This is a genomic window from Blautia sp. MSK17_66 (genome assembly GCF_020538025.1).
Lineage (GTDB): Bacteria > Bacillota > Clostridia > Lachnospirales > Lachnospiraceae > Blautia_A.
Genome location: NZ_JAJBNQ010000005.1, coordinates 1 through 115,343, shown reverse-complemented (window position 1 = coordinate 115,343; position 115,343 = coordinate 1). Strand labels below are relative to the sequence as shown.

Sequence of the window (115,343 nt, the reverse complement as noted above, 5' to 3'; positions counted from 1 at the left end):
CCAACACATCCGTCTACTGTCTCAATTGCTTTGACAGCAGCTGCCTGAACGCCAGTATGTCCTACCATATCCGGGTTTGCAAAGTTGATGATGATCACATCATATTTATCGGACTTGATCGCATCTACCAGTTTGTCACATACTTCCGGTGCACTCATCTCTGGCTGGAGATCATAGGTGGCAACCTTTGGAGATTTCACAAGGATTCTGTCCTCACCTTTGTTCGGCTCCTCAACACCACCATTAAAGAAGAAGGTTACATGTGCATATTTCTCAGTTTCAGCAATACGAACCTGAGTCATATCATGTGCTGCAAGATACTCACCAAATGTATTCTTGAGCTGAACCTTATGGAATGCAACCAGCTTGTTCTGAATAGTTTCATCATAATCTGTGAAGCATACATAAGTCAGATCCAGTTTCTTAGCTCTCTCAAATCCCTTGAATTCATCATCACAGAATGCTCTGGTGATCTCACGGGCACGGTCAGGACGGAAGTTAAAGAATACTACAGAATCCTTGTCCTGAATAGTTGCAACTGGTTTGCCGTCTTTCTCAATAACTGTCGGAAGAACAAATTCATCTGTCTTGTCATTATCATAAGAAGTCTGGACTGCTGCAGCTGCATCTGTGCCCTTGACTCCCTCACCTGCTGTCAGTGCTTTGTATGCCAGTTCTACACGATCCCAGCGGTTATCTCTGTCCATTGCATAATAACGTCCGGAAACAACACCAATCTCACCAACACCGATTTCTTTCATCTTGGCTTCCAGCTGCTCGATAAATTCTTTACCGGATGCCGGAGGTGTGTCACGTCCGTCAAGGAAACAGTGTACATAAACTTTTGTAAGACCCTCTCTCTTGGCCATCTCAAGCAGTGCATAGAGATGAGTGTTGTGGCTGTGTACACCGCCGTCGGAAAGAAGTCCCATAAAGTGGATTGCAGAATTATTTTCTTTTGCATTCTTCATTGCTGTAAGAAGTGCTTCATTTTTGAAGAAATCTCCATCATTGATTTCTTTGGTGATTCTGGTAAGTTCCTGATATACGATGCGTCCCGCACCCATATTCATATGTCCTACCTCAGAGTTACCCATCTGTCCATCCGGCAGACCTACTGCAAGTCCACTGGCATTTCCTTTAACAAATGGATATTCCTCCATTAATTTATCCATAACAGGAGTTTTTGCTTCGTAGATTGCATTTCCCTCATGTCTGTCATTCAGACCATAACCATCCAGGATCATTAAAACGGTTGGTTTCTTGCTCATAATATTCTCCTTTATTGTATAAATTTCTCTGTATTCCTGCAGAATACATCTATGTGTTTCTTCCTATTATATAGTACCAAAAATCCAGATTTTTTCAAGGATTTTATCGGAAAATACTATCTATTCACCGTAAACACGAAGCATACTGCTGATCTTGCGTACAGACTCTCTTCCACTCAGTTCTTCCATTGCAGTACGGAAATCTCCCTCACGGACTTTCGCTGTAATTACAACAACCTCGGCACTGCCCGCTTCGCGTGCTGCTTTCTGGATGATCTGTGCCACACTGACTCCATATTTTGCAAATACTGCTGTCATCTCAGCCAGCACACCACAGCGATCCTCTACGATCAGACGCATGAAATAACGATTGTGAGTGTCTGCCATTTTCTTTACAGGGATTTCTTTGTAGCAGGTACATCCGATTCGTCCACAGCAGCCAGCACTGATATTTCTGGCAATATCAAACAGATCTCCTACAACAGCACTTGCAGTCGGCAGTTCTCCTGCTCCACGACCATAGAACATTGCGTTTTCGACTGCATCACCATTTACAAAAACAGCATTGTAAGAATCATTTACACTGGCAAGCGGATGATTACTCGGAATCAGCATCGGGCAGACATATGCCTCGATTCCATCTTCGGTATTCTTTGCCATTCCAAGAAGCTTGATATCACAGCCCATTTCTTTTGCATATTTAATATCTTTGGATGTGATCTTAGTGATTCCCTCCGTATATACATCGTCAAAAACAACTCTGGAGTTAAATGCCACAGAGGAAAGGATTGCTACCTTACGGCCAGCATCAAGACCCTCAATATCTGCAGTCGGATCTGCCTCTGCATAGCCAAGCTCTGTTGCCAGACCCAGTGCATCCTTAAATTCCATACCATCCTGGGTCATCTTAGTAAGAATAAAGTTTGTGGTTCCATTGACGATTCCCATGACTTCAGCCATATGATTGCCGGCCAGACATTCTTTGAGCGGACGGATGATCGGAATTCCACCTGCAACCGCTGCCTCAAAAAGGAAATCTACATGATGTGCTTCCGCTGCATCCAGAAGTTCCTTGCCATGGACAGCGATCAGATCCTTATTTGCAGAAACTACATGCTTTCCTGCATTCAAAGCGGATAAAATATAGGTTCTTGCCGGCTCAATGCCTCCGATCAGTTCAATCACAATATCAATCTCTGGATCATTTACAATATCATCCCAGTTGTTTGTCAGAATCTTTGGATCCTCAACCTTTGATGCTGCCTTTTCCAGATTACGCACCAGGACTTTACTGATCTCTATTTCACTTCCCAGCTTTGGAATCATTTCTTCTTTCTGGCTTTTCAGCACTTTATAAACGCCTGTTCCTACCGTACCCAGACCCAGAAGGGCTGCTCGAATCACTTTTTTTTCCATTGGAATGGACTCCTTTCTCCTCGTCCCTGTTTTCAGGGAATATTGTAACACTATTTTTTAATAGTATGGCAGAAAATGGAATTTGTCAAGCACGGACATTTGTACGCGTCAAAAAAGCCGGATATTTCTTCCCTTACGGTAAGAAATATCCGGCTTTGTAAGCTTATTGTTGATTATTTGTAGCAAACAATCTTTCCGAAGTCTGGTTTGAGGGATGCTCCACCAACAAGACCTCCGTCGATGTCAGCCATAGCAAACAGTTCTGCTGCATTTCCTGCATTTACAGATCCGCCGTACTGGATACGGATAGCTTCTGCTGTATCTGTATCATAGATCTCAGCTACGCACTCACGGATACCCTTGCAGATTTCCTGAGCCTGCTCGCTTGTAGCTGTTTTACCTGTTCCGATAGCCCAGATTGGCTCATAAGCGATAACCATAGTTTTAGCCTGGTCTGCTGTTACATTCTGAAGGCCAACTTTAACCTGCTGACGGATCCAGTCCATTGTGATTCCCTGCTCTCTCTGCTCAAGAGATTCTCCACAGCACATGATCGGTGTAATGCCATGCTCAAATGCTTTGAGGACTTTCTTGTTAACGTCTTCGTTTGTTTCTCCGAAGTAATCTCTTCTCTCAGAATGTCCAAGGATAACATATTTAACACCAGCGTCTACCAGCATAGCCGGAGCGATCTCGCCTGTGTATGCACCTTTTTCTTCGAAGTACATGTTCTCTGCTGCTACTTCAATGTTTGTTCCTTTGCATGCTTCAACAACCGGAACGATGTCGATAGCCGGAACACCGAATACTACGTCAACTTCTTCGTTAGCTACGAGTGGTTTCAGAGTTTCTACTAATTTAACTGCTTCGCTTGGAGTCATGTTCATTTTCCAGTTTCCAGCGATGATTTTCTTTCTTGCCATTTTTATTATCTCCTTTTTTATTTATAAGGAAGTTCGATGAAGTTGTACTCAAATTCACCGAACTTTGTAACTGCTCAGTACCCTCACAATTACGAGTCAAAATGTATATTTTCATTCACAAGAAACTGCGGATATGATTTCAGACACAAGGCAGATGCGGCAAAGTCGTACAAAAGCTGGTACGTCGAGCCGCATCTAACACAGTGTCTGGATTATATACGCTGTTTCTTACTTATCGTTAGCTGCTGCTACGCCCGGTAACTCCTTACCTTCCAGGAATTCCAGAGATGCTCCGCCACCTGTAGAGATGTGAGTCATCTTGTCACCATAACCAAGGATATTAACAGCTGCTGCGGAATCACCACCACCGATGATAGTTGTAGCCTCTGTTTCAGCAAGAGCTTTTGCAACTGCTTCTGTACCATGAGCAAAGTTCGGCATTTCGAAGCAACCCATCGGTCCGTTCCATACAACAGTCTTGGCATCTTTTACAGCATCGCAGAAAATCTGTTCTGTTTTTGGTCCGATGTCCATTCCTTCCCAGCCATCCGGGATGCATCCACGGTCTACAACCTGGATATTGCAGTCGTTAGAGAAATCATCTCCGATTCTGTTGTCAACAGGAAGAAGAAGTTTAACGCCTTTTTCTTCTGCTTTCTTAAGCATATCTAATGCATACTGAAGATAATCATCCTCGCAGAGGGAATTACCAATGTGTCCGCCAAGAGCTTTGGAGAATGTATAGGACATTCCACCACCGATAATCAGAGTATCAACCTTGTCAAGAAGGTTATTGATAACAGAAATCTTGCTGGAAACCTTAGCTCCGCCGAGGATAGCTACGAATGGTCTCTCCGGATTTTCTACTGCATTTCCAAGGAATGCGATTTCTTTTTCCATCAGATATCCAACTACAGCTGTATCTACATATTTGGTAACACCAACGTTGGAGCAGTGTGCTCTGTGAGCTGTACCAAATGCATCATTTACGAATACATCACAAAGGGAAGCAAGTTCTTTGCTGAACTCTTCGCCATTCTTTGTTTCTTCTGCACGGTAACGTGTATTCTCAAGAAGAATAACATCTCCGTCTTTCATATCAGCTACTGCTGCTCTTACAGTGTCATCAACAACAACCGGACTCGGAACGAATTTAACTTCCTGTCCAAGAAGCTCTGTGAGACGTTTTGCAACTGGTGCAAGAGATAATTCCGGTTTTGGTTCTCCCTTCGGTTTGCCAAGATGAGAGCAAAGAATGATCTTTCCGCCATCTGCGATCAGTTTCTTAATTGTAGGAAGAGCTGCTACCAGACGGTTCTCATCTGTGATCCTGCCGTCCTGAAGCGGTACGTTAAAGTCGCATCTTACCAGAACTCTCTGGCCTTTTACATTGATATCATCAACGGATTTTTTGTTTAATCCCATGCTAATGTTCCTCCGAATTCATAAAAAATGGGCCCGGTCCAAATCAGACCGGACCCTGACTGAGTCTATAACGTTATTGTTTGGTCACAATAACCTGCTCCATACTCTGACTTATTGGATCAATTATGCTCCAAGAAGTTTGCCAAAGTGTTTGATTGTACGAACCATCTGGCTTGTGTAGGAGTTTTCGTTGTCATACCATGAAACAACCTGTACTTCTGTTGTGCCGTTCTCAAGTGGCAGAACCATTGTCTGAGTAGCATCGAACAGAGAACCAAATCTCATACCAACGATATCGCTGGATACGATCTCATCTTCGTTGTATCCGAAGGATTCATTAGAAGCTGCTTTCATAGCTGCGTTGATCTGCTCTTTTGTAACGTTTCCTTCAACTACTGCTGTAAGGATTGTTGTAGAACCTGTTGGGGTTGGTACACGCTGAGCGGATCCGATAAGTTTACCGTTCAGTTCCGGAATAACCAGACCGATTGCTTTAGCAGCACCTGTGCTGTTCGGAACGATGTTAACTGCAGCTGCACGGGATCTTCTCAGATCACCTTTTCTCTGCGGTCCGTCAAGTGTCATCTGATCGCCTGTGTAAGCGTGGATTGTGCACATGATACCGGATTTGATCGGTGCAAGATCGTTAAGAGCCTTAGCCATTGGTGCAAGGCAGTTTGTTGTACAAGATGCTGCGGAGATGATTTTATCTTCGTTTGTAAGACCTTCATGGTTTACATTGTAAACGATTGTCTTAAGGTCGTTTCCAGCCGGAGCGGAAATAACAACGTGTTTAGCACCTGCATCGATATGAGCCTGAGCTTTGTCTTTGGAAGTATAGAAACCTGTGCACTCGAGAACTACGTCTACACCGATTTCTCCCCAAGGAAGTTCTGCAGCGTTAGCTTTTGCATAGATTTTGATTTCTTTTCCGTCAACTGTGATGGAATCTTCACCAGCTTCTACTTTGTCGCACAGTTCATATCTTCCCTGTGTTGAATCATATTTTAATAAGTGAGCCAGCATTTTCGGGGATGTAAGGTCGTTGATAGCAACGATTTCAAATCCTTCTGCTCCAAACATCTGACGGAAAGCCAGACGACCGATACGGCCAAATCCATTAATTGCAACTTTTACTGCCATGATAAATTCCTCCTATGAATTAAATGGTTGATTTATGGCGTTTGTTAAAGAAACGTCAACCTATTGCATATTGTATCGAATCTCGTACAAAAATTCAAGTGCATTTTGGAAAAAACATGATAAAAAATGTATTTAATTGGAAATCAAACCATGGCACGAACTCTTTTCTCATGCTATAATAGGTGCAGTCCATATAAAGGAGGCCAAAAAATGTCAAATCAAATCTTATGGGACTGTCATATGCACTCTTCTTTTTCTGCCGATTCTGACACATCCATGGAAGATATGATCCTGGAAGCGATCCGGCGGGGGCTTCATGGCATCTGTTTTACGGAGCATCTGGATCCGGATTACCCACCAACGCCGGATAACGAAACTTTTGAGCTGGATCTTGCCGGTTATCAGAATACGCTCTATGCACTGAGGGATAAATATCGTTCAGAACTGGAGATTCATTATGGGATCGAGCTGGGGCTCCAGCCTCATCTGGAAGCTTCTTTCAGAGAACTTCTGGAAACGGTTCCTTTTGATTTCGTGATCGGGTCTTCTCATGTAGTTCACGGGTACGATCCTTATTATAAGGAATTTTTTAAGAACCGCAGAGAATCCGAATGTTATATGGAATATTTCGAATCCATCCTGGAAAATCTGGCTGTATTTTCCGAAATGGATGTTTACGGTCACATCGACTATGTGGTAAGATATGGTCCGAATCAGAACCGAGAGTATTCTTACGGCCGATACCAGGATATCCTGGACGAGATCCTGCGAACGATCATTTCCAGGGGCTGCGGAATCGAGCTGAATACCGGTGGATTCCATTATGGACTTGGCGAACCTAATCCCTGCCGTGCGATCATTCGCCGCTACCGTCAGCTTGGCGGAGAGATCATCACGATCGGTGCTGACGCACACAGTCCGGACAAAATTTCCTACGCCTTCGACAAGGCTGCCGATATTCTTGTCGACTGTGGATTTACATATTATACTGTATTCAAAGACCGTAAGCCGGAATTTATCAAATTATGATTCCGACTTTCAGATAAGAAGTTTTTAAGGAGGAATAATCATGGCAAAAAAACGCCTTCAGAAAAAACGTGAGGCAACCAAAACTGCTGCACCAAAAACTACCACACCTGTAACAGAAGCTGTTACGACTGAGCCGGCTAAAGTTGAAACAAAAAAGGTGGAGCCAGCTAAGGTCGAAACCGCAAAGACGGAAGCACCAAAAGTTGAAACTAAGAAAGTGGAGCCTGTTAAGGTTGAGACTAAAAAGACGGAAGCACCAAAAGTTGAAACTAAAAAAGCGGAGCCAGTCAAGGTTGAGACTAAAAAGACTGACTCGCCAAAGATTGAGTCTCATAAAGAGGACACTGTCAAAGTTGAAACCACAAAGACTGACGCACCGAAAGTTTCTTCCCTGAAACCGGCTGCCGAAATCCCTGTAAGAGACGATGATGCCATCTACTGCGAGCGTCTTTCCAGACATCTCGATGAGCTGAAATGGCTCTACTGCGAGTTATATCAAGATAATCCATATGTTACCATGCATCTCAATGACCTTCTTACCGTACTCAAGAAATTCTATGATATGAGAAGCAATGACCTCAAAGAGTCCGATATCCGCCGTGCCAAAGACCCGAAATGGTACAAGCGCAATGATCTTACCGGAATGATGATGTATGTCAATGCTTTCGCAGGTACGCTCTCCAATCTGGAAAAGAAGCTGGATTATGTACAGGAATGCAATGTAAATTATCTCCATCTTATGCCTCTTCTTGAGTCCCCTAAAGGACGCAGCGATGGCGGATATGCAGTTGCTGACTTCCGTAAGGTACAGGAAGAGCTCGGAAACATGGATGATTTTGCACATCTGACTTCCGAATGCCACAAACGTGGAATCAGTGTCTGCCTGGACTTTGTTATGAACCACACTTCTGAGGATCATGAATGGGCAAAACGTGCACGCGCCGGTGAAAGAGAATATCAGGACCGCTACTTCTTCTTTGACAGCTATGATATTCCGTCTCTGTACGAGCAGACCTGCCCACAGGTATTCCCTACCACTGCACCTGGAAACTTCACCTGGCTGGATGATGTCCATAAACATGTTATGACTACATTCTACCCTTATCAGTGGGATCTGAATTATCGCAATCCGATCGTTCTCAATGAAATGATCTTTAACATGCTGTATCTTGCAAACCAGGGTGTGGACATTGTTCGTCTCGATGCCGTACCGTATATCTGGAAACAGCTTGGAACCAACTGCCGTAACCTGCCGCAGGTACACACTATCGTTCGTATGATGCGTATGATCTGCGAAATTGTCTGCCCGGGTGTCCTTCTTCTCGGAGAAGTCGTTATGGCTCCTGAAAAGGTTGTTCCATATTTCGGAACTGTAGATAAACCGGAATGCCATCTTCTCTACAACGTAACAACCATGGCGAGCACCTGGCACACCGTTGCAACCAGAGATGTTTCTCTGCTCCGCCGTCAGCTTGATATTGTTGCCGGACTTCCGAGAGATTACGTATTCCAGAACTATCTCCGCTGCCATGATGATATCGGCTGGGGTCTGGATTATGACTACCTTGAGAACTTCGGAATCCAGGAAGTTCCTCATAAGAAATATCTGAATGATTTCCTTACCGGAAAGTACCCGGATTCTTTCGCAAGAGGTGAACTGTACAATGACGATCCTCGTCTTGGCGATGCAAGACTCTGCGGTACCACCGCTTCCCTCTGCGGAATTGAACGTTTTGGATTTGAACAGAATGAAGAAGGCGTTGACCGTGCAATCCGCTATGACATCACCCTGCACGCTTTCATGCTTTCACAGTCCGGTATTCCGGTCATTTACAGCGGTGATGAGATTGCACAGCTCAACGATTACTCCTACAAGGATGATCCGGACAAATCCGCCGATTCCCGTTATCTCCACAGAGGAAACTTCCGATGGGATCTCGCCGAGAACCGTAATCGTCCGGAAACTGTTCAGGGCAAACTCTTCCCTGTACTTGACAAGCTGGAACATCTCCGTATGGAACACAGCGTATTCAACAGTGATGTACCGATCCGCACTATTGATACCTGGGATGATTCTATTCTTGCTCTCGTGCGTGAAAACGATGATGAGAAATTCATCGGTATCTATAACTTCAGTGAATTTGACAAGGTTGCATGGATCAATGAGGACGACGGCATGTACACCGACCTGATCTCCGGCCGCGAACTCGAAGCCAAAGGAGTGCAGATCCCTGCATTCGGATGCTTCTGGCTGTGCAGACGTAAGAAATAAAATACACCAGAATCTACTGTAGAATAGAAAAGGCAGGTCTGAGAATCGATACAAATTATGATTCTCAAACCTGCCTGTTTTAATCTTATGACCACATTACCTTCATAAATTTCGGGTAACATTCGTCTACAATCTTCATGATACGAATAAAAATCTCACATGCCTGTGCTCCAATACAGCAGTCATCTGATCTGACCGGCATATCGTACTCAACATTGATATCATGTTCATTATCTAATACGAATTTCAGATAACGGTATTTGTTATTGCATTCATTGATAACACGCAGCATTGCTTCTACTTTGTCTTCGGACACGTCATTAACAACACCAAACAGTCGAACTGCAACATCATTGTCATCATCCTGCGAAATAAACTGTACTCTGGCATTTGGACCATTCTTAATACCAAAACCTGCCACGATAAATGATGAACTATCACTCTCCTGAACACTGTACTTCAGTTCCTGTCTGTCCATTTCTTCTTTGATAAGTTTTGTAGCCTTATAAATCATTCCCATCACTCCTTCTGAATTGATACTTTTTTGTAACAATTGCTATTCTTTATCTGTAAATATAGTTTAACACAACGATTATGCAATTTTGTTCTTTTTTAGCTGATTATTTGCAATTTACGTAAAAAATTTCATAAGCAATAAATTTGCTTCCGCTTGTCTACTGCATTTTCGTATTATCCATTTTCTTTTGAAAGCATTTTTAATGTCCGCCCATCTTTATGTCCATTATAAAATTTTTCCAGTACCTTCTCAAAAACAGCATTTTCCGGATCTGCACAGGCAAATAAGGTCATGGAAGATTTCAGTTTCATGTCATCCGGTCTTCCCATGATCTGAGTTGCATTGTCATTGTCCAGATTTAATAATGCTTCTGAAATTTCCTGTAAATGCTTTCCCAGATATGGATCCTGCAAAAATGCCTTTGCCTCATCCAAATCCACTATGCCATAAAAATCTGAAGTATAGCTTCGTCCCAAACCTTTCAACTGCGGAAAAATATACCACATCCAATGACTTTCTTTTCTTCCATTTTTAATTTCTTTAAGAGCTTGTTCATAATCACGATACTGTGCTTCTGTAAATCTTTTTAAATTATTCATACTACTTCCTGTTCCTTTCATCAAACCTTTGACATAGGCTGCTATCTTTTGTCACAATCACAAGCTTACTATTGATTCTCTGATCAGTTTCATTCCTACATCAAAGATAATTAACCAGATAATCAATCCAAGTACAGAACCACCAATCATCCCTGGCATTCCCTTTAAAATGCCAATATACAAAGCCAGACTCATAGCATTGATTCCATAAGATTTTATCATACCGCCCACAAGCATTCCTGTCAGTCTCCACAAAAATGCTTTTAACATAGATACGCCAGATTTTATCAATGGAATAAGCGATACCGCAAACACCCCCACTACTGAAGCAACCGCAACGATTACAGAACTGATGTTGCCCAGATTATTTTTAATGTATTCTATAATCATCGTTGTAAGATACGCTGCCAACAACGCCAGTATCGGGGCTGAAATCACATTAACAGCCAGTTCTTTCATTTTGTAGACTGTGCCTTCCATGTATTCTTCCCGTTCTTTATAATTACTCGGTACTTTAAGAAAAAGACCTGTCAGGGCAGTTCCGGCGAACGGCTGAAGGAATGCCATAATCGCCAATTTCAATATATCTTCCAATATTGTTACATTTGAAAATACCGGAATATTATTCTGATATTTCAATATTTTACATACTATATCTGTAATCTGCTTTGCAAATGGCAATGTTCCCATAAGACCGCCAAATGCTGTATAAAACTCTTTATCCGACATCATTTCTCTAAAAGAAGATGCCAATAATACTATGACAATAACTGCAACAATTTTTCTGATTCCTTTGTTAATAATATTAGACATGTAAATCCAAGAACCTTTCTATACTGTCACCATTATCAGTATAACGGCTTTTCAAAATGCTGAAAATCTTTTATTCCGTTACTCCAGTCACCACCCCAGGAAAATCCGAGGTTTGTAAATACCTGGTAACAGATATCCTCATGTGTTATTACATGATCCAGCCCACTTGTTCTGTCCAGATATTGCTGTGCATTCTCATGATAACAGCTTCCATTTCCATTTCCATCATATGTCACATACGGATTCTGCTGCGAGTTGATATCAATCGCACAGCCATACGCATGATTTGAAAGTTTACTGCTCCCCGTTGCGGTTCTGTAACAAAACGCGGATGTATTATTCACTTCAATGGATGCATTGTCACTGGTGGCGCCATCTCCTGTCCAATAATTGTCAATAAGATACATACTCTGGATTTCATAATGTTCTTCATATAATGATTTAAATGCACTGAGAAAATCTTCGGCAAGCTGTGCGTTGACAATCACTTCTCCTACCTGCACATTTCCATTAAAATTATAATGCAGAACTTTCAAGTATCTGAGATCTGCCAATCCTATATCGTTATTTTCTCTGTATGATTTTCCGATAATTCTGTTGTAAACTGCATCTCCCTCTACAATTTCATACGCCTGAAAATAACTGTCCAGGCTTGACCAGCTTATCTTGGAAGCATCTACAATGCTCCCCACTTCCAGATCTGTAATTCCACTTTGTCCACTCTGTGTGATCTGTCCGTCAACTGATTCATTTTGTTCCTGATCCTCTACTGTGGTCTTTTCTATACTTTCTCTGTTTTTATCTTCTTCCTGTTTCTTCTCGAGTTCTGTGATTCTTTTCTCCAGATTATCATTGGCTTTATTCACTTCTTCGATCTGTGTTGCAATTGTCTCTATCTGCTGCTGTATGATTTCCAGAGAATTTTGGCTTTTCTGATATTCTCTTACTACCACAGTACTCATTACCGCCAGAGCAACAATGCAGATTCCCCACATAAAAATTTCCAGAATCTTTTTTTTCATTTTCACGCGCTTCCCTCTTATATTCCAAAAGCCCTGACATCTGTAATCGGAGTATCGTCCCAACTAGTTCCTGCATGAACCCCCTCGATCGTCAGGCTCAGATATTCTGTCTCATATGGGTAACTCAGTTCCACCCAAAATTCCTGATATTTATCTGGAAAATTAATTTCTGTACTGAAATCTTCCATTTGAATTCTAAGACAAGATGGTCTGTTATTTCCATAAAAATACCTGTCTGTTTTCCAGTTTCCCAGACGGAACATCAAATATTTAACCTTACAGCTTTCAGAAAAGTATCCTACAATAGATTCTCCGATTCCAGATCCTACCACACCTTCCTGCCAACTCGTCTGTATATCATCATCAAATGCATAAATAGGATCATTACTTACTTTCTCCTGTTGAATTACAGACGATGCAAGTGCAGAATTAAAAAATTTCTCATTAAATCCTTCCAGATTCACTTCACTGGCGTCTATAAGCCTGGCTGTTATTTCAGGCATCGGAGTTGGTGTAGCTGTTGGCTCAGGTGTCGGAGTTGGCGTATCCGTTGGTTCAGGTGTTGGAGTAACTACTTCTTCTTTTTCTGGCGGCATAGTTACTTCTGTGTTTGCATTATTATCTTCCTGAACTTTTTCACCGCTTTCTTCCTTCTCTGTATTTGAGACAAGTGCCTTTGCCTGCTGTTTTTCAGTCTTGTTCCCCCCATTTAATGCCATTAGGACTGAGCATACCACTACCGCCACTCCTACACATATTGCGGCAGGAACAAAAATACTGTTTCTTTTTGACGGTTCAGCAGATTCGTCATCATGTTTACTGTTATTAAACTTTTTGTTTGCATTCCCTGACTCATGTATGTTTACCTTTTTGTAAGGATCCTCATATGTCTGCCAGTTGTTATAAGAAGGCCAGGAAAACGAAGAATCTTCTTCCTCCTGAGGAATATCTGCCGATTGCTCTTCTGCGCTACCTTGTTCCTGCGGATTTTCTTCAGTACCCTCTTTTATATTTTCTTCATTTGAATTCACACTGTCATCATTATAAAATCCATCCTGATTATACGGATCTGTTTCCGGAAATTCCGGCCAGACTGCATCTGTATTTTCTTCTTTGAGTTTATTTCCGCATTGAGGACAATATGCAAATTTATCATTTACCTCGCAGCCACATATACTGCACTTTTTCATTTGAAACTCCTCTGCTGACTATATTTATTTCACGACTCAGAAAGACCTTATACCGATATCACCAATTCCGCCCTGACTCATGGTCATTACAGTTTTCTCAATTGTGGTTATCATCAGCCCAAACAGTACTGACATCAAGAGACGGGCAAAAAATTCACTTAGAATCAGATTTAGACCAATTTCCATAACCATGGCTCCTGCCACAATTCCGATAATTGAGGAAATGCAGATCATTTTTACATTGGTTGTATCATCTGTAGCTGCAAGTTTAATTCCCAGAAATCCTGCACCCAGAATAATCAGAAATACAATTCTCATAAGTGCATACAGCCAGTTATGATCCGTCCTTGCCCTTGATGACAGAAGATTTCTGCTACTGTCAGTCACCCACACTGCAGATGCCATTGCTTTCTCCAGTTCATCTACATTATCTGTTGTTACACTGATTCCACCGGTTTTTCCGGAAATATTATTCAGTAACTTTTCATCTACATATCCCAGACCTACCGTGCTGATACTGATTTTTTTCTTATTGAATTTCTTCAACGTTTTATTTAATTCAAAATTTAAAAAGCTGGTATCTGTAGCATATCCGTCCGTGAGAAGGATTACCTGGCATCCCTCATCATATGGCAGAGTTCCAGATTCCATATCTTCCATAATTTTGCTCAAAACACCTACGATCGGAGTTCCTCCTGAAGGTGACGTTGCAAAATCATCTATTCCATTGGAAATCGGATTCAGTTCACGTATACATTGAATCACATCTCCAAATGAATACACTGCAAACTGTGCATTGTCTTCACGATTAGCCAGAAGCTTCTTAATTGCCGCCACTCTTTCCTGATTTGGGTCATTATCCTGCATAGACCCAGAATTATCAATCGCAAAAATATATTTATCTGTCTGAACCATTGTAGAACCAAAGTTCAGTTCATAAATAAATTCAAAAAAAATCCCCAATACCAGAAGCATAAGAATGCAGATCCCTGAAACCAGAATTTTCTTTGAGGTGATATCCAAACCAATCACTCTGGATACAATAAAAAATGCAGATGACAAAATCAGTCCGAACACAGCAAAGTAAACTCCCATAAAAAACACAGAGTTCACATCTGTAATAAGTGTTCTGTAAATAACCTCTCCCAGAAGAAAAAAAATCACTGATGCTATGATAGAAACAATCAAAAAGATTTTTGAAAAATGCGTTTCTGTTTTTTGCTGGAGCGACGGCCTTCCACCAGTCATATTATAATTAACCGTACCAAATCCATCATTCCCGCCAAAACTTCCAGTTCCGCCAAATGGTGAACCACCAAAGTTATCCGCCCCGTTTCCATAATTATTCCCAAATGGATTTCCATTTGTATTTCCATAATCATTTCCAAAATTTCCCCAGTTCGCATTCTCTGGCTGATTCTGGAAGGAAGAAGCTGTTCCAAATCCGTTTTGTGTATCTGCCTTTTTGTTTTTTCCTAAAAGTGCCATAATATCCCCTCGTTTTGCCGTCCGTTATTCTTTCTATTCTGGTTTTACCTGTTTTTCTAAGTCCTCAACTTCTGCTTTCAAATTGTTGTATCTCTCCTCTGCAGCAGTCAGTTCTGGATTATTTTCAATGCTGTTTGATACTTTCTGCAGATTATTATTTACTTTTTTGTCTGCCACGGCCAGCCCTGCTGTACCAGCCAGGAGCAGAACACAAAGAACCAGACCCAGGATAATTCTGATTCTGCTTTTTTTCTTTTTTGTCATAACAAAGTTACCTTTCCTTTTAATTTTCAGATGTCGTTCCTTTCAGCCACAGGCTATTTCCTGCCTTATGGATTCTCAGAATCTGTTGTCTCTGTGTCATCAGAATTTGCTTCTTCTGTGTTCTCAGGATCTGTTGCCTCCCCGGATTCATCTGTGTAAAAATAATTATAGACTTCTGAAGACAGCCTCTGAATAACAACCGGCGCAGCTTCCTTATTTACATCCTGAGACATAATACATATAATATAGTCTGGTCCATGTTCATTGAATACAATTGCCACTTCATTTTCTACCCCGTCAAGATCTCCGGTCTTATTTGCAAATCCTCCTTCTTGTTCAAGTCCTTCATGGATTTTGCCTGATGTTGCCTGATTTCTGAGGTCTGCCATCATTTTGTCAGGTATATTTTCCGATGCAGAATCCCCTGCTTTTCCGTCACTTTCACTATTGTTATAAACGTTTTCCAGAAACTTTCCACAATCTGTCACAGATGTAGTGCTGCCGTCTCCAAACTGATCCTCCAGTATAGTTTCTTCATAACCATTCTCTTTTATATATTGGTTTACATACTCTATACCACCAATCTGACTCAGTATCTGATTTGCGTCTTCATTATCAGCTTTTCCAATCATTGTATGTATCGACTCCACAAATTTCTCATCTGCCTGGATAGAATCATTCTGGTTCTGAGTGTAGGCATAGGCAGCTCCCATAACATAAAGCTTCAAAAGCCCTGCCCCCTTCATCTGTGCATCGTTATACTTCTCAGGTTGTCCATTCTCCAGGTTCTTCACATATACAGACCATGTTCCTGCCTGTCCTTCTAATACTGAAGTTATTTTGTCCCGCAGTCCCGGTAATCCCTCCTGATCTTTCTGCTGAGCTTTCTGCTGCTCTTCCTCAGCTGCTTTTTTCTGTTGTTCTTGTAATTTTGAATTTAACTTTTCTTTTTCCTTTTCCAGTCCAGCTATCTCCTTATTTTTATTTTCAATCTGCTTCTGAATTTCACTTTCTGAATCTTTTTTTGCCGTCAGATCCGTCGACTGTCTTACAAAAACCTGAAGCAGAATTCCGATTCCTGTAAATGCCAGAACCAGAAAAAATATCAGGAGAATTTTTCCTATGGGCTTTCCTTTTGTTTCCGTATTCACTTTACCTTTCCCCCTTTTTCAGATTTGCCAGCACGTAGGCTGCTTCATTTGTCACACATGGAGCTGATGTTTCCTGTTTTCCATCTATTGTCAGTGCTGCCATAATGAACACTTCATCTCCATTTTCAACCAGACCGACTTCATTATATCGTGTCTGCGTAACACCATTCAGATTCAGCAGATTGCCTGCATTTGTACATGCCGGATACATTCCCTTGTTGGCAGTATCACTTGCTGATATTCTGAAGTACAGTCTTAAAAAGTTACTGTCAATTTCATCGAAATTATCCTGATAGATGGCATTCAGCATCATTGCAGCATCCCTTGCACTGATATAATTCTCCTGTGATGATGTACCATTCATAATTGCCCGCTGAAGATCTACACTGTCATATCCATATTGATAACATATCGTATTAATCTGCTCACGGGTCAGATAATCCATCAGGGAATTCCAGGCATTATTATCACTGGATGTCAGGCCTGCCACCAGCAGTTCTCTTATCGTCAGCATCTGTCCATTTTGCTGTGCTGTATATCCACCCCGTCCATTTTGAAACGTATACGAAAATCTGATGAGCGTATCCATACTGTAGCCCCCTCGGTCTATTCCCTCTGCAATCGCATACATAATTGGAATTCCAATCAATGCAGATGCCGGAAGCGGAGTATCTGCCTCTCCAATCGCATAATTGGTATAATTGGTAAGATCCATCACATAGACACCATATCTTGCTCCACTTGCATCCATCAGGCTGGTCATATAATTTCGATCCAGCCATGTACCTTCTTTCATCTGTGCTTCCTGCTCTTCATCCGTAACTGCTGAATGCCAGTCCGGTGCAGGCGTTGCGGTTGGTTCCGGCGTCGCTGTCGGCTCTGGCGTCGCTGTTGGTTCCGGTGTCGCTGTTGGTTCTGACGCTGCAGTCTGACTCGGTGCCCTGGCCTGTTTTACTGTATTTGCTGTTTTGCCGGTCTGTAACCTTTGGTTTAATAATTCGCTCCCGTTTCCACTGATAAACAGATATCCGCCAACGCCCAGCATAATACCAAGTACTATGCCAAGTATCCATCCGCTTTTTCTGTTTTTTTCCGGTTTTTGTTTTTCAGCAGGCTGCTTCGTCTTTTTTTTCTTAGAACCGTCCGCCAGATTTTTGTAGGGATCTTTTTCATAGATTTTGTCCAGTCCCACATAAGGGTTTACATAATCTATATCTTTTGGAAATTCTTTCTTTTCTGTGTTGTTTTCTTCCTTCACAGCAGTTTTTCCTCCCTGCTTCATCCGTCTTTCTATCGATTAAGTGAAATCAGCATACAGATAAGAACTACAATTGCTCCTACTATACCTGCTGCACTCAACAGGATGCCTGTCAGAACCGCAATGTTTATGTTTATATGATTATAAAAAATAAAAAACAGAACCTCTGCTGCAATTCCAGCCAAAACAAAAACACCGCTCAAAATTCCTGTAAGAAGCCATCCTGATTTATTTCTTTCGCTTCGGACAGCATAGTCCTGCTGCCACTCTTTTGGCAGTTCCTGCAGACACTGCATGATTCCGGACTGTTCCATAAGAATTTTGTTTGTACGATTCAGTTTTCGATATTCATTTACCAGCTGTTTATCCTCAAATACCTCGATTTTGTTCTGAGCTATCGCAAACAATTCCCGTAAAATACTTTCTTTTACATATTCACCATCGTATACACCATAGTCTTTCTGATTTCCATAACACAGAATAATTTCCAGTAACTGAAATGCAGTAAGTATCTTTTCTTTCTCTATTCTGGTTCTCCAGACAGCCATTGTCACACTTTCAAGAACCGACCTCTCTGTGCCTTTCAGATCCTGACGAATCTGCTCCTCCAGAAGAGCAACATTATATGTAATTTCTTTTTTTATGTTATCTCTCAGGAGCATCTCACGCTTTTCTGTCAAAGCCGACAGATATATTTTTTTTATTATATCATTATGTTCAAGAACAATTTTATTTCGAATCTGCAGGAATTCTTCTGACTGATAATTCGGATCAGCATCATATAAAGTGCCAACCACATCCAGAAATCCCCAGTTTGCTCCCAGAGGCAGAATTTTTTTCTCTTTCAAGAACAGAATATCACCTATACTCAGAGCCTCTGCTGACTCCTGTGATGTCGCTGCCATTCTCTGACGGAACAGCTTGATAACATACGCATTAAAACTTATATTCTTTGAAATAGTTTCTATTTCATGAATTTCATTTCTGCAAACCCAGCACCACGCATCCAGTGCATCTGCATTTTTGTTATTTTCTCTGATATACTTCTCACATAATTCAAAATAAATGTCTGCTGTTTTCTTTAACTGTTCTTTGTCAATCAGTTCCAGTTTTTTCGCAACACTGAAGAATTCTTTTCGCATACCTGCAAATTCTTCTTTTACTTTACTCAACAGTTCATCTTTATTATCGGAAAATTCATTGCTAAAGAGCAGCATCCACTGTTCTTCCCTGTTCAATTCATTGATAAAGAAAGATTTTTTCTGTTCCATTTCTTCCAGAACACTATAACGTCTGTAAAGCAGATTTGTTGCTGACTGATATCTTCCATTATTTTCCAAGAACTTCATTATCGAACGCAGTTTCTGCATAGTTGGACAATATTCCGGATATCCATAAAGCAGATTATTGGCTTCCGTTACCGCAACCGCACTGCATATCAGCGGAAGTTTCTTCTCATCACTGTTAGATATCCATCCTCTAAAATCTTTATAGATTTCCTCAAAAATTTCTCTTTTATATATGTTTCTGTATTTAACAACAAGATCTTTGTGAAGTGGTCTCCAGTGTTCATGTAAATAAACCTCATCTCCGGACACAGCAAGATAAGTCAACTGCCAGATTATTCCGTCGCCTATACTGATTCCGTCTTCACGGACTTTCTTTTCAAAGCACTCACGGAACAGTTTCAGATTTCGCGGATATACAGTAAATTTCCGTTCTTCCTGTTTCAGAATATCCGAAATCTGTTTTTCACTTTCTTTCTCTCCGGAAAGCAGTACATCCAGAAGATTTTCATATATTTCTTTTCTGTTTTCTTCTCTCAGTTCCGGATTTTCCAGCTGTGCCGCAAGAATGCTCATAATTGTGGCACAGTTCTGCCAGTCTCCTTTAATAAATAACTGTATATGCCAGTCTGTCAGAATTGACAAAATCTCACTTTTTACACCTTCATCTGCCCCAAGTTCTGAATTTTTGCAGATTTCCATATACAGCTTCAGGAGTGATTTTTTTTCGTACCATATAATACTGTCTTCATTCTGCAGCACATACTGGTTTGCTTCTCTGAGTTTGCTCACAACCATATCGTTCTGTATTTCCCGGCAGATCCACTGAATGCTTTCTTCCCTGCCATTACCATTCAGAATATTCTGCAGAAGAACGGTTACAATAAACGGTTTTAACTCTGACGGACACGTTTCCTGCTCTGCCAGTTCCAGAAGAGCATTCTCCAGTCTGGTATCATACTGTGGCTCCCGAATTTCCAGTTTCAATATTTCAGCTGCAACATATGTACTTCTCTCCGTCCAGCCTTCTTCGTTATAATCTAACAGATCAAATAACAGGCGGTGTCTCTTGTGGATATCAGCAAATCCATCCGTTTCCTGGCAGTGCAGATCCAGAAGAAAACTGAATTTCTCCGGTGCCTGATCCTGTTCCTCACTTTTCCCTTCATTGAACAGACTTTCATATTCTTTCTCAAACTTCTCTCTGACTTCCGGAGCATTCAGATAATTCCAGAGAAATTCTCCATACGATGTATCCAGATCTTTAGAAATCCAGCTTTCCTGCTGATCCAGATCAATAACAGAATATTCACTCAGTTTCCAGCTCTTTGTATTACATGGCTCCATAAATACAAGCTGATATCCATCCAGTACAGGAGCCGTTGGATCTTCTCTTCCACCGGTTGTTGCATTCAGCTGTTCTTCCACACATGTCGGGAGAAGTTTCATTGTTGCCACCAGTATTTCTTCTGCATAGGCATTTCCACCGCTTCTTTCCCATCCCTGGTTATACGCCCGCGGCAGAATTATAAGAACCTTATCATTCTCATGTCCTGAATAATGTGAAAGAGAAACCCTCTGAATAATACTGGAAATATATTCTACAAAAAGCTCTTTTGTAAAACCTGCTTTCTGAAAAATATCTGTTGAAATTTCCAGAGCATTACTGCGAAACAGAGAATATTCTTCGTTTGCCTCAATTTTTCCTCCGTTTCCCTGCATTCTGGATTCCTGAATTCGCTGCATAACTGAAGGATATGCCTCAAAATCCTGAATATTCAGTACATATTCCGGTGATTCCAGGAAATGTTCCTTATCATCTCCTGCAAGGATATAACTGCTTCCATATGTAAAATCTCTGCTTTCACCGCTTCCTGTGGAATGAAGGCGATAAGAACGGCACACCACTGTAATCTGCTGGTTTAATCTTCGGATTTTGAGTACTCCCCGATATGCTCCCTGTATTTCCTGCGGAACAGGACGGATATCTTCCAGAGTACTTATTTTTTCACATTCTTTTGCAACCAGCTTTGCCTGTTCCACTCTCGCAAACATATTCATGCTGATCGTCACAGTTGTACTGTCGGCATTCAGACCAGATTTTGAGAAATATCCTTCCAGGCATCTGGAATATATATGCTGACCTATCATGGCAAGTCCCTCCTATTTTTTACCTTTGTTCCAAAAATTTTTTTTTGGCAAATGTTTTTTTGGCTGATCCATTGCTTCTTTTTCTGCCCAGTTTTCTGCAAAAGTCTTTCCCCACTCATTCATGACTCCCTGTGGATCCGCATAATATTCATCACTGCAGAACTTTGGAAGGAAATTAAAATCCATCAGTAATTTAAGAATTGGTTCTTCTACACGAACTGGTCGTATCTTTGCAACATTATCCAATTTATTTCCACTTATATTTACAAAGCTTCCCAATGCAGAAAGTGATACAAAATACGGTTCCTTAAAAGTAGTTTCCAGAAACGATGTAAAACTTCCCGAAAGATGTGAAATACAGGCTCGGGTTGATTTGCTCATCGGCTCATAGTAAGATGCCTTAAGATTTGTACCTTTGACTGGTCTGAAATTTGGTGCAATTACCGGCTGGTTAAGCGGGATTCCAAGCTGCTGGTAATTTCTGCAAAGAATATCCTGCTTTGCAAGTGCCACTACACTTGGTTTTTCAATACATCCCATCTCTGCTGTGATACAGTTTATGATCGTCTGTCTCATTGACCCAAGAGTCTCATCCAGCTGTTCAATGCTTCTTCCCCCAAAATACTGTTCCGGAAGATGGTTATAGACGCCCTCCAGAGTCTCCGGATCAACCATCATGATAAATCCATTCGCTTCTTTAAACTGTGGAAGGTTAAAATCCATCAGATCATCATCATGATCCCCATGAAGCATCTCACCTCGCATATCTATCAGCCCGATAAGACACTGTTTATTCACTTCCTGAGAATTATCATCTGCAATATAATTCACACGCAGAAGATATGGATCTTTACGGTTTTCTGTTGTTGTACTTGGCAGAGTTCCTGTTCTGTTAAGAGCAAGAGCAAATTTACGGAACTCATTACTCATCTCTCCAAAATTATCGAATGACAGATGTCCCTGCGGCAGCGGATAATTTATTCCACCCAGAAGCTTATGAAGTACTGTAAGATATACCGTTTTTCCGGCAGAACTCGGTCCCATAATACTGATCAGATACATTGGCAGCTTGCCTGCCATTGAAATAATCTCATTATGACAGTATGGACAATAAAATTTGCGAATCGTACCGCTCATCTTTGTTCCATCAATTTCCAGATCCTTCACATCAATCGACTGAACAAAATCTTTTCTACATTCTTCAATGTTCTGATACTCCCCGGAAATCTTAATTGGATGAATTTCCTCATGTTCGATAACATGACTGTTTCGAAGTTCTCTCAGACTTTTGTACTCAATCTGCTTGTTTTTCTTATTATTATTTAAGACTACTATCGGCTGTGATCCGTCGAGTCTTGAATTGAACGTTTTAACTTCTTCCGGTACCATTTTTACGCATCTTTCATCCATCGCTACAGAACGCATACAATGGACACACTTAATCGGATAATATCCCATCGCTTTCTCTCCTTGTTCCTCTTATTTTCTGAACATATCTGCAAATTTTTCAAAAATTCCCCTGCTTCCGGGTTTTTCTTTCCCAACCGAGAGCATAATATTCGGTTCTCTGGACTTTAATACCGGTGGTTCCTGTAAAGCCGGAAAATAAATACCTTTATAACTGTTTTCACCGTAATTTATTTCTCCCGGTATTTCAAATTGAAATGTTTTATTTCCATATCTATATTCATAATACAGAATATTTTCCGGTATTTTTTTGTTGCTATTCATGAAAAGGGTCATTCCTGCAGGTTCCTGTAACCATCTCCATTTTACCTCCCCGGTCCCGCAGCATACTTCGCAGATATATCCCGAATCCTGATACAGGCTGGCAAGATCTTCTCTTGAAGGAGCTCTCTGATCTTCCGACAGAAAAACCAGAAAACGGATTTTTCGTATCTCCTGCATAGGAATATTGTTGTATTGAAATGCCACCTGTATACGATTATCTATACACTGTGCATACGAAAACATCCTTGGATTGTTTAGCTCATCTTCTTTGTATATCCAGATGAAATGAACTCTGGAATCATTTCCGGCAGAATCCCAGGAAAATTGAAATCTTGTAAAATCCGCCTGCATCTGTATTCCTCTTAATCCTTTCAGCGGTTTATAATTCAACTTTCTCACTCTCCTGTTCTTTTGTTATAATCTGTCCTTCTGTCATTCTGTCAGAAACCCTTACAATTTCCAGACGATCATCCAATGGGCACTCTTTAAATGCGATCTGATAGTGCCCCTCCTGCTCCCGTATTCTTCTGCACAGGTAATTGTCCCTGTTTCCCATAACATACAGTTTCTGTTCTTTGTTCTGATCTACGCTTCCGATCATACGGAGAGGATACCGCCAGTTCTGCTCCAGCTTTGTGAGCAGCTGTTCCATATCAGATGCTGCCAGATTCGTCAGATTCTTTTTCATGTAAGCTTCCCGGCTTTCAATACTTCCGGAAACAATCTTGCTGTAATTTTCCAGAAGATTTCCGCTCATAGTTCCGGTATGATTCTCATTTGACTGGAACATCCTGCACAATATTGTCTGATAATCTTTGTAAACTTCTTTTACTTTCGTCGGTACAGTGTTCTTATAGTCCTGAAACCAATGTTCTGCCTCATCCTGTGCATTTGAAATATGACCACCACCGGTATTCAGCAATAATTCTGTCTGTTGCAGACGTTTTATCTCTCGCTGCATCGCATCTTCCATCTTCTGAAAAATATCCTGCAGAAATTCTTTATTCTGACGAAACGCTCTTACATAAATACCTTCTGGTTTCATTGCCTCCTCAACCATCTTTTGTGGAAAGACTCTGAGTTCATTGATCAGCCAGGCCTCACAGCTCTTTCTCATGTCATTTATAAACTTGTTCTGTGGACTATTTATATTCAGCTTCGGTACTTTATCTATAATTTTTTCCCGGTTCTCTTCAATTTTGTCCAGACTCTCCATAGAGCCTGCCAAATGCAAAAAAAATTCTTCCAGAAATGATTTCCACCATTTCTTTAATAATTGCTCTCTCTCCTCCGAAAGAGGTTCAAAATAATATTTCTGGCAGAATTTTCTTAACATCTGCTCATACATTCTGTTATCTGCAAGCGGTATATTGCTGTAAATAGACTCTGTCAGAACTGTATAATTCTGATCATGAGCAACTTTATCCAGTTGTTCCTTCCATTCTTTCCCTTCAAAAAAAGAATGTTCCAGATTGTCGAACAGTTTCTGCTGCGGAAACAGACCATTCTGGAAGCATCTGTGAACTGCCAGCAGACGATTCAGCATCAATGATTTCACTGGTTCGCAGATGGAAACTGCTCTCGCAGAAAAGAAATATTCCTTTTCATATTCCTGAACCGGCATCATAATTGATGCCAGAGTATCTTCATTTTCACAGCTTGTATTTCTGAATACGGTAAGCATCACTATAATTTTGGCTGCCTGCTCTATGGAAATTGCCTGCCCTATTTCATTCACATCAGAAATCACACATGCCGGACAACAGCAGTCCAGAAAAGCCTTTCTGCCTTCTTCCATGATTCTTTCCATAAACTGAACAGAAAACTGAATCTGATTTCTTGTCATATCAATGTCTTCATCGCTTGTCAGAACAAAAGGACTCCATTCAATGTAACGATGTCTCTTTTTCATTTCTTCCTGCACATAAACAGCTGCCTGTGTAAAATGCTCTGCATTTTCTTTCTGTTCAAAACAGCCTTTAAGAAGGATCGGGCAGACCATCAGATGATCCATATCTACCCCAAGATAATTTGTTGATGCACATTCTATTCCTTCATAGATTTTGTGATAAATATCTTTATCTGTTATATCGGATGGATCACTGTGTATGATCCAGATGGAGCGTCTGTCTTCAACAATGCTCTGAATTTCTGATTTTAAATACTGCACTATCTGATTATCGTTGCCAACAATCCACAAAAAAACAAGTTTTCGCATAAAAACATAGTTTTTCTTACTGAATGGATGCTGTGCTTCTGCAGATTCAAGAATCAGATCTAATTTTTCTTTAACTTCTGTTCTGTTTCTTCCTGTCTGTGCATTGTTACTGCCCATGAAAGTTTCCTCCCAAATTGTTTCTGAAAACGAAGCATAACGCTGTGTTCTATGACAGCGTTATGCTTCACCGGTGTTACCTTCCGGTATTTAAAATATATTTTTTTTACTGCTGGTTATTCTCATCGCCGCCTGGCATTCCCGGATAACCTCCCTGAGTCGGCTGCTGTGGTGCCATTCCCGGATAGCCTCCCTGTACCGGCTGCTGTGGTGCCATTCCCGGATAGCCTCCCTGCACTGGCTGCTGACCCGGCATTCCCGGATAGCCTCCCTGAGTCGGCTGCTGACCCGGCATTCCCGGATAGCCTCCCTGTACCGGCTGCTGTGGTGCCATTCCCGGATAGCCTCCCTGCACTGGCTGCTGACCCGGCATTCCCGGATAGCCTCCCTGCACTGGCTGCTGATATGGATTGTAATAAATCATCTGATTTATCTGTGTATCAAATACTGGCTGTCCTGGCTGTGGATTCTCAATTGGCTGCCATGTCTGCGGATTCAGATATCTCGGTACTCTCGGTGCCTCCGGTGTATATACGATCATCTGTCCCAGCTTTGTATCAAACACCTGCTGACCCGGCTGTGGATTCTCAATTGGCTGCCATGTCTGCGGATTCAGATATCTCGGTGCCTCCGGTGTATATGCAATCATCTGTCCCAGCTTTGTATCAAACACCTGCTGACCCGGCTGTGGATTCTCAATTGGCTGCCATGTCTGCGGATTCAGATATCTCGGTGCCTCCGGTGTATATGCAATCATCTGTCCCAGCTTTGTATCAAACACCTGCTGACCCGGCTGTGGATTCTCAATTGGCTGCCATGTCTGTGGATTTAAGTATCTTGGTGGAGTTTGCGGTTCTGGTGCCGGAGTTGGTGCTGGTGATGGTGCTGGAGTTGGTGCTGGGTCCGGTTCTGGAGTTGGAACTGGGTCTGGTTCTGGTGTTGGAACTGGGTCCGGTTCTGGGTCTATGTCTATAGGAAGCATACGTTTTAATTCTTCAATGCAGCCCTGATAAAATTCAATTTTCTCAAGGAATGCCGGTCTTTCTTCCTTTCCGGCGTTGTACATCTCATTGCGAGCCTTTTCTGTCTGTTTCTCGTAGGTCTGAATATATTTTCGAATTTCCTCAATATATTCCTCCAGTGCACTCGGACTCATTTCAATACGTTTCTTAAGGTTGTCATACTGGAGTTCAATTTCTTCCTTCATATCTTTATTCAGACTTCTGCAAAAACTCTGATAAATCTGATATTCTTTATAATCCGGATGCATTTCATGGCCTTCTGTCAGTTTGACTGGAAACGGATCTGTATCTGTTTTCTTATAAGAAGTATCTCCCGTATACTTATTTACCCGGATCATATGATTCATATTTGCCATTGAGAAATATTTCGGATAATGCAATTCTTCCTCAATTGTCTCAATTCTGTCTGCCAGCTCGCTTTCTTTTTCCAGAATATCCAGGATAAGTGGAAAACGAAGCATATTTTCTTTTACGTTCTGCATTTCTCCATCTGGCTTGCCTATCATATAAGTACCACAGGTAAATAATTTTATGCCGTTTTTGTCATCCCACAGTTTTGACTTAATTTTTTCAAACTGCTCCATCTTTTCAAGAATTGTAGGAGCTGTCAGATTTGCTCTGCTCACTTTTTTTGCAACTTCTGGATTTGATCTTCTCAGGAAGAAACAGTCTGTTCTTCTGTCAATGATCTTATTTGCGTAACATTTGTCAAACAGGGCTTTGTATTTCTCATTTCTTTCTTTTGTTCTTCGACATTCATACGGATATTTCCAGGCCAACTGGATGCATGGAGACGGCAGCTGATCTCTCCATTCCGGTTTCAGATGTTTTCCGCTGGTAGTACTCTGATTTCCCATTTGTTTTTCATATTCTTTTTCCATTTCCTGAAGGTAATCATTAGAGTATAATGGATAGCCGCTTGTAATCTTGATGATATACATACGGCTTTCTTCCTTGCTCTTCTTTACCTTTATCTTGTCAAGATTTTTGGATTCAATATGCTCTTTTACTACTTTATAGATTATCGGACAGTTGCTCGGCACGGAAATCATGGAAAACTCTGCTACTTCACCTAAAATTCCGGTAGATTCTTTATACATTGGATAAGAGGATTTCAAAAGATCCTCTACGCGGTTCCTTATGTAATTTTCCAGACTTTCTCCATTTTTCAGTTTGCTGTTCATGACAGATTGCATGTTTATTGTCAGCAACGCCTGGAAGTTTTCGGATACAAAGTTAGAAATAAACCCGGAAATATCCATACCCGTCCCAATATTTGCATCAACACCATCAATATCTCTGCCTATCCATTTGCGAATATTTGTAGAAAGACTTTCCAGGAAATTATTCTCAGCCTGTACCACTGCTGCTTCAAACATATTCTTTCTGGTCTGTTCAAACTCGAGTGGATTGATCAGAATATCTGTGCCTTCATCCACTTTACTGGAATTTACTCTGATATATTCCACATTTCTGTCAAAAATATCCGGCAATTCCATTAAAATATCTGTCAGCGGTTTTAAGATATTGTTATAGTACAGTTCTAATCTGCTTTGTACAGTCTCCAATACTTCTACAATCTTCTCATTCAGGAATCCATGTTCCTCATTTCTGTACCAGGCATTTAACGCCTTCAAATATCTCTCTACAGCCTTAGTTTTACTATCCCAAGCTCCCAGATTGCTTCCTGCCGCAAAAGCCTGATTCATGTTATCCCGCAGCTCTTTTGATTTTGACTCACACTGTGTCTGCAGCTCGGAACAATATTTACGAAATCCCTCGAGCATATGATACAGACAATAATTTTGCTGTGATTTCATGTAATATCTGAGGTAAACTGGTCCTGTCTTCTTATCTTTGAGATTTCGTTTTATAAATTCTTTTAATTTTCCCTCTAAGTACGCCGGAAGATTTGCTGCCTGTGGCACAACAGATCTCTGGAACATAGCAATCCAGTTGTGGACTGCCTGATATGGGGCATTGTTTGGCCAAATATCTGCATATTTATAATTTTTTACTTCAAGAAGAGGTCTCTGAGCAGTCACATTTTTATAAAGCGTGCTTCGAATACACTCTTCCGTCATCTCAAGATCCTTAAATACACTTACATTAAACTGATTTTCTGTCGGTCTGTTTTTGAACATTCCTGCATTAAGCCGCTGAAATACTCTGGCAGCAACCAATGTTGAAATTTCAGTATATGGAATTTCTATTTTGGAGGCTCCCAGTGAGAGAAACTTGTAGCCTGCCGGATATTTTGCAGATGCAGTAAGTGTTGTAATATATCCCTGAATATTATCATACAGAGAAGCCATCGTGCTTGTGGAAGTATCGCCGCCTGCCTCGCCTGCAATATAGGCAAATACATTTTCTGCTACAGATCTTAAAATTTTGTCATAGTTGAAATTATGTCCGCCAACATCAGATGCATCCAGCAAATGACAGAAATCAAATGGGCAATCGTGCTCATTTAATTCAAAACCATTTGGAAATTTCTGATAATAGCGGTCTTCATGCTCTCCTGAATTCATCCAGTAATCCAGTTCTTTCAGACAGGAAAATCCATTGGTTCTCAAAGCCTCTTTTTTACCGCCATTCAGTTCATTCACATCTGTCATTAACAGATATCCCATAATATTTACATTTGGATTTTTGGCTTTGGCTATCTTTCTCAGAATATATGCCATATCCAGAAATGTACCTGCACCAGTTCCGCCTGAGATACCTGAAAATACATAAACCAGCAATCTCTCAATATCCGGGTTATTCTGAGTCAGAAGATCAATCTTTCCTGAAACAGAATTAATCACCTTTGCAATATTGTTCATCAGAAGCATTCTACCAATCTGGCGTATTCCACCGGCTCCTTTGGAACCTGCAACCTGATTTACATCATCATCAAACCACTGCCAGCATTCCTCACCTGCGGCTTTTGCTTTTTTGATGTCTGCGATTACATCTGGTGTTGATTTTACTGAAATATCACAGAATTCTTTTCCAAACTGATCAAAATGAGCAGTTCCATAAGTGGCTGCCTGACCACTGTTGTCTGTATCGATTTCCAAATATCCAATATTTTTTGGCTGATCTGCAACCGGAGCACCTGTCTTATCTGCCGGAAGGATCATTCTGGTTTTTACCTGATCTTTAATACGAAGCAGAGCATCCGCGCCACTTCCTCCAAGACCAACAAACAAAACCGCTGTCCGTTCGTCAGCCTCTACTCGTGCCCCTCCATAATAGATGCCACCATTTTTTGAAAGACTTAATGACTTTTCTAATAAGCTTACCTTTACTTCTTCTGCCATGTCCTTACTTTCCTTTCTTGTCTTTTTATCGTAATTGTAATTATTTTTTTATTTTCCAGATCTGTCTGTTCCGATATCATCATCGAACAGGATATCTTTGCGCTCTGGCTGCAAATCAATTCCAACTGAAACAGCTGTTGCTTTTATTTCTTCAATTCTTCTTTTCAAGAAATTTTTGTGACATCATAGAGTTTCCCCACAGATGCAGGAACATACAATATAACAGCCTTCCTATCGTAACTATAGTTCCTGGAACTATATATCAAAGATGCTTCTTTCAATAAACTTTGAAGTAGATTTTCTGTATCCTTTTCAGGCGATGTTTGCTTCATATTCTGATTAGAGTCTCCCTTTAGGGAGGGGGATTTTAGATGAATCCCCCGAAACCATTATCAGAACTGTCGCCACCGAAATCGAAGTTATTGTTTTCTTCGGCATTATCGTTTGCACTGCCGAAGTCATCCTGTGATGAATTTCCAAAATCATTCGGATTTCCCGCCATATTTCCTGTGCCAAAATCATCTGCACTGTTGTTTCCCGGCTGGTTTCCGTCAAATCCACCCATGCCGTTGTTTCCTGGCTGACCTCCATCAAATCCACCCATGTTGCTGCCTCCTGGCTGACTTCCATAAGATCCTCCGGCACCGCCGAATGGATTTCCGAAATTTCCAGTGTTTCCACCAAATGGATCACCAAAATTGCCTGCACCACCGCCACCAAACGGGCTTCCAAAATCATTATTTCCAAATGGATTTCCACTCTGACCACCACCAAATATGTCACCGCCAGGTTCAAAGTTGCCATCCCATCCACCTTCTCCGCCAAGCTGTAATGTTACTGTACTGATTGAATTTCCATCTGTTGAGAATTGAATTGCAATTCTGTCTCCCTTGTTCATTGGATAAGAAATTCCTTTTGCATTGTCCACATTCTGGTTGTTGATCATGATCATTCCCGGTGTTTTCGGTAAGATTTTTACTGTAACTGCGTCTCCTTTGCATGCAACCAGTTTGATCTTATTTACAAGTGTTGTCAGTCCTGCCTGCATGATCGGATTTCCCAGGGTGCTCTGTGCAAATGTATCACCCTGAATCAGTTTTCCGAGAATTACCTCTGATTTCTTAGCCGGCATTGCCAGTGTTGCCGGTGACGGTGTAAGATTTGCAAGCATCGGCGGTAAAGAAAGTTCTACGGTTACCGAATCCTTAAGCACCGGTTTTGTTGCTTTCATAATACCAGCAATCAGTGCCACAATCACTGCCAGAATTACGATTGCTGCAACAAACCAGATCCAGGATGGTTTTACAGTGACGAATACCGTAAGCTCTGCACTCTGACCATATGCATCAGAAAAAATCAACTTCAGATATCCTGTGCCGGTTCTCAGTGGCGTGATATTAAGCATTCCTGTGTCTTTGTTGTAATCTGCTGTTACAATATTATTTCCATTATCCTCTATACTGCAGTTCAGTTCTGCAAGAGACTCGCTCTTTACATGCTGGCTGATATCAACCGAGGCCTTTGTTTTGATTGGATTGCACCACATGCTGACATCTGGTCTTCCAGATACGGTCAGTTTGGCTCTTCCTATGGATAACTGATACTGTGCAGCTTCTTTCGAGAAGCTTCCATCTTTGCCTTCCAGATGTGCTGTCACATAGTAGTTTCCTGATTTTTCAAGATTCGTTTTACAAATGAAGACATGTTTTTCTTCATTGTAAGTCATCGGAAGATTCTCTCCGACAATATTTCCCTTGTTATCCATAATAGTACAGATTGCCATAGCTCCCGAAAGCAGGTTTGAATCTGTGATATTTTCATCTCCACGTACAAGCTTTCCGTAAATATTGATATCATTTCCTGCAATCGGATCCCTGCTGTTGAGAAGTTTAAAAGAAATATCATATGTAGTCAGAAGGTTTACCTGTACTGCATCGTCGGCTTCACCCTTTACACTGACTTTCCATGCTCCCTGTACAGGATACATGATTTTGAGGATCGTATACGTCGATACTTTATTCTCATCCGAAGTATCCGTCGAAACAATCACTCCATGGTCTGCATCCAGAGGAACCACCGCTCCGGTTGGATCTATAAGCTGCGGATCACTTACGCCTTTATCTGTAAGAATAACAATATTGGCCATCAGTACACTGCCATTGTCAATCACAAAATCTGTTACAAATCTTCCATCTATATACGCTGGATTCAAACCTGTCAGATCACCATCTGCAACATTTCCAAAAATATCTGTCATATATTTGTTGAAATCTGTTGCGGTAGTGATATTATAAAAGGCTCCACCTGTCTGATTGGCAATATTCTGCATGTAATCTACATCCAGTTTTCCATCATAGTTAAGGCCAATAGAATAAATCGGAACACCAAGAGAAGCTGCCTCACTAAGAGTTCCTGTCAATTCTGCATTGGATTCCTCTACGGTTCTCGGTCCATTTGGAAGGTCTGTGTTTCCATCACTGAGAAGAATAATCATAGGATTTCTGTCTCCATTGAAGGAATCACCCTCTTTTAACATATTTAAAGCCTGTGTCAGTCCCAGAGAAATATCTGTATCCCAGCTTCCTTTTACAGAATCCTGCAGTCCTGACAGGCGGTCTCTGAATGAAGCTTTACTGTCTTCTGTAGACAGGTCTGTCAGTCCCTGGCTATCCATAATAATATTAGTGAACTGCACAAATCCAGCTCTTGATGTGTTAGAATATGTCATTTCCGTGAACAGCCGTCCTGCTGTCAGCCTCAATTTCAACGCATCTGACTTTTTCATGGAGCCACTTCCATCAATGGCAAAAATAACATCAAAACTCATGTTATCCGCAGTCGTCTGCTGCGCCACTTCTTCACCTTCTGCCCAAACTGCACTTACTGACATACAGATAAGCATCACTGCTGCCAGTAAAACAGTCAGAATTTTTTTCATGTGTCTCATACTCTTTTCCCCTTTTTTGTAAATTTTATATTGAAACCTCTGTACAGAGGAATTTCGTTATTATATTTTATCTTCTCCGACCCGGCAAAAACATTTTGATAAGCACAGCCGCTATGATTACTGTAAAAATTACCGACTGATAGGTTTTTACCACTCCGAAAATCCCAATTACCAGAACACAGATTATACCAATAACCACATAGGTAATCAGAACCCCTGCTGCAAAACTTAATACTGCCATTAAACAGTATTTCTGAATGGTATCCATATCTCCTCCGGTTTTGCGCTGATACAGCACCAGTGCCGCAATTCCAACAGCCCCCGGAAGTATTCCATCAAAGGAAAGTCTCGCACATCCTTCACCTGCCACCTGTGAAATATTCTCGTAAATAAAAATCAGGAGATATCTGTTCAGCAGATTTTTCATAATAAAAAGCATCAAAACGCCTATAACCACAAGAATTATCAATTGTGTTATTCCTGACGTTGATCCTGATGTCGAAACCGGCGGCTTCGAAAAGTCCGGAATATCTGGATTATTAACAGGCGGAATCCCCGTATCCTGTTTCTTTTCCGGGACAATGTCCATATCCGGTCCATAAAAGGTATATCCGACAAATTTGCCTTTTTCATCTGTCAGTAATTCAATTGGTCTCTCAAATCCTGTAGAACCATTTCTGGTTATCAGGTTATAAATTTCTGCTTTTTTGGTCTCTGATTTATCTCTCAGCAGCTTTGCCCATAAGTTTCTTTCACCGGCAATAAGATATCTGATACCATCTATATCCTTTTTTCTGGTTTTATCTACCAGCTGATATTGTCGGTAATTTCCCTGAACTACTTTCATTCGTCTTTCCCCACTTATTCCGGTCTTGTGTCTGCCAGAATACTTTCTGCGTTTGTAAAAAACTTCTCTGTTTCTTCCAGTGCTGTTTCCAGTTCATCCAGTGCTTTCAGCATTTCTGTCAGTGCAACATCCTCAAACTTCTTACCCACACCGTCTGTCCAATTGCACTTGTCAAAATCATCTTTTACTTTTTTTCTCACATAATAAGAAACTGTTGTGTCCATATCTTATTTTCTCATTTCTTTCCTCAGTGTCTGTGCCCGCCGCTTCCAGTATGCACTTCGGAGCATCTGAAAGCTGGAACGGTTAATTCCAGATGGTATATCTGACGTATTAATATGTAATGTTTTATGATTCTCTCTGTGCATGCTCCCTGAAATTTCTACGACACTGCCGCTCTCGGACTGAATCAGATGGTGCAGTTCTATCGGATCACCATCGTATCCTATCGGGGCTCTTCCCTTTTCCATTCGCTTCAGATTATCTTCTGTTGGTGCATAAGCACTTCCACTGCAGTAAAATGTAGTTCCTCGAAACTGCATTACTCCGTATTTTCCCGGTGTTCCACTATATCCACATTCCCTCATTCTGGTCATTACATTATATTCTTCTACCATCTTGAGATAGGCATTCAGAATTCTTTTGGATTTTGTAAATGAACGTCCAGTTCTCCTTTGTGCGTTTGTAAGCAGATCCACATAGTCAGGAATTTTTTTTATGATGGATATGATTTCTTCATCCTGTATATCCAGCTTTCTTATCCTGGCTTTGGCTTCTTCTATTTTTTTCCTGTAATCTTCCTGTTTTTTCGGATCCTGCTCAGATTCGCTTTCATCTGCATAAAAACGAATCTGATCTTCCCACTCTGATCTCTTATCTGCAATAGAAGACCGTTTCTGGTTCAGCCGCTGCAGCAGAGATTCCAGTGCATCTTTTGCACCTTTGACAGCTTCATCAACGTATTCCTTATTCTCATTTAATGAAACCACATAATTCCAGACTGCATCCGGATCTGACTTTAAAACTCCATCACTCATTTTGTATCAGCCTGCTATCTGTATGTATTTTCAGGGTTTCCCATGTGACTCAAGAAATTCTGCATATTCCTCAAGAGCCCCACTCACATCCTCCAGAGGTTCTTTGCCCAGTTCTACTACTTTCTTTGTATACTCTACAATCTCTTTTGCCTGCTCATAGAGTTTATCAGACTCAGCACCTTCAATCGTTGACAACAGTGTACTTCCTCTGTTATTGTTTTCTGAAATTGCATCCATGCACATCTTTGTGATTTTCGCCAGGCTTCTTACTTCTGAAGCATTTCCAAATACCTTTCCAGCCATGTCAATTCTCTCCTATCTGATTCGACCTTCTATACGTTCTTTTTCATCAAGTTCTCTTTGAGCTCTCTTTTTCAGTTCCAAAATCCGTTCCTCACCTGTTTGTGTGGCTTTATACAATGCATCTGCAATCATTTCAAGCTTCACAGAAGACTTGGTTGCCATTTCCGTTCCTTTAAGAGTTTCTGTTACACTTGATGCAGCAACCTTTAATCTTTGTGCGTTTTGATGCAGAATTTCCAGATATTCTTTTTCGAATTTATCACAAAAGTTGATGACGGTCTCAAGATCAATATCTACCATTTTGTTTCCCCTTCCTCTTCTGTTTATAATTTGTATGGAACGAATCGGTTTCCGGATCTTCCATTATGATAGTATGCAAGCTGTCCGGAAAGTTCTCTTATCAGTCTTGGCTGATCAAGAAATTCTCCCGCTTCATAATCACTCATCGGAAATGCAATTTTGTGATTGAAATCCAGTGTCTTTACTTCTCTGAAATCTCTCAGTGCGGAAGCTGAATCGTAGATCACCAGATTAAATACATTACATGTAGGTCCCAGATGTATAATTCTGGCTATATCATTTCTGGCATCATATAAATAAGAAGTCTGTGCTTCTTTCCCGGTTTCCGGCTCTTCTTCATTAATATCTTCTTCTCCAAACAGATCCATATCACCAAACAGAGCACTGAATTCGTCCAGTGCCGAGTCATTAAAATCTGTTTTTTCTGATTCTTCCTCAGAAACGCTCTCCGATACTTCCGACTGCGTTGCTTTCTCTTCTGCTTTTTTTAGTACAGGTGTTCTTTTGTTTCTTTCATCTACCAGAATGTCTGCCATAGAATCCAGCCCAAGCCATACGATCAGTTGTTTTCTGGTATTACTCCTGTCTTTTATGATTTCTAATGTTTCAACGATTTTGTAACAGATATCTTCCAGATCATCATGCACCCTTATCTCCGGATAATTTTTTTCAAATTCCAGAATTTCCGGTTTGTATTCACGATATACACTTGCATAACTGTCTGCCATAATATCAACTGAAAAGTCGGACTGTCGTGCGAAGCTTGAAATAATTGCTCTCAGAATACGCATCTGCTGTTCTTCCGTTCCAGAAGCACACATGATATTATTTCCCTTCCGCTGAAGCAGTGGAAAATGAAGTGCAAATCCGAGATTCACAGGTCGTCCCAGATAAATATGAATATCTTTGCTGCCATCTCTGTGAGAAATCACATTTTCCTTCTCCCACTGATCGATCTCTTCGATTTTCATAGGATCCACAACACGATCATCAAAAACATCTGCCACATAGTCCTCTGCATGATAAATTGTTCTTGCCTTCTCATTCACATTATAACGACACGTTCCATTAATATAAATTGCCATGGCACGTTCGATTGTCGGAACCTCTTCACGATCTTCATTTTCCTGAATCGTCTGGACCGCAACCTCTCCGACTTTCATATGTATGAAAGAACGAATTTTATCTGCTTCTTTTTCATTCAGAGTTTCTTCTAGTTCATCCTTGTAATTAGAGAGTGCGATTCTAGCTTTTATCTGTTTCTTTCCCTTATCCGAAAGTCCTCTCAGGCCATCTACGATTGCCTGATCTGAAAGCAGCAGGATAATTCCAAGAGCTCTCGCCTCTGACAGAATATTCTCCAGCTTTGTCTTGTATTCTGTTTCCAGCTGTGCATGCTGACTCATCACATGAAATTCATCTACAATGATGAGCAGTCTTGTCATGGAGTTCTTGCCATATACTTTCCTGTAATCACCAAATGAAGTAATATTGCTTTTACCGCCTCCGGCTTTGTAATCGTAATCTGCCTGTGCAATGATTGTCTGTCTGCGGTTCATCTCGTCTATGATCTTATCCAGAAAAGCGTATGAAAAATCAGATGTCTTTGACAATCCAATAAACCGTATATGTGGAGGTGTATTGGTCTTGTAAGAATAAAATTCTGTAATCTTATAGTCAGACAGCCAGATTTCCACGTCTTCCGGAGTATAATTCATCACAATAGAACTGATCAGCATATGTAAAAGCGAACTCTTACCAGATCCGGTACCACCGCAGATCAGACCATGCGCATTCAATGCCTGTCCAAGTGAATATGAAATAATATCTCCTCTCTGGTTGATTGCAAATGGAATATGAAGACCATTTGTGGAATCCATCTGTCCGAAAGGAGCATTTATGTCAAAAATACGCTGAAATTCATTGTCCAGCTTCTTTTCTGCCACAAGCTGCTCTACGATATTTTCGATAAATTCCAGATGAGAACCACCGGTCTGCCAGTGTCGGAAATCACTTTCGACTCCCCTCACACATGTTGACGAAATATCTGTCCCTACATCAATCCGAAAAAGATTCTGTATTGCCTCTGCTGAAAAACAGCTCTCAAGATCTTGTCTTCTGCTGTGTGTGGATTCGTTTTCCCAACGGTCTACATTATTTAATATAACTACAAAGACACCCAGATTTCTTCCATTTTCGATCAGATACTGGATATTCTTAAAATCACTGTCAGAATATCCTTCGTGAAGATTCTGCACGATTATCATCTGATATGGAATCCATGCGTCCATTCCCTGTTCCGCATTGTATTCCGTTACAGTTGTATAGGCGGCCTTTTCATTAATAACCGCTGTCATCCTCTGCACCAGTGCTGTCAGTCCCCGGCTGATATCCTCACTTTTAAGGTAAGACTGTGCAAGATGATAGGAACCACCTGTTACCTTTCTGTTCAGCATAACAATATCGTTCTTTTTTACCTGCTGTAAACGGATAAAATCTCTGAAATCATTTCCGGATGTAACTGCATCCATAAAATGAAATTCCATATAGTACTGCGGTATACTGCGCAATGTCTGATAAATGATTGACTGAAGGATCTGTCTTGCCCTGTCTGTGGTCCTTGTTCCATAGTCAATGCGAAGCTGTATCGGTGCTGACAATAAAAATCCCCACGGTACAGCAATTTTCTCACCATCCCTGCACAGATTAAATAAAATCTTTCCATCACCAGACAGTTCCCGCTGTTCTTCTTCTGTCATAAAAGGTTTCAGGAGATCTCCCAGAAAAATTCTTGGATTCTCGAGAGTTTCTGGTATAACATAACTGGTCCAGTCAGAATCACTGGTACATCCTCCATAACACATGGCACTTTTATATGCCTGTGTATATTCCTCGGATATCTGCTGAAGCTTATACCAGATTGCATCAGCCTCACTTCGACAGTCCCGAATCTGGTCTTCCATAAAGTTAAGAAGCCCCGTCAGTTTCCCCATTAACTCCCGGTAAACCTCTCTCTGACTTTTCCCAAATCCAAGCATACTCTTAATAAGAGGCCATAATCCTGCACTGTTCGCCAGTTCAAGTCTTAACTGTGTTAATTCCTGCTCTGTATAGATTCTGGCTTCACTGTCTGCAACATTTCCATATCTATTTCCAAAACGTGCAAAAAGTTCTGCTTTCTGATGGTTATAGATTTCTCTTTCATCAAATAATTCCGTTGCTCTTCTCTTTATTGCACGATAATTTCTTATTAATTCTTGAATTTTCTGATAATTATTGTTGAAGTCAAACATTTCTCTTTTTCACTCCTTATTTGTAAAAGGATTTTTGTAATACAATTCGGAAGACACATTGCCCGATTTCGATCTTTTGGACAAGCAATAGATATGTTTCTCTTTTTTGTTTATTATACAATTTTAGTGTGTTTAAATCAACCTTATAGTAACTATTTCATATTACTAACAGTAATATTATTAAACAAACATGACATTTCATTTTTTTGGTTAAATAAAAAGACTTCTGATATATTACTTATACTTTGAATTTTTCCCACCAATTCAACTATTAGTAATTTTTTTCTATTACCGACGGTAAATTGTTTGTCAATTATATTCCTTTTACAATATTAAGAATAATCATCTTATAATTATTTCAAAGGAGGGATTCCTGCTGAAAAAAGACTTAAACGTTCAAATTGGGCAGCGGGTCAGATTCGCACGAAAACAGGCTCATCTTTCCCGGGAAGCCCTTGCCGAAAAGCTGGACATATCCACTCTTTTTCTTGGGTATATTGAATGCGGTCAAAAAGGGATGTCTTTATCCACACTCCAGAAACTCTGCCAAGTTTTGGGAGTGTCTTCCGATTTTATTCTTATGGGTATTGATGATGATTCTGTCCATAAAAATAATTTTATGTTGCTTATGGATTCTGTCGATCCCAAGTATCATCCACTGCTTGAATCTAATCTGCGATGTACGATTGATGCAATCAATGAAACCAAAAAAATGAAGTGATACATTAAATAGAAACAGCTTTTTACTTTCGGCATCTTTTTTTGTATCGGGTCTGTTTTCATGGATTTCAACTGGGTTTCCGCAAAATACAATTGTAGAAACCCAGATTAAATTCCAGTAATCGTCTTTCGTCCTATCTTCCTCAAAAATCCCTCTGTTCTTTCCACCTCCTTTTCTTTGATATTCAGCATCTTAGCATAGGTTTTACACAAATTTGTTTTTTCAAAAGCTATTCTGCCGAAATTTTGCAAAAAAAACAGCATCATAGCTTCACGCTGCAATGCTGTTTTCTCACTTATCGTTATTTATTTTTTTCTGCTGAGTTTATTCACAAATCCTGTAAACTTTCCCGGTTTTTCCTGATCCAGAGACTTTGCATAAATCCCTTTGAGCCAGCTTGTGATCACATCGATCAGAACCGGTGCAAATGTCATCAGGATAAATACCAGTATGATCAGTCCGAAGTCCAGGGAACCAAGGGCCAGCAGTTTCTGAAATATGACTGCCGCGGCAAAGAAAATAAACTGCATTCCATAAATGATTACCTTACGGTAGGTATTCAATGGTGCATAAACCGTTTTTAATGCTGCCATATAGTTCCATCCTGTGACCAGTACACAGGCCGTACTCAGCATGGCATTGGAATGATATACATTCTGGCAGACAAGCATGATTGCAAACACACAGGATGAAATAGTGATTGCTGCCGGAAACGCATTCAGGAACACATGTCGGAGAAACGTATGATCGATCTTGTCATAATTGTTTTCCTGTGCAAGAAGGAAGGTTGGAATCCCGACTGCGCAGGCACTGATCAGTGACATCTGAATCGGTTCGAACGGATACGTGTTTCCAAAAAAGATTGTCAGAAGTGACAGCATGACAGAAAACATAGTCTTGATCAGAAACATGGATGCCGCTGTACGGATATTGTTCACGACTCTTCGTCCCTGATTCACGATATGTGGCATGGATGCAAAATTTGAATCCAGAAGAACTACGTTGGCAATATTCTTTGCCGCATCACTTCCCTGTGCCATGGCAATACTGCAGTCTGCTTCTTTGAGAGCAAGAACATCGTTGACACCATCTCCTGTCATGGCAACGGTATGTCCCTGTTTCTGAAGAGCCTGTACCATTTCTTTTTTCTGCTGCGGTGTCACTCGGCCAAAAATACTGTATTTCGAAACAGCCTCTTCTAAATCTTCCTCTGTTTCCAGTGTTGTCGCATCCACATAGCTTTCTGCATTCTTAAGACCTGCCCGCTTCGCGATCGCAGAAACGGTGACAGGATCATCTCCCGAGATCACCTTGAGGTCAACTTCCTGGCTGTCAAAGAATTTCAGTGTATCCGGAGCTTCTTCTCGGATCACATCTGTCAGAAGAAGAAGTGCCACCGGTTCAAGATCGGCCGGAAGTTCTGTACCTTCTGCCATCTGACTGCTGTGTGCCAGTGTAAGGACTCGAAGTCCTTCCTGTGCATATTTCTGGCAGACATCCAGGATTTCTTCTCTTCCCTCTGGAAAAAGAAACTGTGCCGCTCCCATAAGATAAGTTCCTCTGTCCTCAAATACAGCTCCACTGTATTTTCTGTCGGAAGAAAACGGAATAATATGCTCCGGCGTCATAGATGTTTTGGTTGGAAAGCGTTTACGCAGGGCATCAATCGTCGCATTCTGATCTTTAAGAACATACATGAGATTTCCCATCATGTCCTCAATTTCATGAATATCCTGCAGAGCTGCCGTTTCGTCTATGGTTTCTGCCTGATCCGCTTCCGTTTGCGAACCGGTATCTGGATTCTGTGTTTCAGCATTTTCCGGCTGTATTTCCTGATCCTGGAGCATTCTGCCTTCGTCCGGCTCTTCTTTGTCTTCTGTCAGATTTCTGAGAAGACTCTCACACCACGACTCCACACGCTCTACACACATGGTTCCTTCAGTGATTGTTCCGGTCTTGTCCAGACAGAGTGTATCAACTCTTGCCAGAGTCTCAATACAGTATAACTCCTGTACAAGAGTCTTCTTATTGGCCAGAACCAGTGCTCCCAGTGTCAATGCCACACTGGTGAGGAGTACCAGACCTTCCGGAATCATTCCCAGAACACCTGCGACCATACTCACAACAGAAGCCTTGAACGTATTTCCTACAATATAGTACTGTTTATAAAACAGCAGTGCTCCCAGCGGCACGATAATGATACTGATCACTTTCAGAATCGCATTCAGAGAATTCTTAAGTTCTGAATTGTGACGCTTGAATTCCTTTGCTTCGCTGGTGATCTGTGCCGCATAGTTATCCTTGCCGACATGAATGATCTGACAGCAGGCCTCTCCTGCTGTTACAAAGCTTCCTGAAAAAAGTTCATCTCCTACATTCTTTGGAAGGTTATCTGATTCACCTGTCAGAAGTGATTCGTTTACCTCTACACTGCCTTCCAGTACCTTTGCATCTGCCGGAACCTGATCACCGGTCTTAAGACAGACCAGATCATCAAGAACCAGTTCCTCTGTCGGGACAGTCCACTTCTTTCCCTCACGAATGACAATTGATTTCTTCGCGGTCAGAATCGCCAGCTTGTCAATGGTCTTCTTTGCACGGATTTCCTGTGCAATTCCAATCAGTGTATTGATAATAATGATACATACAAAAAATGCATTCTTATATGAACCGACCAGCAGTACAAGTACCAGAAGTACCAGGTTCAAAAAGTTAAAGAAGGTCAGCGTATTCTCTCTGACGATCTGTTTATATGTCCTGGTGTTTGGATTTTCATCCGCATTAACCTTGCCCTGCTCGATCCGCTCATTTACCTGTTCGTCTGTAAGTCCTGTCAACATTTCACCTCACAATTTATCTGCATACAAAAACACCTCTTGGGACATTTCCTGCAGACAGCAGCCTCAAATTTATGTTTCCCCCTCACAGCCGTTGTTTCTTAGTACTCTTCTTCTTCCTCGCCTTCGCTGATGTCTGACTTTGGTTTATCCAGACCTTCGATCACAATACCATGTTTCTCAGCGTAATCCCACAGTGCTGCGTGAATTGCTTCCTCTGCAAGAAGAGAACAGTGTACTTTGACCGGCGGAAGTCCGTCAAGTGCTTCCATAACGGCTTTGTTTGTGATCTGCATTGCTTCTTCAATAGTTTTGCCTTTGACCATTTCTGTTGCCATACTGCTGGTTGCAACTGCCGCACCACAGCCAAATGTTTTAAATTTGCATTCTTTGATGATATGTGTCTCATCATCGATATCAAGGAACATTCTCATGATATCACCGCATTTTGCGTTACCGACAGTTCCTACACCGCTTGCGCCCTCAATTTCTCCTACATTTCTTGGATGCTGAAAATGATCCATAACTTTTTCGCTGTACATAATATTTATTCCTCCTGTTTCTGTTTTTCATTAATTATTATTTCTGATTTTTGATAAAATCTTCATACAGTGGAGACATACTTCTCAGATTCTGTACGATTTCTTTCAGTTTATCTACTGTGAAGTCAAGATCTTCTTTTGTTGTCTCCTCACTCAGGGTAAGTCTCAGAGAACCGTGTGCGATCTCATGAGGCAGTCCGATAGCAAGAAGTACATGAGATGGATCCAGAGAACCTGATGTACATGCAGACCCACTTGAACCGCAGATACCGTTCTGATCAAGCATCAGGAGCATGGACTCACCTTCGATAAACTGGAAGCTTACATTTACGTTATTCGGAAGACGTCTTACTCTGTCACCATTCAGTCTTACATATGGGATTTCACTGGTGATACGTCCGATCAGATAATCTCTCAGTTCGATTTCTCTGTCTGTACGCTCTTTCATGTTTTTCATTGCCCGCTCTGCTGCTGCACCGTATCCTACGATTCCCGGAACATTCTCTGTACCTGCACGGCGTTTACGCTCCTGTGCTCCGCCATGTACAAAGGATCTGATCTTAACGCCCTTACGGATATAAAGGAAGCCGATTCCCTTTGGTCCGTTGATCTTGTGACCACTGGAACTTAACATATCAATATTACACTCTTCTACATCGATCGGAACCTGACAGAATGCCTGAACTGCATCTGTGTGGAACAGGATGCCATGTTCTCTGGCAATGCGGCCGATTTCTTTGATCGGCTGAATAGAACCGATCTCGTTGTTTGCAAACATAACAGAAATCAGAATTGTCTCCGGTGTGATCGCTTTCTCCAGTTCATCAAGACGTACAATACCATTTTCATCTACATCGAGATAGGTGATCTTTGCTCCTCTTTCCTTCTCAAGATATTCACAGGTGTGCAGGATCGCATGATGCTCGATCTTGGTTGTGATGATATGATTTCCTTTGGATTTATATGCTTCAAAGGTTGCCTTGAGTGCCCAGTTGTCAGCCTCGCTTCCGCCTGCTGTAAAGTAGATTTCTTCTTTTTTGGCATTCAGGACATCCGCTATCTGCTGTCTTCCTCTTGTCACTGCCTCTTTGCTCTTCTGTCCAAAATCATAAATACTGGACGGGTTTCCATAGTACTCGGAAAAATACGGAAGCATTGCCTCAAGAACTTCCGGTGCAGTTTTGGTTGTTGCCGCATTATCCAGATATATTAATTTATTCATGTTTTTTCCTCCTGATAAAAAATGAATTTTAGATCTTTTCCTTTTGTTTTTTCCGGCTTTCGTCTATCAACTGATCCAGCATCATGGTATCCACTGCCTGTGTGATACTGTCATTGATCCGTTTCCACACATATTTCGTCACGCAGATGTCATGATTCTCACAGGTGCTCTCATCCTCCATTCCGGAACACTGCGCTGCCTCCAGACTTCCCTCCAGCACTCTCAGGACATCACCCACAGAAATCTCTGCTGCCGGACGTCCAAGCCTGTAGCCTCCGCCAGCTCCCCTGGTGCTCTCTACCAGACCTGCCTTCTTGAGTTTCGCCATAAGCTGCTCAAGATAACTGTCGGAGATATTCTGTCTGACCGCAATACTCTGAATGGAAACGGCTTCTGTTTCACAATGCAGACCCAGATCAATCAAAGCTTTGAGACCGTATCTTGCTCTTGTTGACAGTTTCATCCACTCACCTCTTCATAATTCCCAGTGTTTTAGTCGGATTTATTTCAAAACCTACTTTAACAGAATACATTTGTTCTGTCAAGGTAGTTTTACGCATATACTGACAAAAAAGCTCCAGGTATTCCGTATGTCGAAAAAAACTTTTTTCAGGGGGACTTTTCTTCTCACCTGCGCCGGGCTTTTAAGCCGCATTATGGGCTTTTTTTATAGGATATTCCTGTCTCATACAATTGGTGCAGAGGGAATCGGCCTGTTTCAGCTTGTTCTCCCTCTCCAGACTCTCCTGCTCGCCATCACCTCTTCAGGTATACAGACCGCCCTTTCTCGTCTGATTGCTGCTCACTTTGCAACCGGAGAGCACAAAAAAGCCCGTGATTTCTTCTGTCTTGGAACACTTCTTGCTTTTTTATTCTCCTGTGTGGCTTCTTCCCTGCTGTTTCTGAAAGCCGATTTTTTTGCTGTACAGATTCTCAGAGAAGCACGTACAGAAGAGCTCCTGCGCATTCTCGCTTTCAGCCTGCCTTTTGCCGTTCTTCATTCCTGCATCAACAGTTATTATTTTGCCCGCAAAAAAGCTGCTTTTCCATCCGGCATGCAGTTTGTTGAGCAGCTTGTACGTGTCGGCTCTTCTTTTCTTCTGTATCTGATCTGTGTTTCCAATAATCTTCCCGTGACCGCCATGATTGCTGTCGGCGGCACACTTGCTTCAGAGCTCGCCGCCTCTATCCTTTCGCTGCTTGTTCTCTCACTTCACTTTCGCAGCTGCTCGCACAGGATTTTTCAGATTACAAAACCTTTTTCGGATTTACATGAAATCCTCCGTACTGCCTTTCCTGTTACGGTGAATCGGCTTCTTCTCTCCGTGCTTGCCGGTATTGAAGTCGTTTTGATTCCGCAAAGACTTCAGCTGTATGGGGTTTCTCCCAGCGAAGCACTCAGCATCTACGGTATTTTTACCGGACTCGCACTTCCCTGTATTCTTTTTCCTGCCACAGTCACCAACTCTGCCTCCGTAATGCTCATGCCTTCTGTCGCAGAAATGCAGGCTCTCGGATACCAAAAAAGGATACATTATATTACTGTTCAGACACTTCGGGCCAGCCTGCTGCTCGGCTGCATCTGTACTCTTATTTTTTATTGTGCCGGAGCCTTTATAGGGGATCTTCTTTTTCAAAGTCCGACTGCCGGAGCTTATATACAGACCCTCTCTTTTATCTGCCCCTTTTTGTACCTGAATACAACTCTGACAAGCATCCTACATGGGCTTGGGCAGACCGGACGAAGCCTTGTTCATAGTGCCGCCGGGATTTTGACCCGTATTCTTTTTGTAGTATTTGCAATTCCGGTTTACGGTATCCGCGGCTATCTGTATGGAATTCTCCTCAGCGAGATTCTTTTAAGCGGGCTTCATATTTATGCGTTACTTATGCAAAATTCCAAAGCATTTCCTATCGACAAGAAGTTTTGAATCGTTTATAATAAAGCGTTGTATACTTTAATTCTAAATAAAAAAACTCCAGTTCTTCACTGATACTGGAGTATTGTATTACAAGGTGTTGCATAAAAACACACAAAGGAGGAACATATGGCATTTAATTTTATCAAAAAATTACCTACGCCTGCTGAGATTCGCAATCAGTACCCTATCGATGCTGAAATCCAGGCCTTAAAAGAGAAACGTGATCAGGAAATCCGCGATGTCTTTACCGGGAAATCAGATAAATTTCTTGCGATCATTGGTCCATGTTCTGCTGATAACGAGGATGCGGTCTGCGATTATCTTCTTCGCCTTCGCAAAGTACAGGACAAAATAGCAGATAAGGTTCTGATCATTCCTCGCGTTTATACGAATAAACCACGTACTACCGGTGAGGGTTACAAAGGTATGGTCCATCAGCCTGATCCAGAAAAGGCACCTGACATGCTCGCAGGACTGGTAGCGATCCGCAAGATGCATATTCATGCAATTCAGGAAAGTGGTTTTACCTGTGCGGATGAGATGCTCTATCCGGAAAACTATCGTTATCTCTCCGACATTCTTTCTTACGTTGCAGTAGGCGCACGTTCTGTTGAGGATCAGCAGCATCGTCTGACTGTCAGCGGTATGGATATCCCTGCCGGAATGAAAAATCCTACCAGCGGTGATTTCAGTGTTATGATAAATTCTGTTGTTGCAGCTCAGGCTTCTCATCGTTTCATCTACAGAAGCTGGGAAGTAGAGACAGACGGAAATCCCCTCGCACATACAATTCTGCGTGGTGCTGTCAACAAACATGGTGAGGCAATGCCAAACTATCATTATGAGGATCTTCGTCTTCTTCTTGACAAATATCAGGAAAAAGATCTCAAAAATCCTGCTGTCATTGTAGATACCAACCATTCCAACTCCAACAAACAGTATGAACAGCAGGTTCGTATTGCCAAAGAAATCCTGCACAGCCGCATTGTTGATCCAGAACTTCACAAGCTGGTCAAAGGACTGATGATTGAAAGCTATATTGAACCAGGTAATCAGAAGATTGGCTGTGATCATATTTATGGTAAATCCATTACCGATCCATGTCTCGGATGGGAAGAATCCGAGAAACTTCTCTACACCATCGCAGAGCTCTGCTAAAACTGAATTCATTTTTGGCTTTATTATTAAAGTAAAAAGACCGTAATACAGACTCTTCTTTATATAAGTTCTGTATTCACGGTCTTTCTGTTTTATTGACGATCCACTTAATGACGCGGATGTGCTTTCATATAAACATCTCTCATCCTGGCTACATTCATCCCGAGATAAATCTGGGTGGAAGAGATATCCGAATGTCCGAGCATTTCCTGTACGCTCTTGATATCAGCTCCATTCTGAAGCATATGTACTGCAAAAGAATGTCTCAATGTATGTGGTGTAATGTCTCGGTAAATACCCGCTGCTTCCGCATAGCTCTTAAGAACTTTCCAGAATCCCTGTCTGCTCATGGATCTGCCGGAACAGTTTGTGAACAGGGCATTTTCTGCCTTATTCTTTACAAAATATCCTCTTCCATGCTCCATGTAATCTACAAGTGCTCTCTTGCTGACATTTCCAATCGGGATGATCCTCTCCCTGTCTGTATCATGACAGATCACATATCCAAACTGAAGATTCAGATCCGAGACCTGAAGATGAATCAGTTCACTTACACGCATGCCTGTAGCATAAAGCAGTTCCAGCATTGCTCTGTCGCGAAGTCCCTTTGCTGTATTGATATTCGGCTGCTTCAAAAGGCGGTCTACCTCCTGAACGGATAATATTTCCGGCATTTTCTTCTCTACCTTAGGCGGCTTCAGATCCTCGGAAGGATCCGCTTTGATTCTTCCCTCTTTAAAAAGATACTGAAACATTGCACGGATAGACGCTATATTTCTGGAGATTGTTGAGGATGCCAGATTCTCATTCTTAAGTTCACTGAGATATGCCTTGAGATCCAGACTTGTCACCTCCACAAAATCACAGATATCCTGTTCCTGCAGATATCGGATCAGTTTCCGTAAATCTCTCTGGTATGAAATTTCTGTATTAGCCGATGTATTCTTAGTCGTATGTAAATATGCGATAAATTCTGCGAGTGTTCTTTCCATTCCTTTTATTTCCTGTCTAACCTTGTACTATGTCTTTCATTGTCCGACAACAACTTCTGTCAGTTCGTGTATTCTATCAGGCGGTCACTGTTCACACCACATCTGATGTACTCTGATTATACTTTCTATTTTACATAAAATCAATTTGTTTTTTTCCAAAATTTCATGTAAAATCAACGTTTTCAACGTCGAATACAAAATATTGTTCAGATTATGGTAAACCATACTATATCTTGTTTTTCAGAAAATTCCAACTTTTTCCAGCAACCATTCCAGCACGATCGGATTACAATATACCTCTGTCAGCATACCAAGCAGATAAAAGATTCCACTCAGAATAACCTGCAAAAAATACCTCGATACACTGCCTGTTATCATTCCTTTATTTTTCCAGATTTTCATAGACTGCCTGTAACTTTGATCACAGAGATAAAAAACAGATGGAATATAAAACAGATACTGCGGAAATAACAGTCCTGCTCCAACCAGTCCGCCCTGCAAGCCAAACTGCAGAACAGACATTGTCAGAAGTAACCCCAACTTCATTCCGAGATAAACGCTTCCTGCCACTGCAAATGGTACTCCAAATACAGAAATCCCACATCCCATTCCAAGAAGATACACACTGCCTCTCATCTTAACTACCTGCAGCAAATATTCTGTCTGATCTTCACTCCCCGCTGCAAATGTTCTCAAAAGATACATTGTCGAAAGTGTCTGCTGATGCCACTCCATTCTCCAGAGAATATCCGGAAGGACTATTCCTATAACAAGTCCGGCCATAAACAGACTCTGTACCGGAAAGCCTTTCGTCCTGTGCCAGTCTGAATGTTTTCTCATAGCTTCACCCTGTACAATTCTACGGATTTATTATAAAAAGTAGAACAAAAAAAGAGCATGACACTTATATGTATCACACTCTTTCTGGGTATTTCTATAATTACTTAGCGTAATCTACTGCTCTGCTCTCTCGTATAACGTTTACCTTGATCTGACCCGGATATTCAAGCTCAGCCTCAATCTGTTTGGCAATATCTCTTGCCAGCAGAACCATATCTGCATCTGTCACATGCTCCGGTACTACCATTACACGAATCTCTCTGCCCGCCTGTATAGCAAAGGACTTGTCTACACCTTTGAATTCATTGGTAATGTCTTCCAACTGTTTCAAACGATTTGTATATGTCTCAAGTGTCTCTCTTCTTGCACCTGGTCTTGCTGCTGAAATTGCATCAGCCGCCTGAACAATACATGCAATAAGAGACTCTGGTTCAACATCTCCATGATGTGACGCCACTGTATTGATGACGATCGGTCCCTCTTTGTATTTCTTACAAAGATCCACACCAATCTGGATATGGGAACCCTCTACTTCATGGTCAATGGATTTACCAATATCATGAAGCAGACCTGCACGCTTCGCCATACGGACATCCACGCCAATTTCTCCTGCAAGAAGTCCGGAAAGCTGTGCTACTTCGATAGAATGCTTCAGTGCATTCTGTCCATAGCTGGAACGGAACTTCATACGTCCAAGAAGTTTCAGAAGTTCCGGATGAATACCATGAACACCAACATCCATTGCAGCATTCTCTCCATCCTCTCGGATCTGTGCTTCTACTTCTTTCTGTGCTTTCTCTACCATTTCTTCAATTCTTGCTGGATGGATACGTCCATCCACAATAAGCTTCTCCAAAGCAACTCGCGCAATCTCACGGCGAATCGGATCAAACGCTGATAAAACAACCGCTTCCGGAGTATCGTCGATGATGAGATCCACACCTGTCAGTGTCTCCAGTGTACGGATGTTACGTCCTTCACGTCCGATGATTCTTCCCTTCATCTCATCACTTGGAAGCTGCACAACTGAAATTGTAGTTTCAGCTACATGATCTACTGCACATTTCTGAATGGCATTGACCACATATTCTTTTGCTTTCTTGTCTGCTTCATCTTTTGCTCTGTTCTCTAATTCCTTGTAGAGTCTGGCTACGTCTACTTTGACATCGTCTTCTACACTTCTGAGTAACTCGTCTTTTGCCTGGTCGGAGGTCAGACCGGAAATTCTTTCCAGTTCCTGTACTCCTTTTTGTTCAAGTTCTTCTACTTTCTTTTCTCTCTTTTGTAATTCAGCAACCTTTGCTGTACACTCTGCCTCACGCTTCTCAACTGCATCAGCCTTCTTATCAACAGATTCTTCCTTTGATAATACACGCCTTTCATATTTCTGCAGTTCGTTTCTACGTTCTTTGGTTTCCTTCTCCAGTTCGTTTTTCGTTCTGAGAGATTCTTCCTTTACTTCCAATAATGCTTCTCTTTTTTTCGTTTCAGCAGTTTTTAAAGCTTCATCTATGATGCTTCTTGCTCTGTCTTCTGCTGTGCCAACAACTTCCGCATCTTTCTGAGCTTTGTTATTGACAGCAACCTTGCAAGTAACAGGAACCGCAATAAGCAGTGCGACCACTACAGCGACAATTGCAACAAAAATTGTGCTTGCCACAGGAGCACCTCCTTATTTAGTTTTCATTGTACAAATACAACAATACAAGTTTAGCTGTTTTTAAGAATTATGTCAAGTTTTTCTATCTATATTGTTTGAATATTTTCGCGGAATATTACCTGCGAGCAGTTACGCAGAATGTAATATTTAATTCTTCCAGTGCAGAACTGATCTCGCCCTGTCTGAACCCGCGTCTTGCAAAGTATCCCATAAGGCGGCGCATCTCTCTCTCATCCAATTCTGAATCCGCCGGATATCTCTTCTCTATAAGACTGACAAGAAGTGCATGCTCATCCGGTGTCTCCAGTTCTTCTGCCTCTTCCCATGCTGACTGTATTATCTGTCTGTCTACTCCCTTCTGCTGCAGTTCCTGAAAGATCTTCTGACGGCTCTTATTATGGATCCGATACATAATATAATGAAATGCATATCTCTCATCATTGATATACCCCAGTTCTCTTACATAAGATACCGCGTCCTCTGCCGCTTTCTCAGAGAAACCTGCCTGCTTCAGTCTGTCGGCAAGACCACGCTCTGTCCTGTCCATATGTTCCAGAAGACGGAGTGCCTTCCTGCGTGCCTGCTGCTGTTCCTGATAATGATCTGTCATATGTCTTATTCTTCTGTCTCAGTTTCCGGTGTTGCTGCCTTGCCTGCTGCCTGAGCTGTACCTTCTTCCTCCGGAAGGAGATGATACTGGATTCTTACCTGCTTCTCAATCTCCTCACAGATCTCCGGATGATCCTTGAGGTAAACCTTAACATTCTCACGTCCCTGTCCGATTCGCTCTCCATTGTACGAATACCATGCTCCGCTCTTATTTACTACGTTGCACTCCGCTGCGAGATCAAGGATCTCTCCTTCTCTGGAGATGCCGGTACCAAACATGATATCAAATTCCGCCTGCTTAAACGGCGGTGCAACCTTATTCTTGACAACCTTGACCTTGGTATGGTTACCAACCATCTCGCCGCCCTGTTTCAATGTCTCTGTTCTTCTTACATCCATGCGGACAGATGCATAAAACTTAAGGGCACGTCCGCCTGTAGTGGTCTCAGGGTTGCCAAACATAACTCCAACCTTCTCACGAAGCTGGTTGATAAAAATAACTACACAATTGGATCTGCTGATTGCTGCTGTAAGCTTCCTCAGAGCCTGTGACATCAGTCTTGCATGAAGTCCGACATGGCTGTCTCCCATATCTCCCTCGATTTCTGCCTTCGGGACAAGGGCTGCAACAGAGTCCACGATCACAATATCCACTGCACCAGAACGCACCATAGTTTCTGTGATCTCCAGCGCCTGCTCACCATTATCCGGCTGTGAAATATAAAGATTATCAATATCCACACCGATATTCTTGGCATAAACCGGATCAAGTGCATGCTCTGCATCAATAAATCCTGCAATTCCTCCGCGTTTCTGAACCTCTGCTACCATGTGCAGGGCAACGGTTGTCTTACCACTGGATTCAGGTCCATAGATCTCAACAATACGTCCCTTCGGCACTCCGCCTACTCCGAGTGCTATATCCAGACCAAGAGAACCTGTCGGAACTGCCTCTATCTGCATATGCGCACTGGAATCTCCAAGCTTCATCACCGAGCCCTTGCCATACTGCTTCTCAATATGTCCAAGTGCCGCTTCCAGTGCTTTCTGTTTCTCTTCGTTCATCATATCTGTGGATCTCCTTTTTATAAATATATGTTTGATGCGAACTTATGTTTCGCAAACCTATGTTCGTATTTTCTTCTTATATGCTATTATAAATCCCCTTTAATGTCAAGGAAAACTTTTCGCCATTCTTCTTCGTTTTTCGCCTTTTTGCAGACAAAGGGGGATACCATTATATCTGGTATCCCCCGAAAAAAAGCTATTCGTTTATTGCTTTCCGGCACTGATCCGTTTTATTTGTCTCCGATCAGCCAGTTGTACATTTCTTCATACTGTTTTGCTGAATGGTTCCATGAGAAATCAGCTGCCATCGCACGATCTACCATCTTGTTCCACTCACGCTTGTTGTCATAGAATACGCGCTCTGCGTTACGGACAGTGGCAAGCATTTCATGTGCATTGTAATTGGTAAAGCTGAATCCTGTTCCTGTTCCCTCAAACTCATTATATGGCTGTACCGTATCCTTAAGACCGCCTGTCTCACGAACGATCGGAAGAGTTCCGTAACGAAGGCTCATAAGCTGGCTTAAGCCGCATGGCTCAAATAATGAAGGCATGAGGAATGCATCAGATGCCGCATAAATACGATGTGACAGTGGTTCATCATAATAAATCTGTGCAGATACCTTGCCATGATATTTCCAGTCAAAATGACGGAACATATTTTCATAGCGTTCTTCTCCGGTACCAAGAACAACCAGCTGTACAGCATCCTGACAGAGTTCATCCATAACATATGCGATCAGGTCAAATCCTTTCTGATCTGTCAGTCGGGAAACAATACCGATCAGCATTGCATTCGGATCCTCATTCAGTCCGAGATCTCTCTGGAGCTGAAGTTTGTTCTTAACCTTTTCTTTGCGGAAGGTCTTGGCATTATAATTCTGAGTAATGCATGTATCTGTCTCCGGATTAAATACGTCATAATCAATTCCATTGACGATACCACGAAGATCATGTGATCTTGCACAGAGAAGTCCATCCAGTCTTTCTCCATAGAACGGTGTTTTGATCTCTTCTGCATAAGTATTGCTGACAGTAGTCACCGCATCTGCAAAAACGATACCGCCCTTTAAGAAGTTTGCGTCCTTATAAGCCTCCAATTTGTCCGGTGCAAAGTAGTAATCAGAAAGACCAGTGATTCCCTGCACAGTCTTTACATCCCATACGCCCTGGAATTTAAGATTATGGATTGTCATGATTGACTTAATACCCCAGAAGAATTCGTTCTGCTGGAAAGAATCATGCAGATAAACCGGTACAAGACCCGTCTGCCAGTCATGACAGTGAATCACATCCGGACGGAAATTGATTACCGGAAGCACAGACAGAACCGCTTTGGAGAAAAATGCAAATTTCTCAAGATCCCATGGTGCACTGTCATATGGTTTCGGTCCGCTGAAATAGTATTCATTGTCAATAAAGTAGAAGTGAATTCCCTCATACTCCAGATGCATGATTCCTACATAACAGTTCTTATATCCCAGATCCATATAAAAATGCGTGATATACTCCATTCTGTCTTTCCATTCCTGTTTCATGCAGGCATATTTCGGCAGAATAACCCTGACGTCAAAATAACGCTTGTCAAAGCATTTCGGAAGTGCTCCTGCTACATCGGCAAGTCCTCCTGTCTTAATAAATGGCACTGCTTCTGATGTTGCAAATAAAATATTTTTCATCTGTAATGGCCCTCCTTGCTCCCATCTCTATAAAAGCTGTACAGATAAGCCGATTCTGAAACAGCTTTTTTGTTTATTATACCCTATAATGCACTTATTGGAAAGAGCGTTTTTTATATTCCAGACGAATTTTGTCAGCAATCAGCGCAATGAATTCTGAATTTGTCGGCTTGCCCTTGCCCGTACTTACAGTATATCCAAACAACGCATCGATGGTATCCATCTTGCCTCTGCTCCATGCCACCTCAATCGCATGACGGATTGCCCGTTCCACACGGCTTGGCGTGGTCTGATATTTCTTTGCGATTGTCGGATACAGGATTTTTGTAATAGAATTCAGCATCTCAATATCATTTACTGACAGGATGATCGCATCTCTTAAGTACTGATAACCTTTAATATGTGCCGGAACACCAATTTCGTGAATGATATTGGTGACATCGCTTTCCAGATTTCTTGTCATATAAGCTGCTGTATCTTCTTTTACAATATTCTGATGAACATTTTCGCGGATTCTGCGGTCACTGCCTCTTCTTAAATTCTTAATGCGATTAAGAAGAACCTGATTATCAAATGGCTTAAGCATATAATACTCTGCACCGAGATTAAATGCATCCTCTGTAATTCTCTCCTGTCCAACAGCAGATACTACAATAAACACCGGTGTTTTCTTAAGTCCTGGATCATGATTACAGTTTTCCATAACGGTAAGTCCATCCATCTTCGGCATGATAATATCAAGAACAACAACATCCGGCTGTCTTTCTTTTATGATATTACAGATTTCTTCTCCGTTATGTGCCTTACCTACCAGCGTAAGATCCTTATCCTCTTCAATCATACGACCCAGTATTTCTACCATTTTTTCATTATCATCTGCAATTGCTACATTTAACTTTTCCATGAGGTCCGTTTCCTCCTAACCTATTGTCATTCGACTTTGCTCATCAAAAACCCTTATATGTTAACAGGTCATATTATAGTGTAAACTTCCCCGCGAAATCAAGCCGAAACAGGGAGAAAGCCTGGATTTTCGTTCACATTAAATCTACCTGTTTCGGCCTCTGCCTGCATAAAACATCTCTGTTTTTCCTTTTTTCTGCGGCATTCCCGATGACTTTTTATGCCATCAGTTTTTTTATTTTTCTGCCCTGTTTTGAAGACAGTTTATCTCTATATCGACTCTCATTGCTGATTTTTTCCACTATTCTCCAGCATGGTTTCTGCAAATATCCCATAACCACTCGTAGAATCCTGCACAAATACATGCGTGACAGCTCCTGCAAATTTCTCGTTCTGTATCACCGGACTTCCACTCATTCCCTGTACAATTCCTCCTGTTTTGTCAATCAGTTCCTGATCTGTAACATGGATGACAAAACTTTTATTTGTATCTTCATGATTCAGATCGATCTTTACAATTTCCGCATCATACGCCGATACCTGTCCATCCACACAACACAATATCTGTGCCGGTCCGGTTTCAAGTTCCTGCTTATAAGCCATCGGCATTCTCATAAGCGTGATCTGATCCAGCGGACCGGTGAAATTTCCATAAATTCCGTTTTCCCCGTTCTTTTTTATGGACCCTATCACCCTGTCAGAATCGTAACGGATCAGTCCCGCAAGTTCTCCCGGATTTCCATTGCTTCCTTTCTGAACTCCCAGAATCTCGGCCTGATAAAGTGCTCCGCTTTCTATCTTCAAAAGCTTTCCTGTATCTATATCGCTGATTCCATGTCCCAGTGCTCCGTATCTTCCGTCCTCATCTACAAAAGTCAGAGTACCGATTCCCTGCGTATTATCTCTCACCCAGATTCCAAGCTTATATGCCCCCTGCACATCTTTCACCGGAGTGAGGGTGAGCGGAATGATCTTGTCGTTTCTCAGCACTTCTACTTCTACATCCTGACCATCCAGTGCCCTGATATCTTCAATCAATTCTCTCTTGGAATGTATGACCTGCGAATTAAATGCCACAATGTAGTCTCCTGGTTTTACAATGTTTTTGGCCGGTTCTCTGGAAATTCCCTCTTCTGACAAAATCTCGCCTGTGTCTATGATAAGTACCCCATCTGTTTCCATATAAATTCCCACAGTGCTTCCGCTGACATATACCGATCTGCTTTCAGAAGGTATGACTCTGATCTCTTTAAATGGGATCACTCCCATAATACTGCATCCTATCGTATAACTTCCTGTTCCTGAGACTGAAACTGCATCCTCAAAAGTCAGCAGAGGATGTTCCAGAATCTGCTCAAGCTTTATTTCCTGTTCTTTCTGTACATGAATCTCATCAGGGATCCTGCGATCCAGATATCGATATCCCATACACCCTATTACCAGGAGATCCAGTCCGAGACACCACAGAATCCATATTCTATACTTTCTTTTTCTGTTCACCCTGCCACATCCTTTCGTAATAAAAAAAGAGAAGAGATCTCTGTCAGACCTTCTTCTCTTATTATGCTTTGATTCACTTTATTTGACTCTTGTATTTTTATGTACCTGTGCCAATTCTTTCATTTCTTTTGCATTCTGATAAACAGCCTGGGTGATCTCTGCTCCGCCAAGCAGTCTGGCAAGTTCCCTCACAGAATCCTCACCCTCCAGCGGATGTATTTCTGTTATGGTTTCCGTTCCCCGCTGATGTTTTTCAATCTCAAAATGAATATCCGCCATTGCTGCGATCTGCGGCAGATGTGTAATGCAGAGTACCTGATGATGCTTCCCGATGACCGCCATTTTTTCGGATACTTTCTGTGCAGTTCTTCCACTGATACCGGTATCAATCTCATCAAAGATCAGCGTTTCAATCTGGTCACGGTCTGCAAGAATTGCCTTAAGTGCCAGCATGATTCTTGAAAGCTCACCGCCAGATACAATTCTTCCCAGTGGTTTCATGGATTCTCCGGGGTTTGTGGAAATTTTATATTCAATTTCATCAAATCCACCCGAAGTATATTCTTCCCTGCGTCTGAAATCAATTCCAAACTGTACATCAAGGAAATTCAAGTCTTTCAATCCCTCAATGATCTTCTCTGTGAGAGTCTTACTGTATTCTTTCCTGATTTCTGAAAGAACATTCGAAACTTCCTCCAGATTTTTTTGAGACTTTGTCAGATTTTGTCTTGCTTCCTCGAAACGTTCTTCATACCTGTCAATATCTTCCAGTTTCTGCTGCTGGTGCTGTGCATACTTTTGAATCTCTTCTATGCTCTGGCCATATTTTGCCTTAAGGTTATTGATCAGATCCAGTCTTTTCTCTGTTTCAAAAAATGTCTCCTCATCAAAACAGAGATCCTCCACATAGGATGACAGTTCACGGTTAAAATCATTTAAAAGACTGTCCACTTCCTGAAGTGTTCCTGACATAGCTTCCAGCTGGCTGTCAAACTCTGTCACTCTCGTCAGTTCTCTTATCGCCATGCCCACAGCATCTCCTGCTCCCTGTGCAGAATCATATCCTGTCAGATCACGGACGCTCTGAAGAGTCTCAAGAATTTTTTTGCCATTGTTTAATTTACGATAAAGTGTTTCCAGTTCCTCATCTTCACCGGGACGAAGCTGCGCTGACTCAATCTCATTGATCTCAAACTCAAGAAAAGCTCGTTCCCTGTTCCTCTGCTCCTCATCTGTATCCAGAGCTTTAAACTCCTGCATATACTTGCGATATTCTCTATATGCTTCGTAAACTCTGGTTTTCGCCGGATAAATCTGTTTTTTGCCATATGCATCCAGAATTTCAAGCTGTTTATCCTGGTACAGAAGTGACTGATGCTCATGCTGTCCATGAATATCAAGAAGACACGAAGCAGCTTCCTTCATCTGGCCTACCGTACAGGTCTCACCATTGATCTTGTTGATACTCCTGCCATCCATAATCTTACGTGCAAGAAGTATCTGACCATCTTCAAGCTCTGTTCCAAGTTCTTTAAGGGCCTCCTGCACACGCGGATTTTCTACCTGAAACAAGAGTTCTACAAGTGCGTACGATGCTCCTGCACGGATCATGTCCTTTGTACTTCTTCCTCCCAGGATCAGCTGCATGGATCCAAGAAGAATAGATTTACCGGCACCGGTCTCACCGGTAAGGATGTTCAGTCCTGGTCCGAATTCTACTTCTATGTCTTCGATCAGGGCAAGATTCTTCACATGAAGATGTATTAACATAATTTCAAGATTCCTTTCAGTTTCAATGCCACAGCCTGTGCCTGCTCTCCATCCCTTGCCACGCACATCACAGTGTCATCCCCTGCAATGCTTCCCAGGATTTCTTTCCATTTCAGTGCATCCAGTGCTGCTGCCACACCCATTGCCATCCCCGGAACCGTCCGGATCACGACCATATTCTGCCCTACGTCAATAGAAGTAAGTGCATCATGGAGCACTCTTGTATATTTATCACTCAATTCCGCGGCAGCCTCTGAAAGAATCGCATAATGCGATTTTCCGTCTTTTCCTGTAACCTTTGTCATCTTCAGTGCACGGATATCTCTGGAAACAGTAGCCTGAGTTACTTTGAACCCGGCTTCGTTGAGCCGCGCTGCCAGTTCCTCCTGTGTATCAATATCATACTGACGAATCAGCTCCATTATTTTTTCATGTCTTGCTACCTTCACATTCAACCTCCATTACACTAACTGTCGCGCATTTTCTGGCGAAGTACCTCAACAAAACTTAAATGATTCAATTTCAGGATTCTGGTGCTTACAGCAGCCTTCTGTATAACAATCCTGTCTCCTGTCACCATGGGAATCGTCGTATCCCCGTCAAAAGAAGCCACTCCATACTCCTGAACCTGTCGTCTGCCCTCACCAAGTTCAACTGTGATTACATCCTCTGCCGGAAAAATAATACTTCTTGTATTCAGAGTATGCGGTGCAATCGGTGTCATCAGAGTCATGGAACCATTTGGTGCCACAATAGGCCCTCCACAAGAAAGGCTGTATCCTGTAGATCCCGTAGGCGTCGAAATAATGATACCATCTGCATTATAAGAATTCAGATATACATTATTGACATAATTTTTGAATCGAACCACACGAAGGTGTCCATCTCTGCCGATCACGATATCATTCAATGCCACATCTCTGCCTACGATCTTATCATCTCTCCAGACAGTTCCCGTAAGCATCATTCTCTCTTCGATCTCGTAATCGTCTTCTTTTAATTTGTCAAGTGCAGAATACACAGACTGTTTGTCCACCTCTGCCAGGAATCCCAGCGTACCAAGGTTGATTCCAAGCATGGGAATTTCTCTGTGGACAACGTCTCTCGCAGCCTGAAGAAGAGTCCCGTCACCACCAAGAACCAGAATACACTGTGTATCCTCCGGGATCAGATCCGGATTGGTATAATGATATGCTCCTTCTTTTTTGCGTTCAGCCTGCTGTACCATACATCTGCAGCCATTCTTGTGCAGATATTCCTCAATCTGACCCGAAAACTCAAGGTTTTCGTCCTTATCACTGTTCGTAATGATATAAAAATTGTCCATTCCTCTGTTCTGCCTTCCCTGACTAATCAAGCTGGCCGTGTGCTTCCTGCACCACAGCTTCCGGAGATACCTCCAGGGCAGATTCACAGACCGTACCTTCCGGTCTCTTTTTAAGATGAAGAAGATACTCGATATTTCCCTCCGGTCCTTTGATCGGGGAAAAAGAAAGATGATTTGGCTCAAGTGCGATTGACATCGCATAAGCCATTACTTTCTCAATAACCTCCAGATGTACTGCCGGGTCACGAACCACACCCTTTTTGCCGACTTTCTCTCTGCCGGCCTCAAACTGCGGTTTAATAAGGCAGACAATCTCACCATCTTCGGTCAGAAGGTTTCTTACCGGAAGCAATACCTTGGTCAGCGAAATAAAAGAAACATCGATGGAAGAAAACTGTGGTGCCTCCTGAATGTCCTCCGAAACTACATAGCGAATATTTGTTTTTTCCATACAGACAACTCTCGGATCATTTCGCAGTCCCCAGTCAAGCTGTCCATATCCCACATCGATGGAATAAACCTTGACAGCCCCGTTCTGAAGCATACAGTCAGTAAACCCGCCAGTAGATGCTCCCACATCCATGCACACCTTCCCATCCAGGGAAACACCGAAATTGTTCATTGCCTTTTCAAGCTTCAGCCCTCCACGACTCACATACGGAAGTGTATTTCCGCGAACTTCTATCTTTACGGTTTCCTGGAACATGGTTCCTGCTTTATCTTCCTTCTGTCCGTTTACATAAACATCACCGGACATGATATATGCTTTTGCTTTTTCTCTGGAAGGTGCAAGTGCACGCTCCACCATCAAAAGATCCAGTCTTTTTTTCATTGCTGCTCCTCATATTCCTCTATTGCATCAAGGATATCCGGTACTGACAGACCAATCTTTGCCCGCAGACTTCGGATTTCTCCATGCTCTACAAAACGGTTCCAGACAGCGATCGGAAGTACCCTCACCTCCGGATGGCAGGCTTCCATATAAGTTGCCACATGCTCACCAAAACCGCCGTTTCTGACATTTTCTTCTACAGTTACAATTAATTTATGATTTCCGGCAAGTGCATCCAAAAGTGCAGTATCCAGCGGTTTGACAAATCTTGCATTAACAAATGTCGGTTTTCTGCCCCGTTCCTTAAGCTCCTTACAGACCGCCTCACATACTTCTGTCATACTGCCCACGGAAATAACTGCCAGTTCCTCACCTTCAAAGATCACTTCACTCCTGCCATACTGGATCGGACTTTCAAATTCTTCCAGTCCCTGATAGGCACTGCCTTTCGGATAACGAATCGCACACGGTCCGCCAAGATGTACTGCAAATTCCAGCATCTTCTGAAGCTCCCATTGATTTTTGGGTGCCATCACTGTCATATTTGGCATCATAGTCAGATAAGACAGGTCAAAACAGCCCTGATGTGTTTCTCCGTCAGCTCCCACAAGACCAGCACGGTCGATTGCAAAAATCACATGGAGATTCTGCATACAGACATCATGAAGCATCTGATCCACTGCTCTCTGCAAAAAGGACGAATAGATTGCCACTACCGGTATCATTCCGCCAAGAGCCAGTCCTGCAGCAAAAGAAACCGCATGTTCCTCGGCGATTCCTACGTCAAACAGACGGCTCGGAAATTTCTTTTCAAATTCTACAAGACCGGTTCCTTCTTTCATTGCCGCTGTGATTCCAACCAGCTTTGTATGCTCCTTGCCCAGCTTCACCATGGTTTCCGCAAAAACATCGGTATAGGTCGGGCATTTCTTTGAGGAAAGCTGCTTTCCTGTCGCAATATCGAACGGTCCTGTTCCATGAAACTGATCCGGATGTCTGCGTGCCGGTTCATATCCTCTGCCCTTCTCTGTAAGGACATGCACTATCACCGGTCCTTCAACCCTTTTGGCCTCATTAAAAAGTCTCATCATCTGACGCATATTATGTCCGTCCACCGGTCCCAGATAGGTAAGTCCCATATTTTCAAAAAGCATTCCGGGAATGATCAGCTGCTTAATACTGCTCTTTGTCTTGCGCATCGTATCTACCAGTGCCGTCCCTACCCTTGGAATCTTCTGGAGATTTTTGGTCACATTTATTTTCATTCCTGTGTAGGATTCTGCTGTGCGGATCGCACTCAGATAGGAGGACATTCCACCGACATTTTTGGAGATGGACATATTATTATCATTCAGAACAATAATAAAATTAGTCTTAAGTTCTGCTGCATTATTTAATGCCTCATATGCCATTCCTCCGGTAAGTGCACCATCTCCGATCACAGAAACCACACGATAGTTCTGCCCCTGAAGATCTCGTGCTCTCACATATCCAAGACCTGCCGAGATAGAATTGGAACTGTGTCCTGCATCAAAGGCATCACAGTCACTCTCACTTCTCTTTGGAAAGCCACTCATTCCGCCTTCTTTTCGCAGTTTCTTAAACCCCTCTTTTCTGCCGGTAAGGATTTTGTGGGTATATGCCTGATGTCCTACATCCCATATAATCTTATCCTGCGGCAGTTCCAGTACATTATGGAGTGCCAGTGTCAGCTCTACTGCCCCAAGGTTGGATGCCAGATGGCCTCCTGTCTGACTCACTGATGAGATCAGAAATTCCCTGATCTCATCAGCAAGCTGTGGAAAATCTGCTAAAGCTATTTTGTGTATATCATTTGGCTTATTGATTTTTTCCAACATCCTTTGTATCCCTCTTTCATTTTCTGCGGCTGGCCATCTCCATAATCAATGCCGTCAGAAATTTATTTTTGTTGCTTAAGTTTTCCAGAATGGACTGTGCCTGCTCTGAAAACTGCAAAACCTGTTCAGATGCCTTCTCTACTCCAAACAGCGTCACATAGGTAACCTTATGATTCTTTTCATCACTGTGAACCGGCTTGCCCAGTTCCTGGCTACTACTTGTGACATCCAGGATATCATCCTGGATCTGAAATGCCATTCCTATAGCAGAAGCCGCTTTCTCAATCAGGGCTGTCTGCTCCTCATCTGCTCCGCCAAGAATGGCCCCCGCCATCATGGAAGCCTCGATCAGTGCCGAGGTCTTGTGTTCATAAATATAATCCAGCATTTCTCTGGATATCTCTTTGCCGTCATTCTCAACGTCCACACTCTGTCCGCCAAGCATTCCGTGGATTCCTGTCTTTTCTGACATGATCTTCAGTGCGCGGATCACCCTGTCGGTATCAGAAGTCATCTCGAAAGTCTTAAGCATCGTCTCATATGCATAATTGAGCAGACTTACTCCGCTCAGAACACCCATGGCTTCTCCATAGACTTTGTGTGTGGTCAGTCGGCCTCTTCTGTAGTCATCATTGTCAATCGCCGGAAGATCATCATGGATCAAGGAATGCGTATGGATCATCTCTATCCCTGCCATAAAAGGTTCGGCAAGCTGTTCGTCCTCTCCAAACATCCGGAAGGTTTCCAGAAGAAGAATCGGTCTTAAACGTTTCCCGCCGGCGCACATGCTGTAATTCATCGCCTCTGCCATTGTCCTGGCAAAGCCGGATTCCTTCGGAAGCCATCTGCGTATTACTTTCTCTGCGTATTCTGTTCTTATCTGTAATTCTTCTTTAAAATTCTCGTAATGTTCCATCCTCATCCATCTGGAGCATCTTTTTTTCTACTGTGTCCAGTTTGTCACTGCAGTATTTAAGAAGCTCCATTCCTTCTTTATAAAAACGAAAAGAATCCTCCAGGGATGTTTCACTGTTTTCTAATTTCACAGCAAGATTATCCAATTCCTGAAAGACCTCTTCTATTGTCTTTGCTTCTGTTATTTCTGCCATTCTTCCCTCCTGCTGTCAAAAACTTCTGCCCGGATCACACCGTCCGTCACGGAAATCTCCACTCTGTCTCCCGGTTTGACCTGTTCGACAGAAGTAATCCCCCTGCCATCCTGATCTGCCACAAAAGAATAGCCCTGATTCAGCTTTGCCAGCGGCGACATTCCCTGATAACGCTCCAGGTAAATTCCCAGCCTGTGTCGATACTGCTGAAGCTTATTCTTCATCGCACTTCGCAGTGCATCATCATAGTCAGCCAGAATCTGTCTGTTATCCCGCAGACGACTCTCCGGACTCAGATATTTCAGACGCAGCTTATATTGCTCAAGACGCACCTTCTGGTATTCTATTCGCTCCCGCATATCCCGTCTGAAACGTTCTCGATAGTTATCAAGGGTGTGCATTACCTGTGCAAAATCATCTACTGCAAGCTCAGCAGCTGCTGATGGTGTCGGTGCACGCAGATCTGCTGCAAAATCTGCAATCGTAAAGTCCGTTTCATGACCAACTGCAGATATGATCGGGGTACGGCACTCGAAGATTGCCCTTGCAACCTTCTCTTCATTGAATGCCCAGAGATCTTCGATGGAACCGCCTCCGCGTCCTACAATGATCGTATCCACACCTGCCCCATCAAGCATACGGATACCCTGCACAATGCTGTCGGCTGCCCCGTCGCCCTGTACCAGTGCCGGATACAGAATGATCTGAAGATAAGGATTCCTGCGCAGAGAAATATTTCGGATATCCTGTACTGCCGCACCCGAAGGTGCGGTCACAACGCCAAGCTTCTGTATAAAACGTGGGATCGGCTGCTTATATTCCGGAGCAAACATCCCCATTTCTTCCAGTTCTGCCTTCAGAGCAAGGAATCTCTCATAAAGTGCACCTGCCCCTTCCAGCGTAATCTCTCTGGCGTACATCTGGTAGCGTCCGTCTCTCTCGTAGACATCCACCGCACCGCCGACTACAACACGGTCACCATCCTTCATTCGAAATGCAAGACCTCTTCTCTGCCCTGCAAACATCACACAGGAAAGCAGACCTGTCTCATCCTTCAGTGAAAAATAAATATGCCCGCTCGGATGATATTTACAGTTTGATACCTCACCCTTGACATATATTTTCTTGAGGATATAGTCCTGCGTAAACATATTTCTGACGTAACGGTTGACCTGTCCTACAGAATAAATTGTTTTCATTTAATTAGAACTTTCTTCTGTCTCTGACTCCCCGGAAGCCTTCTTTGATGAACGGATAATGATCTTGGCCTGATGAGCAGGACGACGCTTCTTAGGTGCTTCCCCTGTTTCTTTCTTACCACTGGCAATTTTACCAAGAATTCCGTTTACGAAGGAACCTGAGTCCTCTCCACCAAACATCTTGGCCAGTTCTACTGCCTCATTGATGGCAACACCGACCGGGACATCCTCATCAAATTTCATTTCATATACAGCCAGACGAAGTGCTGTCAGATCCACTCTGCTCATTCGGGTGGTTTTCCAGCCGCGGCTGTAGTCATTCAAGATCTGGTCGATCTCTTCCAGATGTTCCAGAATATGCTCATACTTCGCCTGCATTGCCTCCTGATCCTTCTCTTCCAGTTCTCCAAGTGTCTCAAAGTACATGGATACCTGATCTGACATTTCATCCTCTGAATTAAACTGTGTCATAAACAACAGCTTAAAAATATGTTCTCTCTGTTCGCTTCTTCGCATGATTCCTCCTAAGACAATATCCCTGACGGGACTTTTATAAAGAAAAAAGGAAAGAGTTACTTTCCTTTTTCGTTTTCCATATCAACACCTGCAATGCGGATATTTACGTCTGCAACTTCCAGACCTGTCATGTTTTCAATGGACGATTTAACCTTTTCCTGAACTTTCTTGCTGACTGCAAGGATATTCCTGCCAAATTCAATATTCAGTGTCAGGTCCACAGTAACAACTCCCTCAAGGACTGTCACCTTAACTCCCTTGGAAAGATTCTTCACTCCAAGTTTGCTTACGAGCTCATTAGTGATGTTTCCCCCCATGGATGCAACTCCCTCAACTTCAGTAGCTGCAAGTCCTGCGATGACGGTTACAACTTCATCCGCAATATTCACCTCACCAATTCCTCCTACATCCTGTAATTTATAGGTTGTTCTTTTTTCTGCCATTATGACTCCTCCTACGGACTCCGAATCTAAATTTACATAGGTTTAGTATATCAAATCTGTACAAAAAATAAAAGGTTTATTTACTGAATTCTGTCAATACCAGATCCGGATTACGGTCTTCTGTCATTCCGATACTCCATGCATTGACAAACAGAAGAAGCGGATTTCCTTTAAGGTCTGTAACCTTCTTCATATCAGAAGTTCCTGTGATCTTAGCCACATCAACTTCTTCTTTGTTTGCGATCCAGCGGATATGCTCATATGGAAGATTTTCCAGTCGGATTTCTACGTTATATTCATTTTCCAGTCGATATTTCAGAACATCAAACTGCAGAACACCTACAACACCTACAATAATCTCTTCCATACCTGTGTTAAATTCCTGGAAGATCTGGATGGCACCTTCCTGTGCGATCTGGTTGATACCCTTGACAAACTGTTTACGCTTCATGGTGTCAAGCTGACGTACACGGGCAAAATGCTCCGGTGCAAAGGTCGGGATTCCCTCGAATGCAAATTTACGTCCCGGTGCACAGATCGTATCTCCGATAGAAAAAATACCCGGGTCAAAAACTCCGATGATATCTCCGGCATACGCTTCATCTACCACATGACGGGACTCTGCCATCATCTGCTGAGGCTGAAGAAGACGCATTTTCTTTTCGCCTTGGACATGATAAACTTCCTGAGATGCGTCGAATTTACCGGAACAGATACGCATAAATGCAATTCTGTCTCGATGAGCCTTGTTCATATTTGCCTGGATCTTGAATACAAATGCAGAGAAATCATCAGACATCGGATCTATTTCTCCCTCATCTGAAATTCTTGGAAGAGGAGAGGTTGTCATCTTGAGGAAATGCTCAAGGAAGGTCTCCACACCAAAGTTTGTAAGAGCAGAACCAAAAAATACCGGTGTCATGTTTCCCCTGCTCACCTGTTCCTGGTCAAACTCTACAGCAGCACCGTCCAGAAGCTCGATCTCATCCATGAGCTGTTCTCTCTGATCCGGATCTACGATAGCGTCAAGACGCTCATCGTCAATATCGATTTCTTCGATCACACCCTCTTTGGTTCCCTTCTGTGTATCAGAGAAGGTCAGGACCTTGTGTGTGTTTCTGTCATAAACTCCACGGAATTTCTTACCGGAACCAATCGGCCAGTTGATTGGACAGGTCGCAATTCCAAGCTCTTTTTCTATTTCATCCAGAAGATCAAACGTATCATTTGCATCTCTGTCCATCTTGTTGATAAAAGTAAAGATCGGGATATGTCTCATGACGCAGACCTTGAACAGCTTTCTTGTCTGTGCCTCAACACCCTTGCTTCCGTCAATGACCATGACTGCAGAATCCGCTGCCATCAGAGTACGGTAGGTATCCTCTGAGAAGTCCTGATGTCCCGGAGTATCCAGAATGTTGATACAATATCCATCATAATGAAACTGCAATACGGAAGAGGTTACGGAAATACCTCTTTCTTTCTCTATTTCCATCCAGTCAGATACTGCATGGCGGGCGGTTGCCTTACCTTTTACACTGCCTGCCAGATTGATCGCACCTCCATACAGCAGAAATTTCTCTGTCAGGGTTGTCTTACCGGCATCCGGGTGAGAGATAATGGCAAAAGTTCTTCTTTTTTCTATTTCTTTCGCATACTTAGACACGTTTTTCCTCCTGTCTATTATCCTATTTCCAATTTCTATACAACTTTTTATTTTATTATAGAGTGTGCCTGACTGTCAAGAAAAAAAGGAACGTAAACTGCTGGCTTTTGCAGCTTACGTTCCTTCTTTCTGATCTGTATTTATTTACTATAGAACCTCAATCATAAATCCCCTCTGTCTGGATCACCTGATCTGTCGCTGTCTCCTGGTCTTCGTATGTAGTGTCTGTTTCGTCCGTGCTGTCATAAGCGGCCGTCTCGTCAGCATTTTCTTCTGCCTGTAAACTGTCTTCTTCTGTGTCCGCAGTCTGATCCAGTGGTGTGATCACAATATTTTCTGCGGCAATTCCTGTTTTTCGTTTAATAATATCCTCAATCTGGGCTCTTTTTGCATCTTCAAGATCTGCCTCCGGGACAACCACATCTGCAGTTTCACCGGTAAGGTTTACCACAGTGTTTTCGAATCCCTTTGCCTCCAGGAGCATTTCTGCAGCAGCTTCTTTTTCTGATACTTCTGTCATCTCTACCATAGTATTGATCGCCGTCTGTTTCTGTTCATCATCAATATCTGCATTGTTGATGATCTCCTGCAGATCAGCCTTGCTCTGAGAGCGCACCTGCTCACGGGAAAGCTTCGCCTGTGCCGCAAAGCCTGAGGCGCCGGTAAGCACAGCCTCTCCCGGCGTTGTCGTATCCGTATCATCTGCTGTATCGCTTAAATTATTCTGGCTGTTTTCTTCTACGAGTGCACTCTCATCGCTGATGTCATAATCCACCTGATCCAGAATACTGCTGCTGTCTGCACTCGCTTCTTTGTCCCTGAATCCCAGGTCTACATCTGCAAAATTCAGATACCCGGCCACTGCGATCAGAATAGCCAGCGAAGTAATGATCACCTGATTCCTTTTTATGACTTTTTTCACTTTGCTCTCCTCATTTCATTTTGATTATTTTTATTTTATGGGCTTCAATCTGAAATAATGCCATTACCGCCTGCTGAATTTTCTGCACAACCACCGGATCTGCCGCCCCTTCTGCCGCGATCAGAACCCCTTTAACCTCAGCTTCTTCTGACTGATAGATTCCCTGCTGCTCTCCTGTCATCAACATTACTTTTACCTTCCCGGCTCCTTCCATACTTTCCAGAATGTCCTGCAGTTTAAGCTCAAGAGTAGATTGTATCTCCACCGTACTCTGTGTATTGTCCTTCAGTAGAGTACTCTGTCGGGCTGTACCGGTCTTCTGCGATACCGGAAGTGCGATCACCGACAGAAGAAGCCCCAGAAGCAGAAGCACGATCCACTGCTGTTTTCCCAGCTTCTCCCGTAAAAATCCTGATATTCTGCTCTTTGATCCCGAATTCCTGTCGGAGTTCATCCTTCAGCCTCCCTTCCTGTTGTAAGTCCAGGCTCTGTCCTGCTGTCAGACTCACCGATATCTGCTCCCCTTCTATATCTACGATGACTTCCTGTATTTTTATTCCTTTTTCTTCGCATTTTTTTGTGATCTGAGATGTAAGTTCCTGCTCGAAGCCTTTGCGGATATAAAATCCCTGCAGGTTCTGCGTCTCCTTCTTTTCAAGTACTGAAACTTCCTCATTATAATTTCTCGAAAAATCTTCGATAACCGCACCACTGTTTTTTACAATAGAAAGCAGGGGTACAGACAGAATATAGATCAATAAAAGCCCCATGAAAGATCTGATATATCTCTCATATTTTTTATCCGGTATCAATTGAAGCACTGCTGTAAATAAAATATAAAATGCCGCCAGAGTCCTGACCCATTGATAGATTTCTGCCTTCATCTTTTATTTCTCCTCTTTTATGTCCCTGACAGCCGGCATCATCGCTGAATTCCCGCCATCAATACCAGAAATGCCAGCATACACAACACTTCCGCAGTAAAAAGGATCCGAAGAAGCAGTGCGCACCCTTCCCCCATTGTACCAAGAGCTCTTACCATACGCCGGTCAGAAACCGGCTGTGCCACCGCTGCAAGCAGACGATAAAGAAGCGACAATATCCCATAATGCAGCATCGGTCCTGCACCGATCAGAACAAACACTACAAGAATCACAACTCCCAGACAATTTCTGACCAGAACCGCACTTGTCACAACCAGTTCTGTGACCATGTTCACTGCATTTCCCACTCCCGGAAGTGCCCCTGCCGCTTTTGACAGAAGCCCTCTTTTTACTGAATCCATGACCGGTGCCACCAGGTTCCGGATGATCTGCAGCCCCACCACTGCTGCAAGAAGTGATTTTAGTCCCCAGGAAACTGCTGTGTTCAGCAATTCTGCCATTTTTCCCAGCATTTCCTCTCTGGAAAGTGAATTTACAAGCTGCAGAAGGACATACATACCGGATGCCGGAAGAAGTACCGTCAGAAGCAGCCACTGTATTCCCCACACCATGAGCAGCACGCCTTCATAAAAAACAACCGCTGATGCCGCACCAGAAGCGGCACAGACCGTCATATAATATGCCGGTGCCAGTCCTTTCATCATCTCCGTCATCCAGGAGATTGTCTTTTCCAGCGAACTGCTCATCTTCGAAAAAGAATCCATCAATATAGTAAAAAACAACAGATAGACTACAAAAAAGCTAATGTCCCCAATCTGGTTATTTTCAAATACTTCTGCAAAACTTGTAAAGACTGCTGACAGCAATATCAGAAGAATCAGTTTCACAAAAAGCTCTTTTTCCTGATCCAGCTGATAAAAGAAAAAACGGTACACAAATTCCTGTACCGCTTCTTTTGAAAATGCCCGTTCTCCTCTGGTAAGCTTTATCAGTACCTCTTTCATGGAAAAACTGTCTGCCCCCATAAAATCATCCAGCATCTTCTGCACATCTGCAAGATTGATCTCCTTAAGAAGTTCCTCCGCCGTTTCTGTTTCATCCAGGCTCAGCTCATCCGTATCCGATGGCTGTGTTTCCACTGTTTTCTGATCTTTCAGACCTTCTCCGCTGTCCCCATAAGCTTTTACTGTCTGGCGTCCCCCTGTTTCCAGCCACAGCATAACAACGAAAACGAAAAACATCCTCCGAAACCATATTCGTATGTTTCTTTTCATGTCATAAACTCCTGTATCGTTTCGAGCAGTGCCAGAAGGATCGGAACGCTCTGCACCAGAATTGCCAGCCTGCAGAACATCTCAATCTGTGCTGCTGTCGACTGATGCCCGGCATCCTTACAGATACCTGCCGAAAACTGTCCGATATAGGTGATCCCGATCATCTTGATCAATGTTGTAAGATATTCCTGCGTGACCGGAAGGCTGTTTCCCAGTTGTCTGAGTGTTCCAAAAAGGTATTCCAGTTTCCCTACAGCCAGTCCAAGGATCATGATTCCAATCCCCATCGTGATAAACGCTGTATATTCCTGTCTGGTTTCTTTCAGAAAAAAGCAGAGTATGACACCACAGATTCCCAGAAGTGAAATTTTTATTATATCCATCTTTCCTCCTGCTTACAGTACAAACAGCTTCTGAATATCCACAAACAATTCATAAATGTAGGGTACTATCCAAAACAAAACTATAAGAAGACCTGCGAGGCTCACCAGAAATGCCTGCTCGTCCCTCCCGCTGTGTTTCAGAATCTGAGAGAGAATGGAAACCAGGATTCCGACCGCCGCTATTTTAAAAATAATGGTAACTTCCACTCTTGCCCCCTCCCGTTCTTACCAAAACAATACTGCAAGCAAAATTCCTCCAAGGATTCCCAGGCTCTGGCAGATTTTTTTCTGTTCCGGCAGTTTTTCTCTGAGTTGTCTCCGGCGTTCTTCTGTTTCTGCTTCCAGAAGTTCGATCTGACATATCTGCTGCTCTCGGTCGAGATATCCAAGTCTTCTTCCCAGTGTCTGCAATATCTCAATTCCCTCTTCTTTATTCTTATGAGCCCCGGCAAAATTTTGCAGATAAATATTTTTTTGTATGCAGTGCTCCAGTATCTCTGTCAGATTGCTGCCGCCGCTGCCTCTCATCTCCTGTGCCGCATCCAGAAGAATTTTTGAAAATGATCCTTCAATCTTTCCCGCAATCTCCCCGAATGCCTCCGAAAGCGAACTGTTCCCGCAGCGTATCTCCCCTTTCAGCAAAAAAAGAATCTGAAGCAAAATCTCCAGGTTCTTTTCTCTTTCTGTAAGTTCCCGGCTTCCTGCATATCCGATTCCTGCTCCACCAAGAATCATACACAGCGCTGCTATAAGCTTCAGCATCTTCTTCCCTTTGCGTCATAGATTCCTTTTATCACGCCGGTCTGATTTCTGTCGCCGAGAACAATGTATTTTTCAAATATTTCCATTTTTTTGAGTTTCTGAAAAAGAGGCTGGGCCAGAATATCCTCCAGCGAATTTCCATGTGCTGTTGCGATCAGCCGGCAGCCACAGTAGATCACACTTTCAACCGCCCGGAAATCTTCTTCCCGGCCAAGCTCGTCCACTGCCACCACATCCGGAGACATGGATCTTACAAGCATCTTCATGCCCTCTGCCTTTGGACAGGCATCGAGAATATCCGTACGCATTCCCAGGTCATTCTGCGGAATTCCCTGCCAGCTTCCGGCAAGTTCACTTCGTTCATCTACCACTCCCACGGTCACACCCGAAATTCCCTCCCGTCCATTGCTGAGCTGACGGATCACATCACGGAGAAGCGTGGTCTTGCCTCCCCTTGGCGGAGAAATGATCAGGGTATGTGCGATATGGTTCTGCCTCTGTATATATGGCATCACTGCATCTGCACAGCCCGGGAGCTGATGCGACAGGCGGACATTGATACAGGAAATATACTTCATCCCTTTGATACGATCTCCATTCAGAATCACCTTGCCGGTGACACCAACTCTGTGTCCGCCCTGCACACTTATATATCCCTGACGGATCTCATCCTCATATGCATACAGCGAATAGCCGCTGATATACTCCAGTGTTTCCTTAAGATCCTGCCGCGTTACCAGGTACGGCTCATGTCCCTTTATCCGCAAAAACCGTTCTCCTCCCGCATAGATCAGAAACAACGGCCTGCCGACCCTGAGTCTGATCTCATAGAGGCAGTTATAATCCGGCTTCGCCTCAATGAGAAGTCTGCGGATATTTCCTGCAAACAGATTCTGAATATTTTCCCCGTCGATCGCCCTCACCTCTTTACAGTTAATATATGTGGACAATCTGTTTTTAGTACCTCAAGCAGATATAAAAAATCCGTATACACCAGCATAACCTGTTATGTATACGGATTTTTACTCTGCTTATGGCAGTTGTATTTCTTCATGTACCCATCGAAGTTCCAGAGGATCGCGGGACCACACTGCTCCGCTGTAGCCTTCTTCCATTTCCAGCATCATATAAGAACCTTTGTCCATGGGAATCTTACGAAGATCTTTGGAAAGGCCTTCTCCTGTCCACTTGATATATGCCTCCCGAAGCACCCACTGAACAAAGAATGCCTTTTCCATCTGGTCACTCTCAAGGATCTCACGCACCATGTCTGCCGGGACCATTCTGTTCAGCATTCTCTCGTAGTTGACCTTCTTGTGTTCCTGAACATCAATGCCGACTTCCTCCCCCGCGATAATGCACATCACATACTTACCGGAATGGCTGATATTGTAATGGATCTTTGGCTGCAGGGTCAGAAACGGCTTTCCGTGTTCTCCTGCTGCTCGCGGCTCGAATGCAAGTTTCAGGCCATATTCCTTATAAAGCCCCGTCGCAAGCAGTTTCTCTCCGATCATATGCCCCATGTTCTTGTGGAGATATTTCTCCGGAACCTCTGTAAAATAAATCACTGCTTTCATACTCATATGTGCACCTCCTCCAGAAAGCGGGAAGGCTCCCGTTTCTTCTCATGCTGCTGTCTCACGTAACACAGATCAAGTTCTTTCCTGGCGCGGGTCATTCCCACATAAAAAAGTCTCCGTTCTTCTTCGATCGCCGGTTCCAGGACTGCTTTCTTATACGGCATGCTTCCTTCATTTACATTCAGAATGTATACCTTATCATATTCCAGTCCCTTAACGCCATGAAGTGTTGAGATCAGAACGCCTTCTCTCTCCTGCTCCTGTTTCTTCGCCTGCTCTTCCAGCTTTCCGGTGTAATCCTCTATGTAATCTTCCCATTCTTTCAGGCTGTCCATTCCCTTCGTACTGTCCGTCAACCGATCCAGGATTTCACTTAGTTCCTCTGGCTTTATTTTACGATATTCTGCGTATTCCCGCAAGTATTCTTCGTATCCCATTCCCTTTCGGATAAAATTTATTGCCGCAAACGGAGAGAGTCCTTTTAGTATCCGAAGATGTGTTTCCAGGGTTGTCAGCCGGTCGCACATCCAGTCCTTATCCTTATAAAAATCCTTCAACTGTTCAAAGGAAATCACAGGTGATAAAGACACTGCATCCCTGGATATATATCGGTTTGGCCGGTTCATAAATTCCACAAAATTCTTCCGGCTTTCGTCTCCCGACGCAAAACGCAGGTAGGCCAGAATATTTCTGCATATCCAATGATGAAACAGATTTGGCAGTTTTTCTTTCATGTTGAAAGGAACCTGTCGTTCCATCAATGCCCCTACCAGCCCCTCTGCCTCCTGATTCGTGCGCAGAAGGATCGCCGTATCTTCCAGCTTATCTCCTCGTTCCATCCGCTCCCTGAGTTCTGATACAACTTCCAGATATTCCTCCCTTGGGTTTTCAAATTCACGAAGCTTTACCGGAGCCCCTTCCGGATTCGGTGTCTGTAAATGTTTCTGGAATCTCTTTTTATTCGTTCCGATCACCTGCATCGCCGAAGAAAGAATTTTTTTGCTGCAGCGATAATTCACATCCAGGGTTACGGTTTCTGCAGCCGGATAGTCTTTGGTAAAATTCAGCATGATCTCCGGTCTTGCGCCTCGGAAATGATAGATCGACTGGTCATCATCTCCCACAATAAAAAGATTATCCTGCGGTTTTGCAAGAAGCTTTACGATATCATACTGCAGCTGGTTGATATCCTGAAACTCGTCGACAAGAATATACTGGAATTTATTCTGCCATGCCGCCAGAATATCCTTACGCTTATCAAACAGCTCATAACAATAAAGGATCATATCATCAAAATCCAGCTTTCGTCTTGCCTGACAGATTTTGATATATTCCCGGTATATCTGACGAAAAACTTCGTCCGGGCAACAGGAAGAATAATAATATTCCAGCGAAATCCTGTTTCCCTTGACAACGCTTATCTCCTTCGCGACTTCTTCCGAAAAATCCCCTTCCTCTGCCAGATCTCCACCATAATTCATGGCAAGTTCCCTGAGAATTGCCATTTTTTCCTCTTCCGCCAGAATATTTGCGGCAGTAAAACCATATGCCTGTTTCAGGATACCATAAAAAACGCCATGGAAGGTTCCAAATGTAATTGGAGTATATTCCTGACCGGTAAAATTCAGAAAACGCTCTTTCATTTCTTTTGCCGCCGCTCTGGAAAAGGTTACAACCAGAATATTAGCCGGAGAAATTCCGCCTTCCTTTGTCATATATGCAGTTCTTTCTACTATTACGGAGGTTTTCCCCGAACCGGGGCCTGCCAGGACCATCATCGGTCCTGACAGGTGGGCGATCGCCCTTTGTTGAGATGGATTACGTTTCATATATCTGCTGATCAGCTGAGTTTCTCAATAGCTGCTTTTACACGTTTGAGTGTTTCTTCCTTGCCGATGATCTCCATGATCTCAGTTGCACCTGCCGGTGTCATCTGCTTGCCAGATACCGCAGTACGGAGCGGCCACATAACATAGCCATTCTTGTATCCTTTTTCTTTGACAAAGGCGCTTAAGGAAGCAAACAGCGGGTCATTTTCATACTCTTCCTGTGCTTCAAGAACCGGAAGAACTTCTTTGAGAACTGCAAGAGAGGTTTCCTCGTTTGTCTTCATCTTCTTGTGACAGTACATTGCAGAATCATACTCCGGTACCTCCTCAAAGAAATCGATCAGTGCCGGAATATCCGGAAATGTTTCGATTCTTGTCTGAACCATTCCTGCAATCTTACGGAAGTTGTAGTCTCGTTTCAGAACCTGCTTCATGTATGGAAGTGCTTTCTCATAGAAAACTTCCGGATCCATTTTCTTAATGTATTCGCCATTCATCCAGCGAAGCTTGGTGATATCAAATACGGCTGGTGATTTGCTGATATGATGATAATCAAAAGCCTTAACCAGTTCCGGAAGAGAGAAGATTTCCTGGTTGTCCTGCGGGCTCCAGCCAAGAAGAGCTACGAAGTTTACGATTGCCTCTGTCACAAATCCCTGCTCCAGAAGATCCTCATAGGAAGAATGTCCGGAACGCTTGGAAAGCTTCTGATGCTCTTCATTGGTGATCAGCGGACAGTGAACATACACCGGGATCTCCCATCCGAATGCTTCATAAATACGATTGTATTTCGGTGCAGAAGAAAGATACTCATTTCCTCTGACAACATGGGTGATTCCCATCAGATGGTCGTCTACAACGTTTGCAAAATTGTAGGTCGGATATCCGTCTGATTTGATCAGGATCAGGTCTTCCATTTCCTCATTATTGACTGTGATATCTCCATAGATCACATCATGGAAAGTAGTGGTTCCCTCTGTCGGCATATTAAAACGAATAACATGTGGTTCTCCTGCATCCAGACGACGCTGAACCTCTTCTTTGGAAAGCCTGAGACATCTCTTGTCATAAATAGAGATTTCCTTGCCAGCCACCACACGCTTCATAGATTCCAGTTCTTCCTGTCCACAGAAGCAGTAATAAGCATCTCCCTGCTCGATCAGCTGCTGTGCATATTTAAGATAAAGTCCGGATGCCTGTCTCTCACTCTGCACGTAAGGACCTACACCGCCATCCTTATCCGGGCCTTCATCGTGAAGCAGTCCTGTACCTGCCATGGTACGATAGATGATATCCACTGCTCCATCTACATAGCGCTCCTGGTCTGTATCCTCGATTCGAAGGATAAAATCTCCATCTTCGTGTTTTGCAATCAGGTATGCGTACAGTGCTGTACGCAGATTTCCTACATGCATCCTGCCTGTCGGGCTCGGTGCAAATCTGGTTCTGATCTTTGTCATTTCTTATTTCCTGCCTTTCAAAAATGTAAAACCCCTGAGACAATATGCCTCAGGGAGTATTTTATTATGCCTCAATGCCTCTGCCTTTAAGATACTCGATTACGTCTCCCACTGTTTCCAGGTCTGTCAGTTCCTCAGCAGGTATCTCAATATTGTATTCATCCTCCAGTGCCATAACCAGTTCAAACAGGTCAAGAGAATCTGCTCCGAGGTCATCCTTAAAAGAAGTATCTGCTGTAATTTCGTTTTCGTCGCAGTTTAACTGTTCTGCGATCATTTTTTTCATTTCATCTAACATTTGTATTCTCCTTTATCAAGTATACATTTTCTCTGCTTTGATGTGCAAAGTATATATTCTGGAAAACCATTTGTCAATAGATTTTCCATTATTTTAGAGACCCCTTTCAGGGGGCTTTAAACTTAATCTGACGCGACACACTTAAAGCCATTCCCATCTCTGCCATGAGGAACATGATCGAGGTACCTCCATAGCTGATAAACGGCAGTGTGACACCTGTATTCGGCATCAGATTCACCACAACCGCGATATTGAGGATCACCTGCAGTGCAATGTGGATAAAGACCCCGCTGACAAGCAGTGATCCGAACAGATCCGGTGCATTCTGCGCAATAAAAAACAGCCTGTAAAGAAGGTATGCAAACAGAATAAGAAGGATCACCCCGCCTACAATTCCCAGTTCTTCACATATAATAGAAAAAATCATATCATTCTGTGCTTCCGGTACACTTCCAAGCTTCTGAATGCTGTTTCCAAGTCCTCTTCCCAGAAATCCTCCTGAGCCGATCGCATAAAGTGCCTGAATTGTCTGATATGCGGCATCTCCCGTAGCATTCTCAGGATGAAGCCATGCAACAATTCGATTCAGACGGAAATCATCTGTCTTCTGCACTGTCTGACCGATAATAAGCACGATAATTGCCACAAAGAGAATTGCTGCACCAGCAATGATAAGGAAAATTCTGGTCTTTGGATGTGCCACAAAGATCATCCCTGCTGTGATGCAGAAAATGATGATTGCAGTACTTAAGTTATCTGTACAGACATATGCCAGCATTGCAAGAAAGGTACCCATCCCACCAAGTGTCATACAGGCTTTGAGTGAATTCATCTTCTTCCCCATATGAACGATCATATAAGAAAGACAGACGATCACAGCAATCTTGGCGATCTCCGCCGGCTGAAACTGAATCGGTCCGATCTTCAGCCATCTTCTGGCTCCGTTGGAAACCGTTCCGAGAGGAGTTCTTACCAGTATCATACTTGCTGCTGCCATGGCATAGAGAGCACCTGTAAATCTTGCCAAAATATGATAATCAAACAATGATATAAACAGTGCCCCTGCAATGCATACAAAACTGATCGCCGCCTGCTTCTTAAAGAAGTACATATCATCGCCAAATCTCAGTGTCGATGTATACGCACTTGTACTGTACAGCATGATCAGACCAAAACAGGTCAGCAAAATGATAGCAGCCACAAGACTGTAATCATAATAGTCCGGCTTCTCAATAAGCCGAGCCCTTAAGCTGTTTCCTGAGGTTGATTTTTTGTGGGAATGAGTTCCCGAGTTATTTTTGTTATATTTCGAAACCTGCATCGCTTTCTGCTGTTTCGCTTTTTCCATATTATCACCTGATACTTTCAAGCATGTTTTGACATCCTGCTATACAGTATAGCAGACTCCCTCTGGCTCCGCAAGCAAAAACAGGGAACGGTAAAAACCGTTCCCTAAATTTTTTTCTGTCATCACTTGTTGTCGATTGCCTCTGTTTCAATGACAAACTTCACATTTCCATCCATATTGTCAGATTTTCCGGTAAAGCTTGTATATGCATTTTCATCGGAACGAAGTGCATCCAAACGGTCCAGGACATCCTGAAGATCCTCGTTTACAACCTCATCAATCTTCTTGATTCCTTCGTCATTGAATTTCTTTGTTCCATCTGACAGTTCTTTGGCACCTTTGGCAAGTTTGCTGATTCCATCCTTGACCTGTGTGCTTCCACTTGACAGAGTACCGGTTCCGCTCACAAGCTGCTGTGTACCACTGGCAAGCTGGCTTGCTCCGCTGTTCAGTGTACCGCTGTTTGCAGAGAGACGGCTTGCTCCACCTGTAAGAGTACTGGTTGCACTGTCAATCTTGCTTGCTCCACTCTGAACCTGCTTACTTGCACTTGTGAGCTGATTTGCTCCGCTTGTAAGAGTTTTTCCTGATTTCTGAAGTTTATCCACACCATCTGTAAGCTGCTTATTGGAAGACTGAAGTTTCACTGCACCGGCTTTCAGTTCAGAAGCTGATGTCTTGGCCGTCTCATAACCTGCCTGAAGCTGATCTGCACCTTTTGAAAGTTCTTCTGCACCCTGCTGAAGTGCTGTCAGCTGTTTACTGTCTAACAGAGTACTTACCTCTGTCTGAAGTTCTGCTGTTCCTTCTTTTACCTGGGCAGATGCATTTGTCAGGGACTCACCTTCTCCGGTTCCGTTCGTGATCAGATTTTCTGCTGCTGTATCTAATGCCTCATTATTATCTGTAAGCTGTGTAAGTGCGGCATTCAGACCATCTGCCAGCTGTTTCGCCTGATTAAGGGAATCTGCCTCAGAATTCTTTGTATCTCCATTTTCCAGTTCATCAAGCCCTGCTGAAATCTGATTCAGTCCATCCTGAAGCTGAGACACAGAACCTGCTGCATTGCTCTGTGCACTGATCGCATCTGCGGCCGCCTGAACCTGTCCGGCCTGCTCAGAAAGACCGGATACCTGATCTGCATGAGCCTGCAAACTGTCAACACCACTCTGTGCTGTGCCCACACCACCGGAAATTGCTCCGATCGCACTCTGCACTGCACCGTTTACAGCGGCTGCTGTTTCTTCATCCATAGAAGAAGTATCAATGCTGCTTAAGATATCAATTGCTGACTCTGCACTTGCCAGACCACTTGCAATCGTTCCTGCATCTCCCTGAAGCTGAGCACCGGCACCGGCAGCCTCACTCACCGCACCGGCAGCTGCACTTACCTGACCTGCTACAGAATCATCTGTGGATGTCTCAAGAGAATCCGCTGCTGCCATTGCCTGTGCAAGACCATTTGCAACCTGTTCTGTCTTGCTGTTATCATCCTCACTGCCTTCTGTCATACTTCCAAGAAGTGCTGACAGCTGTGCCGACACACCCTGTGCCTGTGCTGCACCTGCAGTATAAGACTGCACACTGCCTGCAAACTGTGCGGCTCCCTGTGCATAGGCAGTTACAGAATCTGCATAAGTATTGATCTTTGTAACGGTATCAGAAAGCTTTCCTGCCATTGCTCCGGCTTTCTGTGCAAAAGCACTGATTCCTGCTGCTGCAGTCTTAACGCCTTTGGCACTCTCTCCTACGCCCTCAACCAGTGTTCCTATTCCATCAATATACTGGCTGATTCCATTTCCAAGCTTTGTTGAGCCTTCTACGTAGGCCTTCACTCCGCTTCCCAGGGTGTTCGTACCACTGATATAGGCTTTGGCTCCGGATGCCAGTGTATTTACTCCCGCATTATATTCTTTCAGTGAACTGGTCAGCTGACTTACTCCTGATGCATACTGTGTCACACCGGAGGCAAGAGTATCTGCCCCGGAAGTATAGGATGAAACACCGCTCTTGAGACTTGCTGCACCACTGTTCAGAGTGCTGACACCGCTTTTGAGTGTGGCAATACCATCATCCAGTTCTTTGTATTTCGTATCCAGTGTCGTAGTTCCATCGGAAAGTTCCTTAGCTCCATCTACCAGCTTTTCTGCTGAATCTGTAAGTTCTTGGATGGAATCCTTAAGATCATCCAGTCCGTCAATGTCACCTGTATCCAGGGAATCCAGAATATCTGTCATTCCAAAGGTAAATGTGGAGCTCATGCTGAAATCAGTAACATCTGCTTCCATAGTAAATCCTTCCGGAATATCAATATCAAGGTCTTTGTCAACACTCTTAAGGTCCAGACTGTCAGAAAGTCCAGGAAGACCAACACCGACTGCAATGTTTCTCTGTCCGTCAGAGAGCACCTTTCCATTGTCGATGGTCACATTTGTAAAATTGTCAACCGGAAGAATCATTGCTGTAACCATTACAAACGGAGAATACATATCTGTTTTCTTCTTGCCGACTTTTACTTCGTTTTTGGCATTGTTGGTATATTTTACTTCAATCTTAAGGTGTCCGCTCTTACCGGCCAGATCATCCGGACTTACCTGGACTCCATCCAAATAATAAGTAAGTTGTACAGATGCAGGAAGTTCCTTTGTTGTTGTTCCCTGATAATAAATATCCTTATCCTCTGTATTCCAGGTCAGCTCATCGCCATCCTGTTCAAAGGTTTCATCACCTTTGACATTTTTGATATCTTTAAGATCTGACACATCACTCAGATTTCCTGAGGATGCTGAATTTTTCAGCCAGTCAGATACTGTAATCTCCTGAGGAGTACCACTGGCCGAAGCATTTACATATACAGTTTCCTGTTTTGAGACACTGCTGTCTGCTGCCAGTACCGGCATCGTTCCCATAACGACAGCCATTCCTGTTGCCAGAGTAGCGGCTACTACTTTCTTTCTGTTTCTGTTCATATCCTTGACTCCTTTTCCAGCCCATAGGCTTCATTCATTTTCATTTAGGTTTCATTTTTTATCCGGCAAAAATCCCTTTGATGTATGAACTATAATCGGATCAAATACCATAAACATTGCCGGAAGTACAAGTAATACGACAATCGTACTGATCACTGCACCTCTTGCAAGCAGGGTACAGATCGCACCGATCATATCAACCTGTGAATAAAGAGCTACTCCAAAGGTTGCTGCAAAAAAACTGCATCCACTTACAATAATGGACTTCATGGAGAATTTATGTGCTATGGAGATAGCTTCCTTCTTTGTCTTGCCAAGATGACGCTGTTTCTGATAGTTGCTGGTCATCAGGATCGCATAGTCAACGGTTGCTCCCAGCTGGATAGCTCCGATTACGATACTTGCTACGAACGGAAGGGTTACTCCCTGATAATAAGGGATCGCCATATTTACAAAGATCGCAAATTCAATAACTGCCAGCAAAATGAACGGCAGAGAAATCGATTTGAATACAAACAGAATGATCACAAAGATTGCTGCCATAGAAAGAATATTTACTCTCTGAAGGTCAACATCCGTTGTATCCTGAAGGTCTTTCATCAGAGGAGCTTCTCCGATCACCATGGATTCCGGACTGTATTTTTTGACAATCTTCTGAATTTTATCCAGCTGTGCATTACACTCATCTGTTGCTGAGGAATACTCGGAACAGATAAACTGTACTTCGTAGTTATCCGACTGAAGCATTTCTTTGATATTGGAAGGAATCATGGATTCCGGGAATGTCGGTCCGATCAGAGAATTCATTCCCAGTGACCATTTCACTCCGTCAACCTTATCGATCTGATCCAGCATCTGTGTTTTCTCTTTGCTGTCCAGCCCGTTTTTCAGCAGTACCATATGGACAGTACTCATATCAAAGTCTTCCTTCAGTTTTTCATTGGATACGTTACTGTCCAGTGTAGCCGGAAGAGACTTGTCAATATTGTAATAAATCTGTGTATGGTTATTTCCGTAAACAGCCGGATACAAAAGAATCAGGAATATAAGAAGCCATACTTTATAATGCTTTGTGATAAATCCGGAAGGCTTATCCATACTCCTGATCAGAGGTTTGTGTTTTGTCTTCTCGATCACTCCGTCAAATACAAGGATCATTGCCGGAAGAACTGTAACACAGCAGATAACACCGATCACAACACCTTTCGCCATAACAATACCCATGTCACGTCCGAGTGCAAAAGTCATAACACACAGTGCAAGGAAACCGGCAATTGTTGTGACCGAACTTCCGGCTACAGATTTGAATGTATCGGCAATCGCATGTGCCATTGCCCGGTCTTTGGCATCATATTTTTTCTTATATGCTTCAAAGGAGTTCAGAAGGAAAATGGAATAGTCCATTGTTACACCAAGCTGAAGTACTGCTGTCAGAGATTTTGTGATATAACAAACCTCACCAAGGAAAATGTTGCTTCCCAGGTTATAAACAACTGCAAGACCTACACTAAGCAGGAACAGCACCGGAATTACCAGCGAATCCATAGCCAGAAGCAGAACCAGCAGAGACAGGCAGGCTGCGATCACAACATAGATTGGCATTTCCTGAAGTGCTATGTTCTTAATGTCTGTTACGACACCGGACATCCCACTTATAAAGCACTGTTCATTTGCAATCTTACGCATATCGGTAACTGCTTCCATCGCCGCATCAGAAGATGTTGTATCATCAAAAAGCGCGATCATCATGGTTGCATCACCATTGAAGAAGCCATCTTTGAACTTAGCCGGGATCATACTTACCGGAATGCTTAAGTCAGCCACACTGTCATACCACAGCACGTCCTTTACATGCTCTACATCCTGAAATTTCTCTTTTAATTTCGCTACGTCTTTCAGTTCCATATCTTCTACGACTACCATAGAGAATGCACCCATTCCGAATTCATCCACCATGATATCCTGACCTTCAACTGTCTCCAGTGAATCCGGCAGATAACTGAGGATGTCGTAATTAACTCTCGTTGCTGCCATTCCCAGGAATGACGGAATCAGCAGAAGCATACTGATGATCACGATCAGCACTTTATGCTTTGCTATCCATTTTCCAAACTTAATCATCATGTCCTCCTTATCGACTTTTTTTGTCATTTATGACTATCAGTCATTTTTTATTCCATAAAGAGTTATATACCAAAACTGACTCTTAGTCAATATACGATTCGCCCAAAGTGTCCAAAAACTAAGCTTCTTTTTTATTAATATTGACTTCCGGTCATTTTTGACTATAATAAATCACGGAACCAAAAATCAACAGTCCGGAAAGGAGATTCGTATGGGAAAACTGGAAATGAAAAAGCAAAAAAAGAAAGATGCTCTGTTCAATACAGCCTTTGAGCTTTTTACCACAAAAGGGACCAACCAGACGACGATCTCTGATATTGTAAATAAAGCAGGCGTTGCCAAGGGTACTTTTTACCTCTATTTCAAAGATAAATATGATATTCGCAACAAGCTTGTCTCTCATAAGACTTCAGAACTTTTTTATCAGGCCTACCGTGCGATCATCGAACAGGAAATCACAGGTTTCAGAAAACAGCTTCACTTTATGATTGATTTTATTCTGGATGCCCTGCAGAAAGATTCTTCTCTGCTGGTCTTCATTTCCCGCAACCTTTCCTGGGGTGTTTTTCAGACTGCACTGGAAGATCAGATTCCAAATGAAGATCTCATATTTTATGAAGCCTATCTGGAACTGCTCGAAAAAGATGAATGCACCTATGATCATCCTGATATGCTGCTGTTTTCGGTCATCGAACTTGCAAGTTCCACCTGTTACAGCTGCATCCTTTACCAGCAGCCCGTTTCACTTGACGAATACCTGCCATATCTTCATCAATCGATCGACGGAATTCTTGACAGTTATACACATAAAGAAGCAGAACTGTGATTTTCATCTCAGCTCTGCTTCTCTTAGTTGATTTTTAATTTTTTCATCCGTCCAGCTTCTTCTCTCAGAAGCTGATTTTTTTTGTTGAACGTTCCAAATGCATCCATACAGCAGATTACTTCTCTGCATTTTTTCATGGATGCATATGCTTTTTGATACGCCTCTTCTGAAATTTCTTCAAACGGCTGCTCTACGATCACTTCCGCTGCCAGATCCTTTGCCACCTGGTAGTCCACATCATTTTCATGCAGAACCCCTGCTGCAAACGGGATTCCTGCTCTTTGCAGTCTTCTGTAAGTTGGGATTCCACTTCCATTGCCGCCGATCACAAAAACCTCCGGTTTTCCCTCCGGTGCTCCCATCTCCAGACAGCCAAAAGCCGCATTATAGCTTCCTGTTGTGATTCCATAAAGATGATGGATATATTCAGAGGTAAAAATTTCTTCCGGCGGGCCGTATTTCTCAATCCTGTCACCATGAACGCAGATCACCTTATCCGAAATCTTCTGTGCAAGATCCAATTCATGAAGAGACATCAGAACCGCTGTCCGGTTTTCCAGCACCATCCGTTTCAAAATAGAAAGCAGTTCCAGTTTATGACGAATATCCAGGAAAGAAGTCGGCTCGTCCAAAACGATCACTTCCGGTTCCTGACAGATTGCCCTGGCCAGAAGTATTCTCTGTCTCTGACCATCGCTGATCGCCGTGAAATCTCTGTCCTTAAAATCCATTGCATGGACCATCTCCATCGCCCTGTGAACCTTTTTCCAGTCTTCTGCTGATAAGATTCCCAGAGTTCCCGTATAAGGATAACGTCCTGTTGCCACGATGTCCTCACAGGTCATAAGTTCCGGCTGGATCCGTTCAGTCATGACGACAGCAAGCTTCTTTGCCACTTCTTTGCCGGACATTTTGCTCATCATTTCCTGATTCATATAAACAGTTCCGGCCACAAGCTTCAGCTGTCTTGTCATGCTCTTAAGAATCGTAGATTTACCCGCACCGTTTGGTCCGATCAGTGTAAGGATCTCTCCACGTTTCATTTTAATTTCTACATCTTTGATCAGTGGTTTTCCGTCATAGCCAACCACCATCTGATCTGTATGGATAAAATATTCTCCCATCACGCTCTCTTCTTTCTGTGGATCATAATGTAAATAACAATCGGTGCGCCAAACACTGCCGTCACAGAACTGATACTGAGTTCCGTCGGTGCAAACACAGTTCTTGCGATCAGGTCACAGAACAGACAGAATACAGCACCTCCAAGGAAGCAGGCCGGGATCACAAGAAGCGGTTTTGATGTTTTAAGCAGGCTTTTTACCAGATGCGGCACCGCAATTCCAACAAAGGAAATCGGCCCTGCAAAAGCTGTCACACAGGCAGAGAGAATACTGGAAAGCAAAATCAGTGCGATCCTGAACGCCTTAATATTCACGCCCATATTCTGGGCATAGCCTTCTCCCAGCTGATAAGCTCCTATTGGTTTCGACATCAGAAAAGTAATGATAAGCGCTGTCATGACTACAACTGTCATCGTAGAAACATTTTCCCAGGTTGTTCCCGAAAAACTTCCCATCGACCAGTTATGAAGATTTACGATGTTGGAATCATCCGCAAAAGTCACCACAAAATCTGTCACTGCTGAACAGATATATCCTATCATGATTCCGCTGATAACCAGCATAGACATCTGATTGACTTTCTTTGCGATCAGGAGCACAAAGCCCATGGAAATCATGGAACCTGTGAAAGCAGCAATGATCATCACGCCCGAGGTTGCCACGATAGATTTCCCGAGAAGAAAGATCATCGTCAGTGCCACGATCAGTTTGGCACCGGAAGAGATTCCCAGGACAAAAGGTCCCGCGATCGGGTTTCCAAAAAAAGTCTGAAGCAAAAATCCTGATACGGACAAAGCGCCTCCAAGGATCACGGCTGCCAGAATTCTCGGAAGCCGAATCTCCCATATAATATTGTAGGCCGTCTCCGTTCCGTCTCTCAGAAAAATAATTCGGAATACATCCTGTAAGGAGATCGGAATGCTTCCGGAATTAATATTCCAGAAAACCAGGACTCCAAGAAGTATGATCAGTATGATAAACGACAGCCAGTATCTGAAATGTAGTTTCTTACGCATATTTTTCCCCTTATTTCAGTTTCTTCATATAAGTAAGAGAATCCAGTTTTGGATCATCTGAAGTCAGCATCGTGTGGATATCCTCGATCATAGTTGCCAGTCCCATCGTTTCCTGAAAAAGATTCTGTCCTGTACACCATACATTTCCATCCTTCACAGCCTTGAAATCAGCCAGAAGTGAGCTTTTTGCAAGAAGTTCATCGATGGAATCCAGTTCTCCGTCAATCGTACTGTTGTAGATGATGTAATCCGCATCTTTTGCTTTCGCATAAAATTCTTCCATCTGCATATTCATGGTAGACAGCGCATTGTCGTCTTCTGCAGGATCATGGAAAATATACTCGCCCCCGGCAAGCTCGATCATTTTTGATACATAATCATTGGATTTACGTACATTCGCCGCACCCATGGAATTAATATAGAAGAAAGCCACTGTTTTTCCTGTATTCTCGCTGTCCTCTACGGATTTCAGCTTGTCCACCTGCTCCTGAAAAATCTTCTGTGCCTGATCCTCTTTACCAAGGAGAACTCCATAGAGTTTGATCCATTCCGTTCTTCCAAGTGGATGGCTCTCATAGCTGGAATGTTCTACCAGGACCGGGATTCCAAACTTTTCCAGTTTCTCCTGGACTTCCGGCTGATGATAGATCATGGTTGATTCGATTGCAAGATCACAGTTCTTTGACAGGATCAGTTCATAGTCCGGTGCACTGTACTTTCCTGCAAATGCGATATCTCCGTCTTCCATTGCCTTTTTGGCCTTGTCAATATACCAGCCATCTGCATTTGTACCGGAGAGACTGATACTGTCCAGCCCGTCCAGAGCACAGAAAAGATCCATCGCCGAGGTTGCAACCAGATAGATATTCTGCACTGGTTTCTGTATTACAGAAATGTCGGCATCAAGCCCCTCAGGTGCTTCTTTATCCTCCGGAACCAGAAGGAAACGTTCACCACCCGCAATTGTGATCAGTGCATAGCCACCCTCGTAATAATCTACTGCAAACTGATCTGCATACTGGAGTTCCAGGCTGTGGTCATATTTCATGCCTGCAAGTTCCTGAGCGATTTCCCTGTCTTCAATTTCTTCTTCCTGTGCTGCTTCTGTCTGTTTTTCGTTCTGCGCTGCCTGTACGACAGCCGGAGCTGTCATACAAAAAACAGCCGCTGTCAGTACACAGAGCATCTTATAGAATTTCTTTTTCATATTTATTTTTCTGCCTTTGCAACGCTTGCGGAATCAAACTGCAGAGTATATTCGATCTCATGAGGTGTACTCATTGCCACGGTGTCTGCGGTTACAGGCATTTTGTAATCAAATGCATCCACCGGAATCTCAAATGTAGAGTTTCCATCCTTATTGACCGGCTCATATTTCTCATCATTTACAATCATATAATCGTAATTCGGACTGCTCCATACGATTGTTGCTGTAATCTTGCCATCTTTGATCTCAAGGGCTGCCGGAGAATCTACGCTTGCCTTGCCGCTTCCGCCTTCCATGGCAACATCGACTGTATACTCTCCGTCTTCAAGCTTCAGATCCTCGACTGTTTTTTTGTCCTCAGATGCCCCTGCTGCTTCTCCATCGGCTTCTTTCTGTGGATTGGTCACTTTTACTTTATGGTCATACCATTTATTTTTCTTTCCGATCAGAGCAACATTAAATTCCTCATCGATTGCAGGAACCGGAATATCAAATCCATAAACTTCTTCACTCATGCCATCACTGTAGGTAACGGTATCAGTCGTAGGCTCAAGAAGTTCTGCGCCATCTTTTTTTGCATCTTCTGCTGTTCCCACAAACAGATTTACAATGCTCTTTGAAACAAGGCTTACATGAATGGTCATCTTGCCATCTTTCACAGTAAGTGTTCCCTTGCCGTCATTTGCCTCATTTACATGGAACATATTGCTGTCTGTATCAAATTCTGCACTGTAGATTCCATCTTCCAGAGCAGTGCTTTCTGTATCAGAATCCTTCTTGGTTTCTTCTGTGCCGGCATCCTCTTTTGTGTCGGCTGTCTCGGTCTTTTCTTTATCGGCTGCCATAACCGGACTAACTGCTGTAAGTACCATGGCACTGCTTAATACACATGCCATTAAAGCTAATGAACGTTTCATTATCATTTCCTCCTGTTCTCTTTCACTTCGTTTAAGCAAAATCTTATTTATCCCAAAAACTGCCCGGAAAAGTCATAAACTTTCCGGGCAGCCATCACCTCTACGTCTTGGGATCTTGCCATATTCATGGCAAAACACCTCGCGGAATATTTTATTATTCTGCTGCTTCCTCTGTTGCTGCATCATCTGTTGTCTCTGCGGAAGCATCATCAGCAGCCGCATCGTCTGTAGCTTCTGCATCGTCTGTAGCTTCTGCGTCATCTGTAGCATCAGCATCCATAGCTGCCTTTGTATGAGCCACATAGAGATCCTCTACTGCCGGGATTCTTCCCAGTCCTTCAATCTGGCAGTCAATGCTGTCAAATGCTCCGGATGCCTCAAACTGGCTCTTCCAGGAATCCTCATCATCACCAGCCATATCGTTGTTTGCATGATCACCTGCAACAACCATCAGCGGACGAAGAACAACTTTCTTATAACCAGCCTCTTTAACCTTATCGATAACTGCCTCACATGCTGTATCTTCCGGCTTACCCTCAACGGTTCCGATAAATACGTTCTTGTATCCAAGGTCTTCCATCTGAGTCTGCATCTGATCATAAGTTACATTTGCAGTATGAGAAGTACCATGTCCCATGAATACAAATGCTGTTCCGTCTTCTGCTGATGCATCTATGCTGTCAAATCCTGCTTCTTTTACTGCTGCATCAACAAGTGCCTCTGCAACTGCTTTCTTGTCATCGTTGATCACTGTAGCATCTTCTCCGACTTCACCAAGCATTGGCTCTGCGATTGCAACGGATTCAAATTTATCTTTATACTGATCGATTGCTTCTACCATCTCATCATATTCTGCTCCATGCATAAGATGTGTCGGCTGTACAACCAGGTTCTTAACTCCGTTGTCAACTGCACGCTGGAGTGCCTGATCCATGTTGTCAATTGCTTCGTCATCTCTTGCCTGTACATGGTTGATGATGATCTGTGCTGTAAATGCTCTTCTTACAGCCCAGTCCGGATAAGCTTTTGCCAGAGCGTCTTCGATTCCCTTGATATCCTCTGCACGGCTGTCATTGAAAGAAGTACCAAAGCTTACTACAAGGATTTCATTCTCACCGATCTCGTCCTGATTGCGCGGATCATCTTTGGAAGCATCCCCTGTGTCACGTCCGAAATATTCCGGGCTTGCTTCTTCGCCTTCTACCAGTTCTTTCTGTGCATCTGTCAGTGCATCCCATGCTTCTTTGGCAGCTTTGCAGTCCTCATCTGTTGTGTCAGTTCTTTCCTGAACATAGATCTTGTCGATCAGTGCTGCTACATTATCTGCTGCTGCCTGGTCATCATCTGATGCCTCAGCAGTATCGTCTGCTGCTTCTTCTGTAGCTTCTGCTTCTTCTGTAGCTTCAGCTTCTTCTGTATCTGCTGCTGCCTCTGTTGCAGTATCCTCTGCAGTATTATCAGATGCCATAACTCCGGCTGTTCCCATCATAGATACGGTTGTTACTGCTAACAGTGTTGCAAGTGCTTTTACAGTTTTGTTTTTCATTGTTTCGTCCTCCTTTGGCACAAACGTTCCCGGCGGCTGTTCCTTATCGGAATCGGTCGTCCTGATGTAGCTTTATATAAAATTATTCATCAGCAAACTTATACGATACGAAAATATGAAAAACTTCTGTACATTAAAAAAACCCTTATAAAGGGTAACAGGTCTGTCGCATATAAACGGTACAACCAATTACTCGTGATCTGGAATTCATATTCCCGTACCAGACAACAGGCAGGTTTCCTGACTTGCCAATCAACATATGCTTCTATCTTCCCGGTCTCCCAGTGATCATGCTTACGCATACAGAATCATACTCCCTGCTTACAGTGACGAGATCGTACAGGTTTCACACCTGTTTCCCTTTTAACTTCTGATAAATTCTTCAGCACCTGTCATCTTCTTTATTCAATTTTCTATACGATATCATATTTTTTTACAAAACACAATATGTTTGCCTTATTTTTTACAAAATATATCCGTCAGTCTGCTCATTTCTGATGTTTTTTCTGCCGGGTCCTCTGCCGCAAAAATCCCGGATATCACTGCCGCACCGTTGACACCGCTTCCCTCAAGTCTGGAAACATTTTCACTGTTGATACCGCCGATTGCAACAACCGGGATATTTACGGAGGCAGCAATTTTCTTAAGCTCTTCTATAGAAAGATTCTTTGCATCTTTTTTGGTCGTACTTCCAAAAACCGCTCCTGTCCCGATATAATCTGCTCCTGCTTTTTCGGCAGCCACTGCCTGCTCCACCGTTTTGGCTGTCATTCCGAGGATCTTATCCGGCCCCAGAATTGCACGTATATCTCTGTCTTTTATGTCAGACTGTCCGACATGCACTCCGTCTGCATCCATTTCCATTGCAATCTCCACACTGTCATTTACCACAAAAGGAATTTTGTAGCTGCGGCAGAGTTTCTGAAGTTCTATTGCTTCTTTTCTGGTTTCTTCCGCATTCAGTTCTTTTTCGCGGAGCTGAAGAAAGGTTGCTCCGTTCTGAATAACTTTTTCACATACAGAAAGAAGGGTTTCATCTTCTTTCAGCCAGCTTCTGTCTGTGATCACATACAGTTTCAGGGCTTTTGCTATCTCTTCTCTTGTAAATTTCATTTTGTGTCACTCCTGCCTTTCAAATGCTTTGCGGATGCTGTCGTAATGGAGGAATTTACCCTCTGCGGCAAACGCCTGGATCTGCTCCAGGGTCGCAAACATATGTCCGTCTGTCTCCTCCGTCTGCAGTGACAGATCTTTTTCGTCTACATCCATGACAAAACGATATACATCTACAAAATAATTATCTCCTTCTCCCGGATTTTCCCTCTTGTATGTAAAAAGATATCCGCCCTCTGCATCTCTTGCATCCAGACCAGTTTCTTCTTTCACTTCACGAAGTACTGCCTCATAGGAGCTTTCTCCTGCCTGCGCTGCTCCGCCGGAAACTTCCCACCAACCCGGAGCCCACGCCTTTGTCATGACTCTTTTTGTGATCAGAAATGTATCATCTGGTCTGGCAACAACGCCAAGTACTGTCAGATGATATTCCCCATCCTTTAAACACCAGTCATTTCTTTTCATTGTACGACCTGTCGGCTGTTTATTTTCATCATAAATATCCCAAAATTCCATTTAACATTCTCCCCGTTTATCTTCGCAGAAATTTTTCGTTTTTATTTTACCAGAGTAAAGCAAAAATAACAAGGAACGTTCTCTATGCACTTTTCTTTTTTTTACACATAAAATATAAAGAACTCCCCTGAAAGGACTCGTTCATGGAAAATTATCAGATATCCCGGCCCTGCGGCCGCCCATATAATGCAACTTGTGGAATGGCAAGAGAAATGACAGGAAATCAGACTGGTTTCTACCGTTGTGCACAGCGCAGTCCGGCCTCTTCCCCATCTTCATCCTGTACCACAGTTTCCGGCAATTCTGAAATGTACAGTCCCATCGAGCATCTGCCGATCGCAATGGCATATGTTCCCTGTCAGAAATTTTCAACAACTTATGACCTGAATTATGCCTTAAGAGTCGGAACTGTTTTCCCTGAGTTATGCAAACCCTTCTGCGGAAAGCGAGGTGTCAGACGATGATGAGTCAGAATTCCTGTACTTCAAAAGAAAAACTCCTTCAACGGATCTATGAAGTCAGTTTTGCCGTTGATGATATTCTGCTCTTTCTTGATACACATCCCTGTTGTCAGGAAGCACTTTCTTTTTATCGGGAATACTCTTCCGAACGCCAGAAACTGATGAAGGAATATGCCCGGCACTATGGTCCCCTTACCATAGACGATGCCCTTGAAACAGATGCAAACAGCTGGCGATGGATGGAACAGCCATTTCCATGGGAGCAGGAAGGAGAGTGCAGATAATCTATGTGGAATTATGAAAAAAGGTTACAGTATCCGATTAATATCAAGACCCCTAATGCAAAGATTGCTCAGTTCATTGCCAGCCAATACGGCGGTCCCGACGGTGAAATTGGTGCATCCCTCCGTTATCTTTCTCAACGTTTTACCATGCCAAACCGCATGACCGCCGCTGTTTTAAATGACATCGGCACTGAAGAGCTTTCTCACCTGGAAATGGTATCCACCATTATCCATCAGCTTACACGAAATCTTTCTATGGAAGAAATTGAAAAAAGCGGACTCGGGCCTTACTATATCGACCATGGAGTAGGTGTCTGGCCACAGGCTGCGGGCGGGATTCCATTTAATGCCTGCGAATTCCAGAGCAAAGGAGATCCTGTCACAGATCTGTTTGAGGACCTTGCAGCAGAACAGAAGGCCCGCTCCACCTACGACAACATTCTCCGGGTAGTCCGTGATATTCCGGAAATTGCTGATCCTATCAGATTTCTGCGTTCAAGAGAAATCGTTCACTTCCAGCGCTTTGGAGAAGCTCTTCGCAGTGTTCAGGAAAATCTGGATGCCAAAAATTTCTACGCATTTAATCCAGCCTTTGACAATCCATGTAAAGCTTCCTGCAAAAATTCCTGATATGAGCAAACAGCTCCCCATTTTTATATGGAGAGCTGTTTTTCCTCAATTATTCAATTACATATGCATTTACGATCTCGCCATAATACGCCACATGGATATCCTGGGATCCATCTGCATTCTGTGGATAAAATTTTTCCTGATCTTCTTCTGTGATCGCATGAATGTCCTGTGTCTGTTTATAAATCACCTTACACTCCAGAGTCAATGGGAGCTCTCTGATTCCCGGTACCGAAATTGTTTCCGGTTCTTCATAAGTAAGGCCGAGTTCTTTTGCCTTATCCACATCTCTTCCTGATTTTGAGCCACAGTATGCAAGGATTTTCTTTGCACTTTCATCAAGTGGAATGTTTACTGTAAACTCACCATTTTTATCGATAAAAGTCTTGGTAAAACGGCTTTCTCGTATAAAAGTTACAAAAACAGGTTTTCCCCATTCAATACCAGCCATTCCCCAGGAGATCGTCATGGAGTTTGTTTTATTCTCATCCTTTCCGGTGATCAGTACACCCGATTTCACTCCTTTAAGGATTTCTCCCATATACTCATATACATCTATCTTTTTCTTCATTCGTCTAAACCTCCATCTTTTTTTGTTATCGTTTATCAGTGACTGTGAACAGCAGCAACAGTACTGAATCGTTACGTTTATGATAAAATAAGGACTGCTTTTTGGCAAGTATTTTGTTATAATAAAAATAATATGTAACTGGACACTGAACAGTTATGAAATTTTTGCAATTGCTACTGAATAATCATTTAAAAGGAGTACCCATCATGCCATCTTCTAAACAAAAAAACCTCACCGGGCCTTACGCCTGCATCCAGGCACTGTACTGGATGTATTTTGCCGCGATCATGAGTTTTTCCGGCTTTTTTCTGCTGGATGGAGGCTTTTCCAATACTCAGATCGGCATCATTGCTGCCGCTGCCGGTATCATTTCTGCACTTCTTCAGCCTGTACTCGCCAGCTATGCTGACCGTCCGGACAGCCCTTCTCTCAAAAAACTTATCCAGATTTTTTATATGATCCAACTGCTTCTCGGAGTCGGACTGTTTTTTTCCAGAAGCTTGATTCTGACCGGACTTCTCTATGGCATCAGTATCGCGCTTCTTCAGTTATTAACTCCATTTATCAATGCCCTGGGTATGGAAAGCATCAATCAGGGTCAGCAGCTTAACTTTGGACTTGCACGTGGAATGGGTTCTGTTGCATATGCAATCATCTGCTATGTCCTTGGAATTATTACAGTAAAAGCAGGTGCCGGTTCCATCCCTGCCTCTGTGATCATTCTCACATTTTTTACCCTCGGATGTCTCATCCTTTTTCCTTTTGTCAAAACCCAGGGAACTTCCGGCTCAAAAGCTTCCGGAAATAGTCTGGCAAATCCGCTTCTGTTTTTCCAAAAGTATAAGCACTTCTCTCTGGTACTTATCGGATGCATTTTTATTTATCTCAGCCACGTACTTCTGAATAATTTTAACTTTCAGATTGCACAGGGCAAAGGTGGCGGAAGTTCTGAAATGGGAACTGCATCTGCAATTGCGGCTATGTGCGAGCTTCCTACCTTGTTCCTTTTTGGCTATATTATCAAAAAAATCCGCTGTGATATTCTGATTCGTATTGCCGGTATTTTCTTCGTACTGAAATCTCTTGGAACGCTTCTGGCACCTGGGATCTCCGTCTATTATGGAGTACAGATTCTTCAGATGCTTGGATGGGGACTTATGACTGCCGCCTCTGTCTACTATGTAAATGCAGTCATGGAACCCGAAGATGCCATCAAGGGACAGGCATATTTTACCATGACCTATACTCTTGGCTGTGTGATCGGTTCCTTCCTTGGCGGGGTACTGATTGATTTTGCCGGAGTAAATTCCATGCTCATCTTTGCCACTGTCTCTGCCCTTTTTGGTGCCTTCATCGTATTCATATTCGCAGAACATACTTCATAAAAAACGAAGGGGCTGTCATTTGACAGTCCCCTTTTACTCTTATCAACTGTTAAAACACATATTTTCTGAGTTTTCTGGAAAGAACATACGCAAGTGCGATCTTAATGATATCCGGAATGATAAACGGAACTACGCAGGAGGCAAGTGCTGCTGTAAATCCAATAGGTCCATTCATTCTGCCGTAAACGATCACAAACCATACTGTTCCAAATGCATAGCACACAATCAGACCTGCGATCATGGAAACAATCTGCATGACTGATTTTTTTCCCGGAAGTTTCTCCATTGCCCACATGAGCAGAGCGGAAAATAAAAATCCAATAATGTATCCACCGGTAGGTCCTGCCAGGACTCCGATACCTCCTGAAAAGTTAGCAAACACAGGAATTCCGATCGCTCCAAGCAGGATAAATACCAGAACCGATAAGCTTCCTCTCTTTCCGCCCAGCACACCTACTGCAATAAAAACACCGAATGTCTGCAGGGTAAACGGAACCGCTGCCGGAATGGAAATCCAGGAACAGATTGCCATGATCACTGCAAACACTGCAATATAAACAATATCATATGTTTTACTTCTTTGAACTGCTACCGTACTCATCTTTTCCTCCTCATAATAACAGATCTGCTATTCTCTGATCTCTCTTAAGACTTTAGCACAGGCAGGTTCGAATTGTCAACCTATTATTATTTTTAGGTTTACTTTTCTAAAATCATATCTTCCTTCTGATTATTTTCTTGGATGTACATAAACTTCCATCTGATTATATGGAATCGTAATTCCATTTGCGTCAAATTCTTCCTTGATCCTCTGATTCAGTCTCCACTTTGTTTTCCAGTATGCATCCGTCGGAACCCATACCCTAAGCCCTATGATCACTGCACTGTCCGCCAGCGAATCCACAAAAACCACCATCTCTGAATTGTCGCTCCTGGTATCCGGATCCGCCTTCAGAATATCCTCGATTACTTTTTTTGCTTTACGGATATCTGCATCATAGGAAATTCCTACTTTTATCTCCAGTTTACGGTTTTCTTTTGCTGTCACATTGATGATCGTGCTGTTTGACAATATTCCATTTGGCACTACGATCTTTTTGTTGTCTATACTCAGAAGAGTCGTATAACAGATTTCAATCTTGGCAACCGTTCCCTCGCAGCCATTTGCCTGATCCTGAATGATATAATCTCCAACCACAAAAGGTTTAAATATCAAAAGCAGAACCCCGCCTGCCAGATTCGCAAGTCCCCCCTGTAATGCCAGACCTACCGTCACACCGGCAGTTCCAAGAAGTGCAGCCACAGAAGATTCTTTCACACCCAGACTGATCGCTATATTAAAGATCAGCAGCATATACAAAACCGCCTTGCCTGCTGATGAAATAAACTGAACAACACCTGCGTCTATATTGGCCCTCTCCAGAGATTTCCTCATAATGTTCACGATCCAGCTGATGATCCTGCGTCCCACAAAAAAAACGATAATGGACAGAACCACTTTAATACAAAATCCGGTGAGCGCCGGAAGCTGTTCTGTCAGATATTCTTTGAAATTCAGGATATCCTTGAGGCTCTGCTTTACAGACGTTCCATCCAGCCCCATATTCTGCAGTCCCTGATCCACTTTGTCTGCTGTTTCACTTAATGTATCCATGATAGATCACTTCCTCTCATTTTGGTAATATAGCATTTTTTTCTTTTCATCCTGTAGCCTTCAGTATACCATGAAATTTATATTTTCTCTATTTAAAAACCTCATACAGAGTGGTATAATGAAATGGTTTATAATAATTATTTTTTATTACTGGAGGAAATCATGCATATCATAATTGTCGGGTGCGGCAAAGTTGGACGCACTCTCGCAGAACAGCTTCAGGAAGAAGAAACTGACCTAACTCTGATTGATATGAATGCCGATATTATCAACTCTCTCACCGAAGATATCGATGCTATGGGAATTGTTGGAAATGGTGCAAGTATCAATACCCTGATGGAGGCCGGTGTGCCAACCGCTGATATTCTGATCGCTGTAACTGCTTCTGATGAATTAAATCTTCTCTGCTGCCTTATCGCACAGAAAACCGGGCACTGCCAGACAATCGCCCGCGTAAGAAATCCTATTTACAGCAAGGAAATCGGTTTTATCAAAGAAAGACTCGGTCTTTCCATGATCATGAACCCTGAACTGGCTGCTGCACAGGAAATTTCCCGACTGCTGCGTTTTCCGGCTGCGATCAAGATTGATCCGTTTTCCAAAGGCCGTGTAGAGCTTCTTAAATTTAAAGTTCTGCCAGAATTCGGTCTGGATGGTATGTCTGTTTCTCAGATCACAGACAAATATCGCTGTGATATTCTTTTCGCAGCAATTGAGAGCAAGGATACTGTGGCAATCCCTGGCGGAGATCATCTGGTACACAATGGGGATTTTGTTTCTATCATTGCAGCTCCTAAGAATACTGCCCTTTTCTTTAAGAAAATAGGACTGAAGACACATCAGGTCAGAAATACTCTGATCATTGGCGGTGGTACCATTTCTTATTATCTCGCCAAAACTCTGTCCGATCTCAGGATCAATGTCAAGATCATCGAAAAGGATAAGAATCGCTGCGAAGAACTGAGTGATATGCTCCCGGAAGCTACGATCATCTGCGGTGATGGAACTGATCGTTCTCTTCTTTTAGAGGAAGGTCTTGCAACTGCAGAATCTTTCGTAACACTTACCAATATGGACGAGGAGAATATTTTCCTGTCACTTTCCGCCAAGAAACTTACAGAAGCAAAACTTGTAGCCAAAGTTAATCGCCTCCCATACAAGGATGTCATTGACGATCTGGATCTGGGAAGTGTGATCTACCCTAAATATATTACCTCCGATTCCATTCTCCGCTATGTTCGTGCCATGCAGAATACCATTGGAAGTAACGTAGAAACTCTGTATCATATCCTGGACAATCAGGCAGAAGCTCTGGAATTTAATATCAGGGATAATTCCCCTGTCGTTGGTATTCCACTTGCCGAATTAAATCTCAAAAGCAACCTTCTGGTCTGCTGCCTTGCCCGCAAGGGTACTGTACGCATTCCTCGAGGTCAGGACACCATCCAGGTCGGGGATAATGTTGTCATCGTAACCACCAACAAAGGGCTTCGCGACATCCGCGACATTCTTGCATAAATGAGGTAGAGCTATGAATTTTCGCATTATTGCCTATATCGTGGGCTGGATATGTAATTTTCAGGCAGCCTTTATGTTACTGCCCTTTTTTACAGCACTGATTTATCACGAACGGGAATTCAGTTCTTTTTTGATCGCCATGGCAGTCTGCCTTGTCATCGGAATTCCTCTTACACTGAAGAAACCCAAAAACAAAGTATTTTACACCAAGGACGGCTGTGTTGCAGTTGCTCTGAGCTGGCTTGCCTTATGTGTTTTTGGTGCAGTTCCTTTTGTGATCAGTGGGTATATCCCACATCCTGTCGATGCACTTTTTGAGACAGTTTCCGGATTCACAACTACCGGTTCCAGCATTCTTACAGATGTCGAGGTTCTTCCGCACTGTGTTCTGATCTGGCGAAGCTTCACACACTGGATCGGAGGAATGGGAGTTCTTGTATTTCTGCTTTCCCTGCTCCCGCTCACCGGTGGATATCACATGAATCTTATGAAAGCAGAAAGCCCGGGACCTTCTGTCAGCAAACTGGTTCCAAAGGTACAGTCCACTGCCAAAATTCTTTATACTATTTATTTTGGTATGACACTTGCTCAGATATTCCTGCTGTTGATTGGAAAAGTTCCTCTTTTTGATACTCTGTGTATCACCTTTGGTACTGCCGGAACCGGTGGATTTGGTATTGTCAATGACAGTATTGGAAGCTACAGCACTTACTGTCAGGTCGTTACTACCATCTTTATGATTTTATTCGGGGTAAACTTCTCTGTTTACTACCTGATTCTGACTAAGAAATTTCGTCAAGCTTTTAAATATGAAGAAGTTCGCTATTATTTCGGAATCATTATCGCTTCCATTTTAATTATTACCTTCAATACGGTACACCTCTTCCGAAATGTCCTGGTCGCATTCCAGCAGGTAGCATTTCAGGTTGCTTCCATCATTACCACAACAGGATTTTCAAGCACAGACTTCAACCAGTGGCCAGCCTTATCCAAGACAGTTCTGGTGCTCTTGATGTTTGTAGGTGCCTGTGCCGGAAGTACCGGAGGCGGAATCAAGGTTTCCCGTATTCTGATCCTGTGCAAGGCTGCAAAAAAAGAATTCCAGCTTTACCTTCACCCAAATGCAATCAAGAAGATCAAGATGGATAACAAGATTATTTCTCATGAAATTTTGAGATCCACCAATATTTACATCAGCGTATATCTTCTGATTTTTGCAGCTTCTGTCCTGTTGATCGCAATTGACAATTTTGACCTGATCACGAACTTCACCGCTGTTGCTGCTACACTTAACAACATTGGTCCAGGATTTGAAATCGCTGGTCCGATGGGAAATTTCAGTTCTTTTTCCTATCTGTCCAAGAGTGTTCTGATCTTTGATATGTTAGCAGGACGACTGGAAATTTTCCCTCTTCTGCTTCTCTTCTTCAAGGATACCTGGAAACGTTTCTGATAATTTCTCCCCTGATTTATAATTGATCAGGGGCGTTTTTCTTTATTTTGTTATTTTTTTATGATTTCTTCACATTTTCTTCAAAACCTCATCACAGTTTTTTCACATTTTTCGGGTATAGTATTAGCTATAGAGAGCGAAATGCTTTCTATAAAATATTTTTCTTTTTCATACGCGCCGGTACGAAAGTACCGGCCTCCTTCCATTTACAGGACTTTTTATAAATTTTAATAAATTCCAACCAAAAACACACTCTGCTGAGATTGCAGAGTGTGTTTTTTATTTCAGTTATGATGTTTTAAGATTTTCGCTGATCGTACTCCAGATATCACTGCTCTCGAATCCAAGTCTCCACTGGGCAACTCCTGCAAGATCATATTTCGGAATCAGTTTTACCTTTTCTGCAAGCGACTGGGCATCCTCAATCCAGATCTGATATGTTGTATTGTCTTTCTCAAATTCTGCATAATTCTGCCCCACGCTTCCATCCCATACAGGTTCAACCTGATTCTCTGTAAGTATTCTCTGCGTTTCACTCATTCCAATTGCTTCACTTGTCACAGCTCCACCGGTTGTCTTCCACAATCTGGTATAAAACGGAACGGCAAGAACTGTTCGCTGTGCCGGAACTTCCTTCAGTGTATCCTCCACTCCCTGTTCTACCCACGGAAGCGATGCTACAGAGCCGGCCTCAGATCCCACATAATGTTCATCATATCCCATGATCACTACGTAATCCACAACCAGCCCCTGCTCTCGTCTGTCATAATGACTTGTAAAATCTTCCGGAACCGGGTTATCCACAGAAAGTACCAGATTATTCTTATGGCATTCAATAGAAAGTTCTCTCAAAAATTCCAGAAAATGCGGTCCCGCATCTTCACTGAGTGTTTCGAAATCCACATTAATACCATCCATTCCTATCTCTGCTGCCCTCTGTATCAGATACTGAATGATATTCTGTCGGGATGAAAGCTGAGACAGAGTTTCCGTGGTACTGATCTCTGCTGTAAAGTTATCAACCAGCCCCCATACCTTAAGTCCCTTCTGATGTGCCTGCGCCACATAATCAGCCGAAGACAAATCTCCAAGATTTCCTGCTGTATCCTGAATATAAAACCATGTCGGAGAAATCACGTTTAAGCCACTGACGTTTGCTGTCATATCGCCAAGATAAGCATTGGCATCTGTGTTGGTAATCTGATGCCAGGTCATATTTACCTTATCCTCCATTATAAGGTAAGTATAATCTTCTTTCTCAAAATCTCTCTCAAAATCTGTGGTTTCCATATCTGACAGAACTTTTTTCTGTACATATCCAATGTATCCATCCATGGTTGAAACCTGTACCCAGTCTTCAAGAGCCTGCATATAAATCAATGTATCACCTTTCTTGACTTCTGTGAGAACCGGTGACTTGATGCCTCCACGATAGCGAATACTCGTGTCTTTCTTAACAGTTGCTACATTTACTCCTGTAAATTCATGCCGAATCACAACTCTTGCCGGTTCCTGATACTCATAAAAATCCAGATCTGTATATTTCTGTACAAGTGAAAGACTCAGATAAACCTTTCCATCCCGCACCCAGACCTCTCCATCTCCTGCTTCTGATGCAGGAAACTTCTCAAGTGACGACGGTGTCGCATATAAAATCTGCTGATTTCCACTGTCCCAGTAATATCTCTGATTCAGATAGGTACTTACGATATCCTGCGGAAGATAAATCTGATCTCCGGATTTCAGAGCTCTCTCCTCCATAATATCTGTACCAAGGACAAGTACCATCTCTCCTTCTGCCGGCTGACCATAATATTCTGTCAGATTCATCTGTTCCTTAGATGGAATATATTTACTGATAATATGAATCCCTATTCCTGCCACTGCAAGCACAAGAATCAGAATACCGACGACCATAATTGAAACAAGCTGCTTTCTCCTCTGTGTTGTACTTGATTTTCTCATTTGTTCCTCCCTTTCGGTTCAGAGCATATTTTATTCAGCAGGCAATACTCCGCAAAATGATCCGGGATAGCCTCTGATTCGTAACTGTGAGAATGCCAGACAGTTACACTTCATTTATAAATTATATCATGTTTTGTCATAGATGTATTATTTATTTGGAAATTTTAATTTTTTTAATATTTTTTTCATATCAGGGATTTTCCAGACCGGTCAGGTATAAGGAGGAAACCTTTGTTTTCCTGAAAAATCCCTTCCTCTTATGTATCTTAAACGGCAAAATCTTCCCCTTCGTCACTCGTCAGATCTTACCTGCGTTTGACTTGTATATGCTTTGGGGGTGCTTCTCTGATCAGATCAAAATCAACTCTTGCAATTCTGCCTGTTTCATCTTCTGTGTAGTCTCTCATATAACCTCCGCCCTCTGCGATCAAACAGGCTTTCGCAATATCTTTTGGGGTACTGGGCTTTCCATCCATAAAGAGCTGGATTCCATTCTTCTGATAGACCTTCAGTTCTTTTTTCAGAGGTTTTATGGCTTTCTTGCTGCACTTCTCATGTGACATATTTTCTCAGATCTTTCCTCCTTTCTCTCAAAATAAGATTTTAGAAAACACCTGACAGTTTAAGAAAAAATATTCTTCCTGTAATTGAATTTAATCTCATGGAAATTGCATCTGCCACAGCCGGAACGCTGCATGACATGTAAATGATGGCAATGACTTGTCTGTAGAAATGAGAATTGTGGTAACTATTCAGAAGGTAGTATCCTGACTGTGAAGCTGCTGAACAGTTACGAAATGTGTTGTTATTATGTAAGTTAGTTTAATTTGCGTCTTTTGTCATTCAATCACAGAACACCTATCTCTTCTTAAGATTCATTATACAGATTTCTTTTACAGTTGCAAGGATTTTTCCCGATTTATAAAAAAATTTCTATTCTATTTCCAAATATTTTAGAAATAGGTAAATCTAATTTCTTTACATTTTCTATACTTGTGGTATATAATACGTTATATAAGTCATGGACTATATCCTGATTTTGATATAAAGCAACTGTGAAGGTACTGAACAGTTACAATATAAATTCGTATCAGGATCCAAAGAATAGGATGTGATGACATGAAATTAGAAAAAATCAACGATAATCAGATTCGTTGTACCTTAACACGAGAAGATTTGGAAATGCATCAGGTTAACTTGCGGGAACTGGCTTACGGATCCGAGAAAGCCAAGAAACTTTTCCGCGATATGATGCAGCAGGCGCAGATAGAATTTGGTTTTGAAGCAGACAATATTCCGCTGATGATCGAGGCAATCCCTGTAAATCTTGACAGTATTATCCTCATCATCACTAAAGTAGAAGATCCGGAAGAACTGGATACCCGTTTTTCCAGATTTTCCCCATACAAGGACTCTGCCCAGACAGAACCGCTCCAGCTTGATGGAGCAGACAATATCATTGATATTTTCCAGAAGATTTGCGAATCCAGACTCAAGAATAAGTCTTCCAATACCGAAGGCTCTAAGGAATCAGATGAGGCAGCTTCCGATTCTTCTGAAAAACCAGCGGTAAATCTGATTCGTCAGTATACATTTACTCACCTGGACGATGTAATTGCAGCTTCACATGGACTGAATGGTTTTTTCACCGGCAGAAATACCTTATACAAGACTTCTGCTAACGAAAGCTATCAGCTTATCATTCACCAGTCTTCCTGCTCTCCGCAGGAGTTCAATAAAGTCTGCAATATTCTTTCTGAATATGGTAAAGGAAGTTCCTGTACACCTGCCAGGGAGGCTCATTTAATCGAGCATGGAGAGGTAATTTCCGTAAATGCTCTGCAACAATTAATACAGCTTTAATCATGACTTATATGTTGACTGTTTATTTCTTACTCAACGATCAATGTAACAGTTACACTTAAAAAGACTGGCATCTCTGCCAGTCTTTTATTAATTAGTTATTCTCCAGAAAGTCGTTGATCTGCTGAACCAGAACATCTACATCCATTCCGTGAACCATGGCTGCTTCTTCTAAGGATTCCATCTGGGAAGACGGGCATCCAAGACAATGCATTCCTGCTCTCATAAGAATCGGTGCAATATTCGGATCTAAAGTGATTAACTGGCCGATCAGCATATCTTTTGTAACCTTTGCCATTGTATTTTCCTCCTTTTCTCAGGGATAAAGAGTAGATCTTTACTCCCAGTGATAATCTCCATTATAATATAAAAACATCCTGTACGCAACGTCTGCTATTGAAAAATTGTGCACAATTTATAAAAATTTGTTTATAAATTAATACTTGTATTCTTCTCTGATATATATTAGAATAGCTGTATGGATACCTGAAAAGGTACAAAAGATATAAAGGAGGATATCAATTATGGCATACGTAATTTCTGACGATTGTGTAAGCTGCGGAACATGTGCAGCAGAGTGCCCAGCAGAGGCTATTTCTGAAGGTGCAGAGCATTTCGAAATCGATGCTGATGCATGTCTTGACTGCGGAACATGTGCAGATGCATGTCCTACAGAAGCTATTCACCCAGCTGAATAATTTCATTTAAGACAAATCGAAAAGAAACTGTAGCAATGCTACAGTTTCTTTTTTGGTTTCTTTTCAACTGCTGCCGCAGCTTCTTTTCTTGCCATCTGCTGTCTTCGAATTGCAAAATCCAGTGAACGACACCTTTCTTCGTCTTCACTCTCATTCTGTACCTTAAGCTCCTGTGCGATCAGCCGTTCCAGTATTGTCTGAAACTCTAGGATCTTTTCGTCATTTGTGCTGTCCTTTTCTTCAGCACTATCTTCTATCATGACCTCATCGCTCTCATATGGTATATCAAAGTTCACATTATCTTCTTCCAAGGACTTTATCCGACTTTCCGTATATTCCTGTCCTGTTCCCGCCAGTTTTGGAATCAGTTCACGAATTGCGTGAAGTCTTAGTCCCCGCTTCTTAAGTTCTTTTATATTCATAAAAAGTTGAATATCATATCTGGTGTAATAACGATGACCAAGCTCATTTCTGTGGATCTGCAGTTCCAGCTCTTCCTCCCAGTATCGAAGAACATATGACTTTATCCCAGTCATCTCTACTGTCTGTTGAACAGTATATCTTGTCTCCATGTCACACCTCCTATGAAATTCGTTATCTATAATTATAATCGTATTTCCCTTTTAATTCAACGAAAACAGTTTGACATAATCTATCGTGAAACAGCAAAAAAGCAGACATCAGAATGAAAATCGAACATTTTCATCTTAATGTCTGCAAATCTGCAATAAACCGATATTATTTTTTCATATTAACAAACTGTGTATAACGTGGCAGCCATACCAGTTCAATGGTTCCAATCGGGCCATTTCTCTGCTTGGCGATAATGACCTCTGCAATATCTTTCTTTTCTGTGTCTTTATGATAGTAATCATCCCTGTACAGAAACATTACCACATCGGCATCCTGTTCAATAGCTCCGGACTCTCGAAGATCCGAAAGCATCGGCCTGTGATCCGGACGCTGCTCAACTGCCCGGCTCAGCTGCGACAGTGCAATGACCGGTACATTCAGTTCTCTGGCCAAAGCTTTCAATGAACGGGAGATATCTGAAATCTCCTGCTGCCTGGAATCACTCTTACCGCTTCCGCTCATCAGCTGCAGATAGTCGATCATAATAATCCCGAGATTGTGTTCCAGCTTATATTTCCTGCATTTGGATCGCATCTCCGCAATACTGATACCTGGTGTGTCATCAATGATCAGGTTGGAACGTCCAATGATATCCGCCCCCTCTACCAGCTTGGTCCAGTCCTCGTCTTTAAGATTACCGGTACGCATATTCTGGGAATCCACATGAGATTCCATCGCGAGAAGACGATTGACAAGCTGCTCCTTTGACATTTCGAGGCTGAATATTGCAACCGTGACATCTTTGCGAAAAGCCATATACTGTGCAATATTTAATACAAACGCCGTCTTTCCCATGGACGGACGGGCTGCGATCAATACCAGATCCGACGGATGCATACCGGAGGTCTTGTAATCCAGATCTATAAAACCTGTAGGAATTCCGGTAACACTTCCCTTAAGCTTGGAGGCTTTCTCAATGTTGTTGATCGCATTCAGGACAACCTGCTGAATCGGAACATAATCACCACCCACAGTCCTCTGCAGAATGTTGAATAATTTCTTTTCTGCCTCCTCCATGATCGTCTCTGTGCTGTCCTTTTCAAGGTAGCAGGCATTCTCTACTTCCTCGGTCGCCCGGATCAGTTTACGGAGCTGTGCTTTATCGCTTACAATATTAGCATAGTATTTGACATTTGCAGAAGTCGGAACTGCTTCAAGCAGTTCCCTGACATACTCCATACTGCTGATGTCCGGAGGAACATCTTTTTCTTTCAGACGGTTCTGGAGTGTGATCGTATCAACCGGTTTCCCTTCATTACAAAGTTCCACCATCGCATCAAAGATAATTCCATACTGATTCTGATAAAAATCATCACTTGTAAGAATCTCTGACGCTATCAGAATCGCATCACGATCAAGAAGCATGGATCCGATCACCGACTGCTCTGCCTCAATGCTATGAGGCAGTATACGCTTTATCAGTGCTTCTTCCATTTAATTTCCCCCGGTGCTTAAGCCTCTTTGATCCATACTTTCAGACTTCCGGTTACCTTTGGATGAAGTTTGACCGGAACCTGTGTAACACCTAAATTTCTGATCGGGCTTGGAAGCTGAAGCTTTTTCTTATCGATTTCCAGACCAAGCTGTGCCTTGGCAGCCTCGGAAATTTCCTTTGTGGATACGGAACCAAAGGTTCTTCCGCCCTCTCCGACTTTAAGAGTGAGGATAATTTCTTTCGTTTCAAGATCCTTGGCAAATGCCTGGGCTGCTTCCAGATTCTCCTGTGCGACCTTTTCAGCGTTTGCTTTCTGAAGCTTCAGATCATTCAGATTCTTTGGTGTTGCTTCCAGACCAAGTTTCTTCGGAATGATCATGTTTCTTGCATATCCGTCACTGACATTTACGATTTGACCCTTTTTTCCAAGAGCTTTGACATCTTCTAATAAAATTACTTTCATTGCTTAACCTCTTCTTCCTGATATAACTCATCAATAATTTCTTTTAACATATCTTCTACTTCATCAATCGGTCGTTTCACCTGGGCTCCGGCAATGTTGATATGACCGCCTCCGCCAAGTTTTTCCATCATGACCTGTACATTAACCTCATCGATTGCTCTGGCACTGACATAAACCTCTTTGTTATAAGTGGTCAGTACAAAGGACGCCTTTACTCCTGCGATATTCAAAAGTTCATTTGCGGCCTGTGCTCCGACAACTGTAGGACTTTCCAGCCCCTTACTCGGACATTTGGCAATTGCAAAACATCCTCTGTAGATTTCAGCTGTACGTACGGCTTCTGCTCTGGCCTTGTAGGAATCGATATTATCACGAAGCATCTTGCGTACTCTGGTCATATCTGCCCCTGATCGTCTCAGGAATGCTGCTGCTTCAAAGGTACGCACTCCGGCTCTTGTAATAAAGTTATTCGTATCGATCATGATTCCTGCGTAAATACAGTCTGCCTCGATATTTCTGAGCCGCAGATCATCTGAGAAGTACTGAAGGATCTCTGCTACCATCTCACATGTAGAGGAAGCATACGGTTCTACATAAGACAACACCGCATTCTGGATCACTTCGTTTCCTCTGCGATGATGATCCAGAACTACTATTGTCTTTGTCATATACAGAAGCTCCTCGCACTCTGTATAGCTTGGCTTGTTTGTATCCACGACAACAACTACCGTGTTGTCATCCACAAGATCCATTGCCTGATTTCTGTCAATAAACATAGATGGCTCATAATCCGGATTATTCATATACCCTGCCATTAAAGGCCGGATAGACGTAGATGGATCATTGACCACGATATGAACCGGTTTGCCAAGCGTCTTGCCTGCCCGATAAATACCGATTGCCGCTCCAAGTGCATCAACATCCGTAATCTTGTGTCCCATGACCACAACACGTTCCTTGGTACTCATAAATTCCTTGAGTGCCTGTGCTTTGACACGGGCCTTAACACGGGTAGTCTTCTCCATCTGCTGTGCCTTACCGCCATAATAAGTGATATTATCACCATTCTTGATCACTACCTGATCACCACCGCGTCCAAGTGCCATCTCGATCGCGATTCTGGAATATTCATAATCCTGCAGATAGGTAGCAGCATTAAGACCCACACCGATACTTAAGGTCACATTCATCTCATTACCGATATTTACGGTTTTGACTTCTTCGAGGATATGAAATTTCTGTTCCTTCAGAGCCTCAAGAGAACTCTGTCTCATGATAAGGAAATATTTATCCTTTTCCAGCTTACGGACCAATCCGTCATAATTGGAAAAATATTTCGTGATTTTTCTGTCGATCAGTGCGATCAGAAGAGAACGCCGCACATCCTCTACACTCTCCAGTGCTTCTTCATAGTTGTCCAGGTACGCCAGTGCAACTACCAGTTTATTATCCTCATTTGCCTGGATGTAATTCCTGAGTTCCGTTTCATCATAAAGATACATTGCAATCAGGCTGCTGTCGTCTGATATCTCCATCAGAAGCTTCGAAGGTGCAACCGATTCTCCCAGAAGAACCTTCTGCATGGACACGCGGTAGATTCGTTCTCCAAACTGCGTACTGATCTCTGTGATTTCCTTTTCGGATCCGACCGGAAGCTTATCTGCCGTAATATCCGGAAAGATCGTACTGACGTTTTTGCGGTAAAACTGATCCCTTCCGGTAATCTCTGCAAATACTTTGTTTGACCAGATCATTCTACCCTGCATATCCATCACTGCATATGGAAGAGCAAGCTCCTCCAGAACCCTTTTTTCCAGAAATTCATACTGACTGGCAAAGGCAATAAGATCATTGAACATCAGTGGCCGATGATAAAAAAGCAGGCCAATTGCTGTACCCAGGTACAGAACAATTCCCATGGTGACGACCACTCCGGCTTTTATGTTGATCACATAAACCAGAAAGTTCAATGCTATCAGCAGAACAGATAAATACAGCGGCCAACGGGCAAGATGCTTCAGATGACCTTTTAATTTTAATTTTCCACTCATAACATTCTTTACCATTCTTTTATAATTTGCGTTTAAGATGCTATCTGCTATTATAGCAGATTTTCAGGCATATTACCATATGAATGTCAATAATCATATTTTATGAAAATAATCAGGTGAACATATTCTTTTCTAATAAAGCCAAAAAAGCTGCCATTCCTCCGCGGTCCGCACACAAATGCTTATCCGACAGATTCATGACAGCCTGATGTTCAACTAATAATTAGTCCTGAACGTATGGCATCAGGGAAAGATGACGTGCTCTCTTAACAGCAACAGTCAGAGCTCTCTGATGTTTTGCACAGTTTCCTGTGATTCTTCTCGGAAGGATTTTACCTCTCTCAGAAACGTATTTTCTGAGTTTTGCTACATCCTTGTAATCGATCTCATTGTTTTCTTTACCGCAGAATACACAAACTTTTTTTCTTCTGCGTCCGCCTCTTCTTTTCATAGGAGAGTCCGGTCTTTCGCCTCTATTGTAAGCCATGATGGTTTCCTCCTTATATTTTCCTTCAGTTCTAGTTAAATGGAAGTTCTTCGTCGATTCCGTCAGGGATATTCATAAATCCGTCAGCAGATGCTGAAACCGGATTCGGCATTGATGGTACAGACGGTGCACTCTGCTGTGGATGTGATGCAGCATAGCTGTCACTGGAAGCTTTGCTCTCGGCAAATTCCTGTTCCTCAACAACAACTTCTGTTGTGTAAACCTTCTGACCTTCTCTGTTTGTGTAGCTTCCGGTCTGAATACGACCGCTTACTACGATTCTGATTCCCTGATGGAAGTACTTCTCTGCAAATTCCGCACCACGTCCGAATACCACACAGCTGATAAAATCAGCGGTTGCTTCTCCGTCACGACGGAATCTTCTGTCTACTGCCAATGTGTATCTTGCAATTGCCAGTGCGTTTTCTCCTGCGGAATATCTTACCTCAGGATCCCTTGTTAAGCGTCCCATTAAAATTACTTTGTTCATTATAATACCTCTTTCTTCTTAGTGAGTGAACGGGCTTCTTAATGGTGCTTTCTAAAATCCATCTGTAAAAAGATTATGCGTCTTTACGAACGACTAAGTATCTTAATACGTTGTCCATGATGCGTACATGTCTTTCTACTTCTGCCGGACACTGTGCGTCTGCTTCAAACTGAATGAAATAGTAGAAGCCTTCATGCATTTTCTGAATTTCGTAAGCTAATTTCTTCTTACCCCATTCTTCTACTTCTGTGACGTTTCCGTTGTAACGAGCGATATAAGATTTTGCTTTCTCTACTACTGCATCGCGAACTTCGTCTTCAACTTTAGCGCTCACAACTAATGCTAATTCGTACTTGTTCATGCTTTCTTACCTCCTTATGGTCTTTAAGGCCCTCTGCCTGTTTACAGAGAGCAAGGATATGAAAATATATCACACAGCTAAATATTTTAGCATATGTTTTTTTTATTGTAAAGTGTTTTTTGTCGATTTTACAAATTTTATTTTTTGTTGATTTTATAAATTTATTTGCAGCTGTCACTTATTGTTGTAATTATGCATGAATTGTTGTATTTTTTTGTGAAATAGCTTATACTATCTGCACAAACGCATTTGCGTAACTAATGGAAAGGAGAATATTATGGACTCTGCATTATATGCAAACTATCTGAACATCCTGAAACATGAACTGGTTCCGGCTCTTGGATGTACAGAACCAATCGCCATTGCCTATGCAGCGGCGAAGGCCCGACAGGTTCTCGGAGAATTTCCGGAACAGGTTGAAATGCATCTGAGCGGCAACATCATCAAGAATGTCAAGGGTGTCACCGTTCCCAACTCCGGAGGTCTTAAGGGAATTGATGTTGCAGCCGTTCTTGGCATTGTCGGTGGAAATGCTGACCGTGCCCTTGAGGTACTCAGCGAAGTCTCTCCCGAGGATATTTCCAGAACACGTGAACTCATTTCTCAGAAAATCTGTTCCTGTTCTCTGGTTGAAAATGTTGATAATCTTTTTATCACAGCCATCGTTACCAGCGGCGAACACTCCGCTTCTGTTACGATTGAACATCAGCACACAAACATCACAAAGATCACAAAAGACGGAGAAATAATTCTGGATAACCCCTACCGTTCCACCGAGGCTGCTGCCATCGACAAATCTCTTCTCACGGTAAAAGATATCCTTGATTTTGCAGATCAGGTCAGAATGGAGGATATACAGCCTGTGATCGATCGCCAGATCAAACTGAACTCAGCGATCGCACAGGAAGGACTTGACAACAATTATGGCGCACAGATCGGCAAAACTCTGATGCACGTCTGGGGTAAAAGTGTTACCACGAGAGCCTGTGCCCGGGCGGCTGCCGGAAGCGACGCACGTATGGGCGGCTGCTCCATGCCGGTTGTGATCAACTCCGGAAGCGGAAACCAGGGAATGACCGTTTCCCTTCCTGTCATTGTTTTTGCAGATGAATGGGAAGTTTCCCATGAAAAGCTTTGTCGTTCTCTCGTTGTCAGCAATCTGATCGCCATCCACCAGAAATATTATATAGGAAGCCTTTCCGCTTACTGCGGTGCAGTCAGTGCTGCCTGCGGCGCTGGTGCAGGAATTACCTATATGTATGGCGGTACCTATCAGCAGGTTTCTCTGACGATCATCAATACGCTTGGAAATATAGGTGGAATCGTCTGCGATGGAGCCAAGCCATCCTGTGCAGCCAAAATCGCGACTTCTGTCGATGCAGCTCTGATGGCATTCCAGCTCAGTATCCAAAACAAAAGTTTTCTGCCGGGTGAAGGCATCATCAAGGATGATATCGAAGAGACCATCAAAAGTATGGGATATATCGGCCGCGTGGGAATGCGTGCCACTGATACGGAAATTCTCAATGTCATGATCGATCAGGCAAATATCGATCAGGACTGTTGAAATTTATAACTTTACAGGGGGATTCATTCAATGAAAAAAAACAGTTTCTTTTCCAGCCTTCCTTTTAAACTTCTGGTAGGCGTTATACTTGGCATTATTGCCGGACTCATACTGAATGCTACAGATTCTTCTTCTGTCACCATGGGAATCCTGAATATCGTTGTTACTCTGAAATACGTCCTCGGACAACTTATCAACTTCTGCGTGCCGTTGATCATCATCGGTTTTATTGCACCTTCCATCACAAAACTCGGAAACAGTGCTTCCCGTATGCTTGGGGTTGCTCTGGTAATTGCTTATGCCTCTTCCATAGGTGCTGCTCTGTTTTCTGTTGCAGCCGGTTATACGCTTATTCCACATCTCTCCATTGTCACAGATGTAGATGGTCTGAAAGAGCTTCCAGAGGTCGTATTTGAACTTTCTATTCCGCAGATCATGTCCGTTATGAGTGCACTTGTATTCTCCATTATGGTCGGTCTTGCAGCTACCTGGAACAAAGCAAAACTGATCACCGGACTCCTTGATGAATTTCAGAAGATCGTCCTTTCCATCGTATCAAAGATCATCATTCCAATTCTTCCATTTTTTATCGGACTGACTTTCTGTGGACTGGCTTATGAAGGTTCCATTACCAAACAGCTTCCTATATTCCTCAAAGTCATCGTGATCGTGCTGATCGGCCACTTTATCTGGATGACCTTATTGTATGTGCTTGCCGGGGCCTACTCTCACGAAAATCCGTGGGAAGTTGTACGACACTATGGACCGGCATATCTTACCGCAGTCGGAACCATGTCCTCCGCTGCCACTCTTGCCGTCGCACTCCAGAGTGCAGACAAGGCAAAACCACTTCGCAAAGATATGGTTCAGTTTGGAATTCCGCTCTTTGCCAATATCCATCTCTGCGGTTCTGTTCTGACAGAAGTTTTCTTCTGCATGACAATTTCCAAGATTCTGTACGGATCCATTCCGACTCCGGGAACCATGGTTCTGTTCTGTCTTCTTCTTGGAATCTTTGCACTTGGAGCTCCTGGTGTCCCAGGAGGTACTGTTATGGCCTCCCTCGGTATCATTACTGGTGTTCTTGGTTTCAATGAAACTGGAACTGCTCTTATGCTCACTATCTTTGCACTTCAGGACAGCTTCGGCACAGCCTGCAATGTAACAGGCGACGGTGCCCTTACTCTGATCCTTACCGGATATGCAAAAAAACACAATATCAAAGAACAGCATATTGAAAGTGTTGATCTTTAAAGGTAATATATTACTAACAGTTGAACGCACTGAATCTCAGGTGCGTTCAATTTGAATAATATTCCTGTCAGGAGGGTAAATTTATGCTTCTAAAAAACGGTTATCTTATCGACCCGGCCAGCAACACAGATGAGCTTATGGACATTCGTGTTGAAAACGGAACGATTGTTGAACTTGGAAAGGATCTTTCAGCCAAAGATGAGGAAGAAATCCTTGATCTTTCCGGTCTGACTGTTGCACCGGGACTTATTGACACACATATACATTTCCGTGATCCTGGTCTTACTTATAAGGAAGACCTCCATACCGGTTCTCTCGCTGCAGCAAAGGGAGGTTTTACTTCTGTTATCTGTATGGCAAATACCAAGCCTGCCGTTGACTCCGTAGATACACTCAAGGACATCCTTACACGTGCTCAGGATGAAAATATTCATATTTATCAGACAGCGTCTGTCTCCTATGGCTTAAGTGGTGAAAAAATGACCGATTTCGATGCCCTTGTAAAAGCCGGTGCCTGCGGATTCACCGATGACGGAATTCCTCTTCTTGACGCCACTTTCTGCTACAAGGCCATGCAAAAAGCAGCTGAACTTCATATGCCGATCAGTCTTCACGAAGAAGATAAGGCATTCATCACAAATAACGGGATCAATGCCGGCGAGATCTCAACACAGCTTGGTGTTGCCGGTTCTCCTGCAATTGCAGAAGAAGTGATGGTTGCCCGTGACTGCATGCTTGCACTTCGAAGTGGTGCCGCTGTCGTGATCCAGCATATCAGCTCCGGAAACTCGGTAGAGCTGGTCCGCACAGCCAGAAAACTCGGTGCTGATATTCACGCAGAAGCCACTCCACATCACTTTACACTGACTGAGGAAGCGCTCCTTGAGCATGGCACACTTGCCAAAATGAACCCTCCTCTCCGTACAGAAAAAGATCGTCAGGAAATTATTCAGGGACTCAAAGATGGAACGATCGATCTGATTGCCACCGACCATGCCCCGCACAGTGCTGAAGAAAAAGCCAAACCTCTCACAGAGGCACCAAGTGGCATCACAGGACTTGAGACTTCCCTCGGACTTGGAATTACTTCTCTTGTAAAAGAAGGATATCTCACATTGATGGAGCTTCTTAAAAAAATGACCTGCAATCCTGCAAAGCTCTACAAACTTCCGGGTGGCAGTATTCAGGTTCATGCACCTGCAGATTTTGTGATTTTCAATCCTGATGAAACGTGGACCGTCACTGATTTTGCATCCAAATCATCCAACAGTCCGTTTAAAGGTGCTGAACTTTATGGAAAAATCCATTACACGATCTGTAACGGAAAAATTGTATATCAGGGATAATTTTATATCTTTGACCTTATATCTCTCATAATATACGAACTTCCCCTGGTGCAGCGATCCTGCTGTCTGCCGGGGGAAGTTTTGTCTCGATCACTTCAATCTGTATTACAATTTACATTACTCTTCATAAATCTGATCAAACACACCGCCATCTGCAAAGTGAGTTTCCTGTGCCTTATCCCAGCCACCAAAGTCATCGATCGTCACAAGATTTACATCCAGATCAAAAACATCTGCATATTCTTTCAGGATATCCTCATTTGACGGACGGTAATAATTATCTCCTGCAATTCTCTGTGCTTCATCAGAATACAGATAATTCAGATATTCCGTCGCTACATCTCTGGTTCCTTTTTTGTCTACTACAGAATCAACAACTGCCACGGACGGCTGTGCCAGGATACTGATACTCGGTGTCACAATCTCATAATCATCCGGGTAATCCTGTACAGAAAGATAGGCTTCATTTTCCCAGGCGATCAGAACATCCCCCTGTCCGTTTTCTACAAAAGAAGTGGTTGCGCCTCTTGCTCCGGAATCCAGTACAAGAACATTTGCATAAAGTTTCTTGATAAAGTCTTTTATTTTATCTTCATCCCCATTAAACTGCTTGTCTGCATAAGCCCAGGCGGCAAGATAATTCCATCTTGCACCTCCGGAAGTCTTAGGATTAGGGGTAATGACTCCAACATCTTCTTTGATCAGATCATCCCAGTCCTTAATTCCTTTTGGGTTTCCTTTTCTTACAAGAAATACAATTGTAGATGTATACGGTGAACTGTCATTTGGAAATTCATCAATCCATCCGTCTTCAATCAGGCCTGCATCCTCTACGGCATTTACATCATACTCCAGAGCCAGTGTTACAACATCTGCTTCCAGACCATTTGCGACCTCCAGTGCCTGCTTGCCAGAACCTCCATGAGACTGCGTCACTTCCACCTCCTGACCTGTTTTTTCTTTCCAGTGTTCCGCAAACACCTTGTTATACTGCTCATATAATTCTCTCGTTGGATCATAAGATACATTTGTGATCTCTACCTTATCTGCTGCCCATACTACAGATGTACTTGCAATGTTTACTCCAAGAACTGCTGCGATTCCTAATGCTAGAAGTCTTTTTCTCATAATATTCTTCCTCTCTTCTCTTTCTTTTTTGAATTTTTTCTGTTTCTCCTGCTGTGACATTATAAAACCATATTTTATAAAAGAAAGAAATCCTAAGATTGGAAAACGATGTCTTTGGCACACAAAAAACTGCAAAATCCCGTTATCTTCAAACTGAAATTTTGCAGTTTCCTTGTTTCTTCTCTTTATTTACCCTTATTTTGCGAAAACGTTATCCATGTTGATTTTACTTGGTTTTTGATCAGCAAATATTATGGAAAAGTAATGCAATTATCTGCTCACATCCTCACAGACTGTTTTTGCATATAAAAAATTTTCTCTGAACTACATGAACAACATAAAAAAACCAGAGTATCAAACTCGGGTTTTTAGTAGAGGTGCCACCCGGATTTGAACCGGGGATAGAGGTGTTGCAGACCTTTGCCTTACCACTTGGCTATGGCACCATATTTAATTATTCCTTAAAGGAAAGTGACTCCAAGGGGATTTGAACCCCTGTTACCGCCGTGAAAGGGCGGTGTCTTAACCGCTTGACCATGGAGCCAATTCTATTGCTATCGGCTCTAGGTCCGAAAAGCTAACTCCCCCTGTTGGACTCGAACCAACGACACTGCGGTTAACAGCCGCATGCTCTACCGACTGAGCTAAGGAGGATTATCAGAAGATATATCGTATCTTCAAAACCACATACATGTTGACTAAGCAATTATATCATAACCAAGCTTGTTGGTCAAGCCCTCACCCTATTAGTAGCAGTCAGCTCCATATGTTACCATACTTCCACCCCTGCCCTATCAACCTCGTCGTCTTCAAGGGGGTTTACTCCTTTC

The 115,343-nt window shown here is 42.7% G+C and carries 101 protein-coding genes, 3 tRNA genes, 1 rRNA gene, 1 pseudogene and 1 riboswitch (1 of these 107 running past the window's edge); of the genes and pseudogenes, 17 read left to right on the top strand and 89 right to left on the bottom strand.

The window, feature by feature from the left end; all coding sequences use genetic code 11:
• The 5 genes from gpmI to gap all read right to left on the bottom strand — a co-directional run.
• Positions 1–1,271, bottom strand: the 5' portion of a protein-coding gene (gene gpmI / locus LIR34_RS04275; protein WP_173902076.1) for a 2,3-bisphosphoglycerate-independent phosphoglycerate mutase. 271 nt of this gene lie to the left of the window's left edge; 1,271 of the gene's 1,542 nt are visible here — the first part of the coding sequence; its start codon is at positions 1,269–1,271; its stop codon lies beyond the left edge, outside the window.
• A 120-nt stretch (positions 1,272–1,391) separates the two neighbouring features.
• Entirely contained in the window at positions 1,392–2,687 is a 1,296-nt protein-coding gene (locus LIR34_RS04270) for a homoserine dehydrogenase (protein WP_173902075.1), read from the bottom strand.
• A gap of 173 nt (positions 2,688–2,860) precedes the next feature.
• Positions 2,861–3,610: a triose-phosphate isomerase gene (tpiA, locus tag LIR34_RS04265; protein ID WP_161284201.1), complete on the bottom strand. Its 750-nt coding sequence runs from the start codon at positions 3,608–3,610 to the stop codon at positions 2,861–2,863.
• A gap of 228 nt (positions 3,611–3,838) precedes the next feature.
• A complete protein-coding gene (locus LIR34_RS04260) occupies positions 3,839–5,035 on the bottom strand; it encodes a phosphoglycerate kinase (protein WP_173902074.1) in 1,197 nt (398 codons plus the stop codon).
• A gap of 123 nt (positions 5,036–5,158) precedes the next feature.
• Positions 5,159–6,178 carry a type I glyceraldehyde-3-phosphate dehydrogenase gene (gene gap / locus LIR34_RS04255; protein ID WP_161284197.1) on the bottom strand — a complete coding sequence of 340 codons (1,020 nt, stop codon included), beginning with the start codon at positions 6,176–6,178 and terminating at the stop codon, positions 5,159–5,161.
• 210 nt (positions 6,179–6,388) lie between these two features.
• On the opposite strand from gap, the gene LIR34_RS04250 reads away from it, so the two are divergent.
• The gene (locus tag LIR34_RS04250) at positions 6,389–7,207 is read left to right on the top strand and encodes a histidinol-phosphatase HisJ family protein (protein ID WP_173902073.1); all 819 of its coding nucleotides are present in this window, start codon (positions 6,389–6,391) and stop codon (positions 7,205–7,207) included.
• A gap of 40 nt (positions 7,208–7,247) precedes the next feature.
• Complete coding sequence (locus LIR34_RS04245) at positions 7,248–9,479, top strand: alpha-amylase family glycosyl hydrolase (protein WP_173902072.1); 2,232 nt, start codon at positions 7,248–7,250, stop codon at positions 9,477–9,479.
• Between the two features lie 85 nt (positions 9,480–9,564).
• Here the strand turns inward: LIR34_RS04245 and LIR34_RS04240 are convergent, their stop codons facing one another.
• The 21 genes from LIR34_RS04240 to LIR34_RS04140 all read right to left on the bottom strand — a co-directional run bounded on the left by LIR34_RS04240 (position 9,565) and on the right by LIR34_RS04140 (position 38,341).
• Positions 9,565–10,032: a YbjN domain-containing protein gene (locus LIR34_RS04240; protein ID WP_173902071.1), complete on the bottom strand. Its 468-nt coding sequence runs from the start codon at positions 10,030–10,032 to the stop codon at positions 9,565–9,567.
• Positions 10,033–10,169: 137 nt separating this feature from the next.
• Positions 10,170–10,595, bottom strand: coding sequence for a DUF1810 domain-containing protein (locus LIR34_RS04235; protein WP_244092186.1), 426 nt, complete (start codon positions 10,593–10,595; stop codon positions 10,170–10,172).
• Between the two features lie 57 nt (positions 10,596–10,652).
• The gene (locus LIR34_RS04230) at positions 10,653–11,408 is read right to left on the bottom strand and encodes a hypothetical protein (protein WP_161284193.1); all 756 of its coding nucleotides are present in this window, start codon (positions 11,406–11,408) and stop codon (positions 10,653–10,655) included.
• Between the two features lie 35 nt (positions 11,409–11,443).
• Positions 11,444–12,430, bottom strand: coding sequence for a M15 family metallopeptidase (locus LIR34_RS04225; protein ID WP_244092184.1), 987 nt, complete (start codon positions 12,428–12,430; stop codon positions 11,444–11,446).
• Positions 12,431–12,447: 17 nt separating this feature from the next.
• Entirely contained in the window at positions 12,448–13,620 is a 1,173-nt protein-coding gene (locus tag LIR34_RS04220; RefSeq protein ID WP_173902070.1) for an NADase-type glycan-binding domain-containing protein, read from the bottom strand.
• 36 nt (positions 13,621–13,656) lie between these two features.
• The gene (locus tag LIR34_RS04215) at positions 13,657–15,108 is read right to left on the bottom strand and encodes a vWA domain-containing protein (protein ID WP_161284189.1); all 1,452 of its coding nucleotides are present in this window, start codon (positions 15,106–15,108) and stop codon (positions 13,657–13,659) included.
• A gap of 33 nt (positions 15,109–15,141) precedes the next feature.
• Positions 15,142–15,285 (bottom strand): hypothetical protein, encoded by a 144-nt coding sequence (locus LIR34_RS04210; RefSeq protein ID WP_161284187.1) that lies wholly within the window; start codon positions 15,283–15,285, stop codon positions 15,142–15,144.
• A 152-nt stretch (positions 15,286–15,437) separates the two neighbouring features.
• Positions 15,438–16,523, bottom strand: a complete 1,086-nt coding sequence (locus LIR34_RS04205; RefSeq protein WP_161284186.1) for a serine hydrolase — start codon at positions 16,521–16,523, stop codon at positions 15,438–15,440.
• A 1-nt stretch (position 16,524) separates the two neighbouring features.
• The gene (locus LIR34_RS04200) at positions 16,525–17,781 is read right to left on the bottom strand and encodes a serine hydrolase (protein WP_173902069.1); all 1,257 of its coding nucleotides are present in this window, start codon (positions 17,779–17,781) and stop codon (positions 16,525–16,527) included.
• 32 nt (positions 17,782–17,813) lie between these two features.
• Positions 17,814–21,218, bottom strand: coding sequence for a hypothetical protein (locus LIR34_RS04195; RefSeq protein WP_161284184.1), 3,405 nt, complete (start codon positions 21,216–21,218; stop codon positions 17,814–17,816).
• Positions 21,219–21,230: 12 nt separating this feature from the next.
• A complete protein-coding gene (locus LIR34_RS04190; RefSeq protein ID WP_161284183.1) occupies positions 21,231–22,676 on the bottom strand; it encodes a TRAFAC clade GTPase domain-containing protein in 1,446 nt (481 codons plus the stop codon).
• A gap of 21 nt (positions 22,677–22,697) precedes the next feature.
• On the bottom strand, positions 22,698–23,339 hold the full coding sequence (locus LIR34_RS04185) for a hypothetical protein (RefSeq protein ID WP_161284182.1): 642 nt from the start codon (positions 23,337–23,339) through the stop codon (positions 22,698–22,700).
• Positions 23,329–25,284 (bottom strand): hypothetical protein, encoded by a 1,956-nt coding sequence (locus tag LIR34_RS04180; protein ID WP_161284181.1) that lies wholly within the window; start codon positions 25,282–25,284, stop codon positions 23,329–23,331. Before LIR34_RS04180 ends, LIR34_RS04185 begins: the two co-directional genes overlap by 11 nt.
• Positions 25,285–25,390: 106 nt before the next feature.
• Positions 25,391–29,614, bottom strand: coding sequence for a tubulin-like doman-containing protein (locus tag LIR34_RS04175; RefSeq protein WP_265107703.1), 4,224 nt, complete (start codon positions 29,612–29,614; stop codon positions 25,391–25,393).
• 367 nt (positions 29,615–29,981) lie between these two features.
• Positions 29,982–32,561, bottom strand: coding sequence for a VWA domain-containing protein (locus LIR34_RS04170; RefSeq protein WP_173902067.1), 2,580 nt, complete (start codon positions 32,559–32,561; stop codon positions 29,982–29,984).
• A 67-nt stretch (positions 32,562–32,628) separates the two neighbouring features.
• Positions 32,629–33,408, bottom strand: a complete 780-nt coding sequence (locus tag LIR34_RS04165; RefSeq protein ID WP_173902066.1) for a hypothetical protein — start codon at positions 33,406–33,408, stop codon at positions 32,629–32,631.
• Between the two features lie 14 nt (positions 33,409–33,422).
• Positions 33,423–33,632, bottom strand: coding sequence for a hypothetical protein (locus LIR34_RS04160; protein WP_118251928.1), 210 nt, complete (start codon positions 33,630–33,632; stop codon positions 33,423–33,425).
• A 3-nt stretch (positions 33,633–33,635) separates the two neighbouring features.
• Complete coding sequence (locus LIR34_RS04155) at positions 33,636–34,445, bottom strand: HNH/ENDO VII family nuclease (protein WP_173902065.1); 810 nt, start codon at positions 34,443–34,445, stop codon at positions 33,636–33,638.
• Positions 34,446–34,475: 30 nt separating this feature from the next.
• A complete protein-coding gene (locus tag LIR34_RS04150) occupies positions 34,476–34,748 on the bottom strand; it encodes a hypothetical protein (RefSeq protein WP_118251929.1) in 273 nt (90 codons plus the stop codon).
• 12 nt (positions 34,749–34,760) lie between these two features.
• Entirely contained in the window at positions 34,761–35,048 is a 288-nt protein-coding gene (locus LIR34_RS04145) for a hypothetical protein (RefSeq protein ID WP_118251930.1), read from the bottom strand.
• A 23-nt stretch (positions 35,049–35,071) separates the two neighbouring features.
• Positions 35,072–38,341, bottom strand: a complete 3,270-nt coding sequence (locus LIR34_RS04140; RefSeq protein ID WP_173902064.1) for an FtsK/SpoIIIE domain-containing protein — start codon at positions 38,339–38,341, stop codon at positions 35,072–35,074.
• A gap of 301 nt (positions 38,342–38,642) precedes the next feature.
• Here LIR34_RS04140 and LIR34_RS18100 point away from each other — a divergent pair, with 301 nt between their 5' ends.
• Positions 38,643–39,062: a helix-turn-helix domain-containing protein gene (locus LIR34_RS18100; protein ID WP_161284278.1), complete on the top strand. Its 420-nt coding sequence runs from the start codon at positions 38,643–38,645 to the stop codon at positions 39,060–39,062.
• Between the two features lie 305 nt (positions 39,063–39,367).
• Here the strand turns inward: LIR34_RS18100 and LIR34_RS04135 are convergent, their stop codons facing one another.
• The 4 genes from LIR34_RS04135 to LIR34_RS04120 form a co-directional block, all read right to left on the bottom strand.
• Positions 39,368–41,902, bottom strand: coding sequence for an HAD-IC family P-type ATPase (locus LIR34_RS04135; RefSeq protein ID WP_173902063.1), 2,535 nt, complete (start codon positions 41,900–41,902; stop codon positions 39,368–39,370).
• A 98-nt stretch (positions 41,903–42,000) separates the two neighbouring features.
• Positions 42,001–42,441 (bottom strand): Fe-S cluster assembly scaffold protein NifU, encoded by a 441-nt coding sequence (gene nifU, locus LIR34_RS04130; protein WP_161284176.1) that lies wholly within the window; start codon positions 42,439–42,441, stop codon positions 42,001–42,003.
• Positions 42,442–42,478: 37 nt separating this feature from the next.
• Positions 42,479–43,663 carry a cysteine desulfurase NifS gene (gene nifS / locus LIR34_RS04125; RefSeq protein WP_173902062.1) on the bottom strand — a complete coding sequence of 395 codons (1,185 nt, stop codon included), beginning with the start codon at positions 43,661–43,663 and terminating at the stop codon, positions 42,479–42,481.
• A gap of 28 nt (positions 43,664–43,691) precedes the next feature.
• The gene (locus tag LIR34_RS04120) at positions 43,692–44,126 is read right to left on the bottom strand and encodes an RrF2 family transcriptional regulator (RefSeq protein WP_161284174.1); all 435 of its coding nucleotides are present in this window, start codon (positions 44,124–44,126) and stop codon (positions 43,692–43,694) included.
• Between the two features lie 127 nt (positions 44,127–44,253).
• On the opposite strand from LIR34_RS04120, the gene LIR34_RS04115 reads away from it, so the two are divergent.
• Positions 44,254–45,594: a polysaccharide biosynthesis protein gene (locus LIR34_RS04115; RefSeq protein WP_173902061.1), complete on the top strand. Its 1,341-nt coding sequence runs from the start codon at positions 44,254–44,256 to the stop codon at positions 45,592–45,594.
• Positions 45,595–45,711: 117 nt separating this feature from the next.
• Complete coding sequence (locus LIR34_RS04110; protein WP_173902060.1) at positions 45,712–46,743, top strand: 3-deoxy-7-phosphoheptulonate synthase; 1,032 nt, start codon at positions 45,712–45,714, stop codon at positions 46,741–46,743.
• A gap of 107 nt (positions 46,744–46,850) precedes the next feature.
• Here LIR34_RS04110 and xerD read toward each other — a convergent pair whose 3' ends face one another.
• The 34 genes and pseudogenes from xerD to LIR34_RS03940 form a co-directional block, all read right to left on the bottom strand.
• Positions 46,851–47,735, bottom strand: a complete 885-nt coding sequence (gene xerD, locus LIR34_RS04105; protein ID WP_161284171.1) for a site-specific tyrosine recombinase XerD — start codon at positions 47,733–47,735, stop codon at positions 46,851–46,853.
• A 240-nt stretch (positions 47,736–47,975) separates the two neighbouring features.
• Positions 47,976–48,575 carry a stage II sporulation protein M gene (locus tag LIR34_RS04100; protein ID WP_161284170.1) on the bottom strand — a complete coding sequence of 200 codons (600 nt, stop codon included), beginning with the start codon at positions 48,573–48,575 and terminating at the stop codon, positions 47,976–47,978.
• Between the two features lie 100 nt (positions 48,576–48,675).
• Positions 48,676–50,235: a ribonuclease Y gene (rny, locus tag LIR34_RS04095; protein WP_173902059.1), complete on the bottom strand. Its 1,560-nt coding sequence runs from the start codon at positions 50,233–50,235 to the stop codon at positions 48,676–48,678.
• Positions 50,236–50,350: 115 nt separating this feature from the next.
• Positions 50,351–50,845: a regulatory protein RecX gene (locus LIR34_RS04090; RefSeq protein WP_173902058.1), complete on the bottom strand. Its 495-nt coding sequence runs from the start codon at positions 50,843–50,845 to the stop codon at positions 50,351–50,353.
• 5 nt (positions 50,846–50,850) lie between these two features.
• A complete protein-coding gene (gene recA / locus LIR34_RS04085; protein WP_173902057.1) occupies positions 50,851–51,912 on the bottom strand; it encodes a recombinase RecA in 1,062 nt (353 codons plus the stop codon).
• Between the two features lie 230 nt (positions 51,913–52,142).
• Positions 52,143–53,591, bottom strand: a complete 1,449-nt coding sequence (gene glgA / locus LIR34_RS04080; RefSeq protein ID WP_161284166.1) for a glycogen synthase GlgA — start codon at positions 53,589–53,591, stop codon at positions 52,143–52,145.
• A gap of 94 nt (positions 53,592–53,685) precedes the next feature.
• Positions 53,686–54,495: a sporulation transcription factor Spo0A gene (spo0A, locus tag LIR34_RS04075; protein ID WP_173902056.1), complete on the bottom strand. Its 810-nt coding sequence runs from the start codon at positions 54,493–54,495 to the stop codon at positions 53,686–53,688.
• 281 nt (positions 54,496–54,776) lie between these two features.
• On the bottom strand, positions 54,777–55,994 hold the full coding sequence (gene spoIVB / locus LIR34_RS04070; protein ID WP_173902055.1) for a SpoIVB peptidase: 1,218 nt from the start codon (positions 55,992–55,994) through the stop codon (positions 54,777–54,779).
• Between the two features lie 78 nt (positions 55,995–56,072).
• Positions 56,073–57,764: a DNA repair protein RecN gene (recN, locus tag LIR34_RS04065; protein WP_173902054.1), complete on the bottom strand. Its 1,692-nt coding sequence runs from the start codon at positions 57,762–57,764 to the stop codon at positions 56,073–56,075.
• Entirely contained in the window at positions 57,758–58,213 is a 456-nt protein-coding gene (argR, locus tag LIR34_RS04060) for an arginine repressor (protein ID WP_161284162.1), read from the bottom strand. The genes recN and argR overlap by 7 nt, the downstream gene beginning before the upstream one ends.
• A gap of 17 nt (positions 58,214–58,230) precedes the next feature.
• Positions 58,231–59,091: an NAD(+)/NADH kinase gene (locus LIR34_RS04055; RefSeq protein WP_173902053.1), complete on the bottom strand. Its 861-nt coding sequence runs from the start codon at positions 59,089–59,091 to the stop codon at positions 58,231–58,233.
• Positions 59,092–59,113: 22 nt separating this feature from the next.
• On the bottom strand, positions 59,114–59,923 hold the full coding sequence (locus tag LIR34_RS04050; RefSeq protein ID WP_173902052.1) for a TlyA family RNA methyltransferase: 810 nt from the start codon (positions 59,921–59,923) through the stop codon (positions 59,114–59,116).
• Positions 59,920–61,782 carry a 1-deoxy-D-xylulose-5-phosphate synthase gene (gene dxs / locus LIR34_RS04045; protein WP_173902051.1) on the bottom strand — a complete coding sequence of 621 codons (1,863 nt, stop codon included), beginning with the start codon at positions 61,780–61,782 and terminating at the stop codon, positions 59,920–59,922. The genes LIR34_RS04050 and dxs overlap by 4 nt, the downstream gene beginning before the upstream one ends.
• Positions 61,783–61,798: 16 nt before the next feature.
• Positions 61,799–62,698, bottom strand: a complete 900-nt coding sequence (locus LIR34_RS04040) for a polyprenyl synthetase family protein (protein ID WP_330659928.1) — start codon at positions 62,696–62,698, stop codon at positions 61,799–61,801.
• Positions 62,676–62,891, bottom strand: coding sequence for an exodeoxyribonuclease VII small subunit (gene xseB / locus LIR34_RS04035; protein ID WP_173902049.1), 216 nt, complete (start codon positions 62,889–62,891; stop codon positions 62,676–62,678). Before xseB ends, LIR34_RS04040 begins: the two co-directional genes overlap by 23 nt.
• Positions 62,879–64,090: an exodeoxyribonuclease VII large subunit gene (xseA, locus tag LIR34_RS04030; protein ID WP_173902048.1), complete on the bottom strand. Its 1,212-nt coding sequence runs from the start codon at positions 64,088–64,090 to the stop codon at positions 62,879–62,881. Before xseA ends, xseB begins: the two co-directional genes overlap by 13 nt.
• Positions 64,091–64,213: 123 nt before the next feature.
• Positions 64,214–64,606, bottom strand: a pseudogene (gene nusB / locus LIR34_RS04025) (transcription antitermination factor NusB); the annotation flags it as partial.
• A 56-nt stretch (positions 64,607–64,662) separates the two neighbouring features.
• Positions 64,663–65,049 (bottom strand): Asp23/Gls24 family envelope stress response protein, encoded by a 387-nt coding sequence (locus tag LIR34_RS04020; RefSeq protein ID WP_161284154.1) that lies wholly within the window; start codon positions 65,047–65,049, stop codon positions 64,663–64,665.
• 76 nt (positions 65,050–65,125) lie between these two features.
• On the bottom strand, positions 65,126–66,715 hold the full coding sequence (locus tag LIR34_RS04015) for a peptide chain release factor 3 (RefSeq protein WP_173902046.1): 1,590 nt from the start codon (positions 66,713–66,715) through the stop codon (positions 65,126–65,128).
• A gap of 157 nt (positions 66,716–66,872) precedes the next feature.
• Positions 66,873–67,637 (bottom strand): SpoIIIAH-like family protein, encoded by a 765-nt coding sequence (locus tag LIR34_RS04010; RefSeq protein ID WP_173902045.1) that lies wholly within the window; start codon positions 67,635–67,637, stop codon positions 66,873–66,875.
• Between the two features lie 10 nt (positions 67,638–67,647).
• On the bottom strand, positions 67,648–67,902 hold the full coding sequence (locus LIR34_RS04005; protein ID WP_265107702.1) for a hypothetical protein: 255 nt from the start codon (positions 67,900–67,902) through the stop codon (positions 67,648–67,650).
• The gene (locus LIR34_RS04000) at positions 67,880–68,521 is read right to left on the bottom strand and encodes a stage III sporulation protein AF (RefSeq protein ID WP_161284151.1); all 642 of its coding nucleotides are present in this window, start codon (positions 68,519–68,521) and stop codon (positions 67,880–67,882) included. The genes LIR34_RS04005 and LIR34_RS04000 overlap by 23 nt, the downstream gene beginning before the upstream one ends.
• 38 nt (positions 68,522–68,559) lie before the next feature.
• Entirely contained in the window at positions 68,560–69,795 is a 1,236-nt protein-coding gene (locus LIR34_RS03995) for a stage III sporulation protein AE (RefSeq protein WP_173902044.1), read from the bottom strand.
• A complete protein-coding gene (locus LIR34_RS03990) occupies positions 69,792–70,178 on the bottom strand; it encodes a SpoIIIAC/SpoIIIAD family protein (RefSeq protein ID WP_161284149.1) in 387 nt (128 codons plus the stop codon). The genes LIR34_RS03995 and LIR34_RS03990 overlap by 4 nt, the downstream gene beginning before the upstream one ends.
• Positions 70,179–70,190: 12 nt before the next feature.
• Entirely contained in the window at positions 70,191–70,385 is a 195-nt protein-coding gene (gene spoIIIAC / locus LIR34_RS03985; protein ID WP_161284148.1) for a stage III sporulation protein AC, read from the bottom strand.
• An 18-nt stretch (positions 70,386–70,403) separates the two neighbouring features.
• Complete coding sequence (locus tag LIR34_RS03980) at positions 70,404–70,940, bottom strand: stage III sporulation protein AB (protein WP_173902043.1); 537 nt, start codon at positions 70,938–70,940, stop codon at positions 70,404–70,406.
• Complete coding sequence (spoIIIAA, locus tag LIR34_RS03975) at positions 70,934–71,890, bottom strand: stage III sporulation protein AA (RefSeq protein ID WP_202017268.1); 957 nt, start codon at positions 71,888–71,890, stop codon at positions 70,934–70,936. Before spoIIIAA ends, LIR34_RS03980 begins: the two co-directional genes overlap by 7 nt.
• Before the next feature lie 81 nt (positions 71,891–71,971).
• Positions 71,972–72,526, bottom strand: coding sequence for a 4'-phosphopantetheinyl transferase family protein (locus LIR34_RS03970; RefSeq protein WP_320442957.1), 555 nt, complete (start codon positions 72,524–72,526; stop codon positions 71,972–71,974).
• Positions 72,523–74,352, bottom strand: coding sequence for an ATP-dependent helicase (locus LIR34_RS03965; RefSeq protein ID WP_173902042.1), 1,830 nt, complete (start codon positions 74,350–74,352; stop codon positions 72,523–72,525). Before LIR34_RS03965 ends, LIR34_RS03970 begins: the two co-directional genes overlap by 4 nt.
• Before the next feature lie 11 nt (positions 74,353–74,363).
• Complete coding sequence (gltX, locus tag LIR34_RS03960) at positions 74,364–75,812, bottom strand: glutamate--tRNA ligase (RefSeq protein ID WP_161284145.1); 1,449 nt, start codon at positions 75,810–75,812, stop codon at positions 74,364–74,366.
• Between the two features lie 64 nt (positions 75,813–75,876).
• Positions 75,877–76,110, bottom strand: a complete 234-nt coding sequence (gene acpP / locus LIR34_RS03955) for an acyl carrier protein (protein WP_161284144.1) — start codon at positions 76,108–76,110, stop codon at positions 75,877–75,879.
• A gap of 106 nt (positions 76,111–76,216) precedes the next feature.
• The gene (locus LIR34_RS03950) at positions 76,217–77,458 is read right to left on the bottom strand and encodes an FtsW/RodA/SpoVE family cell cycle protein (protein ID WP_244092183.1); all 1,242 of its coding nucleotides are present in this window, start codon (positions 77,456–77,458) and stop codon (positions 76,217–76,219) included.
• Between the two features lie 122 nt (positions 77,459–77,580).
• Positions 77,581–80,427, bottom strand: a complete 2,847-nt coding sequence (locus LIR34_RS03945; RefSeq protein ID WP_173902041.1) for a hypothetical protein — start codon at positions 80,425–80,427, stop codon at positions 77,581–77,583.
• 51 nt (positions 80,428–80,478) lie between these two features.
• On the bottom strand, positions 80,479–82,548 hold the full coding sequence (locus LIR34_RS03940; protein WP_173902084.1) for an efflux RND transporter permease subunit: 2,070 nt from the start codon (positions 82,546–82,548) through the stop codon (positions 80,479–80,481).
• A 214-nt stretch (positions 82,549–82,762) separates the two neighbouring features.
• On the opposite strand from LIR34_RS03940, the gene LIR34_RS03935 reads away from it, so the two are divergent.
• Positions 82,763–83,377, top strand: coding sequence for a TetR/AcrR family transcriptional regulator (locus tag LIR34_RS03935; protein WP_173902040.1), 615 nt, complete (start codon positions 82,763–82,765; stop codon positions 83,375–83,377).
• A 23-nt stretch (positions 83,378–83,400) separates the two neighbouring features.
• Here LIR34_RS03935 and LIR34_RS03930 read toward each other — a convergent pair whose 3' ends face one another.
• From LIR34_RS03930 to LIR34_RS03900, 7 genes are all read right to left on the bottom strand, one after another.
• Entirely contained in the window at positions 83,401–84,501 is a 1,101-nt protein-coding gene (locus LIR34_RS03930; protein WP_173902039.1) for an ABC transporter ATP-binding protein, read from the bottom strand.
• Complete coding sequence (locus LIR34_RS03925; protein ID WP_173902038.1) at positions 84,501–85,517, bottom strand: FecCD family ABC transporter permease; 1,017 nt, start codon at positions 85,515–85,517, stop codon at positions 84,501–84,503. The genes LIR34_RS03930 and LIR34_RS03925 overlap by 1 nt, the downstream gene beginning before the upstream one ends.
• A gap of 10 nt (positions 85,518–85,527) precedes the next feature.
• Positions 85,528–86,724: an ABC transporter substrate-binding protein gene (locus LIR34_RS03920; protein ID WP_173902037.1), complete on the bottom strand. Its 1,197-nt coding sequence runs from the start codon at positions 86,722–86,724 to the stop codon at positions 85,528–85,530.
• Positions 86,725–86,726: 2 nt separating this feature from the next.
• A complete protein-coding gene (locus LIR34_RS03915) occupies positions 86,727–87,641 on the bottom strand; it encodes a hypothetical protein (protein ID WP_173902036.1) in 915 nt (304 codons plus the stop codon).
• Between the two features lie 154 nt (positions 87,642–87,795).
• Positions 87,796–89,187, bottom strand: a complete 1,392-nt coding sequence (locus LIR34_RS03910; RefSeq protein ID WP_173902035.1) for a sirohydrochlorin cobaltochelatase — start codon at positions 89,185–89,187, stop codon at positions 87,796–87,798.
• Between the two features lie 213 nt (positions 89,188–89,400).
• Positions 89,401–89,595: riboswitch (cobalamin riboswitch) on the bottom strand.
• Positions 89,596–89,643: 48 nt separating this feature from the next.
• On the bottom strand, positions 89,644–90,300 hold the full coding sequence (thiE, locus tag LIR34_RS03905) for a thiamine phosphate synthase (protein WP_161284136.1): 657 nt from the start codon (positions 90,298–90,300) through the stop codon (positions 89,644–89,646).
• A 6-nt stretch (positions 90,301–90,306) separates the two neighbouring features.
• Entirely contained in the window at positions 90,307–90,816 is a 510-nt protein-coding gene (locus tag LIR34_RS03900) for an NUDIX hydrolase (protein WP_161284135.1), read from the bottom strand.
• Between the two features lie 143 nt (positions 90,817–90,959).
• On the opposite strand from LIR34_RS03900, the gene LIR34_RS03895 reads away from it, so the two are divergent.
• From LIR34_RS03895 to LIR34_RS03885, 3 genes are read left to right on the top strand one after another with little or no spacing between them, the layout of a single operon-like run.
• Positions 90,960–91,280 carry a spore coat associated protein CotJA gene (locus tag LIR34_RS03895; RefSeq protein WP_173902034.1) on the top strand — a complete coding sequence of 107 codons (321 nt, stop codon included), beginning with the start codon at positions 90,960–90,962 and terminating at the stop codon, positions 91,278–91,280.
• On the top strand, positions 91,277–91,561 hold the full coding sequence (locus LIR34_RS03890; protein ID WP_227240014.1) for a spore coat protein CotJB: 285 nt from the start codon (positions 91,277–91,279) through the stop codon (positions 91,559–91,561). The genes LIR34_RS03895 and LIR34_RS03890 overlap by 4 nt, the downstream gene beginning before the upstream one ends.
• A gap of 3 nt (positions 91,562–91,564) precedes the next feature.
• Complete coding sequence (locus LIR34_RS03885) at positions 91,565–92,191, top strand: manganese catalase family protein (protein WP_161284134.1); 627 nt, start codon at positions 91,565–91,567, stop codon at positions 92,189–92,191.
• A 49-nt stretch (positions 92,192–92,240) separates the two neighbouring features.
• On the opposite strand, the gene LIR34_RS03880 is transcribed toward LIR34_RS03885, so the two are convergent.
• Positions 92,241–92,762 carry a flavin reductase family protein gene (locus LIR34_RS03880; protein WP_173902033.1) on the bottom strand — a complete coding sequence of 174 codons (522 nt, stop codon included), beginning with the start codon at positions 92,760–92,762 and terminating at the stop codon, positions 92,241–92,243.
• Between the two features lie 206 nt (positions 92,763–92,968).
• Here LIR34_RS03880 and LIR34_RS03875 point away from each other — a divergent pair, with 206 nt between their 5' ends.
• Positions 92,969–94,147 (top strand): MFS transporter, encoded by a 1,179-nt coding sequence (locus LIR34_RS03875; protein ID WP_173902032.1) that lies wholly within the window; start codon positions 92,969–92,971, stop codon positions 94,145–94,147.
• A gap of 49 nt (positions 94,148–94,196) precedes the next feature.
• Here the strand turns inward: LIR34_RS03875 and LIR34_RS03870 are convergent, their stop codons facing one another.
• Both LIR34_RS03870 and LIR34_RS03865 read right to left on the bottom strand, forming a co-directional pair.
• Entirely contained in the window at positions 94,197–94,748 is a 552-nt protein-coding gene (locus tag LIR34_RS03870; RefSeq protein WP_161284131.1) for a biotin transporter BioY, read from the bottom strand.
• A 129-nt stretch (positions 94,749–94,877) separates the two neighbouring features.
• Entirely contained in the window at positions 94,878–95,801 is a 924-nt protein-coding gene (locus LIR34_RS03865; protein WP_173902031.1) for a mechanosensitive ion channel family protein, read from the bottom strand.
• Positions 95,802–95,963: 162 nt separating this feature from the next.
• On the opposite strand from LIR34_RS03865, the gene trkA reads away from it, so the two are divergent.
• The gene (gene trkA / locus LIR34_RS03860; protein WP_173902030.1) at positions 95,964–97,319 is read left to right on the top strand and encodes a Trk system potassium transporter TrkA; all 1,356 of its coding nucleotides are present in this window, start codon (positions 95,964–95,966) and stop codon (positions 97,317–97,319) included.
• A 13-nt stretch (positions 97,320–97,332) separates the two neighbouring features.
• Positions 97,333–98,772 (top strand): TrkH family potassium uptake protein, encoded by a 1,440-nt coding sequence (locus LIR34_RS03855; protein ID WP_173902029.1) that lies wholly within the window; start codon positions 97,333–97,335, stop codon positions 98,770–98,772.
• Between the two features lie 288 nt (positions 98,773–99,060).
• Here LIR34_RS03855 and LIR34_RS03850 read toward each other — a convergent pair whose 3' ends face one another.
• Together LIR34_RS03850 and LIR34_RS03845 are read right to left on the bottom strand one after the other, a co-directional pair.
• Positions 99,061–100,737, bottom strand: a complete 1,677-nt coding sequence (locus LIR34_RS03850; protein WP_173902028.1) for a glycosyl hydrolase family 18 protein — start codon at positions 100,735–100,737, stop codon at positions 99,061–99,063.
• 305 nt (positions 100,738–101,042) lie between these two features.
• Positions 101,043–101,300, bottom strand: coding sequence for a hypothetical protein (locus LIR34_RS03845; RefSeq protein WP_161284126.1), 258 nt, complete (start codon positions 101,298–101,300; stop codon positions 101,043–101,045).
• A gap of 556 nt (positions 101,301–101,856) precedes the next feature.
• Between LIR34_RS03845 and LIR34_RS03840 the strand changes: the two genes are divergently transcribed.
• Complete coding sequence (locus LIR34_RS03840) at positions 101,857–102,600, top strand: adaptor protein MecA (RefSeq protein ID WP_173902027.1); 744 nt, start codon at positions 101,857–101,859, stop codon at positions 102,598–102,600.
• Between the two features lie 94 nt (positions 102,601–102,694).
• Here LIR34_RS03840 and LIR34_RS03835 read toward each other — a convergent pair whose 3' ends face one another.
• Complete coding sequence (locus LIR34_RS03835) at positions 102,695–102,898, bottom strand: DUF1858 domain-containing protein (protein ID WP_161284124.1); 204 nt, start codon at positions 102,896–102,898, stop codon at positions 102,695–102,697.
• Between the two features lie 226 nt (positions 102,899–103,124).
• Between LIR34_RS03835 and LIR34_RS03830 the strand changes: the two genes are divergently transcribed.
• Complete coding sequence (locus LIR34_RS03830) at positions 103,125–103,298, top strand: DUF362 domain-containing protein (protein WP_022214912.1); 174 nt, start codon at positions 103,125–103,127, stop codon at positions 103,296–103,298.
• Positions 103,299–103,336: 38 nt separating this feature from the next.
• Here the strand turns inward: LIR34_RS03830 and LIR34_RS03825 are convergent, their stop codons facing one another.
• The 7 genes from LIR34_RS03825 to rpsF form a co-directional block, all read right to left on the bottom strand.
• Entirely contained in the window at positions 103,337–103,870 is a 534-nt protein-coding gene (locus LIR34_RS03825; RefSeq protein WP_173902026.1) for a helix-turn-helix domain-containing protein, read from the bottom strand.
• 166 nt (positions 103,871–104,036) lie between these two features.
• The gene (dnaB, locus tag LIR34_RS03820; RefSeq protein WP_161284122.1) at positions 104,037–105,365 is read right to left on the bottom strand and encodes a replicative DNA helicase; all 1,329 of its coding nucleotides are present in this window, start codon (positions 105,363–105,365) and stop codon (positions 104,037–104,039) included.
• A 17-nt stretch (positions 105,366–105,382) separates the two neighbouring features.
• Complete coding sequence (gene rplI, locus LIR34_RS03815; protein WP_161284121.1) at positions 105,383–105,829, bottom strand: 50S ribosomal protein L9; 447 nt, start codon at positions 105,827–105,829, stop codon at positions 105,383–105,385.
• Positions 105,826–107,880, bottom strand: a complete 2,055-nt coding sequence (locus LIR34_RS03810) for a DHH family phosphoesterase (protein WP_173902025.1) — start codon at positions 107,878–107,880, stop codon at positions 105,826–105,828. The genes rplI and LIR34_RS03810 overlap by 4 nt, the downstream gene beginning before the upstream one ends.
• 223 nt (positions 107,881–108,103) lie before the next feature.
• On the bottom strand, positions 108,104–108,367 hold the full coding sequence (gene rpsR, locus LIR34_RS03805) for a 30S ribosomal protein S18 (RefSeq protein ID WP_015541065.1): 264 nt from the start codon (positions 108,365–108,367) through the stop codon (positions 108,104–108,106).
• Between the two features lie 31 nt (positions 108,368–108,398).
• A complete protein-coding gene (locus tag LIR34_RS03800; RefSeq protein WP_173902024.1) occupies positions 108,399–108,857 on the bottom strand; it encodes a single-stranded DNA-binding protein in 459 nt (152 codons plus the stop codon).
• Positions 108,858–108,930: 73 nt separating this feature from the next.
• Positions 108,931–109,218, bottom strand: a complete 288-nt coding sequence (gene rpsF, locus LIR34_RS03795; protein WP_005427220.1) for a 30S ribosomal protein S6 — start codon at positions 109,216–109,218, stop codon at positions 108,931–108,933.
• A gap of 277 nt (positions 109,219–109,495) precedes the next feature.
• Here rpsF and LIR34_RS03790 point away from each other — a divergent pair, with 277 nt between their 5' ends.
• The 3 genes from LIR34_RS03790 (at position 109,496) to LIR34_RS03780 (ending at position 113,385) form a co-directional block, all read left to right on the top strand.
• Positions 109,496–110,785: an L-cysteine desulfidase family protein gene (locus tag LIR34_RS03790; RefSeq protein WP_173902023.1), complete on the top strand. Its 1,290-nt coding sequence runs from the start codon at positions 109,496–109,498 to the stop codon at positions 110,783–110,785.
• A 30-nt stretch (positions 110,786–110,815) separates the two neighbouring features.
• Positions 110,816–112,039, top strand: a complete 1,224-nt coding sequence (locus LIR34_RS03785; RefSeq protein ID WP_173902022.1) for a dicarboxylate/amino acid:cation symporter — start codon at positions 110,816–110,818, stop codon at positions 112,037–112,039.
• Positions 112,040–112,122: 83 nt separating this feature from the next.
• The gene (locus LIR34_RS03780) at positions 112,123–113,385 is read left to right on the top strand and encodes a dihydroorotase (RefSeq protein WP_173902021.1); all 1,263 of its coding nucleotides are present in this window, start codon (positions 112,123–112,125) and stop codon (positions 113,383–113,385) included.
• A 117-nt stretch (positions 113,386–113,502) separates the two neighbouring features.
• On the opposite strand, the gene LIR34_RS03775 is transcribed toward LIR34_RS03780, so the two are convergent.
• The 5 genes from LIR34_RS03775 to LIR34_RS03755 all read right to left on the bottom strand — a co-directional run.
• A complete protein-coding gene (locus LIR34_RS03775; RefSeq protein WP_173902020.1) occupies positions 113,503–114,513 on the bottom strand; it encodes a sulfate ABC transporter substrate-binding protein in 1,011 nt (336 codons plus the stop codon).
• 375 nt (positions 114,514–114,888) lie between these two features.
• Positions 114,889–114,959 (bottom strand) — tRNA-Cys (locus LIR34_RS03770).
• Positions 114,960–114,985: 26 nt separating this feature from the next.
• Positions 114,986–115,057, bottom strand: a tRNA-Glu gene (locus LIR34_RS03765).
• Positions 115,058–115,094: 37 nt separating this feature from the next.
• Positions 115,095–115,167: transfer RNA gene (locus tag LIR34_RS03760), tRNA-Asn, on the bottom strand.
• Positions 115,168–115,239: 72 nt separating this feature from the next.
• Positions 115,240–115,343 (bottom strand): 23S ribosomal RNA (locus LIR34_RS03755); the annotation flags it as partial.

Bases quoted from the DNA above. Each gene is read 5' to 3' on its own strand.
- LIR34_RS04270 (WP_173902075.1), bottom strand. From the start codon at position 2,687: ATGGAAAAAAAAGTGATTCGAGCAGCCCTTCTGGGTCTGGGTACGGTA.
- tpiA (WP_161284201.1), bottom strand. From the start codon at position 3,610: ATGGCAAGAAAGAAAATCATCGCTGGAAACTGGAAAATGAACATGACT.
- LIR34_RS04260 (WP_173902074.1), bottom strand. From the start codon at position 5,035: ATGGGATTAAACAAAAAATCCGTTGATGATATCAATGTAAAAGGCCAG.
- gap (WP_161284197.1), bottom strand. From the start codon at position 6,178: ATGGCAGTAAAAGTTGCAATTAATGGATTTGGCCGTATCGGTCGTCTG.
- LIR34_RS04250 (WP_173902073.1), top strand. From the start codon at position 6,389: ATGTCAAATCAAATCTTATGGGACTGTCATATGCACTCTTCTTTTTCT.
- LIR34_RS04245 (WP_173902072.1), top strand. From the start codon at position 7,248: ATGGCAAAAAAACGCCTTCAGAAAAAACGTGAGGCAACCAAAACTGCT.
- LIR34_RS04235 (WP_244092186.1), bottom strand. From the start codon at position 10,595: ATGAATAATTTAAAAAGATTTACAGAAGCACAGTATCGTGATTATGAA.
- LIR34_RS04230 (WP_161284193.1), bottom strand. From the start codon at position 11,408: ATGTCTAATATTATTAACAAAGGAATCAGAAAAATTGTTGCAGTTATT.
- LIR34_RS04225 (WP_244092184.1), bottom strand. From the start codon at position 12,430: ATGAAAAAAAAGATTCTGGAAATTTTTATGTGGGGAATCTGCATTGTT.
- LIR34_RS04220 (WP_173902070.1), bottom strand. From the start codon at position 13,620: ATGAAAAAGTGCAGTATATGTGGCTGCGAGGTAAATGATAAATTTGCA.
- LIR34_RS04215 (WP_161284189.1), bottom strand. From the start codon at position 15,108: ATGGCACTTTTAGGAAAAAACAAAAAGGCAGATACACAAAACGGATTT.
- LIR34_RS04195 (WP_161284184.1), bottom strand. From the start codon at position 21,218: ATGATAGGTCAGCATATATATTCCAGATGCCTGGAAGGATATTTCTCA.
- LIR34_RS04190 (WP_161284183.1), bottom strand. From the start codon at position 22,676: ATGGGATATTATCCGATTAAGTGTGTCCATTGTATGCGTTCTGTAGCG.
- LIR34_RS04180 (WP_161284181.1), bottom strand. From the start codon at position 25,284: ATGGGCAGTAACAATGCACAGACAGGAAGAAACAGAACAGAAGTTAAA.
- LIR34_RS04175 (WP_265107703.1), bottom strand. From the start codon at position 29,614: ATGGCAGAAGAAGTAAAGGTAAGCTTATTAGAAAAGTCATTAAGTCTT.
- LIR34_RS04170 (WP_173902067.1), bottom strand. From the start codon at position 32,561: ATGAGACACATGAAAAAAATTCTGACTGTTTTACTGGCAGCAGTGATG.
- LIR34_RS04165 (WP_173902066.1), bottom strand. From the start codon at position 33,408: ATGAAAGTAGTTCAGGGAAATTACCGACAATATCAGCTGGTAGATAAA.
- LIR34_RS04160 (WP_118251928.1), bottom strand. From the start codon at position 33,632: ATGGACACAACAGTTTCTTATTATGTGAGAAAAAAAGTAAAAGATGAT.
- LIR34_RS04155 (WP_173902065.1), bottom strand. From the start codon at position 34,445: ATGAGTGATGGAGTTTTAAAGTCAGATCCGGATGCAGTCTGGAATTAT.
- LIR34_RS04150 (WP_118251929.1), bottom strand. From the start codon at position 34,748: ATGGCTGGAAAGGTATTTGGAAATGCTTCAGAAGTAAGAAGCCTGGCG.
- LIR34_RS04145 (WP_118251930.1), bottom strand. From the start codon at position 35,048: ATGGTAGATATTGATCTTGAGACCGTCATCAACTTTTGTGATAAATTC.
- LIR34_RS04140 (WP_173902064.1), bottom strand. From the start codon at position 38,341: ATGTTTGACTTCAACAATAATTATCAGAAAATTCAAGAATTAATAAGA.
- LIR34_RS04135 (WP_173902063.1), bottom strand. From the start codon at position 41,902: ATGTTGACAGGACTTACAGACGAACAGGTAAATGAGCGGATCGAGCAG.
- nifU (WP_161284176.1), bottom strand. From the start codon at position 42,441: ATGTACAGCGAAAAAGTTATGGATCATTTTCAGCATCCAAGAAATGTA.
- nifS (WP_173902062.1), bottom strand. From the start codon at position 43,663: ATGAATAAATTAATATATCTGGATAATGCGGCAACAACCAAAACTGCA.
- LIR34_RS04120 (WP_161284174.1), bottom strand. From the start codon at position 44,126: ATGAAACTGTCAACAAGAGCAAGATACGGTCTCAAAGCTTTGATTGAT.
- LIR34_RS04115 (WP_173902061.1), top strand. From the start codon at position 44,254: ATGTCGAAAAAAACTTTTTTCAGGGGGACTTTTCTTCTCACCTGCGCC.
- LIR34_RS04110 (WP_173902060.1), top strand. From the start codon at position 45,712: ATGGCATTTAATTTTATCAAAAAATTACCTACGCCTGCTGAGATTCGC.
- xerD (WP_161284171.1), bottom strand. From the start codon at position 47,735: ATGGAAAGAACACTCGCAGAATTTATCGCATATTTACATACGACTAAG.
- LIR34_RS04100 (WP_161284170.1), bottom strand. From the start codon at position 48,575: ATGAGAAAACATTCAGACTGGCACAGGACGAAAGGCTTTCCGGTACAG.
- LIR34_RS04090 (WP_173902058.1), bottom strand. From the start codon at position 50,845: ATGACAGATCATTATCAGGAACAGCAGCAGGCACGCAGGAAGGCACTC.
- recA (WP_173902057.1), bottom strand. From the start codon at position 51,912: ATGATGAACGAAGAGAAACAGAAAGCACTGGAAGCGGCACTTGGACAT.
- glgA (WP_161284166.1), bottom strand. From the start codon at position 53,591: ATGAAAAATATTTTATTTGCAACATCAGAAGCAGTGCCATTTATTAAG.
- spo0A (WP_173902056.1), bottom strand. From the start codon at position 54,495: ATGGAAAAGTTAAATGTAGCAATTGCAGATGATAATGAAAAAATGGTA.
- recN (WP_173902054.1), bottom strand. From the start codon at position 57,764: ATGTTAATACATCTTCATGTGAAGAATCTTGCCCTGATCGAAGACATA.
- LIR34_RS04055 (WP_173902053.1), bottom strand. From the start codon at position 59,091: ATGGACAATTTTTATATCATTACGAACAGTGATAAGGACGAAAACCTT.
- LIR34_RS04050 (WP_173902052.1), bottom strand. From the start codon at position 59,923: ATGAAAAAAAGACTGGATCTTTTGATGGTGGAGCGTGCACTTGCACCT.
- dxs (WP_173902051.1), bottom strand. From the start codon at position 61,782: ATGTTGGAAAAAATCAATAAGCCAAATGATATACACAAAATAGCTTTA.
- LIR34_RS04040 (WP_330659928.1), bottom strand. From the start codon at position 62,698: ATGGAACATTACGAGAATTTTAAAGAAGAATTACAGATAAGAACAGAA.
- xseB (WP_173902049.1), bottom strand. From the start codon at position 62,891: ATGGCAGAAATAACAGAAGCAAAGACAATAGAAGAGGTCTTTCAGGAA.
- xseA (WP_173902048.1), bottom strand. From the start codon at position 64,090: ATGAAAACAATTTATTCTGTAGGACAGGTCAACCGTTACGTCAGAAAT.
- LIR34_RS04020 (WP_161284154.1), bottom strand. From the start codon at position 65,049: ATGGCAGAAAAAAGAACAACCTATAAATTACAGGATGTAGGAGGAATT.
- LIR34_RS04000 (WP_161284151.1), bottom strand. From the start codon at position 68,521: ATGAAGGCAGAAATCTATCAATGGGTCAGGACTCTGGCGGCATTTTAT.
- LIR34_RS03995 (WP_173902044.1), bottom strand. From the start codon at position 69,795: ATGAAAAGAAACATACGAATATGGTTTCGGAGGATGTTTTTCGTTTTC.
- LIR34_RS03990 (WP_161284149.1), bottom strand. From the start codon at position 70,178: ATGGATATAATAAAAATTTCACTTCTGGGAATCTGTGGTGTCATACTC.
- LIR34_RS03980 (WP_173902043.1), bottom strand. From the start codon at position 70,940: ATGCTGAAGCTTATAGCAGCGCTGTGTATGATTCTTGGTGGAGCAGGA.
- LIR34_RS03970 (WP_320442957.1), bottom strand. From the start codon at position 72,526: ATGAGTATGAAAGCAGTGATTTATTTTACAGAGGTTCCGGAGAAATAT.
- LIR34_RS03965 (WP_173902042.1), bottom strand. From the start codon at position 74,352: ATGAAACGTAATCCATCTCAACAAAGGGCGATCGCCCACCTGTCAGGA.
- gltX (WP_161284145.1), bottom strand. From the start codon at position 75,812: ATGACAAAGATCAGAACCAGATTTGCACCGAGCCCGACAGGCAGGATG.
- acpP (WP_161284144.1), bottom strand. From the start codon at position 76,110: ATGTTAGATGAAATGAAAAAAATGATCGCAGAACAGTTAAACTGCGAC.
- LIR34_RS03950 (WP_244092183.1), bottom strand. From the start codon at position 77,458: ATGGAAAAAGCGAAACAGCAGAAAGCGATGCAGGTTTCGAAATATAAC.
- LIR34_RS03945 (WP_173902041.1), bottom strand. From the start codon at position 80,427: ATGAACAGAAACAGAAAGAAAGTAGTAGCCGCTACTCTGGCAACAGGA.
- LIR34_RS03940 (WP_173902084.1), bottom strand. From the start codon at position 82,548: ATGATTAAGTTTGGAAAATGGATAGCAAAGCATAAAGTGCTGATCGTG.
- LIR34_RS03935 (WP_173902040.1), top strand. From the start codon at position 82,763: ATGGGAAAACTGGAAATGAAAAAGCAAAAAAAGAAAGATGCTCTGTTC.
- LIR34_RS03930 (WP_173902039.1), bottom strand. From the start codon at position 84,501: ATGGGAGAATATTTTATCCATACAGATCAGATGGTGGTTGGCTATGAC.
- LIR34_RS03925 (WP_173902038.1), bottom strand. From the start codon at position 85,517: ATGCGTAAGAAACTACATTTCAGATACTGGCTGTCGTTTATCATACTG.
- LIR34_RS03920 (WP_173902037.1), bottom strand. From the start codon at position 86,724: ATGAAAAAGAAATTCTATAAGATGCTCTGTGTACTGACAGCGGCTGTT.
- LIR34_RS03915 (WP_173902036.1), bottom strand. From the start codon at position 87,641: ATGAAACGTTCATTAGCTTTAATGGCATGTGTATTAAGCAGTGCCATG.
- LIR34_RS03910 (WP_173902035.1), bottom strand. From the start codon at position 89,187: ATGAAAAACAAAACTGTAAAAGCACTTGCAACACTGTTAGCAGTAACA.
- thiE (WP_161284136.1), bottom strand. From the start codon at position 90,300: ATGAAATTTACAAGAGAAGAGATAGCAAAAGCCCTGAAACTGTATGTG.
- LIR34_RS03900 (WP_161284135.1), bottom strand. From the start codon at position 90,816: ATGGAATTTTGGGATATTTATGATGAAAATAAACAGCCGACAGGTCGT.
- LIR34_RS03895 (WP_173902034.1), top strand. From the start codon at position 90,960: ATGGAAAATTATCAGATATCCCGGCCCTGCGGCCGCCCATATAATGCA.
- LIR34_RS03890 (WP_227240014.1), top strand. From the start codon at position 91,277: ATGATGAGTCAGAATTCCTGTACTTCAAAAGAAAAACTCCTTCAACGG.
- LIR34_RS03885 (WP_161284134.1), top strand. From the start codon at position 91,565: ATGTGGAATTATGAAAAAAGGTTACAGTATCCGATTAATATCAAGACC.
- LIR34_RS03880 (WP_173902033.1), bottom strand. From the start codon at position 92,762: ATGAAGAAAAAGATAGATGTATATGAGTATATGGGAGAAATCCTTAAA.
- LIR34_RS03875 (WP_173902032.1), top strand. From the start codon at position 92,969: ATGCCATCTTCTAAACAAAAAAACCTCACCGGGCCTTACGCCTGCATC.
- LIR34_RS03870 (WP_161284131.1), bottom strand. From the start codon at position 94,748: ATGAGTACGGTAGCAGTTCAAAGAAGTAAAACATATGATATTGTTTAT.
- LIR34_RS03865 (WP_173902031.1), bottom strand. From the start codon at position 95,801: ATGGATACATTAAGTGAAACAGCAGACAAAGTGGATCAGGGACTGCAG.
- trkA (WP_173902030.1), top strand. From the start codon at position 95,964: ATGCATATCATAATTGTCGGGTGCGGCAAAGTTGGACGCACTCTCGCA.
- LIR34_RS03855 (WP_173902029.1), top strand. From the start codon at position 97,333: ATGAATTTTCGCATTATTGCCTATATCGTGGGCTGGATATGTAATTTT.
- LIR34_RS03850 (WP_173902028.1), bottom strand. From the start codon at position 100,737: ATGAGAAAATCAAGTACAACACAGAGGAGAAAGCAGCTTGTTTCAATT.
- LIR34_RS03845 (WP_161284126.1), bottom strand. From the start codon at position 101,300: ATGTCACATGAGAAGTGCAGCAAGAAAGCCATAAAACCTCTGAAAAAA.
- LIR34_RS03840 (WP_173902027.1), top strand. From the start codon at position 101,857: ATGAAATTAGAAAAAATCAACGATAATCAGATTCGTTGTACCTTAACA.
- LIR34_RS03835 (WP_161284124.1), bottom strand. From the start codon at position 102,898: ATGGCAAAGGTTACAAAAGATATGCTGATCGGCCAGTTAATCACTTTA.
- LIR34_RS03830 (WP_022214912.1), top strand. From the start codon at position 103,125: ATGGCATACGTAATTTCTGACGATTGTGTAAGCTGCGGAACATGTGCA.
- LIR34_RS03825 (WP_173902026.1), bottom strand. From the start codon at position 103,870: ATGGAGACAAGATATACTGTTCAACAGACAGTAGAGATGACTGGGATA.
- dnaB (WP_161284122.1), bottom strand. From the start codon at position 105,365: ATGGAAGAAGCACTGATAAAGCGTATACTGCCTCATAGCATTGAGGCA.
- rplI (WP_161284121.1), bottom strand. From the start codon at position 105,829: ATGAAAGTAATTTTATTAGAAGATGTCAAAGCTCTTGGAAAAAAGGGT.
- LIR34_RS03810 (WP_173902025.1), bottom strand. From the start codon at position 107,880: ATGAGTGGAAAATTAAAATTAAAAGGTCATCTGAAGCATCTTGCCCGT.
- rpsR (WP_015541065.1), bottom strand. From the start codon at position 108,367: ATGGCTTACAATAGAGGCGAAAGACCGGACTCTCCTATGAAAAGAAGA.
- LIR34_RS03800 (WP_173902024.1), bottom strand. From the start codon at position 108,857: ATGAACAAAGTAATTTTAATGGGACGCTTAACAAGGGATCCTGAGGTA.
- rpsF (WP_005427220.1), bottom strand. From the start codon at position 109,218: ATGAACAAGTACGAATTAGCATTAGTTGTGAGCGCTAAAGTTGAAGAC.
- LIR34_RS03790 (WP_173902023.1), top strand. From the start codon at position 109,496: ATGGACTCTGCATTATATGCAAACTATCTGAACATCCTGAAACATGAA.
- LIR34_RS03785 (WP_173902022.1), top strand. From the start codon at position 110,816: ATGAAAAAAAACAGTTTCTTTTCCAGCCTTCCTTTTAAACTTCTGGTA.
- LIR34_RS03780 (WP_173902021.1), top strand. From the start codon at position 112,123: ATGCTTCTAAAAAACGGTTATCTTATCGACCCGGCCAGCAACACAGAT.
- LIR34_RS03775 (WP_173902020.1), bottom strand. From the start codon at position 114,513: ATGAGAAAAAGACTTCTAGCATTAGGAATCGCAGCAGTTCTTGGAGTA.